The 115343-nt window shown below is 71.8% G+C and carries 96 protein-coding genes (1 of these 96 running past the window's edge); 41 read left to right on the top strand and 55 right to left on the bottom strand.

Features of this window, described 5'->3' with window-relative positions; translation table 11 throughout:
- Positions 1–644, top strand: partial view of an acyl-CoA dehydrogenase family protein gene (locus Val02_RS09815; protein ID WP_203898639.1) — the 3' portion only. Its footprint begins 502 nt before the window's first position; the window shows 644 of its 1146 coding nt (coding positions 503–1146); the start codon falls outside the window, past its left edge; the stop codon is at positions 642–644.
- Positions 645–776: 132 nt separating this feature from the next.
- On the opposite strand, the gene Val02_RS09810 is transcribed toward Val02_RS09815, so the two are convergent.
- The 4 genes from Val02_RS09810 to Val02_RS09795 are packed head-to-tail and all read right to left on the bottom strand — an operon-like array spanning position 777 to position 4857.
- Positions 777–1253, bottom strand: coding sequence for a universal stress protein (locus tag Val02_RS09810; protein WP_203898638.1), 477 nt, complete (start codon positions 1251–1253; stop codon positions 777–779).
- Positions 1254–1263: 10 nt separating this feature from the next.
- Complete coding sequence (locus tag Val02_RS09805) at positions 1264–2631, bottom strand: MFS transporter (RefSeq protein ID WP_203898637.1); 1368 nt, start codon at positions 2629–2631, stop codon at positions 1264–1266.
- Positions 2628–3095 carry an SRPBCC family protein gene (locus Val02_RS09800; RefSeq protein WP_203898636.1) on the bottom strand — a complete coding sequence of 156 codons (468 nt, stop codon included), beginning with the start codon at positions 3093–3095 and terminating at the stop codon, positions 2628–2630. The genes Val02_RS09805 and Val02_RS09800 overlap by 4 nt, the downstream gene beginning before the upstream one ends.
- A 58-nt stretch (positions 3096–3153) precedes the next feature.
- Positions 3154–4857 (bottom strand): glycoside hydrolase family 43 protein, encoded by a 1704-nt coding sequence (locus Val02_RS09795; RefSeq protein WP_203898635.1) that lies wholly within the window; start codon positions 4855–4857, stop codon positions 3154–3156.
- A gap of 193 nt (positions 4858–5050) precedes the next feature.
- On the opposite strand from Val02_RS09795, the gene Val02_RS09790 reads away from it, so the two are divergent.
- From Val02_RS09790 to Val02_RS09775, 4 genes are read left to right on the top strand one after another with little or no spacing between them, the layout of a single operon-like run.
- Complete coding sequence (locus Val02_RS09790) at positions 5051–6340, top strand: extracellular solute-binding protein (RefSeq protein WP_203898634.1); 1290 nt, start codon at positions 5051–5053, stop codon at positions 6338–6340.
- Positions 6341–6342: 2 nt separating this feature from the next.
- The gene (locus Val02_RS09785; RefSeq protein WP_203898633.1) at positions 6343–7254 is read left to right on the top strand and encodes a carbohydrate ABC transporter permease; all 912 of its coding nucleotides are present in this window, start codon (positions 6343–6345) and stop codon (positions 7252–7254) included.
- Entirely contained in the window at positions 7251–8150 is a 900-nt protein-coding gene (locus Val02_RS09780; protein ID WP_239152647.1) for a carbohydrate ABC transporter permease, read from the top strand. Before Val02_RS09785 ends, Val02_RS09780 begins: the two co-directional genes overlap by 4 nt.
- Before the next feature lie 48 nt (positions 8151–8198).
- On the top strand, positions 8199–9221 hold the full coding sequence (locus Val02_RS09775; protein WP_203898632.1) for a LacI family DNA-binding transcriptional regulator: 1023 nt from the start codon (positions 8199–8201) through the stop codon (positions 9219–9221).
- Here the strand turns inward: Val02_RS09775 and Val02_RS09770 are convergent.
- Entirely contained in the window at positions 9218–12154 is a 2937-nt protein-coding gene (locus tag Val02_RS09770) for a WD40 repeat domain-containing protein (RefSeq protein WP_203898631.1), read from the bottom strand. The genes Val02_RS09775 and Val02_RS09770 overlap by 4 nt on opposite strands.
- Positions 12155–12181: 27 nt before the next feature.
- A complete protein-coding gene (locus Val02_RS09765; protein ID WP_203898630.1) occupies positions 12182–13564 on the bottom strand; it encodes an APC family permease in 1383 nt (460 codons plus the stop codon).
- 84 nt (positions 13565–13648) lie between these two features.
- On the opposite strand from Val02_RS09765, the gene Val02_RS09760 reads away from it, so the two are divergent.
- The 3 genes from Val02_RS09760 to Val02_RS09750 are packed head-to-tail and all read left to right on the top strand — an operon-like array spanning position 13649 to position 15928.
- On the top strand, positions 13649–14068 hold the full coding sequence (locus Val02_RS09760; RefSeq protein WP_203898629.1) for a universal stress protein: 420 nt from the start codon (positions 13649–13651) through the stop codon (positions 14066–14068).
- Positions 14069–14103: 35 nt separating this feature from the next.
- Positions 14104–14637: a SigE family RNA polymerase sigma factor gene (locus Val02_RS09755; RefSeq protein WP_203898628.1), complete on the top strand. Its 534-nt coding sequence runs from the start codon at positions 14104–14106 to the stop codon at positions 14635–14637.
- Positions 14615–15928: a hypothetical protein gene (locus Val02_RS09750; RefSeq protein ID WP_203898627.1), complete on the top strand. Its 1314-nt coding sequence runs from the start codon at positions 14615–14617 to the stop codon at positions 15926–15928. The genes Val02_RS09755 and Val02_RS09750 overlap by 23 nt, the downstream gene beginning before the upstream one ends.
- A gap of 93 nt (positions 15929–16021) precedes the next feature.
- On the opposite strand, the gene Val02_RS09745 is transcribed toward Val02_RS09750, so the two are convergent.
- The 5 genes from Val02_RS09745 to Val02_RS09725 all read right to left on the bottom strand — a co-directional run bounded on the left by Val02_RS09745 (position 16022) and on the right by Val02_RS09725 (position 20160).
- Positions 16022–16894, bottom strand: a complete 873-nt coding sequence (locus tag Val02_RS09745) for an NsdA family TPR-like regulatory protein (protein ID WP_506022114.1) — start codon at positions 16892–16894, stop codon at positions 16022–16024.
- Positions 16894–18021, bottom strand: coding sequence for an MAB_1171c family putative transporter (locus Val02_RS09740; RefSeq protein WP_203898625.1), 1128 nt, complete (start codon positions 18019–18021; stop codon positions 16894–16896). The genes Val02_RS09745 and Val02_RS09740 overlap by 1 nt, the downstream gene beginning before the upstream one ends.
- Positions 18021–18542 carry a hypothetical protein gene (locus Val02_RS09735; RefSeq protein ID WP_203898624.1) on the bottom strand — a complete coding sequence of 174 codons (522 nt, stop codon included), beginning with the start codon at positions 18540–18542 and terminating at the stop codon, positions 18021–18023. The genes Val02_RS09740 and Val02_RS09735 overlap by 1 nt, the downstream gene beginning before the upstream one ends.
- The gene (locus Val02_RS09730) at positions 18535–18969 is read right to left on the bottom strand and encodes a helix-turn-helix domain-containing protein (RefSeq protein ID WP_203898623.1); all 435 of its coding nucleotides are present in this window, start codon (positions 18967–18969) and stop codon (positions 18535–18537) included. The genes Val02_RS09735 and Val02_RS09730 overlap by 8 nt, the downstream gene beginning before the upstream one ends.
- A 267-nt stretch (positions 18970–19236) precedes the next feature.
- Positions 19237–20160, bottom strand: a complete 924-nt coding sequence (locus tag Val02_RS09725) for an RNA polymerase sigma factor (protein ID WP_239152682.1) — start codon at positions 20158–20160, stop codon at positions 19237–19239.
- A gap of 126 nt (positions 20161–20286) precedes the next feature.
- On the opposite strand from Val02_RS09725, the gene Val02_RS09720 reads away from it, so the two are divergent.
- From Val02_RS09720 to Val02_RS09705, 4 genes are all read left to right on the top strand, one after another.
- The gene (locus Val02_RS09720) at positions 20287–21078 is read left to right on the top strand and encodes a GNAT family N-acetyltransferase (RefSeq protein WP_203898621.1); all 792 of its coding nucleotides are present in this window, start codon (positions 20287–20289) and stop codon (positions 21076–21078) included.
- On the top strand, positions 21075–21293 hold the full coding sequence (locus tag Val02_RS48650; RefSeq protein WP_203898620.1) for a ricin-type beta-trefoil lectin domain protein: 219 nt from the start codon (positions 21075–21077) through the stop codon (positions 21291–21293). Before Val02_RS09720 ends, Val02_RS48650 begins: the two co-directional genes overlap by 4 nt.
- 240 nt (positions 21294–21533) lie before the next feature.
- Positions 21534–22856: an amidohydrolase family protein gene (locus tag Val02_RS09710; RefSeq protein WP_203898619.1), complete on the top strand. Its 1323-nt coding sequence runs from the start codon at positions 21534–21536 to the stop codon at positions 22854–22856.
- A gap of 487 nt (positions 22857–23343) precedes the next feature.
- Positions 23344–23973, top strand: a complete 630-nt coding sequence (locus Val02_RS09705; protein WP_308439990.1) for a response regulator — start codon at positions 23344–23346, stop codon at positions 23971–23973.
- 271 nt (positions 23974–24244) lie between these two features.
- Here Val02_RS09705 and Val02_RS09700 read toward each other — a convergent pair whose 3' ends face one another.
- From Val02_RS09700 to Val02_RS09670, 7 genes are all read right to left on the bottom strand, one after another.
- Positions 24245–25249, bottom strand: coding sequence for a sugar phosphate isomerase/epimerase family protein (locus Val02_RS09700; RefSeq protein ID WP_203898617.1), 1005 nt, complete (start codon positions 25247–25249; stop codon positions 24245–24247).
- A gap of 17 nt (positions 25250–25266) precedes the next feature.
- Complete coding sequence (locus tag Val02_RS09695) at positions 25267–26952, bottom strand: ThuA domain-containing protein (protein WP_239152643.1); 1686 nt, start codon at positions 26950–26952, stop codon at positions 25267–25269.
- Positions 26953–27010: 58 nt separating this feature from the next.
- The gene (locus Val02_RS09690) at positions 27011–28150 is read right to left on the bottom strand and encodes a Gfo/Idh/MocA family protein (RefSeq protein WP_203898794.1); all 1140 of its coding nucleotides are present in this window, start codon (positions 28148–28150) and stop codon (positions 27011–27013) included.
- Between the two features lie 60 nt (positions 28151–28210).
- A complete protein-coding gene (locus Val02_RS09685) occupies positions 28211–29257 on the bottom strand; it encodes a substrate-binding domain-containing protein (protein ID WP_203898616.1) in 1047 nt (348 codons plus the stop codon).
- Positions 29258–29324: 67 nt separating this feature from the next.
- Positions 29325–30389: an ABC transporter permease gene (locus tag Val02_RS09680; RefSeq protein WP_203898615.1), complete on the bottom strand. Its 1065-nt coding sequence runs from the start codon at positions 30387–30389 to the stop codon at positions 29325–29327.
- Complete coding sequence (locus Val02_RS09675) at positions 30386–31909, bottom strand: sugar ABC transporter ATP-binding protein (RefSeq protein ID WP_203898614.1); 1524 nt, start codon at positions 31907–31909, stop codon at positions 30386–30388. The genes Val02_RS09680 and Val02_RS09675 overlap by 4 nt, the downstream gene beginning before the upstream one ends.
- Positions 31906–33108, bottom strand: a complete 1203-nt coding sequence (locus tag Val02_RS09670) for an ROK family protein (RefSeq protein WP_203898613.1) — start codon at positions 33106–33108, stop codon at positions 31906–31908. Before Val02_RS09670 ends, Val02_RS09675 begins: the two co-directional genes overlap by 4 nt.
- A gap of 198 nt (positions 33109–33306) precedes the next feature.
- On the opposite strand from Val02_RS09670, the gene Val02_RS09665 reads away from it, so the two are divergent.
- A complete protein-coding gene (locus tag Val02_RS09665; RefSeq protein WP_203898612.1) occupies positions 33307–33588 on the top strand; it encodes a sigma factor in 282 nt (93 codons plus the stop codon).
- A gap of 57 nt (positions 33589–33645) precedes the next feature.
- On the opposite strand, the gene Val02_RS09660 is transcribed toward Val02_RS09665, so the two are convergent.
- Together Val02_RS09660 and Val02_RS09655 are read right to left on the bottom strand one after the other, a co-directional pair.
- Positions 33646–34407, bottom strand: coding sequence for an SWIM zinc finger family protein (locus Val02_RS09660; protein ID WP_203898611.1), 762 nt, complete (start codon positions 34405–34407; stop codon positions 33646–33648).
- A complete protein-coding gene (locus Val02_RS09655) occupies positions 34400–37360 on the bottom strand; it encodes a DEAD/DEAH box helicase (protein ID WP_203898610.1) in 2961 nt (986 codons plus the stop codon). The genes Val02_RS09660 and Val02_RS09655 overlap by 8 nt, the downstream gene beginning before the upstream one ends.
- A 169-nt stretch (positions 37361–37529) precedes the next feature.
- Here Val02_RS09655 and Val02_RS09650 point away from each other — a divergent pair, with 169 nt between their 5' ends.
- From Val02_RS09650 to Val02_RS09615, 8 genes are all read left to right on the top strand, one after another.
- A complete protein-coding gene (locus tag Val02_RS09650; RefSeq protein ID WP_203898609.1) occupies positions 37530–38639 on the top strand; it encodes a hypothetical protein in 1110 nt (369 codons plus the stop codon).
- 107 nt (positions 38640–38746) lie between these two features.
- Complete coding sequence (locus Val02_RS09645; protein WP_203898608.1) at positions 38747–39289, top strand: SRPBCC family protein; 543 nt, start codon at positions 38747–38749, stop codon at positions 39287–39289.
- Positions 39286–40461 (top strand): zinc-dependent alcohol dehydrogenase, encoded by a 1176-nt coding sequence (locus Val02_RS09640; RefSeq protein WP_203898607.1) that lies wholly within the window; start codon positions 39286–39288, stop codon positions 40459–40461. The genes Val02_RS09645 and Val02_RS09640 overlap by 4 nt, the downstream gene beginning before the upstream one ends.
- 62 nt (positions 40462–40523) lie before the next feature.
- Positions 40524–41132, top strand: a complete 609-nt coding sequence (locus Val02_RS09635) for a DUF1345 domain-containing protein (RefSeq protein WP_239152641.1) — start codon at positions 40524–40526, stop codon at positions 41130–41132.
- A gap of 313 nt (positions 41133–41445) precedes the next feature.
- Positions 41446–45318, top strand: a complete 3873-nt coding sequence (locus Val02_RS48165) for a PA14 domain-containing protein (RefSeq protein WP_203898605.1) — start codon at positions 41446–41448, stop codon at positions 45316–45318.
- 46 nt (positions 45319–45364) lie between these two features.
- On the top strand, positions 45365–47473 hold the full coding sequence (locus Val02_RS09625) for a glycosyltransferase (protein ID WP_203898604.1): 2109 nt from the start codon (positions 45365–45367) through the stop codon (positions 47471–47473).
- A complete protein-coding gene (locus tag Val02_RS09620) occupies positions 47473–49026 on the top strand; it encodes a glycosyltransferase family 39 protein (RefSeq protein ID WP_203898603.1) in 1554 nt (517 codons plus the stop codon). The genes Val02_RS09625 and Val02_RS09620 overlap by 1 nt, the downstream gene beginning before the upstream one ends.
- Positions 49023–49433: a GtrA family protein gene (locus tag Val02_RS09615; protein ID WP_203898602.1), complete on the top strand. Its 411-nt coding sequence runs from the start codon at positions 49023–49025 to the stop codon at positions 49431–49433. Before Val02_RS09620 ends, Val02_RS09615 begins: the two co-directional genes overlap by 4 nt.
- A gap of 8 nt (positions 49434–49441) precedes the next feature.
- On the opposite strand, the gene Val02_RS09610 is transcribed toward Val02_RS09615, so the two are convergent.
- The 3 genes from Val02_RS09610 to Val02_RS09600 all read right to left on the bottom strand — a co-directional run bounded on the left by Val02_RS09610 (position 49442) and on the right by Val02_RS09600 (position 52709).
- Positions 49442–49594 carry a hypothetical protein gene (locus Val02_RS09610; RefSeq protein WP_203898601.1) on the bottom strand — a complete coding sequence of 51 codons (153 nt, stop codon included), beginning with the start codon at positions 49592–49594 and terminating at the stop codon, positions 49442–49444.
- Positions 49595–49596: 2 nt separating this feature from the next.
- Entirely contained in the window at positions 49597–50250 is a 654-nt protein-coding gene (locus Val02_RS09605) for a DUF3455 domain-containing protein (protein WP_203898600.1), read from the bottom strand.
- A gap of 137 nt (positions 50251–50387) precedes the next feature.
- Positions 50388–52709 (bottom strand): M64 family metallopeptidase, encoded by a 2322-nt coding sequence (locus tag Val02_RS09600; protein ID WP_203898599.1) that lies wholly within the window; start codon positions 52707–52709, stop codon positions 50388–50390.
- A 36-nt stretch (positions 52710–52745) separates the two neighbouring features.
- On the opposite strand from Val02_RS09600, the gene Val02_RS09595 reads away from it, so the two are divergent.
- Complete coding sequence (locus Val02_RS09595) at positions 52746–53852, top strand: serine hydrolase domain-containing protein (protein ID WP_239152640.1); 1107 nt, start codon at positions 52746–52748, stop codon at positions 53850–53852.
- A 37-nt stretch (positions 53853–53889) separates the two neighbouring features.
- On the opposite strand, the gene Val02_RS09590 is transcribed toward Val02_RS09595, so the two are convergent.
- On the bottom strand, positions 53890–56781 hold the full coding sequence (locus Val02_RS09590) for a M36 family metallopeptidase (RefSeq protein WP_239152638.1): 2892 nt from the start codon (positions 56779–56781) through the stop codon (positions 53890–53892).
- A 117-nt stretch (positions 56782–56898) separates the two neighbouring features.
- On the opposite strand from Val02_RS09590, the gene Val02_RS09585 reads away from it, so the two are divergent.
- From Val02_RS09585 to Val02_RS09560, 6 genes are read left to right on the top strand one after another with little or no spacing between them, the layout of a single operon-like run.
- Complete coding sequence (locus tag Val02_RS09585) at positions 56899–58011, top strand: acetate/propionate family kinase (RefSeq protein WP_203898597.1); 1113 nt, start codon at positions 56899–56901, stop codon at positions 58009–58011.
- Positions 58011–60074 carry a phosphate acetyltransferase gene (gene pta, locus Val02_RS09580; RefSeq protein WP_203898596.1) on the top strand — a complete coding sequence of 688 codons (2064 nt, stop codon included), beginning with the start codon at positions 58011–58013 and terminating at the stop codon, positions 60072–60074. Before Val02_RS09585 ends, pta begins: the two co-directional genes overlap by 1 nt.
- A gap of 35 nt (positions 60075–60109) precedes the next feature.
- Positions 60110–60532 carry a DUF6069 family protein gene (locus Val02_RS09575; protein ID WP_203898595.1) on the top strand — a complete coding sequence of 141 codons (423 nt, stop codon included), beginning with the start codon at positions 60110–60112 and terminating at the stop codon, positions 60530–60532.
- A gap of 42 nt (positions 60533–60574) precedes the next feature.
- A complete protein-coding gene (locus Val02_RS09570) occupies positions 60575–61138 on the top strand; it encodes a DUF998 domain-containing protein (protein ID WP_203898594.1) in 564 nt (187 codons plus the stop codon).
- A gap of 10 nt (positions 61139–61148) precedes the next feature.
- Positions 61149–61493, top strand: a complete 345-nt coding sequence (locus Val02_RS09565; RefSeq protein ID WP_203898593.1) for a YciI family protein — start codon at positions 61149–61151, stop codon at positions 61491–61493.
- Positions 61490–62695: an RNA polymerase sigma factor gene (locus tag Val02_RS09560; RefSeq protein WP_239152635.1), complete on the top strand. Its 1206-nt coding sequence runs from the start codon at positions 61490–61492 to the stop codon at positions 62693–62695. The genes Val02_RS09565 and Val02_RS09560 overlap by 4 nt, the downstream gene beginning before the upstream one ends.
- On the opposite strand, the gene Val02_RS09555 is transcribed toward Val02_RS09560, so the two are convergent.
- A complete protein-coding gene (locus tag Val02_RS09555) occupies positions 62696–63550 on the bottom strand; it encodes a hypothetical protein (RefSeq protein ID WP_203898592.1) in 855 nt (284 codons plus the stop codon).
- Positions 63551–63596: 46 nt separating this feature from the next.
- On the opposite strand from Val02_RS09555, the gene Val02_RS09550 reads away from it, so the two are divergent.
- Complete coding sequence (locus Val02_RS09550) at positions 63597–64535, top strand: ribose-phosphate diphosphokinase (RefSeq protein ID WP_203898591.1); 939 nt, start codon at positions 63597–63599, stop codon at positions 64533–64535.
- Between the two features lie 19 nt (positions 64536–64554).
- Here the strand turns inward: Val02_RS09550 and htpG are convergent, their stop codons facing one another.
- Entirely contained in the window at positions 64555–66390 is a 1836-nt protein-coding gene (htpG, locus tag Val02_RS09545) for a molecular chaperone HtpG (protein ID WP_203898590.1), read from the bottom strand.
- A 40-nt stretch (positions 66391–66430) separates the two neighbouring features.
- On the bottom strand, positions 66431–66868 hold the full coding sequence (locus tag Val02_RS09540; protein ID WP_203898589.1) for a MarR family winged helix-turn-helix transcriptional regulator: 438 nt from the start codon (positions 66866–66868) through the stop codon (positions 66431–66433).
- 88 nt (positions 66869–66956) lie between these two features.
- Between Val02_RS09540 and Val02_RS09535 the strand changes: the two genes are divergently transcribed.
- Complete coding sequence (locus Val02_RS09535; protein WP_203898588.1) at positions 66957–67586, top strand: FMN-dependent NADH-azoreductase; 630 nt, start codon at positions 66957–66959, stop codon at positions 67584–67586.
- A 10-nt stretch (positions 67587–67596) separates the two neighbouring features.
- On the top strand, positions 67597–68538 hold the full coding sequence (locus Val02_RS09530; RefSeq protein ID WP_239152634.1) for a DUF3500 domain-containing protein: 942 nt from the start codon (positions 67597–67599) through the stop codon (positions 68536–68538).
- A 107-nt stretch (positions 68539–68645) separates the two neighbouring features.
- Here Val02_RS09530 and Val02_RS09525 read toward each other — a convergent pair whose 3' ends face one another.
- Positions 68646–69521: an alpha/beta hydrolase gene (locus Val02_RS09525; RefSeq protein ID WP_203898587.1), complete on the bottom strand. Its 876-nt coding sequence runs from the start codon at positions 69519–69521 to the stop codon at positions 68646–68648.
- A gap of 26 nt (positions 69522–69547) precedes the next feature.
- Between Val02_RS09525 and Val02_RS09520 the strand changes: the two genes are divergently transcribed.
- On the top strand, positions 69548–70342 hold the full coding sequence (locus Val02_RS09520) for a metallophosphoesterase family protein (protein WP_203898586.1): 795 nt from the start codon (positions 69548–69550) through the stop codon (positions 70340–70342).
- A 97-nt stretch (positions 70343–70439) separates the two neighbouring features.
- On the opposite strand, the gene Val02_RS09515 is transcribed toward Val02_RS09520, so the two are convergent.
- The 6 genes from Val02_RS09515 to Val02_RS09490 form a co-directional block, all read right to left on the bottom strand.
- On the bottom strand, positions 70440–71366 hold the full coding sequence (locus tag Val02_RS09515) for an ABC transporter permease (protein ID WP_203898585.1): 927 nt from the start codon (positions 71364–71366) through the stop codon (positions 70440–70442).
- A 79-nt stretch (positions 71367–71445) separates the two neighbouring features.
- The gene (locus tag Val02_RS09510) at positions 71446–72369 is read right to left on the bottom strand and encodes an ABC transporter ATP-binding protein (RefSeq protein WP_203898584.1); all 924 of its coding nucleotides are present in this window, start codon (positions 72367–72369) and stop codon (positions 71446–71448) included.
- Between the two features lie 19 nt (positions 72370–72388).
- The gene (gene aceB, locus Val02_RS09505; protein WP_203898583.1) at positions 72389–73963 is read right to left on the bottom strand and encodes a malate synthase A; all 1575 of its coding nucleotides are present in this window, start codon (positions 73961–73963) and stop codon (positions 72389–72391) included.
- On the bottom strand, positions 73960–75234 hold the full coding sequence (locus Val02_RS09500) for a (Fe-S)-binding protein (RefSeq protein ID WP_203898790.1): 1275 nt from the start codon (positions 75232–75234) through the stop codon (positions 73960–73962). The genes aceB and Val02_RS09500 overlap by 4 nt, the downstream gene beginning before the upstream one ends.
- 104 nt (positions 75235–75338) lie before the next feature.
- A complete protein-coding gene (locus Val02_RS09495; protein WP_203898582.1) occupies positions 75339–76451 on the bottom strand; it encodes an FAD-binding oxidoreductase in 1113 nt (370 codons plus the stop codon).
- Positions 76451–77917: an FAD-linked oxidase C-terminal domain-containing protein gene (locus Val02_RS09490; RefSeq protein WP_203898581.1), complete on the bottom strand. Its 1467-nt coding sequence runs from the start codon at positions 77915–77917 to the stop codon at positions 76451–76453. Before Val02_RS09490 ends, Val02_RS09495 begins: the two co-directional genes overlap by 1 nt.
- A gap of 58 nt (positions 77918–77975) precedes the next feature.
- On the opposite strand from Val02_RS09490, the gene Val02_RS09485 reads away from it, so the two are divergent.
- A complete protein-coding gene (locus Val02_RS09485; RefSeq protein ID WP_203898580.1) occupies positions 77976–78698 on the top strand; it encodes a FadR/GntR family transcriptional regulator in 723 nt (240 codons plus the stop codon).
- Here Val02_RS09485 and Val02_RS09480 read toward each other — a convergent pair.
- From Val02_RS09480 to Val02_RS09460, 5 genes are read right to left on the bottom strand one after another with little or no spacing between them, the layout of a single operon-like run.
- Positions 78684–81929 carry a chemotaxis protein CheB gene (locus tag Val02_RS09480; RefSeq protein ID WP_203898579.1) on the bottom strand — a complete coding sequence of 1082 codons (3246 nt, stop codon included), beginning with the start codon at positions 81927–81929 and terminating at the stop codon, positions 78684–78686. The two genes, Val02_RS09485 and Val02_RS09480, sit on opposite strands and share 15 nt — an antisense overlap.
- Before the next feature lie 59 nt (positions 81930–81988).
- Positions 81989–83485, bottom strand: coding sequence for a glycosyl hydrolase family 28-related protein (locus Val02_RS09475; RefSeq protein ID WP_203898578.1), 1497 nt, complete (start codon positions 83483–83485; stop codon positions 81989–81991).
- Between the two features lie 2 nt (positions 83486–83487).
- Positions 83488–87513 (bottom strand): hypothetical protein, encoded by a 4026-nt coding sequence (locus Val02_RS09470; RefSeq protein WP_203898577.1) that lies wholly within the window; start codon positions 87511–87513, stop codon positions 83488–83490.
- A complete protein-coding gene (locus Val02_RS09465) occupies positions 87510–88586 on the bottom strand; it encodes a metallophosphoesterase family protein (RefSeq protein ID WP_203898576.1) in 1077 nt (358 codons plus the stop codon). Before Val02_RS09465 ends, Val02_RS09470 begins: the two co-directional genes overlap by 4 nt.
- Before the next feature lie 14 nt (positions 88587–88600).
- Positions 88601–89524, bottom strand: a complete 924-nt coding sequence (locus Val02_RS09460; RefSeq protein WP_203898575.1) for a matrixin family metalloprotease — start codon at positions 89522–89524, stop codon at positions 88601–88603.
- 233 nt (positions 89525–89757) lie between these two features.
- Between Val02_RS09460 and arfA the strand changes: the two genes are divergently transcribed.
- Positions 89758–91260, top strand: coding sequence for an arabinosylfuranosidase ArfA (arfA, locus tag Val02_RS09455; protein ID WP_203898574.1), 1503 nt, complete (start codon positions 89758–89760; stop codon positions 91258–91260).
- Positions 91261–91265: 5 nt separating this feature from the next.
- The gene (locus tag Val02_RS09450; RefSeq protein WP_275415558.1) at positions 91266–92486 is read left to right on the top strand and encodes an FAD-binding protein; all 1221 of its coding nucleotides are present in this window, start codon (positions 91266–91268) and stop codon (positions 92484–92486) included.
- 188 nt (positions 92487–92674) lie between these two features.
- Here the strand turns inward: Val02_RS09450 and Val02_RS09445 are convergent, their stop codons facing one another.
- Positions 92675–93178 (bottom strand): hypothetical protein, encoded by a 504-nt coding sequence (locus tag Val02_RS09445; protein ID WP_203898573.1) that lies wholly within the window; start codon positions 93176–93178, stop codon positions 92675–92677.
- Positions 93179–93409: 231 nt separating this feature from the next.
- Between Val02_RS09445 and Val02_RS09440 the strand changes: the two genes are divergently transcribed.
- Positions 93410–93889, top strand: coding sequence for a GNAT family N-acetyltransferase (locus Val02_RS09440; RefSeq protein WP_203898572.1), 480 nt, complete (start codon positions 93410–93412; stop codon positions 93887–93889).
- Between the two features lie 15 nt (positions 93890–93904).
- On the opposite strand, the gene Val02_RS09435 is transcribed toward Val02_RS09440, so the two are convergent.
- The 8 genes from Val02_RS09435 to Val02_RS09400 all read right to left on the bottom strand — a co-directional run bounded on the left by Val02_RS09435 (position 93905) and on the right by Val02_RS09400 (position 103845).
- Positions 93905–95347 carry a GGDEF domain-containing protein gene (locus Val02_RS09435; RefSeq protein WP_203898571.1) on the bottom strand — a complete coding sequence of 481 codons (1443 nt, stop codon included), beginning with the start codon at positions 95345–95347 and terminating at the stop codon, positions 93905–93907.
- 70 nt (positions 95348–95417) lie between these two features.
- Entirely contained in the window at positions 95418–96896 is a 1479-nt protein-coding gene (gene araA, locus Val02_RS09430) for an L-arabinose isomerase (protein WP_203898570.1), read from the bottom strand.
- Positions 96896–97564 (bottom strand): L-ribulose-5-phosphate 4-epimerase, encoded by a 669-nt coding sequence (locus Val02_RS09425; RefSeq protein ID WP_203898569.1) that lies wholly within the window; start codon positions 97562–97564, stop codon positions 96896–96898. The genes araA and Val02_RS09425 overlap by 1 nt, the downstream gene beginning before the upstream one ends.
- A 5-nt stretch (positions 97565–97569) precedes the next feature.
- The gene (araB, locus tag Val02_RS09420; protein WP_203898568.1) at positions 97570–99231 is read right to left on the bottom strand and encodes a ribulokinase; all 1662 of its coding nucleotides are present in this window, start codon (positions 99229–99231) and stop codon (positions 97570–97572) included.
- 42 nt (positions 99232–99273) lie between these two features.
- Complete coding sequence (gene yjfF / locus Val02_RS09415; protein WP_203898567.1) at positions 99274–100278, bottom strand: galactofuranose ABC transporter, permease protein YjfF; 1005 nt, start codon at positions 100276–100278, stop codon at positions 99274–99276.
- On the bottom strand, positions 100275–101288 hold the full coding sequence (locus Val02_RS09410; RefSeq protein ID WP_239152632.1) for an ABC transporter permease: 1014 nt from the start codon (positions 101286–101288) through the stop codon (positions 100275–100277). The genes yjfF and Val02_RS09410 overlap by 4 nt, the downstream gene beginning before the upstream one ends.
- Positions 101285–102799, bottom strand: a complete 1515-nt coding sequence (locus Val02_RS09405) for a sugar ABC transporter ATP-binding protein (protein ID WP_203898566.1) — start codon at positions 102797–102799, stop codon at positions 101285–101287. Before Val02_RS09405 ends, Val02_RS09410 begins: the two co-directional genes overlap by 4 nt.
- 65 nt (positions 102800–102864) lie before the next feature.
- Positions 102865–103845, bottom strand: a complete 981-nt coding sequence (locus Val02_RS09400; protein WP_239152631.1) for an ABC transporter substrate-binding protein — start codon at positions 103843–103845, stop codon at positions 102865–102867.
- 563 nt (positions 103846–104408) lie between these two features.
- Here Val02_RS09400 and Val02_RS09395 point away from each other — a divergent pair.
- Positions 104409–105395 (top strand): LacI family DNA-binding transcriptional regulator, encoded by a 987-nt coding sequence (locus tag Val02_RS09395; RefSeq protein ID WP_203898787.1) that lies wholly within the window; start codon positions 104409–104411, stop codon positions 105393–105395.
- Here Val02_RS09395 and Val02_RS09390 read toward each other — a convergent pair.
- On the bottom strand, positions 105387–106598 hold the full coding sequence (locus Val02_RS09390) for an FAD-dependent monooxygenase (RefSeq protein WP_203898564.1): 1212 nt from the start codon (positions 106596–106598) through the stop codon (positions 105387–105389). The two genes, Val02_RS09395 and Val02_RS09390, sit on opposite strands and share 9 nt — an antisense overlap.
- Positions 106599–106650: 52 nt before the next feature.
- Between Val02_RS09390 and Val02_RS09385 the strand changes: the two genes are divergently transcribed.
- The 3 genes from Val02_RS09385 to Val02_RS09375 are packed head-to-tail and all read left to right on the top strand — an operon-like array spanning position 106651 to position 108088.
- Positions 106651–107244, top strand: a complete 594-nt coding sequence (locus Val02_RS09385; RefSeq protein ID WP_203898563.1) for a PadR family transcriptional regulator — start codon at positions 106651–106653, stop codon at positions 107242–107244.
- A 41-nt stretch (positions 107245–107285) separates the two neighbouring features.
- A complete protein-coding gene (locus Val02_RS09380) occupies positions 107286–107591 on the top strand; it encodes an ArsR/SmtB family transcription factor (RefSeq protein WP_203898562.1) in 306 nt (101 codons plus the stop codon).
- Positions 107592–107593: 2 nt separating this feature from the next.
- Positions 107594–108088 carry an SRPBCC domain-containing protein gene (locus Val02_RS09375; protein ID WP_203898561.1) on the top strand — a complete coding sequence of 165 codons (495 nt, stop codon included), beginning with the start codon at positions 107594–107596 and terminating at the stop codon, positions 108086–108088.
- Positions 108089–108091: 3 nt separating this feature from the next.
- Here Val02_RS09375 and Val02_RS09370 read toward each other — a convergent pair whose 3' ends face one another.
- The 6 genes from Val02_RS09370 to Val02_RS09345 all read right to left on the bottom strand — a co-directional run bounded on the left by Val02_RS09370 (position 108092) and on the right by Val02_RS09345 (position 114144).
- Positions 108092–109462 (bottom strand): ATP-binding cassette domain-containing protein, encoded by a 1371-nt coding sequence (locus Val02_RS09370; protein ID WP_203898560.1) that lies wholly within the window; start codon positions 109460–109462, stop codon positions 108092–108094.
- Between the two features lie 122 nt (positions 109463–109584).
- Positions 109585–110151, bottom strand: coding sequence for a hypothetical protein (locus Val02_RS09365; RefSeq protein ID WP_203898559.1), 567 nt, complete (start codon positions 110149–110151; stop codon positions 109585–109587).
- Positions 110148–111569, bottom strand: coding sequence for a HAMP domain-containing sensor histidine kinase (locus Val02_RS09360; RefSeq protein ID WP_239152630.1), 1422 nt, complete (start codon positions 111567–111569; stop codon positions 110148–110150). The genes Val02_RS09365 and Val02_RS09360 overlap by 4 nt, the downstream gene beginning before the upstream one ends.
- On the bottom strand, positions 111559–112239 hold the full coding sequence (locus Val02_RS09355) for a response regulator transcription factor (RefSeq protein WP_203898558.1): 681 nt from the start codon (positions 112237–112239) through the stop codon (positions 111559–111561). The genes Val02_RS09360 and Val02_RS09355 overlap by 11 nt, the downstream gene beginning before the upstream one ends.
- Positions 112240–112285: 46 nt before the next feature.
- Complete coding sequence (locus tag Val02_RS09350; protein ID WP_203898557.1) at positions 112286–113116, bottom strand: siderophore-interacting protein; 831 nt, start codon at positions 113114–113116, stop codon at positions 112286–112288.
- On the bottom strand, positions 113116–114144 hold the full coding sequence (locus tag Val02_RS09345; protein WP_203898556.1) for an ABC transporter substrate-binding protein: 1029 nt from the start codon (positions 114142–114144) through the stop codon (positions 113116–113118). Before Val02_RS09345 ends, Val02_RS09350 begins: the two co-directional genes overlap by 1 nt.
- Positions 114145–114247: 103 nt before the next feature.
- On the opposite strand from Val02_RS09345, the gene Val02_RS09340 reads away from it, so the two are divergent.
- Positions 114248–115342, top strand: a complete 1095-nt coding sequence (locus tag Val02_RS09340) for a FecCD family ABC transporter permease (protein WP_373317878.1) — start codon at positions 114248–114250, stop codon at positions 115340–115342.
- The last annotated feature ends 1 nt before the right edge of the window (position 115343 follow it).

The raw sequence follows: 115343 nt of genomic DNA, 5'->3' as shown, positions 1-115343 counted from the left end.
TCGTCGTGGCCCGCACGTCGCGCGAGGAGGATCCCCGCGCCGGGCTCACCCTGCTCGTGGTCGAGCGCGACATGCCCGGGTTCACCCGCGGCCGCAACCTGGAAAAGGTCGGGCTGCACGCCTCCGACACGGCGGAGCTGTTCTTCGACGACGTGCGCGTCCCGGCCGCCAACGTGCTGGGCGTCGAGGGCGCGGCGTTCATGTACCTCGCGCGCAATCTCGCGCAGGAGCGGCTCAGCATCGCCGTCGGTTCGCAGGCCGGCGCCGTCGCCGCGCTGGAGACGACGATCGCGTACACCGGCCAGCGCAAGGCGTGGGGCCGTCCGGTGTCGTCGTTCCAGAACACGAAGTTCGAGCTGGCCGACTGCGCCACCGACGTCGAGGCCGGGCAGGCGCTGCTCGACCGCGCCCTCAACGCCCACGACCGCGGCGAGCTGACCCAGGCCGACGCCGCCAAGGTGAAGCTCTTCTGCTCCGAGGTGCAGGGCCGGGTGGTGGACCGCTGCGTGCAGTTGCACGGCGGGTACGGCTACATGCTCGAGTACCCGATCGCGAAGATGTGGGCGAGCGCGCGGCCGAGCCGGATCTTCGGCGGCACCAACGAGGTCATGAAGCTCATCATCAGCAAAGACCTTGGGATATAAGAGAATACGAGCATTATTGCGTCGGTCCGTCGGGGGCGCGACCGTTGCTCCCGCCGCACCGCTCCGGGTCGATCCGCCTTCGGCGGGATCGACCGCTCCGCTGCCCCGTTCGCGTGCAGCAGTAGTCGCTGCCTATTCCTTCGTTTCGGCGCGTGGGCGGACCAGGAGGACCTCGCAGTCGGCGCGCCTTGCCACCTCCGTTGCCACCGAGCCGAGTAGGCGTTCGGCGATGCCCGTGTCGCGGGCGGCGCCAACCACCACCAGGTCCGCGGCTCGGTCCTTTGCTGTTGCCAGTAGTGACGCCGCCGGGTCGCCGGCCATGAGGAGGGCGGCGGAGATGGTGGCGCCCTGGGTCCGGGCCACCGCCACGGCCGCGGCCACCGCATCGCTGGCGGCGGCGCGGCCGGGCACCTGGCCGGGGCGGGCGTCCTTCGGGGCGGCCGGCGTGCGGGCCTCCTGGCGCGGCGTCAGGTCCGAGTAGGCGCAGACGATCACCAGGTCGGCGTCGTCGTGCGCGGCGAGCCAGGCGGCCCGCGCGACGGTCGGGCCGGACAGGTCGGAGCCGTCGGTGCCGACGACGATCGTTCGATACACGTACCGTGCGGCCATCCCCGCCCCCTCAGTGCGCGCCGGCGGGCATGGTCAGGACGTCGTCCACGTCGCGGACGATCGGCGGTTCCTTGATCCAGGTCATCGTCGCGGCGGCGATCGCGAGCAGCACACCGGCGAAGACGATGGCGTTGGTCGGGTCCGCGTCGAGCAGGTGCTCGAAGATCCAGCCGAACGTCACCGTCTGGATCAGCATCGGCACGACGATCATCATGTTGATGATCCCCATGTAGACGCCGTAGCGGGACGACGGGATCATCCGCACCGCCATGATGTACGGAACGCCCATGATGGACGCCCACGCGATCCCGAGCCCGATGATCGGCAGGAACAGCAGGTACCGGTTCGTCAGGTTGGCGAAGAGCACCAGCCCGACGGCGGCGCACAGCAGGCACAGGATGTGCACCCACTTCGCCCCGTGCCGGCGGGCCAGGGCCACCAGCGGGAACGCCACGCAGAACGTCACGATGTTGTACCAGCCGTTGACCAGGCCGGTCCACGAGACGGCATCGGCGTACTCGGGGTCCTCGGCGGTCACGCCGTACACCGACTCCGCGATCGACAGCGACACGAACTGCCAGTAGCAGACCATCGCGTACCACTGGAAGAGATACACCACCGCCAGCTTGCGCAGCTCCGGCGGCATCTCGACGATCGCGTCGAGGATCTCCTTCAGCGCGCCGCCCTTCTTGGCGCGCAACGCCTTCAGTTCGCTCTCGGTCGGCGGGATCTCCGGCGTGGTGAGGATCGACACGAGCACCGAGCCGATCGAGCACACCGCCCCGAGCATGAACGACCCCACGACCCAGTACGGAATCCCCGCCTCGGTGGCGCCGGAGATCCAACTCTGGAAGACGAACAGTGAAATATTCGCGAGCGTGATGCCGAACCCGGTGAAGAAGCTCTGCGCCAGGAAGCCCTTGGCGAGCTGCTGCGGCGGCAGCTTGTCGGCGATGAACGCCCGGTACGGCTCCATCGCCGTGTTGTTGCTGGCGTCCAGGATCCACAGCAGCAGCACGGCGGTCCACACGGCCGCCACGAACGGGAACAGGAACAGGCACACGCTGCAGCCGATGGCGCCGATCAGGAAGAACGGCTTGCGCCGCCCCCAGCGCGGGCTCCACGTGCGGTCGGAGAGGGCACCGATGAGCGGCTGGATCAGCAGCCCGGTGACGGGTCCGGCGAGGTTCAGCAGCGGCAGGTCCTCGGGCGAGGCGCCGAGGAAGTTGTAGATGGGGTTCACCGCGGTCTGCTGCATGCCGAAGCTGTACTGGATCCCGAAGAAACCGAGGTTCATCAACAGGATCTGGCGCATCGTCATGAGCGGCTTCTGCCGCACGATCGCGGTGTGGCCGGCGGCGCGCTCGGTGGTGGTCATGGCGCGGCCCGCCCGCTCAGGTAGGTCTGGAGGCGTTCGAGCTCCAGCTCCCAGCCCTTGGCGTGGAAGCCCGCCACCTCCGGCTCGTAGGGACCCTGGACGATGCGCACCAGGGTGCCGTCGCGGCCGGTCCTGGTGAACTCGACACGCAGTTCGAGCGGGACGTCGGGATCGATGCCGGGGTCGCCGGTGATGCGCTGGCGGGCGACGAAGACGTCGGGGTCGAAGTACTCGGTGAAGACGGCGTCGGTCGTCACGCGGGTGGTCGGGTCGTTGTCGCGGACCTTGACGTGATGGTGGCGGCCGCCCAGGCGAAGCTCCGAGGTGACCGTCTCGGACTCCACGTGCCAGCCGGGGCTGCCGCGCCACCGCGCCATCTCCTCCGGGGCCGTCCAGGCCCGGAAGACGTCCGGTCGGGGATAGTCGAACTGCCGTTCCACGACAACCATCACGTTGGCGGTCATGGATCCCTCCAGACCGGCAACAGCGGCTCCGGCCGGCGGTGCGGAGCCGCAGTGCCTACTACTGGAGCAGAGTCCTCTCCCCCTCGGCTTCTGTCCATCGGCTGCGTCGATTCGCTTCGGCGCCGGTCGTGTACGTGGCCGAGTCGAAGTCGGCGTACCCGCCGTCGACGCCGAGATCCTGCACCCACAGGCCGATGAACGCCCCGGTGAAGCCCCACGCCTCGGGCTCCCCGTCGACCACGCGCGCGGCGTACTCGTCGGAGAGGATCGTGGCGTCCAGTTCGACCGGGAACTCCCGCCACGACTCCGGCCCGTCGAGCGCGTACGAGAAGCGCACGATCGGCCCGTCGAACTCCGCGCGCAGGGCGACCCGTTCGATCCCGGGAACGGGGATGCGGCAGGTCGGGTGCGGCACGTGCTTGCCGGAGTCGCTGGTGAGCACCTCCAGCACGGGCAGCCCGTCGTCGTCGGCGGTGAGGTACGCGAAGTGCCAGTTCCGGGTGTTGTAGTACGCGGTCACGCCGGCGAGCTGGCGGTAGTTGGCGGGGCGGAACTCCATGACCGCCTCGAGCGCGCAGTGCCGGTCGGTGACCCGTCGCGCCACGAGGCTGGGCCGCTGGCGGCCGACCGGCGACTGTCCACCATGGACCCTCAGGAACCCTTTCCGGGCACCGAGATCGGCCCAGTCGGGGGTCGCCGGGCGGCGCAGGGTGGACCAGTTGACGCCGAGCGCGTCGCCGTCGAAGTCGTCGTACTCGGGGTTGGGAGGTTCGAGGTGCGGCACAGCACCCCCAGGTCCCTGTGCCGCACCGGACTCGGACGCCCCGGCGGGGGCGGGTGTGGTGAGCGACGGCAGGCCGCCGTCGACGGAGGGCCAGCCGTCCACGGGCCAGTCCACCCGCTGCAGCGCGGTTTCCCGGCCGAGGACACACGGGCCGAGCGGCGAGTACGGGCGGCCCACCAGGTAGGCCAGGTACCACTCGCCGTCGGGGGTCTCGACGAGGCTGCCGTGGCCGGCCTTCTGCAGCGGCAGGTCGGGCCGGCCGTAGGAGGTGATCATGGAGCCGGCCGGGTCGACCTCGTACGGCCCGTCCAGCGAACGCGACCGGGCCACCGTGACGCGGTGTTCCCAGCTGGTGCCGCCCTCGGCGGTGACGAGGTAGTACCAGCCGTCGCGCTTGTGCAGGTGCGGCCCCTCGGTCACCCCGGCGGGCGTGCCGTAGAAGATGACCTTCTCCGGGCCGACGAGGGTCTGCGTCTTGCGGTCGTAGCGCTGGAGGTTGATGCCGGCGAACCGTTCGTGGCCGGGCCGCCAGTCGGCGGTCATGGTGAGCAGCCAGCTCTCGTCCCCGTCGTGGAAGAGCGACGCGTCGAAACCCCTGCCGTGCAAGGGAATCGGGTCGGACCACGGGCCCGTCGGGTCCTCGGCCGTGACGAGGTAGTTCATCGGGTCCCAATAGCCGCTGGCGAAGCTGGCCACGTCCGAGTAGACGAGGTGGAACAGTCCGTCCACATAGGACAGATCCGGCGCCCACACCCCGCACGAGTCACCCGCGCCGTAGAGATCGAGCAGCCGCTTCTCCGTGAGGATGCCGCCCAGCGGTCGCCAGTGCACCAGGTCCGTGGAGTGGTGCAGGCGCACGCCCGGGTACCACTCGAAGGTGGACGTGGCCACGTAGTAGTCGGCGCCGACGCGCAGGATCGACGGATCCGGGTGGAACCCGGGTAGTACCGGGTTCCGGATCAACCGACCGCCGGCCATACGCCCTCCCGAAACTTTCGAAAGTATCGAAACACCGGCGAGCGCCGGAACGCCATGGACGATAGCCCGAAGCTGCATCGAAACGACAGACCTTGACGTGTCGAAGCTCACGGCCGTAACCTGCCGGACATCGTTGTCGAAAGTTATCGAAACTTTCGCCGAGCCCTCCCTCTCCACCCCGAAGGGTCCGCTCATGACTTTCACCCCCCGCCTGTCTCGTCGGCGGCTACTTCAGATCACCGGAGCCGGTGCCGGTGTCGCCCTTTTAGGCGCCTGCGGCGACGACGACGGCGGCAGCGCCTCCGGCGAAATCGACTGGTGGCACATCAGCAACACCGACCCGATGCTGTCCGTGTGGGCACAGCTCGCGAAGGACTACGAGGGCGCCCACTCGGGCGTCAAGATCAAGATCACTCCGCTGGAGAATGAAGCGTTCAAGGCGAAGCTGACGACCGTCACCCAGGCCGGCAAGCCGCCCTCGCTCTTCCACTCCTGGGGCGGCGGCGTCCTCAACCAGCAGGTCCAGGCCGGGCTGGTGAAGGAGATCTCCGGCGACGTCGGCTGGCTCTCGCAGATCAACTCGAACGCGACCAAGCTCTACCAGGTCAACGGCAAGCAGTACGGCGTCCCGTTCGACGTCGGCATGGTCGGCTTCTGGTACAACAAGGAGCTCTTCGCCAAGGCCAACATCGCCGCGCCGCCGGCCACCTGGGCAGAGTTCCTGGAGGTCGTGCGCAAGCTCAAGGCCGCCAAGGTGACGCCGATCGCCCTCGCCGGCGCGGAGAAGTGGCCGGGTCACTTCTACTGGTCGTACCTCGCGATCCGCCAGGCGGGTGTCGCGGGTATGGCCGATGCGGCCAAGGACGGCTCGTTCGATCGGCCGGACTTCGTGACCGCGGGTGCCAAGCTCAAGGAACTCGTCGACCTGCAGCCGTTCCAAACCGGCTTCCAGGGCGCCAAGTACTCCGCCACCGACGGCCAGGCCGCCATCATGGGCAACGGCCAGGCCGCCATGGAGCTGATGGGCCAGTGGGCGCCCTCCACCCAGGCGTCGTACTCCTCCACCAAGCAGGGCATCGGCGACAAGCTGGGCTTCTTCCCCTTCCCGTCGCTGGAGGGCGGAAAGGGCGCGATCACCGAGGTGTTCGGTGGCGGCAACGGCTTCGCGATCGGCAAGGACGCGCCGCCGGAGACGCTCGACTTCGTCAAGTTCCTGCTGACGGCCGACAGCCAGCGCAAGGCGACGGGTGCCGGCGGCGTACTGCCCGTCACCCAGGGGGCCGAGGACGCCATCAAGGACCCCAACCTGAAGAAGGTGCAGGAAACGGTCGCCAAGGCCACCGCGTTCCAGCTGTACCTGGACCAGGCATATCCGCCGGCCGTCGGCGCCCAGGTCAACGACAGCGTCGCCGAGCTGATCGCGGGCACCGCCAAGCCGGAACAGGTCGCCGCGGCGATCGCCAAGACGGCGAAGACCAAGTAAGCATGAGGGGACGTCGTCGCAACGGGCCGGTTCTCGCGCTGTTCCTCCTGCCCGCCTTGCTGTTGTTCGTCGGCCTGGTGTTGGGCCCGATCGTGCTGGGCCTCTACACCAGCTTCTTCTCCTGGAACGGCTTCGGCGGCCTGCCGACGCAGTTCGTGGGACTGGCCAACTTCACGCGGCTGTGGAGCGACGACGTCTTCCTCGGCGACCTCCAACGCGGGCTGATCCTCATCGTGCTGTCGGTGGGGATCCAGCTCCCCGTGTCGCTGGGACTGGCGCTGCTGGTCAACCAGCCGATACGCGGGCGGAGTGTCTACCGGGTGCTGTTCTTCGCTCCGTACGTGCTGAGCGAGGTCATCACCGCGGTGCTGTTCACGATGCTGCTCTCGCCCAACAACGGACTGGTCAACAACCTGTTGGGTCTGCTGCCCGGCGACGTGCAGCAGACCTGGCTGGCCAATCCGGACACCGTTCTGTACGCGGTCTTCGTGGTGGTGAGCTGGAAGTACTTCGGCTTCCACATGGTGCTCTACCTCGCCGCGCGACAGAGCATCCCGCAGGAGCTGACCGAGGCGGCCTCCTCCGACGGCGCGAACGCGTGGCAGGTGTTCCGCCACGTGACGCTGCCGCTGCTCGGGCCCACCATCCGGATCAGCATCTTCCTGTCGGTCATCGGCACCATCCAGCTGTTCGACCTGGTGTGGGTGTTGACCGGCGGTGGTCCGGTGCACGGCTCGGAGACGATGGCCGTGACGCTGTTCCAGTACGGGTTCAAGCGTTTCGAGGTGGGCTACGCGAGCGCGATCAGCGTGACGATGTTCCTGATCTGCCTCGTGTTCGCCCTGGTGTACCAGCGGTTCGTGCTCCGGCGTGACCTGGAGGGCGCGATGACGGTTCTGGGGGCCGCGAAGTGACTACCAAGGAAGCGGCCCGGCCGGTGAGCGCCCCGGCGCCTCGGCCGCCGGTCACCGCGAAGCAGGCCAAGCGTCGCGCCTCGCTGCGGCACCTGCCGCTGCACGTGATCTGCATCCTGGTCGGGGCCACCATCGTGGTGCCGCTGCTGTTCGGGATCCTCGGCGGGTTCAAGGACAACGGGCAGCTGGTGACCCGGCCGTTCGGGCTGCCGGACCCGTGGGTGTTCGAGAACTACGCCGACATGCTGGTGTCGTCGGGGTTCTGGCGGCCGCTGGGCAACAGCATCTTCATCGCCGTCGCGACCACACTTCTGGTGGTGCTGGCGTCGGCGCTCGCGGCGTTCGTCTTCGCGCGCTTCGCGTTCCGCGGGCGGGAACTGCTGTTCACGCTCTTCAGCATCGGGCTGATGTTCCCGTTCGCGGTGGCGATCCTGCCGCTGTACGTGGTGCTGCGCGAGATGGACCTGCTGGACAATCCGCTCGGCGTGATCCTGCCGCAGGCGGCGTTCGGGCTGCCGATGACGATCATCATCCTGCGCGGGTTCTTCCGGGACATCCCGGGCTCCGTCGAGGAGGCCGCGATCCTGGACGGCTGCACGCCGTGGGGCTTCTTCTGGCGCATCCTGCTGCCGATGGCCCGGCCGGCGCTCGCCACCGTATCGGTGCTGGCCGTCGTGTCGAGCTGGAACAACTTCATGCTCCCGCTGGTGGTCTTCAACGATCCGTCGATGTGGACTTTGCCGCTCGGTGTGCAGCAGTTCCAGGGGCAGTACGCCGCCGACACGGCCCGCATCCTCGCGTACGTGACGCTGGCGATCGTGCCGTCCATCGCGTTCTACGCACTCGCCGAACGACACCTCACAAGCGGGTTGACCAGTGGCGCCACCAAGGGCTGAGATTCGAAACTTTCATTACACTCCGCTGTCGTGAAGGAGAAACCGCGCATGACCGACCGACGCGCCACGATGGCAGAGGTGGCGGCCGCCGCCGGCGTGTCGGTGCCGACCGTGTCCAAGGTGGTCAACGGGCGGCCCGACGTGTCGCCCTCCACCCGGCAACGGGTGGAAGAGGTGCTGCGCACCCGCAACTACAGCCCGCCCCGCGCCCGGGCCCGCAACCGCGTCGGCCTCATCGACCTCGTCTTCGTCGACCTCGGCAGCCCGTGGGCGATGGAGGTGCTGGCCGGGGTCGAGGAGGTGGCGCACCGCGCGGAGACCGGCGTCGTCGTGTCGGCCGTGCACGGGCGGCGGCGGACCCGGCCGGACCGGCGCTGGCTGGAACAGCTCGCGACGCGGCGTTCCGACGGGGTGCTGCTGGTGCTTTCGGAGCTTTCGGCCGCGCAGCAGGCGCAGCTCGACGAGCTCGGCATCCCGGTCGTCATCGTCGACCCGGCCGGTGCGCCCGGGCCCGACGTCCCCTCGGTCGGCGCGACCAACTGGGCCGGCGGGGTGTCGGCCACGGAACACCTGATCTCGTTGGGGCACAAGCGGATCGCCGTCATCGGCGGGCCGACGGACGTGCTGTGCAGCCGGGCCCGCGTCGACGGCTACCGCGCCGCGATGAACGCCGCCGGCCTCAAGGTGCCCAGTTCGTACGTGCGCACCGGCGACTTCCTCAGCCCGACCGGGTACCGGGAGACGCTCACGCTGCTCGACCAGGCCCGCCCGCCGACGGCGGTGTTCGTCTGCGCCGACCAGATGGCGTTGGGGGCCTACGAGGCGCTGTACGAACGCGGCATGCGCGTGCCGGACGACATGAGCATCGTGGGCTTCGACGACCTGGAGGAGGCGCGCTGGGGCATCCCGCCGCTGACGACGGTGCGCCAGCCCCTGGTGGAGATGGCCGCCATGGGCACCCGGATGCTGCTGTCGCTGGTCTCCGGCGAGGAGCTGGACACGCCCCGGGTGGAGCTGTCGACCTCGCTGGTGCTGCGCTCCAGCACCGCGAGCCCCGCGCCGGGACGCTAGGGTAGCCCCAACTCCAGCACCCCGCCGGCGGTGATGACCACCAGGCCGTCGGCGGTGGCCGCGAGCGCCCGCCCCGCCCGGCGCACCGGCACCGTCAGCAGCGGTCCGGCGAGGATCGGCGACCACAGCACCACGGTCCCGTCGTCGCCGGTGGTCGCCAGCACCTGCGCACCGGCGTGGTTCGCGAGGCACATCGCCCGCACCGTTCCGTGAGCCGTCCGCACGCGATGCAGCTCCCGGGCGTCCGCCGCCGACCGCACCGTCAGCGTGCCGTCCGCCTGCGCCACGGCCACCGCCTCCGAACCTACCGGCATGGCGCAGAGCGCCGTCACGGCCGTGCGTTCCGACCAACTGCGCAGGGTCCGTCCGGTACGCAGGTCCCACACCCGCGCCTCGCTGCCGGCGACGGTCGTCACCGCGGCGCGACCGGACCCGAGGCGCAGCGCGCACATCGCCGTCACAGGGGCGTCCGGCCCCTGCCAGCGCCGTGACGGGAGCCACCCCTTCGGCCGGACCCGCTGCCCGGTCGCCGGATCCCACCTGGTGATCCGGCCGTCCGCCCCGGCCGCGATCAGCGCGCTTCCCCGCTCGTCCCAGGCGGCACAGACGGCCGTCGTCGGCGCGTCCCCGCGCTCACCGAACGTCCACCGCACACCGGCGGCGGTGTCCACGAGCACCGGCCGCCCGTCGTGCACCATCGGCACGCCGACGGGCCGGTCGTCGGCCGGTCCTGCCTCGGTCGCCGGTCGGACCGTGCGCCGTTCCGTGCGGCACGTCCACACGCGCAGGGCGTCCCCGCCCGTGACGAACGGCGACCCGTCGAGCGCGTGCGCCGACCCGACCGTCCACATCGGACAGTCCGGCGGGTTGCCGAGATCCGACGGCGACCACAAGGAGACCGTTCCACCCGCCGACACCTGCGCCAGCAGGTCTCCCGCCGCCGTCGGGACGGTGCGTCGCGGCCCGTCGTTCCGGTCGCCCAGGACCGCCCAGACCTGCCGTCCGGTCGGCGGGTCGACCAGCCAGACCGTCGGGTCGTGAAGCCCGCCGTAGACGAGCAAGTGCCGGCCGCCGACCCGCAGCGCGGCGAGGCCCCACCGGTCGTGCCCGCCGGTCGGACACGACCGCGTCCGGCCGGTGGCGAGATCGACCAGCACCAGGCCGCTGTCCCGGTTGGCGACGGCGAGAACGGTGCCGCCCGGTGTGGGCACGGCGAGCAGGTGCGTCACCTCGCCGAGGTCGTCGAGATCGGGCACCGGCAGGCGGCGCACCCTTGCCGTCGCGGGGTCCAGGAGCGTCAGGCCCACGCCGCGCGTCGCCGTCGCGACGAGCGTCCGTCGCCCGTCCGGGACGGTACACATCGCCGTGACGAACCCGGAGTCGAGCAAGCGCATCACGTCACCGGTGTCGGCGTCGCGGATCCGCAGGCCGCCCTCGTGCCCGTCGGCGACGAGCAGCCGCCCTGCGACGGCCGCCACGCACATCGGCGCCCGCAGCTCGAGCGGCACCACCGTGCGCTGTTCGCCGGTGTCGGGCTCCCACAGCCGCAGCGTTGCGTCGGCGCCGCGCGAGGCGAGCAGGGCGCGGCCGTTGTCGCGCGGCACCGCGAACAGGTCGCGGACGGCGCGCTCGTGGCCGTGCAGGACCCGTTCGGCACCGGGGATCAGGATCCTGCCGTCCTGGCAGCCGTACACCGTGAAATGCCGTCTGCCGACGCGGATCCCGCACACCGCGGTCACCCAGTCGGAAGCGCTGATCGGCGCGGTGCGGCGACGCGCGCCCACCGCGTAGCGCAGCACGCGGTACGCGGGCGCCGCGTCGGGCACCCACGACGGGTGCAACCCCTCGACCGCGGCCGTCACGGCGAACATCGCGGCCCGCTCGGCCGGCCCGGCGGTGGCCGCCCCGGGGGTCAACCGCACGAGTCGGGCCCGCTCGCGGGCGGCGCGGCGGGCCAGGCGCCCGGACTGCCCGTCCAGGCGTCCCAGGTCCACCTGGAGCAGGGCCGGGTCGTGCGCGTAGACGTCGTCGAGCATGCCGCCGGCGGCGGCGTGGACGGGCAGGTTCCGTCCTGTGTAGACATCGGTCCGGTAGGAGGTGCGCAGCAGGGCCGTCGCCACGGCCGCCTCGTCGGCCGGCCCGCGCCGCAGGGCGTTCGCCAGCGCCTCGGGTGCGAGGAGGTAGCGGTCGGCGTGCCGGGTCACCAGCAACGGGGCCTCCGCGCGGGCGATCGCGCGCAGGTCCTTCGGGGCGAGTTCGGTGCCGAGCGCCCGCGCGACGGCGTGCCACTGCGCCACGGTGAAGCCGGGCACCCGGGCGTACGCCAGGGCGGTGAGCGCCCGCCGCGTCGGTTCCGCGAGCGCGTCCGACCAGACGGTGATCGCCGCGTCGAGGGCGGGCGTGGCGGGTTCGCCGCCGATCCGCGCGTACAGGGCCGCGACCAGGTAGTTGCCCTCCGCCAGGGTCGCGACGCGGGCCGCCGACTCCGTCGGGTGTCCGGCCCGTTTCATGATCATCCGGGTGAACCTGGTCAGCTCGGCCACGGAGCCGTAACGCGGGTCGGCGAGGTCGATCCGGAGCGTGTGCCGGCCGAAGAGGTCCGCGCCGTCCCGGTCGGTGGCCACGATGACCCGCCGTCCGGCGCGCACGGCCGGGTGGACCACGGTGCTGACGACGCGGCGCGCGTCGGCGGTCTCGTCGAGGCTGTCGAGCGTCAACCGCGCCCCGCCCTCCCGCGCCGCGGCCGCCACCTCCTCGAACGTCAGGTCGCGCAGCCGCACCACACCGGGGCCGCACTCGTGCTCCAGCAGCGCGGAGCGGCCGGATCCCGGCGCCCCCACGACGAGCAGCAGCCCACCGACATCGCGCGGGTATCCATGGACATGGAGAGCGATGACCGCCGCACTGCGCCTGACGTACGGCCAACCCCGCATGGCGACCAGGTTAGAACCCCGGCACCGTCAGGCGGGCGTTCCCCGCCGGGCGTCGACGAACCGGGTCGACGCGAACGTGATCCCCCACAGCACGACGCCGATCAGCAACAGCACGCCGGCCACCCGGTAGTCCGCCGACGCCCGGCCGGAGAGCGGGCTCGCGAGATACGCGCACGACACCGCCCCCAGCACCGGGATCACCGTCGGCGCCCGGAAGTGCTTGTGCTCCACGGGATCGCGGCGCAGCACCAGCACCGCCACGTTCACCACCGTGAACACGCACAGCAGCAGCAGCGCGGTCGTCCCGCCGAGCGCCGCCAGGTCGGCGAACCAGATCAGCCCGAACGCCACAAGCGTCGTGAACACGATGCCCACCCACGGCGTGCGCCGGGTCGGATGCACCCGGCCGAGCTGCTTGGGAAGCACCCGCTCGTTCGCCATCCCGTACAGCAGCCGGCTCGCCATCAACATGTTGATCAGCGCCGAGTTCGCCACCGCGAACATCGTGATGAACGCGAAGACCGTCAACGGGAACGCCGGCGCGCCCGCCTCCACCACCTTCAGCAGCGGCGCGTCCCCCTTGCTCAGGTCCGCGGGCGACACCAGCGCCACCGCCGAGATCGCCACCAGCACGTAGACGAGACCGGTGACGCAGAGGCCGGCGAGCATCACCTTCGGGAAGACGCGCACCGGGTCCTTCGTCTCCTCGGCCATGTTCACCGAGTCCTCGAAACCCACCATCGCGAAGAACGCCAGAGCGGTCGCGGCCGTCACGGAGAAGAACGCGTTCTCGCCGGAGGGCGTGTCGAAGTCGGTGAGCCGCGACATGTCGCCCTCGCCGCCGCCGAGCGCCCACGCGCCGATCCCGATGACGATCAGCAGGCCGGTGAGTTCCACCAGGGTCAGCACCACGTTGAGCTTCACGCTCTCGCCGACGCCGCGGAAGTTGACCAGCGCGATGAGCGTCATGAACCCCACCGCCACGGCCGTCAGCGCGATGCCGTCCCCGAGCGACAGGTCGAACGCCTCGGCGAAGTTCCCGGCGAAGGCCTTGGAGGCACTGGACGCCGACGTGAGCCCCGAACACATCACCGCGAACGTCACCATGAACGTCAGGAAGTGCAGCCCGAACGCCTTGTGCGTGTAGAGCGCCGCACCGGCCGCACGCGGGTACTTCGTCACCAGTTCCAGATAACTGAACGCCGTCAGGATCGCGACGACGAACGCGCAGAAGAACGGCAACCACACGGCGCCGCCCACCTCGGCGGCGACCTTGCCGGTCAACGCATAGACACCGGTCCCTAGAATGTCCCCGATCACGAACAGCAGCAGCAGTCCCGGCCCGATGACCCGCTTCAGCTCCGGCTCGCCCAATCCGGAGGTTCCGTCCCGGGTCTCGGTCTCCGCCATGGCGCACCCCTTCGCGATGGGGGAACAGTTGTCGGGGTATACCCACGCCAGAACTCCGCTACTCCTCGTCCACCGGAGGTCGCCATGCGCATCGTGCTCGCCGCAAACCCCGAGGCGGACCAGCCCTGGGTCGCCGACGCCGTCGCGGGCCTGGCCCGTCAGACGGCCGCCACCGTCGCCGTGGTCGCGGTCGACGAGATCGAGTTGGAACGCCTCAGTCCCGCGCCCCGCGCCGTCTTCGTGGAACGCGCCCGGGCGGCCGCGGACGCGGCGGTGCGCCGGCTCGCCGACGCCGGTGTCGAGGCGCACGCGACCGTCCTGTCGGGACGGCCGGTCGAGCGCATCCTGGAGTTCGCCGAGGCGCAGAACGCCGACCTGATCGTGGTCGGCTCCAGCACCCGCCCCGCCGTGGCCGAACGCCTCCTCGGCAGCGTTCCGCTGAGCCTGGTGAAGAAGTCGTCGCGCCCGGTGGTCGTGGTGACGCATCCCCACCACACGCACTGACAACCGTTCGAGGTCCCCGGACACACCTATCCGATGTGACAGACGAACGCGAGCAGTTCGCCGCCTACGTGCTCGCCCGCAGGGACGTCGTCCGGCGCAGCGCCTACCTGCTCTGCGGGGACTGGCACTTCGCCGACGACCTGGTGCAGATGACGTTCGTGCGGGTGGGGGCCGGGTGGCGGCGCATCCGCGACCACGACTCGGTCGACCGCTACGTGCGCACCACGCTGATGCGCACCTACCTGGCCGAGACGCGGCGCTGGTTCCGAAGACGGGAGCGAAGTACCGACACCCTGCCCGCCGTCGCCGGACCCTCCACAGTGGACGACGACGTCAGCCGGCGGGTGGCCGTCGCGGCGGCGCTGCGCCGGCTCACCCCGGGGCAGCGGGCCGTCGTCGTCGCGCGCTACTACCTCGACCTCGACGTCGCCGCCACGGCCGAGGCCCTGGGCTGTTCCACCGGAACGGTCAAGAGCCAGACGTCGCGCGCCCTGAACGCGCTCAAGGAACACCTGGGAGATCTGAGAACCGGAGACGAGGTTGACGATGTTGCTGCGCGACCTGCTTGACGACGCCGTCGAGACGGCGCCGCCCGCCGCGCCGCTCGACGTCGACACCCTGTACCGGGCCGCCACCCGCCGCCGCCGCACGCTCGCCGCGGCCCGTGCGGCTCCGGTGTTCGCGCTGGTGGCCGCGCTCGTCGCCACGCTGCTGGTGACCCGCGGCGGCGACCGCCCCGACCCGTACACCGGCCCCGCGGAGGGCCGGCAATGGCCCGCCGTCGTGTGGGCCGGCGCGGCCGACGCCCGGCACCTCTACGCCACCCTGCGGGAGTGCCGGGACTGCGACGTGGTGATCCGCGGTTCCGACGACGGCGGCCGCACCTGGACCACCCGCTCGGAAGCGGACCTGGCCCGGGGCGAGCTGAACGAGCCGGTCCCCGACGACGCCTGGATCGACGGCCTGCTCGGCAACGAGATGCGCTTCACGCCCTCGGGCGGGATCGTGCTCGGGGCGACGGTCGAGGCCCGCGCGCCCTCGACCGACGGCGCCGGACTGGCCGCCATCGGCAGCACCGACGGCGCGCGCACGTGGCGGCCGCTGTACCGCACGGACACGCCGATCGCCGCGGCGCCGCACGACTCCGTGCTCCGGTGCACGAACGACATCACCGGCGCCGGGCGGCAGGACGGGTGCGTCGTCGACGTCCTCGACCCGTTCGTCGGAACGTTCGCGCCGCTGGCGAACCAGCCCCCGCTGCGCGCCGATTCCGTGCGCCGCTTCCCCGACGGAACGACCTGGGTCACCGGCACCGACCGTGCCACCGGCCACCCGGCCGTCGCCGTCAGCCCGGACCTCGGCCTTACCTGGCAGCCGCACGTCTTCACGGAGGTGCCGCCCCGCGACCCGAACACCGCCCGGTACGACCTGAGCGTCGCCACGCGGGACGGCAGTTCGGCGAACGTGACGATCGCCGCCCCGGAAGGAGCCGCCGCGTGGGTGTTCATGCGGTCCCGCGCCGACGCCTGGTCCGGTGGCGTCATGGCGGGCGGAACCGGCGGCCCGCTGGTCGGCTCGTACCTCGCGGCCGGCGACGCACACGTCGTCATCACCCACGACACCGCCCCGGAACCGTCCGCCAAGGCCACCTACGGCGCGGGCGTGCTCCCGCCGCGGCCGGACCGGTTGACCTACCGGATCGGCGAGCCCGGACGCCCGTACCGCGAGCTCACCGGGCCGGCGTTCGAGACCGGGAACCCCGTCGTCGTCACCCGCGACGACCGGTACGTCACGTTCAACCGGTGGGTGCTGCTGATCTCCGACGACGGTGCGGACTGGCGCACCGTGCCGATCCGTTGACGCCCACCGCCCCGGAGCATGCACCGGGCTGATATAGTCCCATCGATGGGCCGGCATCTTCCCCCGTGGATGCCGGCCCATTTACTTGTTTGCTCAGTAGAGCTGGCCGGCGTGTAGGGGTTCCACGGCCTCGCGCATGCGGCCCGTGGTGCGTTCGACCGTCGCCATCAGTCTCGCCAGCGGGCGCGCCGAGCCGACCCGGCCGCGCAGCACCGCCAGCGCCTCGGCCGTCTCCCGCGCCTCCCGCCGGTCCCCCACCTCGATCTGCGCGTGCAGCAGCGTGCACAGGTAGAGGAAGCGGTCGCGGTGGGCGTTCGGGGGCGCCATCCGCAGGGCCTGACGCAGCGGGTCGAGCGCCGCGGCCCACTCCCCCAGCGTGCCGTGCATCGCGGCGGTCGCGGAGTACATGCCGCGTTCGGAGACCCACCAGGCCCAGGCCGGATCCCGGTGGCCGACGCCGTCCAGCAGCAGGCTCCGCGCGTGGTCCAAGGTGTGGAACGCCTCCCGCCGACGCCCCAGCTGCGCGAGGCCCCGGGCCAGCCGCAGCCGGAACATCGAGTGCAGCCGCGGCGTGAGCCGTGCGTCGTCGAGCACCGGCCGCACCAACGCCACCGCCCGCTCCGGCTGCCGCAGATACGTCGCCTGCAGGCTCATGTTGTGCAGCACGAACAGTTCCATCGAACGGTGGCCGCAGCGGCGCGACAGTGCCAGCGCGACGCGGTTGGCGCGGTCGGCCTCGGGATGGCGGTTCGCGTCGCAGAGCAGCCAGCCGGTGACCTCCGCCAACTCGGCCGCGGCGGCGAGCAGATCGCTGTCCGGCCGCTCCCGGGCCCGGCGCAGCACGGCCGGCAGAACCGCCACGGCCTCGCGGGCGGCGGCGTTGCCACCGGCGTCCACGTCGAGCGCGACCAGCCGCGCGATCGTGTCGTGGATCGCGGCCGCCTGCTCCTCCCCGGTCGAGGCGATCAGGGTTCCCGCTGGAACGCCCGGGCGACGGCCACCAGCCGGTCGGTCTCACCGGCCAGGTCCTCCGGGTACTCGCCCGGGGCCGGGGCCGGTGCGCTCACCGGAGGTCGGCCGGAGGCCTTGGCTTTCAACGCCTCCCGCACCCACTGCGCCTCGGCGGTGGGGCCGTTGGCGTCGACCGGCGGCGCCAGGTAGGGGCGCAGCGCGCGCTGGCCGTCGAGGATCTCGATCACCCGCCGGTACAGCCGGAAGCCGAGGTCGCCCGGCACGGCATCGGCGACTCGCGAACGCGGCCCGCCCAGCACGATGTCCGGAGTGGCCCGGTGCAACGCCTCCCACAGCGGCCGCAGCTGGTGGTAACGCCGGTACGCGCGCACCCATCGGGGCAGCGCCGCCAGCGCCGGTCCCCAGCCGGGGGCCGTCCAGCCGAGCAGTTCCAGCAGTGAGCCGACGTCGCCGAGGAACCACTGCACCGGGTTGTACGCGGTCACGTCGTACTTCAGCTGCGTGGCCGCCACCTGGAACAGCCGCATGCCGCAGTAGCCCAGGATGAAGACGCCGCCGACGGCGACGGTGCGCATGCTGCGGCGCAGCCACGGCTGCGTGGCCGTCCCGGCGAACCGCCACGACACGCGCACGGTCACCACCTGGCCGGCCGCGATGAGCACGGTGTACAGCGCCACGTAGAGCGCGTATCCGGAGTTGCGCAGGTTCAGCAGGCTCGACGTGGCCGACGTTCCCTGGCGTTCCATCGGAAAACTGACCAGGAACATCGTCACCAGGACGGCCAGGGCCACGGCGAACCCGGCGACCAGCAACCGCGCGCGGTGCCGGGCCCGCTCCGGCGGGAGCGCCCAGTACGTCAGCACCACCAGCTGCGCGGCGGTGAGCACGACGACCGCCGCGTGGGACAGGATGATGGTCACGTTGCGGTAGTGGAAGAGGTCGGCGACGTGCGGCGACACCGCGTCCAGCCCGATGACGAAGCTGAAGAACGAGCCGAAGAAGTAGACGCACAGCGCCGCGTGCGTGGGATCCCGGTGATTGCCGGGCAGCGTGCCGAGCCGGTACGCGAACGCCGCGAACGCGATGACCGTGCACGTCCATTCGAGGACCTGGTAGACCATCAGCCGGACCGCCGATACGTCAGCGAGCTGGTGATCCGGGCGAGCGCGCCCTCCGCCTCGGACGGTGGCGGCTCCGGGCGACTGAGGCGCTCCAGCAGCACCGAGGCCATCACCTCGGCCTCGCGCTCCTGGTCGTCGGTGTAGGCCGCGCGGCCCAGCATGTCCCGCACCACCTGCGGATCCACGTCGGGGAACAGGATGCGCGCGCTCGCCTCGTCGAGCGTCACCGTGCCCCGGTGGCAGCAGATGAGATGGGCCAGTTCGTGGGCCACGATGTGCTCCTGGTGGGTCCGGCTGGTGTCGGCCTCGTAGAGGATGAAGTCGGCCTCGTGGGTGGCGACCCAGAAGCCGCACGGGTGCGTGGCGGGCATCGCCATCGGGATGAGGTGGATCGGGCGGCCGCGGCCCTCGGCGACCCGGGCGCACAGCTCCGCGACGCCGCCGGCGGCCGGCACGTCGAGGTCCTTGAGCCGGGCCTCGCAGGAACGCCGCAGTTCCTTGAGAACGCGTCGCTCAGTCATCGCCGTCCCGGATCGGGGGCAGGCCCTGGAGCTTGCGCATCTGGTCGAGCACGGCCGCCATCGCGTCCAGGCTCTCGGCCGGCAGGCCGATGGCGCGCAGCGCGATCGAACGCACCCCCGCCTGCCGGATCTCGTCGAGCGCCGCGAGCTGCTGGCTGACCCGGTCGGCGTGCGCGGAGTCGAAGAAGTAGGCCGGCGAGACGCCGAAGAAGCCGGCGAGGGCGACGAGGAGCGCCCGCGAGGGGTTGCGTCGGGAGCCGCTGCGGATCGCCGAGAGGTAGGCGCCGCTGACCTTGATCTCCGGATCGGCCTTGCGGATCTCGGCCGCCACTTCGGAGTTGGTCCACTGGCGGCCCTGGGGACGACTCAGGGTGAACAGCTCGTCGAGACGCTCGGCAAGCGTCGAGCCATCACTGTCCCCCGGCATGTGCCCACCCCCTGCCGCAATCCAACCATTGGGATGGTGAATGTCAAACCTCGTGTCGATTGCATACCGGAACTATGTATCTGACCGTTGACAGCCGACCGTCGATGCCCGGTAGGCTACGCGCGGCAAGTCGACTGTCAGTTGATTGTTCAACGGACAGTTGGGCGTCAAACGGGGGGCGCCGCCGGGTCGACCCATTTCGGGACCGGCTCGGCGGCGCGGGCGTCCGTGCTGCCGACCGATCGATTCCTCCCGGTGCGACCGCGGCTAGGAAAGTTCGACGTGCCGGTAGGAGAGCCGCAGTGTGCGCACCCGGCCGTCGTCGACCCGGAACAGCCAGGCCATCGCGGGTGGGCAATGGTCGGGGTCGTGCGGCGGATTGATGAACTCGGTCTCCCAGACCATGATGCCGCTGCTGGCCGACGCGTCCCGGTAACGCAGCCGTACGTCGGCGGTCAGCATGCGGCAGAACAGGTCGATCATGGCGGCCGGGCCGCCGAGACGGTTCCCGGACACGCTGATCAGAGCCGCCGGATCGAATCGGTCGTGGACCATCCGCTCGAACTCGTCGTCGGCGCGCAGAATCGCTTCCACGGTCGCTCGGGCTTCCGATCGGGTCGCCTCGGCGGCTGCGGCGCCGCCGGCGTAGGCGGCCTCCGTCGTCGTCCGCAGTGCCCGCTCCAGGGCCTGCCGCCCGCCCCACAGCCCTTTCCGTACCGTGCTTATCGGGACACCGCACAGTTCGGCGATTTGGGCGTAGGACGAGAAGGCGGTGAAATAGCGCAGCACCACCATCTCCCGTATCGGTATCGGGAGAGTGGCAACCGCGTGCTGTACCCAGTCCGCCGTCTCGGCGCGTTCCATGATTTTGTCCGGTCCGAGTTCGCCGCCGGTGACGAACTCGGTCATGTCGGCGACCGGTATGGTCCGCCGGGCCAGGAGCCTGCGCCGGCTGGCGTTACGCACGACAGCCCGCAGCCACGCGTCCGCGGCCGACACGTCGCGCAGCTGCGAGAACTTGGACAGCGCGATGAGGATTGCATCCTGGACCGCGTCGTCCGCCTCGTCGCCGTAACCGAGTATCGCGATCGCGACCGCCCGCAGGCCCGCCATGTGCTGACTGATCAGCACGGCCAGCGCGTCTTGATCGCCTGCCTGCGCGGCGCACGCCAATTCAAGATCCTGCACCATCACCTCGACAGCATAGGAAGGGGCGCGCGACACTTCAGCCGCCGTACGACGCGCGAGACCGCCGGCCGGTGAGCCACATCACTTCGACGGTGGGGAACTTTCTCCTTCCGCCGGTCTCTTGTGGGCATGAACTTGGAAGCCGACAAAACTTCAACCGCGGTGGCCACCCTCGGCAAGCCCGCCTCGATCCGGGCTCAGACGGCGAATCTGCGCGCGTACTGGCTCGGTTGGGGCGGTGAGATCGGCACCGACCTGCCCGTGTACCGCAGCGGTCTCCGCCATCCCCTGCTCAACGGGGTGTTGCGGGTCCAGCACCAATCGGCCGAGGCGGCTCTGGCCGAAGCCGGCCGACGGCTCGCCGGCGTTCCCTATGTGTGGTGGGTAGGTCCCGACAGCCGACCCGGACTGGCGGACGAACTCGTGGCTCTCGGCGCGAACCGGATGTCCCGCCTGCCGCTCATGGCGGTCGACCTGGCACGGGTCCCGGCCGAGGAACCCCCGCCGGGCCTGACCATCCGTCAGGTGACGAGCCGGGCCGACCTCATCGACTATGCGGATGTCTGCGCCGAGGCTTTCGCCATCCCCGACGATCAGATCGGCGGATTTGTGGAGGCCGAGGCCGCCGATCGAAGTGCGTACTCGTACAACGTCCGGTTCGTCGGCCGCGTCGCGGGACGTGCGGTCGCCACCTCGGCTCTCTCGATCAGCCATGGCGTCGCGGGGATCTACTGGGTCGCCACCCGTGCCGAGCACCGTGGTCGCGGCATCGGCCGCGCCGTCACCACGGCGGCCCTGCTGGCCGGCCGGGAGCGGGGCCTGCGCATCGGCACGCTGCAGGCGAGCGGCCTCGGTGAGCCGGTGTACCGGCGGATCGGCTTCCAGACCGTAGGGCACTGCGAGCACTTGTCACCTGCATGATGCCACTCGGTGGCAGTACCACCGATGGCACACAAATCGGCACCGGCACATGCAGCACGACCGACGCGACCCAACTCTGGACCGTCGAGTCCGGCAACATTCTGCGGAACACCGCGTCTGGTCTCTGCCTGACCGCGCCCGGCCCTAATGGGCTGTCCCCGCTCAACCTCGGCCCTTGTCCAGGAAACACCTGGGTCCTGCCCACCCGGGCCTGACCGTTAGGGGCCGGGTTTGCACCACGCAGCCCGGCCCCATCGCCGTGCCGCCGCCCGCCACACGCACCACGATCGCCGGTCCATGAAGCCACGACAGGCATTCGGTCTGCGAAGCGCCGGGAGGCACCCGTCAGCCCACTGACGCCGGCGCGAAGAGGACCGTCCGGGGATGTCAACCCTGGTCGTTGCTGACACGCCAATTGGAACATCAAGTGGTTCACGTTTTGAGGAGCGCCCAATATGCAACGGTTCCGTGCGCCTGCTGCTCTGCTCTGCGATGAGGCGTGCACAGTGGTCCGTGACGCTGTCGTCGACGTCGGCGGTGACGGCCGAATCGCCTACGTGGGGCCGTATTCCAGCGCGCCGGCAGTCGAGGGGCCCGAGCGGATGTTGTCCGGCATCCTGCTGCCCGGGCTCGTCAATACGCATGCGCATAGTGCCATGACGCTGCTCAGAGGCGTGGGCGGCGACCTGCCGCTGGATCGGTGGCTGCGAGAGGCCATGTTTCCCGCCGAGGTCCGCATGACCGCTCACGACATCTTTGACGGCACGTTGCTCGGCGCAGTCGAGATGCTTCTGCACGGCATCACCACCAGCACAGAAATGTACTTCGAGGTCGATGCGCAGGCCGAGGCGTTCCTGCAAGCCGGCGCGCGGGCGGTATTGGCCGGCGTGGTCATGGACGGTCTGCCCTCGAAGACCTGGCAGGAGATGACGGATGGCATTGGCCGCGTGATCGACGAGCGCGGCCTGCGGTACGGCGACCATGAGCGGATCGAGCTCGCTTACGGCCCGCATTCGTCCTACCTGCTGCCGTCCGAGGCGCTGTCCGAAATAGGCGCGCAGGCACGGCGCCGTGGCGCGCTGGTCCATCTGCACACCGCGGAGACGATCGGCGAGGATGCCGCCATCCGAACCACCCACGGTTCGGTGCCACGACTACTGGAGACGCTGGGCCTGACCGCCGGCCGGCTGCTGGTGGCGCACTCGGTGCACGTGGACGCGGACGACATCGCGCTATACGCCCGGCACAGCGTAGGCGTGGCGCATTGTCCCAGCTCGAACGCGAAGCTCGCGTCCGGCGTAATGCCTCTTGTCGACATGTTGCAGGCTGGCGTCCCGGTCGGTCTGGGGACCGACGGTCCAGCCAGCAATGACTCGCTAGACCTCCTTGCTGAGGCACGGACGGCCGCACTCTTCGCCCGCAGCTCCAGCCTGAACGCCGCCGCGGTGACCGCCCGGCAGGCACTCCTATTGGCGACCCGTGGCGGCGCCGCCGCGCTGGGCCGTTCCGATATCGGCGCCTTGGAGGCCGGCCGGTGGGCCGACCTGGTTCATGTCGCCGTCGACTCGCCGGCGTTCGCCACCGGCTTGGAGGTGCCTGACGAGCAACTGGTCGCCAATCTCCTCTGGGCGGCAGGCTCCCGGGGAGTGACCGATGTCTGGGTCGCGGGGCGGGTCGTCGTGTCCGACGGCGAGGCCGTACTCACCAATCGCCGCAAGGCGCAGGCCCAGGTCGGGGAGGCGGCGGCGCGGCTACGGCGAGACGTCGCTGCGGACTGATCAGGTCGACCTGGTGTGCCGCTCCCGGAGGCCGGCCGCGGAGCTGGTCTGTCAAGCGAGACGTTGCGTAAATGGATTCGTCAGTCCGCAGTCGGCAGCCGGACCGGTCGCAGGGTCGGCCACCTACCAACACGGGCTCGCAGCCTACTGCGCAACGGCCTGCCCATACGCATTCCCCGAAAGCCCTCGTTCCGGACGGTCACACTTTTATCCCAACATCGACACCAACGCTATCGAATCGCTGAACTACCGACACCGGAAGATCATCAAAAACCGGCGCCCTTCCCGACGGACGACGCCGTCATCAAGCTGCGCCGGCTAACCATCCGCGACATCGAAGACCGAGTTACGCACCCCGTTGAAGGTCGTCGAGGACGGCAAATAGCTAACTTCTTGTGTCGTCCGCCGGGAACGTCGTCCGGTGCGGCTCGGCGCAGCGGCTCCAGCGGTGTCCGTAGCCCGGGGCAGCGAATGCCCGTCACCGTCTATGTATCGACATGGAGCACATTGCAATGCGCCCGATAAGGAAAATGTTGGCGGCGGATCGTTTTGCGGAGTTCCCCACAGCAAATCGTGCCGGGACAGATCCGGGTCGAGCATCGGCTTCCCAACTTCCGCGGGACGGCTGTGCCCACCGACGCGGTGCGGCCGCACCTCGATGGACGACCGGAGTCGGTCCCACCGCCCGAGCCCGGTACGCCGTTCCGCAGGACGGTGCCCGCATGATCCGGTACTCGTCGTCAGCGAGCGCCCGGCGGCACGACAGTGGCTACGGATGTTTGTCGACCTGCATGGCGACATCACGGTCGTGGGTGAGGCACGTGAGGGATCCGGGGCGGCCAAGGTCGCTGCCGCGACGCGGCCCGACGTGGTGCTGCTCCATCTCCGTGGGCCCGACGCGGACAGCCTTGCCGCGCTACGCGACGTGCTCGGGTCGACGCCCGCCACGCGTGTACTCGTCGTGGTCGACGGCGCCGACGCGCACACCCTGCTGCCGGCACTACGCGCCGGTACGACGAGCTATGTCCACAACCGCATCGATCCGCTGACAATTGCCGCCGCCATCCGTGGCGTCCACAGTGGACAGACGGTGGTGGTGGCCGACGTCGACGGGTAACCCGGCGAGGACGAAGAGATGCCGACCTACGACGGCAGGGCGCAAGCGTCGGGTTCGGCATCGACCGCGGCGGCCCAAACAACAGCCTCCAGACGGCGAGCGTTTCCGCCGGACCGGCGCCCCCGAACAACACGGAGCAACGGGCCGACAGCAATTCCGCCCGGTGACCACCAGTTGCCGCAGGCCGCCCGTCCGATCGAATCGGGCGGGCGGCCTGCGTGGTGCGGACTGATCCGGCGGGGCGGCCACCCGCCCACTGAGGGTTGCCTCTTCAGCTGCTGCTGAAGGCCGCGTCGAAGGCGGCCGACGGGGGCTCGAAGAGCTGGCTGCGGACGAACTTGATCGCCTCCGGCGCGCCCACCAGGCGGTCCATCCCGGCGTCCTCCCACTCGATGGAGATGGGCCCGTCGTAGCCGATCGCGTTCAGCGCGCGGAAGCAGTCCTCCCACGGCACGTCGCCGCGCCCGGTCGAGACGAAGTCCCAGCCCCGCCGCAGGTCCGCCCACGGCAGGTGGGACGCCATCCGCCCGCGCCGGCCGTCGCCGGTGCGCACCTTCGCGTCCTTGCAGTCCACGTGGTAGATGCGGTCGGCGAAGTCGAAGATGAAGTTCACCGGGTCCAGGTCCTGCCACACGAAGTGCGACGGGTCCCAGTTCAGGCCGAACGCCGGCCGCCGGCCGATCGCGTCGAGCGTCCGCTGGGCGGTGTAGTAGTCGTAGGCGATCTCACTCGGGTGCACCTCGTGCGCGAAGCGCACCCCCACCTCGTCGAACACGTCGAGGATCGGGTTCCACCGCTCGGCGAAGTCGGCGTACCCGCGGTCGATCATCTCGGTCGGCACCGGCGGGAACATGGCCACCGTGTGCCAGATCGACGAGCCGGTGAAGCCGACGACGGTGCGCACCCCGAGGCGGGCCGCCGCGCGCGCGGTATCCTTCATCTCCTGCGCCGCCCGCTGCCGAACGCCCTCCGCCTCGCCGTCGCCCCACAGCCGCGCCGGCAGGATGCCCTTGTGGCGTTCGTCGATCGGGTGGTCGCACACCGCCTGCCCGACGAGGTGGTTGGAGATGGCGTACACGTGCAGGTTGTGCTTGGCCAGCGTCTCCAGCTTCCGGTCCACGTAGGACTCGTCCGCCAGGGCCTTGTCGACCTCGAAGTGATCACCCCAGCAGGCGATCTCCAGGCCGTCGTAGCCCCACTCGGAGGCGAGCCGGCAGACCTCCTCGAACGGCAGGTCGGCCCACTGGCCGGTGAACAACGTGATCGGTCGGGCCATGGGTGCTCCTCTTGTTGCTAGACGGTGGGGGAGGTCCAGAGCTGGTGCGGGCCGGCGGTGCAGTCGAGGATCCGCACCGGGGTGCCGTTGCGGGTGGTGCCGGGCAGCACGCTCAGGCAGCGGCCGGACGCGGGGTTCTTCAGGGTGCCGTCGGCCTGGCGGACCCAGTGCTGCGGGCCGTTGTCATCGCATGCGGCGAGCGTGACCCGGGCACCGTTGGCGGTGACGGGTGCGGCCAGGCACTTGCCGTCGACCCGCAACGTCTGCCCTTGGGCGCTCCAGCGCTGGCTCGTGTTTGCGTTGCAGGACCAGAGTTGCACGGCCGTGTCCGTGCCGTCGAGGCAGCGGCCGCCCACGCCGAGGATCGGGCCGCCGGTCTGCGGCGGGGTCAGTTCCTTGATGCGGATGTCGCGGAACGCCACCTCGTCGCCGTCGCCGTGGTTCTGGATGCCGATGTGGCCGGCCAGGCCGCGCGCCGGGTCGGTGTTGGTGAAGTCGTTGATCCGGATGCCGTTCAGGAACACCTGGAGGCGCTCGCCCTCGACCAGCAGCTCGAACGTGTTCCACTGGCCCGGCGGGTTGAGCGCCGCGTCGCGGGCCGCCGTGTCGGGCCCCTTGAAGCTGTACACGGCTCCGGTGGTGCGGTCGGGTGCGTCGGTCGCGTCGATCTGGATCTCGTAGCCGTTGTTCACCGCCGACCACGGATCGTCCGACGGCGGGAAGCCCACGAAGATGCCGGAGTTGTCGTCGCCGGCCAGCCGCCAGTCCGCCTTCAGCGAGTAGGAGGAGAACTGCCGGGCGTCGTACCAGAGCATCCCCATCCCGCCGAACGACGTGAGCGTGTTGTCGGCGTTGCTGAAGCCGCCCGGGCCCGCCTGCGACCAGCCCGTGGTCGAACCGTCGTAAAGGGCGGTGTAGCCGTTCTCCGGGCGGCAGTCGGCCTGCTTGGAGCCGGCGGCCCACTGGATGCCACCGAGCAGGACCTGACGCAGGGCCGGATCGGCGTACGACTCGTTCGTGTGGCCGAAGCCGGTGTAGAACGAGCGGCCGCCGGCGATGTTCTGGCACCACATGATGGGGTGGTCGCCCATGCCGCCGCCCGAGTAGGAACTCTCGTCGAGCGAGGCGAGGACGTGGACGTTCGCGCGCGGGTTGGCGCGGAAGCTGTACCACTCGTCGGTGCGGGTCCACTGTGGACCGAGGTGTGCCGTGGCCGGATGGGCCCGGTCCTCGACCACCACCCGGGCCGGCTGGATGGCCGGGTGCCGCTGGAAGTAGGCGCCCACCAGGTTTCCGTAGAACGGCCAGTCGTACTCGGTGTCGGCGGCGGCGTGGATGCCCACGTAGCCCTTGCCGGAGCCGATGAACGCCTCGAACGCGGCCTGCTGGGTCGCGTTCAGCACGTCCCCGGTGGTGCTGAGAAAGACGACGGTGTCGAAGCGGTCCAGATTGGCCGGCGTGAACGCGCCCGCGTCCTCGGTGGCCTCGACGGTGAAGTTGTTGGCGGCGCCCAGGTCGCGGATCGCCTGGATGCCGGTCGGGATGGAGTCGTGGCGGAACCCGGCCGTCTTCGAGAAGACCAGCACGGCGGCGGGGTCGTCCTGTCGCTGCGGGAGCGGATCGGCGCACGCGGCGGTGGCGCCGGCAAACGTGGTCACCAGCGCGGTCAGAATCACCGCCGCCCGTCCCATTGCGTTCGTCATCGTATGCCTCCCCAGGCTCGGGTGCCCCGCTGATGGCGGTCAGCGGGGGTGCACCCCTCTACACGTCGGTCCAGCCGGAGCCGGAAGCGCTGCTGCGCTCCACGGCGTCGAGCACCCGCTGGACCTGGAACGCGTCCGCGAAGGACGGCTCCGGGTCCTTCCCCGTGGCGACCGCCTCGACGAAGTCGCGCATCTGGTGGGTGAACGAGTGCTCGTAACCCAGCCCGTGCCCGGGCGGCCACCAGGCGGCCACGTAGGGGTGGTCGGGCTCGGTGACGAGGATGCGCGTGAAGCCCTGTTCCGCACCGGGTCCGGTGCCGTCGTAGAACTCCAGTTCGTTCAGCCGCTCGAGGTCGAAGACCGCCGAGCCCTTGGAGCCGTTGAGCTCCACCCGCAGGCCGTTCTTGCGTCCGGTGGCGAAGCGGGACGCCTCGTACGTCGCCACCGCGCCGCCGGAGAGCCGCGCGATGAACAGCGCCGCGTCGTCGACCGTCACCGTGCCCGTCTCGGCCCCGCCCGACGCCGACAGGCCGCTGGAGGCGCTGGGCAGCGGGCGTTCCTTGATGAACGTCTCGGTGAGCGCGGAGACCCCGGTGACCGCCTGCCCGGTGACGTACTGGGTCAGGTCGACGATGTGCGCGCCGATGTCGCCGAGCGCACCCGAGCCGGCCTTGTCCTTCTGCAGCCGCCACACCAGCGGGAACTCGGGATCGACGATCCAGTCCTGCAGGTACACCGCCCGCACGTGGCGGATGGTGCCGAGCCGGCCGCCGGCCACCAGCTGGCGCAGGTAGGAGACGGCCGGCACGCGCCGGTAGTTGTACCCGCACATCGAACGGACACCGCCGGCCCGCGCCGCCTCGGCGGCCGCCACCATCGAGCGGGCCTCCTCGACGGTGTTGGCCAGCGGCTTCTCGCAGATCACGTGCTTGCCGGCCGCGAGTGCGGCGATCGCGATCTCGCAGTGGCTGTCGCCCGGCGTGCAGATGTCGATGACGTCGATGTCGTCGGACGCCACCAGTTCCCGCCAGTCGGTGACCGCCCGCTCCCAGCCGAGCCGGCTGGCGGCGGCGCGCACGTTGGACTCGTCGCGGCCGCAGACGGCGGTCAGCCGTGCCCGTAACGGCAGGTCGAACACGCGGTTCACGGTGCGCCACGCCTGTGAGTGCGCGGCGCCCATGAAGGCGTAGCCGACCATGCCGACACGCAGTTCACCGCTTGCGTCCACGTAGGACTCCTCTCGATGTGGGGCTTGCTTCTAGGAGCGGAAGCCCAGCGGCATGTACTTGTCGACGTTCTCCTTGGTGATCGTCTCCGACTGGAGCACGACCAGCTTGGGAACCTGGAGTTCGACCAGGTCCTCCAGGCCCTTGCCCTGCGCGACCAGGCGGGCCAGGGAGATGGCCGACGAGGCCATCGTCGGGCTGTAGGTGACGGTCGCCTTGAGCGGCGAGTCGTCCCGCTTGATGATCTCCATGGCGTCGAGCGAACCGGCGCCGCCGACCATGTAGAACTCGCTGCGGTTGGCCTGCTTGATGGCCGCGAGCACGCCGACGCCCTGGTCGTCGTCGTGGTTCCAGAGCGCGTCGATCTTCGGGGCGGCCTGCAGGAGGTTGGTGGTGACCTCCTGGCCGCTCTGCACAGTGAACTTCGCGGCGACCCGGTTGCTGACCTTCAGGCCGAACGTGGCGAGCGCGTCCTTGAAGCCCTTCGACCGGTCCTGGGTCAGCGGCAGTTCGTCGATGCCGGCGATCTCGGCGATGACGGCGTTCGGGTTGCCCTTGAGCTTCTGGCCGATCAGCGTGCCGGCGGCGACGCCCATGCCGTAGTTGTCGCCCTTGATCAGCGTGCGGTACGCCAGCGGCTCGGAGAACTCGCGGTCCAGGTTGATGACCGGGATGCCGGCCTCCATCGCCTTGCGGCCGGTGGCGGTCATCTGCGCGCCGTCGTGCGGGAGCAGCACGATGACGTCGGGCTTCTGCTGGATCAGCGTCTCCAGGGCGGCCCGCTGCTCGGGGACGTCCTTGCCGGCGGCCACCGCGTTGAACGTCACGTCGGTGTACTTGCCGGCCTGTGCCTTGGCGTTGTTGGTGATGGCGGCGATCCAGCCGTGGTCCGCGGCGGGTGCCGAGAAGCCGATGGTGACCTTCTTGCCGGGTTCGGCGTTGTTGCCGCCGACCTTGGTCTGGCTCTCGGCCTGCTTGTCGTCTTCACCGGTGTCGTTGGACGTGCAGGCGGAGAGCAGAACTCCGGCGCCGACGGCCGTGCCTCCGAACAGGATTCCACGACGGGACAAGTTACTCATTTCGGGCCTCCGAGGGGTGTGCTCGGTCGGAGTCTGGGTGGGATACGACCGAGGTTGGGAGTGGGAGTTATGTAGCTGACTTACGCAACTGCGGCAGCGAGCCGATCCGGAACTGCTGCAGCAGCACGGCGCCGACGATGATGGCGCCCTTCACGATGAGCTGGTACTCCTGCTCGAGGTTGTTGACGATGAAGAGATTCGTGATGCCCTTGAAGACCAGGACACCGAGGATCGCGCCGACGATGGAGCCGCGGCCGCCGGCGAGGGCGGTGCCGCCGATGATGGCCGCCGCGATGGCGTCCAGTTCGTAGAGGTCGCCATGGTCGGGGGCGCCCGCGGTCGCCTGCGCCACCACCATCACCGCGCCGATCCCGCAGCAGATGCCGGACAGCACGTACAGGGCGACGGTGTGCCGGCGCAGGTTGATGCCGGCGAGGCGGGCCGCCTCGGGGTTGCCGCCGACGGCGAACGTGCGCCGGCCGAACGTGGTGCGGTTCAACAGGACCCAGCCGACGGCGGCCACGACGAGCAGCATCCACACCAGGATCGGGATGCCGAGGATGCGGTTCTCGGCGATGTCGGTGATGCCGACGTTCTCGATGTTGACCCGCTGGGTGCGCTTGCCGGAGATGAGCTGCGCGAGCCCGCGGGCCGCGACGAGCATCGCCAGCGTCGCGATGAACGCCACCACCCGCCCGTACGCGATGAGGAACCCGTTGACCAGCCCCGCGATCGCGCCCACCAGAATCGCCGTGAACACCATGCCGGCCGGCCCGAACGCCTGCGTCGCCTGGGTCGTGCACCACACGCTCGTCAGCGCCACCAGCGCGCCCACGGACAGGTCGATCCCGCCCCCGATGATGACGAACGTCATCCCGACGGCGATCACGCCGATCGCGGCCGACTGCTGGAGCACAATGAGTTCGTTGTTCCACAGCCCTTCGCCGCTCAGGAAGATGCGCGGCACCGTGATGGCGCCCACCACCCAGATGGCGAGCAGCACGCCCACCAGTCCGAGGTTGCGACGCACCGGCTCGGTGGCGTCGTCGGTCCAGAACGATCCCTTACGCGGGGCGTCGGTGCCGTGCGGCTCCGGGGGCGCCTCGCTCGCGGGCTTTGCCAGATCCGTCATGCGACCGGGCTCCCCTCCAGCAGCGACCCCGCCATGACGAGGTCGAGAACGGTGTGTTCGTCAAGCTCGTGCGCGGCGGCCTGGCGGACGATCCGGCCCTCGCGCATCACCACCACCCGGTCGGCGAGACCGAGCACCTCGGGTACTTCACTGGAGACCATCAGCACGCCGACGCCGCTGTCGGCGAGGTCCCGGATGACGCGGTACAACTCGGCGCGGGCGCCCACGTCGACGCCGCGCGTCGGCTCGTCCAGCAGCAGCAGGCGGGTGCCGCCGAGCAGCCAGCGCCCGACGACGACCTTCTGCTGGTTGCCGCCGGAGAGCGTGCGCACGACCCGGCGGGTGTCGCGCGGGCGCAGCTCCAGGCGTTCGGCCATCTCGTCGGCGGCGCGCCGCTCACCGGCCGCGTCCGTGAAGCCGGCCTTCGCGAAGCGGCCGAACGTCGCGAGCGTCATGTTGCGGAACACCGGTTCGCCGAGGACGAGCGCCTGGCTCTTGCGTTCCTCCGGGGCCATGCCGAGCCCGGCGCGCACGGCCGAGGGCACACTGCCCGCGCGCAGCTTCCGGCCCTCGATGGTCACCGTGCCGGCGTGCGCGCGGCGCGCCCCGAAGATCGTCTCCAGGACCTCGGAACGGCCCGAGCCGACGAGGCCGGTGATGCCGACGATCTCTCCACTGTGGACGGTCAGGTCGACGTCGGTGAACTCCCCGGCCCGCTTGAGGCCGCGCACCTCCAGCAGCGGCTTGCGCTCGGGCACGGCGTCCGGCCGCGGCGGGAACACGTACTCGATGGTGCGGCCGGTCATCCGGGCCACCAGCTCGTTGGTGGGCGTCGTCTTGGCGTCGAGGTTGGCCGCGGTCGTGCGACCGTCCTTGAGAACGGTGACGCGGTCGCCGATCTCGCGGATCTCCTCCAGGCGGTGGGAGATGTAGACGACGGCGATGCCCCGCGCGGTGAGCCCGCGGATCACCCGGAACAGGTTCTCCACCTCGTCATGGGCGAGCACGGCGCTGGGCTCGTCCATGACGATCATCCGGGCCTCCCGGGACAGCGCGCGGCCCATGCTGACCACCTGCTTGGCGGCGGCCGGCAGCTTGGCGACCTCGCGTCGCACGGGGATCTCCGGATGACCGAGCGAGGCGAGAATCTCGCTCGCGCGGCGGCGCACCTGGCCCCGGCGCACGAATCCGACGGTGCGCGGCTCGTGCCCGAGGAAGATGTTGTCGGCGACCGAGAGCCCGTCGACGAGGTCGAGCTCCTGGTAGATGGTGGCGATCCCGGCCTTCATCGCCGCCTGGGGGTCGCTGAAGGAGACCGGCTCGCCGCCCCACAGCACCTCGCCGCCGTCCGGGCGGTGGACGCCCGCGAGGACCTTGATGAGCGTGGACTTCCCGGCGCCGTTCTGGCCGAGGAGGCAGTGCACCTCCCCCGCCGCCACCTCCAGGTGGACCCCGTCCAGGGCTTTTACTCCGGGGAACGTCTTAACGACGTCGGTCAGTCGCAGCAGTGTCTCGGTCATGACGGTTGTCCATAGGCGACTTCACTGGCCAGCACGGCGGCTCCTACCACTCCCGCACGGGAACCGAGTTCGGACAGGACGACGGGAAGATTTCCCGTGGCTAAAGGCAGCGACCGGTGATAGACCACGCTGCGGATCTCGGCCAGTAAAATGTGCCCGAGCCCGGCCAGCCCACCCCCGATCACGATCATCGACGGGTTGATGAAGCTGACCAGTCCGGCGAGCACACCACCCACGCGACGGCCGCCGTCGCGGATGAGCCGGATGCAGGTCACGTCCCCCTCGGCGGCCCCGTCGGCGACGTCCCGCGCGGTGACGGAACCGTTGGCGCGCAACCGTTCGGCCAGTGCCGGCGAGGTGCCCGCCTTGGCGGCGGCGGTGGCGTCGCGGGCCAGTGCGGCCCCGCCGAAGAGCGCCTCCAGGCAGCCGACGTTGCCGCACGAGCACACCGGCCCGTGGCCGTCGACCTGGATGTGCCCGATGTCGCCGGCCGAACCGTCGGTGCCCCGGTACATCTCGCCGCCGAGCTGGATGCCGCAGCCGATGCCGGTACCGATCTTGATGAACAGCAGGTTGTCGACCGAGGTGGCCACGCCGCCGTAGCGTTCGCCGACGCACATGATGTTGACGTCGTTGTCGACCACCACCGGGCAGCCGTGCTCACGGGCGAGGATCTCGCGAACGGGAAAGCGGTCCCAGCCGGGCATGATCGGCGGCGACACCGGAACGCCGTCCCGGAAGCTCACCGGTCCCGGCACGCCGATGCCGATGGCGGCCAGCCGCTCGTACACGCCCTCCGCGTGGAACTTGGACAGGATCTCGTTGACCTGTTGCAGTATGGCTCTCGGCCCGGACCTGATGTCGGCCGTGACGGCCTGGGCGGCGACCGGTTCGAGCCGGCCGTCGGTGATCTCGACGTTGATCGACGTGGCGCCCAGGTCGACGGCGGCGAAGCGCAGGCTCGGCGCGAGCGTGACGAGGGTCGAACGCCGCCCGCCCCGGCTCGCGGCCGGACCCGCCTCCTGGACCAGCTCCTCCTGGAGCAGCGCGTCGAGGTCGGCGAGCAGCCGCGGACGGGGGACCTGGAGCCGGTCGGCCAGCTCGGCACGCGACAGCGCGCCCCGGTCACGCAGCAGGCGGAGCAGTCGGGTGCGGGTCGATCCCCCGATATCTCCGAAATCGCCCGTACCGGCTGCCATGGCACCACCTCGTGAAGAGCTGGGGAGTTACCGCACTGTGACTGGGGCAACACCCTCGATACGCGGGAACTCTAGGGGCTTCCGCTTCGCTCGTAAAGACATTCGGATCACCTCATCGTAACTTTTGTTGATCTGAGCAAAAGTGGCACACCAACATCGACTCAGCGCCGCTTCAGCGCGGTTCCCTACGGTCGAGCCGTGGGGGACAACGTCGATGCGCGCCTGCGGGCCCAACTGGCGGCCGGCTCGGCGACCGCGCTCAACGAGGTGTACGACCGGCACGCCGCCGCGGTCCACGGGCTGGCCCTGCGGATCACCGGGGACAGCCGCGAATCGGCCGCGATCACCCGGGACGTCTTCGTGGAGCTGTGGGAGCACCCGTACCGGTACGACGCCGGCGTCGGCACGCTGCGCGGCTGGCTGTGCGTGCGGGCGCACCGGCGGGCGATCGACCACGTGCGGCTGCGCGGCTGCGCCTGAGCGGGACCGGCCTGAAATGTGCAGGGTGGTGCGGACCCGGCCGGGCCGGCGGCCGGGTCAGGTCGACGGCGGGCGGGACAGCTCGCGGTAGGCCGCGGTGAGCAGGTCGGTCACGTCGAAGCGGCCGGCCGTCAGGCCGAGCGGGTCGAGCTGCTCCAGCAGGGCGTCCGGGCGGCGGACCGACCCGGGCACGGCTGCCGGCGGTGGGCTCATCCGCGGGCCGGCCGTCCAGAAGTCCGCCGGTTCCTCGGGCGCGCTCTCCTGCCTCGCGGCACCCGCCAGCACGTGGCCGATCGCCGAGACGCGGTGCGCGCGCAGGTTGTCGAGCAGTTCCTCGCGGCCCCGGCCGCGCCAGGCCAGGATGCCGAACGGGTCCGCGTCGAACGACTCCGCCAGCACGTAGCAGGTCGCGGTCACATGGCCGCACGGCTTGTGCCAGGCGTCGCAGGAGCAGTCCAGCGCGATCTCGGACAGGTCCGCGGGGAACAGCGACAGGCCGAAGCCCGCGAGGAGCCCGTCGAGATCCCCGGGCAGGTGGCCGGCGAGCAGCTCCGCGGCGTGGATGGCCTCCGCGGCGAGCGCGCGTTCGACGCGGTGCCAGTCCGCTGCCGAGAACGCCCGCACCGCGATGCGGGCCCGGTAGGTCTCGCCGTCGTCGTCCACCACGAGCCCGGTCACGACGCTCGTCGAGATCGCGAGCGACCGGACCCGCCCGCCCCGCGCGTATCGCCTCCCCTGTTGGAACTGCGTCGGCATGCGCAGCGCCTCCAGCATGCCGAGGAACTGTTCGCTCCACTGTGGACGGTGTGCCCTACTCACCGACCGCCTCCGGGGAGAGTTTCACGAGGTCCATCAGGTCCTGGGTGGACAGGCCGGTCAGCCAGCCCTCGCCGGAGCCGACGGCCACGCCGGCGAGCGTGCGCTTGTCGGCCATGAGCCCCTCGATGCGTTCCTCGACGGTGCCGAGGCAGGTGAACGTGTGCACCTGGACGTCGCGTTGCTGGCCGATGCGGTACGCGCGGTCGGTGGCCTGCGCCTCGACGGCCGGGTTCCACCAGCGGTCCAGGTGCACGACGTGCGTGGCGGCCGTCAGGTTGAGCCCGGTGCCGCCCGCCTTCAACGACAGCAGCAGCACATCCGGCCCGGTTCCGTCCTGGAAGCGGGCCACCATCGCGTCGCGCGCACCCTTGGGCGTGCCGCCGTGCAGGAACGCCGTCCCGGTCCCCAGCCGCGCGGCCAGATACGGCTGGAGCATCCGCCCGAAGGCCGCGAACTGGGTGAACACCAGCGCGCGGTCGCCGTCGGCCAGGGCGTTGGCCAGGATCTCCTCCAGCCGGTCGAGCTTGCCCGAACGGCCGGCGAGCGGCGTTCCGTCGCCCAGCAGGTGCGCCGGATGGTTGCAGACCTGCTTCAGCTTCGTCATCGCCGACAGCACGACGCCCTTGTGCCGGGCCGACGAGTTGTACTCCCGCAGCTTCCCGACCATCTCGTCCACCACCGCCTGGTACAGCGTCGCCTGTTCGAGGGTGAGGTTGCACCACTGGCGGCGTTCGAACTTCGCGGGCAGGTCGGCGATCACCGCGCGGTCGGTCTTCACCCGCCGCAACAGGAACGGGCGCGTGACGCGGCGCAGCCGGGCGGCGGCGTCGGGGTCGTTGAAGCGTTCGATCGGCACGGAGTAGCGCGCGCGGAACGTGCTCGCCGGGCCGAGCAGCCCGGGGTTGAGAAAGTCGGCGATCGACCACAGCTCGGTGAGCCTGTTCTCCACCGGCGTGCCGGTGAGCGCGATGCGGTGCCGGGCCGGGAAGCGGCGCACGGCGCGGGCCGTGGCGGCGGTGGCGTTCTTGACGTGCTGTGCCTCGTCGAGCACGACGCGGTCCCACTCGATCCCGGCGAACAGGTCGGCGTCGCGCATCGCGAGTTGGTAGGTGCTGAGCACCAGGTCCACGTCGCCCGGCGGCCGGCGATCCGCGCCGTGGTGCGTGTGCACCGTCAGGGACGGCGTGAAGCGGGCGATCTCGCGCCGCCAGTTCCCCAGAACGGAAAGGGGGCACACGATCAGCGTCGGGGGGCGCGGACCCCGGCTGCGCGACAACGCCTCCAATGCCAGGACCTGCACGGTCTTGCCGAGCCCCATGTCGTCGGCGAGCAGCGCCCCGACGCCGAGCCGGTCCAGGAACGCCAACCACGACAGCCCGCGCACCTGGTACGGCCGCAGCGTGGCGGTGAGCGAGGCCGGCGGGTCGAGCAGCTCCAGCGACTCGTGCGCCCGACCGGTCAGCAGGTCGGCGAGCCAGCCCGTGCCGTCCACGCCGGTGACCGGCAGCGGCAGCGTCTCCTCGGGGATCAGCCGCACCAGCCGCATCGCCTCGCCGGCCGAGATCTCCCCGGAGCCACCCCGCGCCAGGAACGCCAACCCGGCGCGCAGGCGCTCGCGGTCGAGGTGCACCCAGCGGCCGCGCAGCCGCACCAGCGGCACCTTCGCGCGGGACAGCTCGGCGAGGTCGGCCTCGCTGAGGAACTCGTCGCCGATCGCGAGGCCCCAGCGGTACTGCACGATCGCCTTGCGGTCGACGGTGCGGTCGCGCAGCACCGGGTCGGCCGGCTGTCCACTGTGGACGGTAAGGGTGAGGCCGAGCTCCTGGCGACGCTGCCAGCGCGCGGGCAGCAGCACGCCGAAGCCCGCCTCCTCCAGCACCGCGGCATGCGTCAGGAACCGGTACGCGCCGGCCGTGTCCAGCCGCATCCGCGCCGGGTGCGCGACGTGCAACGCGTCGCCGAGGTCCGGATACAGGCGGTGCGCCCGGCCCAGGTCGGCGAGCAGCACCTCCTGCGGGTAGTCGACCCAGCGCATGAGCGGCGAGGCGGAGTCGCGCCACACCTCCTCGGCCGGCACCAGCAGGCTCGGCTCGTCGACCGGCTGCACGAGGAACTCCAGCAGCCACCCACCCTGCTCCTCACCCGGGAACTCGTCCACATAGGACAGCCGGAAGCAGGTGCGCACCGGCGCCTGCCGGCCGCTGTCGGCCCAGCGGTCCAGGTGGGCGCGCAGCGCCGCGAACTCGTGCGGCCCGCGCAGCACCGGGTCGTCGCCGGTCAGCCCGGCCAGCCAGGTCGGCACGATCCCGGCGCCGGGCCGGTCGAGCAGCGGTCGCCTCAGCCGGGCCCGCACGAGCCCGTCGACGGCGTGGTCGACGGCGGCCGCCAGCACCGCCTCGGCGGGCCGCTCCGGGGTCGCCGCGCACACGACGCCCGGCACGGAGCGCCGCAGCTCCTCGAACCGCTCCGCGTCCTGCCCGGTGCGCACCCCGCGCCACCCCGCGCGGAACTCCCCCGGCCCGTCTCCGGGGATGACGGCGGGCAGCACGCGCCCGCGCCGCACCAGGTCCTCGGCGTACCAGGTCAGGTCGGCGAGCAGCCCCACCGACGACCCGGCCCGCACCTCGACCTCCCCGACACAGGCGGCGACGAGGTCCTCGAGGTCGGCGCCCGGCGGCAGGTACCCGACGGGCACGCTCCACGGCAGCACCCGCCGCACCCCGCGCCCCGGCGCCCGCAGGCCCGACTCCGGCGACGGTTCCGGTGCCGAGCCCACCGACGGCAGGTGCAGCACGGCCGTGCCCGGCTCCCCCGGCAGCGGCGGCGCCACCGCGAACGGATGCGGCTCGGCCCGCCGTCCGCTGCGGCGCCGCCCGGCCGGACCGCGCGGACCGGCCTCCGCCCAGCAGGCGAGGCGCCCGCCTGCGGCGACGAACCCGTGCACGACGATCACCGCTCGACCCTAGCGCCGGCCCCGGGCGGCCCCGGATGGACGTGCCGGTCTTCCGCCCGGCGGTACTGGGCGGCACTGGGCGGTAGTGGTCCGGTGCATCGAGGTATGGATGCGCCCAATCGGGGAAGGTCCGGGCGGATGTCCCCGAGCTGTCCGGTGAGGAGTTCCGATGACCCGTGGTGAACAGCACCGGCCGGAGATCGTTGTCGGCGTGGTGGCGACCCCGCCGGACCATCCGGCGCAGGCGGCGGCGCGGCTCACCGCCGACCTGGCCGGCCGGCTCACGGAGCGCGTGGACCGGGACGTGCGGTGGCGTGTCCGGCAGGGCTGGGGCGAGGTGGCCCCGCGCCGCGACGGCGGCGTCGAGGCGCTCCTGGACGACACCGCCCGGCGCCGCACCGACGAACGCTGGGACGTCGCGATCTGCCTGACCGACCTGCCGCTGCACACCGAGCGGATTCCGCTGGTCGCGCGGAGCTCGGCCCGGCGCCGGGTGGCGGTGGTGTCGCTGCCCGCGTTGGGACTGGGTCAACTGCGGGCGGTCCGCACGGCCGTGCCGGACCTGGTCGACCGGCTGCTCACCGACGGGTCCGACGACCGGGGAGCCCGACCCGGTCAGGCGCAGACCGGGCGGTCGAGCCGGGTCGCGGCCGTCCACCGGGTGGTCGGCGACGGCGACCCGGGGGAACTGCACTATGTGGCGTCGCGGCTGATCGGCCGGATACGGCTGTTGACCGGCATGGTCCGGGCCAACCGCCCCGGGCGTGCCCTGCTGGGCCTGTCCAAGCTGCTGGTCGGCGCGTTCGGCACGGCCGCGATCGGACTCGCCAACTCCAGTGTCTGGCAGCTGTCCGAAGGGCTCGACCCGCTCCGGCTCACCGTGATCATGCTGATCGCGCTGATCGGGTTGGTGACGTGGCTGATCGTCGCGCACGACCTGTGGGAGAAACCGGATCGGGATACCCCGGCGGAACTGGCCCGGCTCTTCAACTGGGGCACGACCGTCACTCTCGCCCTGGCCACGGCGGTGTCCTACCTGCTGCTGTTCGCCGGAACGGGGCTCGCCGCGGCGCTGCTGATCGACCCGTCCGTGCTGGAGAAGGTCGTGCAGCGGCCGGTCGACATCGCCGACTACCTGACCCTGGCGTGGCTCATCAGCTCGCTGGCCACCGTCGGCGGCGCCATCGGCTCCGGTCTGGAGGACGAGGAAACAGTGCGTGCCGCCGCCTACGGCCACCACCCGGAACCCGACGGCTGGCGGGACGAGAAAGACGGGTAGCGCCCCGCGTCCCGTTTAGACGCTTTACGCACGGGCAGAGCCGACTGCGATCAGCACCCGCTTCTCCGCTCCGGGCCGGGGCGGTGCGGGCCAGGTCAGGAGGATCCATGGAGCTGACAGCCGTTACAACGATTCGCAAACCAGCGCCGGAGGTCTACGCGTTCTGGCGCGATCTGGAGAATCTTCCGACGTTCATGGCGCATCTCGAGGCGGTCCGCGCCACCGGTGACCGCACGAGCCACTGGGTCGCCGGCGCCCCGTTCGGCCAGAACGTCGAGTGGGACGCCGAGATCGTCGACGAGACACCCGCCGAGAAGATCGGGTGGCGCTCGACCGGGAAGGCCGACGTGCCCAACGCCGGCACGGTCCGGTTCGTGCCCGCGCCGGACGGCGTCAGCACCGAGGTGCACGTCGTGCTGACGTACGAGATCCCGGGCGGCACGCTCGGCAAGGCGGTCGCGAAGTACTTCGGTGAGGAGCCGCACCAGCAGCTCGACGACGACCTGCGCCGGCTCAAGCAGGTGCTGGAGGCGGGTGAGGTGGTCCGGTCCGACGGCGCCCCGTGGGGCAAGCGGGCCCGCGCGGAGTTCCCGCAGCGCCCGGCGCAGCCGCTGTCGGACGACGAACTGGCGAAGGGAGCCGACCGATGAGGGCGAACACCTGGGCGGGTCGGAACAAGGTCGAGGTCCGTGACGTTCCGGACCCGAAGATCCTGAACAGCCGCGACGCCATCGTCCGGATCACCTCCACGGCGATCTGCGGCTCGGATCTGCATCTCGTCGACGGCTACGTGCCGACGATGCAGGACGGCGACGTCATGGGCCACGAGTTCATGGGCGAGGTGATCGAGGTCGGCCCCAGCGTGTCCGCGGAGCGGCTGCGGGTCGGGGACCGGGTGGTCGTGCCGTTCCCGATCGCGTGCGGTGCCTGTGCCGCCTGCGCCGCCGAGCTCTACTCCTGCTGCGAGAACTCCAACCCGAACGCCGGGATCGCCGAGAAGATGTTCGGCCACCCGGTCGCCGGGATCTTCGGCTACTCGCATCTGACCGGTGGCTTCGCCGGCGGTCAGGCACAGTACGCGCGGGTGCCGTTCGCCGACGTCGGCCCGTTGAAGATCGAGTCCGAGCTGACCGACGAGCAGGTGCTGTTCCTCTCCGACATCCTGCCCACCGGCTACATGGGCGCCGAGATGTGCGACATCCGGCCCACCGACGTGGTGGCGGTGTGGGGCGCCGGGCCGGTCGGCCAGTTCGCCATGGACAGCGCCCGGGTCCTCGGCGCCGCGCAGGTCATCGCCATCGACAAGGAGCCCTACCGGCTGCGGATGGCCGCGGAGGCCGGACACACGCCGGTGAACTTCGAGGAGGTCGACGTGCGGTCCCGGCTGCTGGAACTGACCGGTGGACGCGGACCGGACAAGTGCATCGACGCGGTCGGCATGGAGGCCAGCCACGGCAGTGCGCACATCCACGCGTACGACCGGATCAAGCAGGCCGTCCGATCGGAGACCGAACGCCCGCACGCGCTGCGCCAGGCGATCCTCTCGTGCCGCAGCGGCGGCGTGGTCTCCGTCATCGGCGTGTACGGCGGCTTCCTCGACAAGTTCCCCGCCGGCGCCTGGATGAACCGGTCGCTGACCCTGCGCACCGGCCAGTGCCACGTGCAGCGCTACATGAAGCCGCTGCTGGAACGCATCGAGCGCGGCGAGTTCGACCCGACCCGCATCATCACCCACACCCTGCCGCTCGACGAGGCCGAACGCGGCTTCGAGATGTTCAAGAACAAGCAGGACAACTGCGAGAAGGTCGTCCTGAAGCCATGACCGACGACCGCGATCGCTCAATGGCACCGGCATCCACCGGACGGCTGTTGTCGGTACGGCGCGTGTCGCTGTCTCTGGTCGCCGGCATCGCGGCTGCGGCGGTAGCCGCGGTGCTCGGCGCGCCGGAACTGAGCGTCCTGCTGGGCTGGATCGTCGGCGTCGGCCTGATCCTCGTCGGGGTGTGGCGCATCAGCTGGCCGCAGGGCCCGGAGGGGACCAAACGGCTGGCCGAGGCGGAGAGCCGGTCGCGCTCGACCGACTCCGCCGTGCTGATCGCCTGCGTGGTCAGCCTGGCCGCGGTGGCCGAGGCGCTCGTGCGATCCTCCGGTGGCCAGGACGCCGTCGCGGTGGCCGCCGTCATCTCCAGCGTCGTCGCGGTCATCCTGGCCTGGGCGCTGGTCAACACGGTGTTCGCGCTCAAGTACGCCCGGATGTACTACCGCGACACCGACGGCGGCATCGACTTCAAGCAACAGGCCCTGCCACGCTACAGCGACTTCGCCTACATGGCGTTCACCGTCGGCATGGCGTTCGGCGTCACCGAGACCGAACCCACGCTCAGCGACATCCGTCGGGTGGCGCTCGGACACGCCCTGCTCTCCTACGTGTTCGGTACCGGCGTCGTCGCTGTCGCGATCAACCTCGTCACGAATCTCGGGCAGCAGTCCTGACGGGTCGGTGCGCCGACAGAACCGCGCGCCGCACCGTGGCGCGTGCGCAGTGTCACCGAACCGACAGGTAGCTCGCCATTCTCCGTTCGACTCCAGGGCAATTCCGGCGCGAATTGTGTCACCGCCGTAACGGGACCTGATTCACCGAAACAATTGTCGCCGGCACCCGATACAGGGAATTTCTCGTCCCGCTATTTCCGTCTCACGGCACACCCGCACGCTTTTCTGCGGGGAGGCGCGAACGGCGAGACGGACGGAGTTCCAGGGGATGCAGAATGACGGGCCGTTACCCGGCTCCCACGCGCCTGGGCGAGTGCGCCGGATACACACCTGGTGGACGCTGGGGGTGCTGGTCGCCGTGGCCGTGCTGAGCGCTCCGTTCCCGGTGTCGGCGGCGCCACCGGCCGGGTTCTCCAGCGAACTCGTCGTCGGCTCCGGCCTGGACGGCCCGTCGGGTTTCGAGATCGCGCCGGACGGCCGGATCTTCATCCTGCAACGCGACGGGAAGGTGCGCGTCCTCAAGGAGGGTGTGCTCCTGCCCGATCTCTTCGCGGACCTGCCCTCGGAGGCCTCCGGCGACCGGGGCATGATCGGCATCGCGTTCCACCCGGACTTCGGGGTCGCCAACCACTGGGTGTACTTCTACTACACCGGCGTCGACCTGCTGAACCACCTGGTGCGCTTCGACGCCTCGGGCGACGTGGGCACCAACGGGCCGCTGGAGATCTTCCGGACCCGTTCGCCGTCCCAGTTGCTGCACGTCGGCGGGAGCATCCGGTTCGGGCCGGACGGGAAGCTGTATTTCGCCGTGGGCGACAACGGCTACCCGCCGAACGCCCAGGACCTGTCCAACCCGCACGGCAAGATCCTGCGGATCAACGACGACGGCAGCGTGCCGCCGGACAACCCGTTCGCCGGCCAGCCGGGCAAGGTGGGCGCGATCTGGGCGTACGGCTTCCGCAACCCGTGGCGGTTCCAGTTCGACAGCGAGACCGGACGGCTCTACGGCGGTGACGTCGGCGACTTCACCTGGGAGGAACTCAACCTCATCGGCAAGGGCGGCAACTACGGCTGGCCCGTGCACGAGGGGTACTGCACCGGCGGCTGCGCCGGGTTCGTCGACCCGATCCACGCCTACAACCACGACGGCGGCAGCGGGGCGGTGACCGCCGGGCCGGTCTACCGGGCCGACCACTTCCCCGCCGAGTACCGCGGCAACCTCTTCTTCGGCGACTACTCGCGCGGCTTCATCAAGCGGGCCGAACTGGACGCGGCCGGGCACGTCACGGCGGTGCACGACGTCGACACCGAGGCCGGCAGCGTGGTGGACCTGAAGGTGGCCCCGGACGGCTCGATGTACTACCTGACCTACTTCCCCGGCCGGCTCTACCGGCTGTCGCACAACGCCGGCAACCCGGCCCCGCGCGCGGTGGCGCACGCCGACGCGACCGGCGGGCAGGCGCCGCTGCAGGTGAGCTTCGACAGCGACGGCAGCAGCGACCCGAACGGCGACCCGCTGACCTACCGGTGGCGCTTCAGCGACGGGACGGAGAGCACCGAAGCGGACCCGACGAAGGTGTTCACCGCCGTCGGCGTGTACACGGCGACGCTGAGCGTCTCCGACGGCACGCACACGGCGCAGGCGCCGCCGCTGGTGGTCCAGGTCGGGATCCCGCCGACACTCACCGTGGCGAGCCCGACGGCGGAACAGGTCTACCGGGCCGGCGAGACGATCACGTACAACATCTTCGGCACCGACGCGGCCGGGTTCGACGTGAGCGACGCGAACCTCACGACCGAGGTGTTCCTGCACCACAACACGCACGTGCACCCGTTCCTGGGGCCGCTGCGCGGGCGGGCCGGCAGCTTCACCATCCCGACGACGGGCGAGGCGTCCGCCGACACGTGGCACGAGCTGCGGTTCACCGTGCGTGACGCGGCGGGGCTGACGACGACCCGTTCGATCGCGATCCGCCCGCACACCGTCAACCTGACGCTCGCGACGTCGCCGCCCGGCCTCGGCCTGCAGCTCGACGGCGTGCCGGTCGCGGCGCCGACGACGGTCGCCGGGGTCACCGGGTTCCAGCGCGAGGTCTCGGCGCCGCCGACGGCGACCGCGGCCGACGGCACCGTGTACCACTTCACCGGCTGGTCGGACGGCGGCGCGATCCGGCACTTCACGACCACCCCGGAGACCGACGCGACGCTGGTCGCGACCTACGCGCCGTCGGCGCCGTTCCGGGCCGAGTACTTCGACAACCAACTTCTCGCGGGAACGCCCGTGCTGGTCCGCGACGAGCCGGTGATCAACAACGTCTGGTCGGTAGCCTCCCCCGGCCCGGGCGTGCCGGCGGACCACTTCTCGGTGCGCTGGAGCAAGCGCGAGTACTTCGCCGGGGGCCGCTACCGGTTCACGACGGCGGCGGACGACGGCGTGCGGCTGTATCTGGACGGGCAGTTGGTCATCGACCGGTGGGTCGACCAGGGGCCGACCGCCTACCAGTACGTGGCCGACCTCGCCTCGGGTGAGCACGAGGTGCGGATGGAGTTCTACGACAACCTGGTGGACGCGACGGCGAAGCTGAGCTGGGAGACCACCCCGGACCAGCCGCGCGAGGTGTACCTGGCGCAGTACTGGAACACCCCCGGGGCCGGCACCGCGCCGACGATCCCGACCACGGCACCCGCCCTGGCCCGGGACGAACCGGCCGTCGAGCACGATTGGGGCGACGGTTCCCCCGGCGGGGCGGTCGGCGCCGACCACTTCGTCGCCCGGTGGACCCGCTCGGTGACGCTGACCTCCGGCTACTACGACTTCACGGCCACGTCCGACGACGGGGTGCGGCTGTTCGTCGACGGGCAGAAGCTGATCGACCGCTGGGTCGACCGCGGCACGGAGACCGACACGGTGCGCGTCCCGCTGGCGACCGGCGCCCACACGATCGTGCTCGAGTACTACGAGAACGCCGCCTCCGCGCTGGCGCGGTTCAGCTATACGAAGGCGGGCGACCTGCCGCCGGCGCCGGACTGGACGGCCCAGTACTGGAACACGCCCGGCGTCGGCAGCGCACCCGCGATGCCCACCCGCGCACCGGACCTGACCCGGGCCGAGGCCGCCATCGACCACGACTTCGGCGCGGGCTCCCCGGCACCCGGCATCGGCGCGGACCGGTTCGTGGCGCGGTGGAGCCGGGTGGAGGTGCTGCCGGCCGGGCTGTACCGCTTCGCCGGTGCCGCCGACGACGGCGTGCGCGTGTTCGTCGACGGCGAACCGGTCGTCGACCTGTGGCGCGACCAGAACGAGGAGTTCAGCGCCGAGAAGCTGTTGACCGGCGGCACGCACACGATCGTCGTCGAGTACTACGAGGGGCTGGCGACGGCGCAGGCCCGCCTCACGTACACCCGGATCGGCGACCTGACCGCACCGCCGGGCTGGGACGCGGAGTACTTCGCCACCCCGGACCTGACGGGCACGCCGGTGACCGGGCAGGACCCGGCGGTCGACTTCGACTGGGGCACCGGCCGCCCGCTGCCGGGCATCCCGGTCGACGGCTGGTCGGCGCGCTGGACCCGGGCGGACCGGCTGCCCGCCGGGACGTACACGTTCACCGTGACGGCCGACGACGGGTTCCGGCTGTACGTGGACGGGGTGCCGGTGCTGGAACGGTGGCAGGACCAGCCGCCGACGACGTTCACGGTGAGCCGCGCGCTGGCCGAGGGCACGCACGTGATCACCCTGGAGTACTACGACGCGGGCGGTGGCGCGCTGGCCCGGCTCGGCTACGTCAAGACGGCCGACCCGCCGGCGCCGATGGCGTTCCAGGCGCAGTACCACGACAACCCGGACCTCGCCGGCGAGCCCGTCGTGACCCGGCCGGACTCGGCGGTGGACTTCGACTGGGGCACCGGCTCCCCGGCCGACGGTGTGCCCGCCGACAACTTCTCGGTGCGCTGGACGCGCCACGAACATCTGGAGCCGGGCAGCTACCTGATCACCGTCACGGCGGACGACGGGATCCGGGTGCGGCTGGACGGTCAGATAGTTCTCGATCAATGGCGGGACCAGCCGCCCACGACGGTGAGCGTCACCGTGAACGTCACCGGAGATCCGCACCATCTCCTGACGGTCGAATATTACGAGAAAGGCGGCGGGGCATTGGCCCGCTGCACCGTCACCCCCGCGTAGATCCCGCATTTCAGATATTGCCGAAGGGGCAAGGAGTCCACGCGCGATGACGTCATTCGAAGTCTCCATCATTATTCCGTGCCGGCACGAGGAGGAAAACGTCGGGCCGCTGATCGCGGAAATCGGCAGGGCGCTCCCGGATATCCCGTTCGAACTGATATTCGTCGACGACAGCGACAACGACGCGACGGTCGACGCGATCACCGTGGCGGTCGGCGTGCTCGGCCGGCCCGACGTGCGGGTCAAGGTGTTCCACCGGACCGGTCGCGAACGGGTCGGCGGCCTCTCCGGTGCGGTCCTGGACGGCTTCCGGCGGGCGAGCGCGGCGCAGGCCGTGGTCATGGACGCCGATCTCCAGCATCCGCCCGAACTCCTGCCCGAGGTGCTCGCCGCCCTGGCGGACACCGACCTGGTGATGGCGAGCCGGTACGCGCCGGGCGGCAGCAGCGCCGGCCTCGACGGCCCGCTGCGGCGGCTGGTCTCCACCGGCTCGACCTGGCTCGCCAAGGCCACGTTCCCGATGGCGCTGCGCGGCGTCACCGACCCGATGACGGGCTTCTTCGGCCTGCGGCTGGACCGGGTCGACCCGGATCGGATGCGCCCCACCGGGTTCAAGATCCTGTTCGAGATCCTGGCGCGGCATCCCCGGATCGGCCGCGCGGAGGTGCCGCTGGCGTTCGGCGAACGGCATGCCGGCGAGAGCAAGGGCGATCTGCGGCAGGGCCTGGCGTACCTGCGCCAGCTGCCACGGCTGCGACTGGTGGGCTGGTTCGCCGGGCGGTACTCGCGTTGGGCGCTCGGCGCCGTCGTCATGTCGGCCGTCGTCGCGGCCCTCGTCGGGTCACCGCTGTCCGGCGGTGCGCTGCTCGCCGCGGGGCTGACCCTGATCGCGGCGTTCAACACGACGGTCGGCACGCTGGAGGCGCGCTGGCGGCTGTACGGCTGGCGCACCCCGGAGGCAGTGGACCAGATGCGCTGGCCCGCTCCCCCGCCGGGCAGCCCGCGCGAGCCGTTCTCGGTGATCGTGCCGGCGCTGCACGAGGCTACCGTGATCGGCGGCACCCTGCGCCGGCTGCTCGCCCAGGACCACCCGGACTTCGAGGTGCTGGTGTCGTTGTGCGACGGCGACGACGACACGATCGCCGAGGTCGAACGCGTCCGCGCCGAGGCCGACCCGCACGGCCGGATCCGCACGGTGGTGCGGCACTACCCGCGTTCGAACAAGCCGCGCCAGCTCAACGCCGCGCTCGCCGAGTGCCGGGGCAGCGTGGTCGGCGTGGTCGACGCGGAGGACGACGTGGCCCCGGGGCTGCTGACCCGCGTCGACGCGCTGCTGCGCCACACCGGCGCGGACGTGGTCCAGGGCGGCGTGCAGCTGATGACCCTCGGCCGGCGCTTCGGCGACTGGTTCAAGGTGCACAACGTGCTGGAGTACTTCTTCTGGTTCACCAGCCGGATGTTCTACCAGGTGAAGTGGGGGTTCGTGCCGCTGGGCGGGAACACCGTGTTCATCCGGCGGGAGCTGATGATCCGGGCCGGCGGCTGGCCGGACAACCTGACCGAGGACTGCGCGCTCGGCGTGCTGCTGTGCACCCGCTACGGCGCGAAGGTCGTGGCCGCCTACGAGCCGGAGCTGGTCACCCGGGAGGAGGTGCCGGAGACGATCCACGACCGGGCGCGCGGGTCGTTGTTCTGGCAGCGGGTCCGGTGGAACCAGGGCTTCCTCAGCATCCTGCTGCAGGGCCACTGGCTCGGGCTGCCGACGGCACGCCAGCGCTTCCTCGCCGGGTACATCCTGGCGACGCCTTTCCTGCAGGCGTTCTCGGCGCTGCTGCTGCCGCTGGCCGTCGCGACGATCTTCTCGCTGAAGGTGCCGGTCGGCGTGGCGATGCTGATGTTCACGCCGTTCCTGCCGATCCTGGTGACGCTGGCGACGCAGGTGATCGGGCTGCACGAGTTCGCCCGGGCGTACCGGCAGAAGGCGTTGCTGCGGCACTACGTGTTCCTCCTCGCCGGCGCGGCCGTGTACCAGTGGGTGCTCATGGCGGCGGCGTTCTGGGCGGTGTGGCAGCACATCGACGGCAACACGCACTGGTACAAGACGACGCACGGCGGCTTCCACCGCGAGCCCGTGCCGGCGCTCGAGGCCGCCTGATGGCCGCGGGTGTCCTGGAGATCGAGCGCAGCGCCGTCCACGTCGTCGAGGTCGCGCCGGACCGGCCGTCGCGCCGGACCCGGCTGCGGCAACGGTGGCGCGCGCACCGCACCGACCTGGCGGTCCTGCTGCCGCTGCTGCTCGTCACGGCGGCGGTCAACGCGTGGAACCTGCAGGGCTGGCCGGGCCGGGTCAACGACGACGAGGCGACCTATGTGGCGCAGGCGTGGGCGATGGTCGCGCACGGCGAACTGGCGCACTACACGTACTGGTACGACCATCCGTTCCTCGGCTGGGCGGTGATCGCCGGGTACGCCTGGCTCACCGACGGCTTCGACCGCGTGCCCAGCGCGGTGATGGTCGGTCGGGAGGCCATGCTCGTCACGACGGTGGTCAGCGCGGCGCTGCTGTACGCGCTGGCCCGCCGGCTGCGGTTCGCGCCCGGGTGGGCGGCGTTGGCGGTCGCGGTCTTCGCGCTCAGCCCGCTGGCGGTGCACTACCACCGGATGGTGTTCCTGGACAATCTCGCCACGATGTGGATGCTGGCCGCGCTGGTGGCGGCCGCCTCGCCGCGCCGCAGCATCGCGGCGGCCCTGTGGGCGGCGGTGTGGTGCGCGGTGGCGGCGCTGACCAAGGAGACCATCGTCATCCTGCTGCCGGCGCTGCTGTGGCTGCTGGTCCGGCACACGCACCGCCGGACCCGGCTGTGGAGCCTCGGCGTGTTCGGCGTGACGCTGGTGTCGCTGGTGGCCTCGTACCCGGTCTTCGCGCTGCTGAAGAACGAACTGCTGCCCGGCGAGGGGCACGTGAGCCTGAGCTGGGCGCTGTGGTGGCAGCTGTTCGGGCGCTCCGGCAGCGGCAGCCTGCTCGACCCGGACAGCGGCGCGTTCAGCCTCGCGATGTCGTGGGTGAACCTCGACCCGTGGCTGCTGCTCGGCGGCGTGCTGCTGCTGATCCCGGGGTTCTGCGTGGCGCGGCTGCGGCCGGTCGCGCTGGCGCTGGCGATCCAGGTGGTGATGATGTGCCGCGGCGGATACCTACCCTTCGCGTACGTCATCGCGTTGCTGCCGTTCGCGGCGCTGCTCATCGGCGGGGTCGCCGACGCGCTGTGGCGGGTGCGCGGGAAGGCCCGTCCGGTGGCGGCCGCGGTGCTCGTGGCGGCCCTGCTGGCGTTCGCGGCGGTCGGGGTGCCGCACTGGGTGCGCGACCTGCGCGCACAGTCCACTGTGGAGGGTGACGCGAACTCCCGCGCGGCGACGCGGTGGGTGCTGGACAACGTTCCGCGCGACGCCGTGGTGGTGACCGACGACTACATCTGGATGGACCTGCGACTGGCCGGCTACGAGAAGGTCGTCTGGCTGTGGAAGGTGGACACCGACCCGGAGGTGATGACGGAACTCCTGCCGGACGGGGCGGCCAGCGTGCGGTACGTGGTGATGGCCGACCAGGCGGCGAGCACGCTCGCGTCGCTGCCGACGCTGGACGCGGCCGTGCGCACGTCGACCGAGGTGACCCGGTTCGGTGACGTGGTGATCCGCCGGGTCACGCCGTGAACCGCGACGGCGGCCTGCTGCGACTGCTGGGCTTCGCCGCCGCCGGCGCCTCCGGGGTCCTGCCCAACCTGGCCGTCACGTGGCTGCTGGTCGAGGTCGCCGGCGTGCACTACCTCGTGGCGGCGGTGGCGGCGACGCAGGCCGCCATCGCGTGGAACTTCGCGCTGGTGGACCTGCTGGTGTTCCGGCGCCGGCGGGGTCGGCGGCTGGCGGCGCGGCTGGGCCGGTTCCTGCTGGTGAACAACGCCGATCTGGCGCTGCGGCTGCCGGCGCTGGCGGTGCTCGTCGGCTGGTGCGGCGTGGACGAACTGGTGGCGACCGCGGTCACCATCGCGGTGGCGTTCCTGGCGCGGTTCCTGGTGGTGGACCGGATCGTCTATGTGCCACCGGCGATCGAGGCGGCGTGAACGTCCACTCAGGACGGGTCGCGGCGGCCGGTCCACCACGGGACGAGCAGGCGGCCCACCCTGCCCACCGGGGTGGCCGCGCGCACCGACGGCTGCGGTGCGCCGGAGCGCAGCGGCCCGCCGACCGAGGCGTCGCGTGGCAGGGCGCAGGAGGTCGTCATCGTCACCTGCCCGGGTTCATGGGGGTCCAGAACACGTAGTCGGCCGAGTAGCGCACCGCCCGGGTGGTGTCGAACCCGGAGACGCACGGCGTGCCGGGCGGTGCGCCGCCCGACGTGTTCAGCACGCTGACGAAGGCCACGGCGGCGAGTTCCCCGTCGGCGACGACGTCGTGGTGCTCGGAGACGTTCAGCAGCAGCCAGGGCCGGCCACCGGGACCGGTCGCGCGGGAGGCCGGCGCCGGCGAGGCGATGATCGTGGAGCCGTCCCGCTCGGACGTCCACTGTGGACCCTCGGTGTGCCGGAGGGTCGACGTGCCGTCGAGGCTGTGCAGGGTGGCCTCGGGCGTGGGGCTGGCCGACCAGGCGCCGTCGGTGCAGGTGTAGGTCAGGGTGCCGTCGCTGACCTGGTACACGGCGCCGATCCGGAACCCGGCGCCGGGCTGCGGCGCGTCGTCGGGCAGGCGGTAGCCCTCGGTGGCCGGCGTGTCGTCGGCGACGGCGAACGACCCCGCCCCGACCGCCGCCGCGGCCGTGAACGCCGCGAGCCCCGTCATGAACCGGAAGCGCCGCCGCAGCCAGCCCGGCTGTCGGCGGCGCCGGTGCGCCCCACCCCGGGGACGCCTGACAACCAGCCCCACGGGTTCACGGAGAGTCATTCGTCAACGATAGAGGCGCCATCGACATTACCCGTTGTATTTCACGTTGTCTTCAGAAAAGCCTAAGGGGATGGCCGATCGGGCAAACTCGCAAGGTGAGACGGCCGTCGCACGGCGTTCACCCGACCGGCCAACCTCTACAGAGCGTTACATTGTCCCGACCCGGAACCGCGCACGTCGTTGTCCGCCCCGTAGTCCGCCACCGCCCCGTTGCCGCCGCACGCCACCGCGCCGACGATGCGGTTGCCGGCGAGGATGACGCCACGGCCGGCGTTGCCGGACAGCGCGACGGCTCCGGTGACCGTCGTGCCGGCCACGGTCACGTCGCCGGTCGTGCCGGTGACGGCCACGGCGCCGGTGACGTTCGCGCCGAGCAGCTGGACCGAGGCGGCCCGGTCGGCGGTGAGCCGTCCGGTGATCACGCTGTCCTTGACCACCAGCGACGCGCCGGGGCGCACCGTGACGGTGCCGGCGATCCGGGCGTTCGACAGACAGGTGACCCCGGTGGCGGCGACGACGCTGCCGGCCCGGACCCCGGTGACCGTCGTCGTGCACGCGGGCGACGAGCCCGGCAGCACCGTCGCGGTGAACGACCCCGCCGCACCGATGTTGCCCGCGGCGTCGATCGCCCGGTGCTCCACGGTGTGCGTCCCGTAGCCCGGCTCGGTCGGCTCGAAGACGGCCTTGGAGAGCCCGCCGGAGCCGAGGTTGCCGTACACCAGCGACTTGATGACGGTGCCCTTCGGCGTGAAGTGGAACGGCGTCCCGGCCGGCGCGTCCGGCCAGCCGAAGTAGTTGAACCACCCGTCGCGGTCCAGCCGGAACTCCCCGACGACGAAGCCCGGCCGGTCGTCGGCGGGCGCCAGCGCCATGTCGAACTCCTCGAAGTACACGTTGCTCCCGCCGACCGTGCGGGTCAGCGGCGCGGAGAGCGTGGCCGGCGCCGCCGGCAGAACGTTGTCGACCGTCCACTCCCGACTGTCGGACAGGCCGGGCCGCGTGGCGTCGGTGACGGTGGCGCTGAGCCGGTGCGTGCCGGCCGACAGCGACAGCGCGCCGAGGTCGAGGTTGCGGCTGTTGCGCGGGTTGGGCACCACGGCGCCGTCGAGCCGCCAGGTGACGTCGAGGATCGAGTTGCGCGGGTGCGTGGTCTCCACGTAGACGACATCCTTGCCGCCGACGGCGCGTTCGGTGGTCTGCGTGGCGGCGGTGATGCTCACCGGCACGGCCGGCCCGGTGATCGGCGTGGCGCCGACGGTCCACGACCGGGTCTGGGTCAGCGCCGCCCCACCACGCACCGCCGGGTCACGCACATACGCGGTCGGGTCGGTCACGGTGACGGAAACGCTGTCGCCGGGCCGGACCCCGAAGGACGGGAGGGAGAAGGAGTGGGAGTCGGAGCGGGCCACACCGTTGACCGACCAGCTCACGGAGAGCTGGTGATAGGCGGGGTGGCCGGTTTCGACCCACAGGACGTCCGTCGTGCCGACCGGGGAGGAGTTCGGCGACGAGGTCAGAGCCATGGCGTCGGTGTCGCGCCGGCCGCTGATCCGCTGCGTCATGATCTCGCGGGACACCTGGTCGAACGGGAACCCGAGCCAGCGCATCATCGAGTGCTGGCTGGGCCGCCACACGCCGGACTGCGCGTACATGCCGCTCTCGTAGCGCCCGATGGTGCCGCCGGACTCGCTCTCCTCGCCGAGCCAGCGCCACCACTTGGCCTGCTGGGCCCGCATCTGCGCCTCGGTCAGCAGGGTGTGGTGGCGCGAGGAGGGTTCGCCGCCGGTGTAGGGCGGGCCGGGGGTCGGGCGGTCCGAGTACGGGTACTCGTCCTGCAGCAGGCCGAGCGAGTGGCCCAGCTCGTGCGGGGTGATCAGCGGGCCCTGCGGCGCGCCGCCGGAGGTGGTGGCGTTCGTGCCGCCGATGCCGCCGTAGGTGTCGGTGTTGGCCACGGCGAGGACCTGCCGGTTGACCGCGGTGACGCCGAGCGGCGCCACGAGCTGTTGCAGGTAGCGGTTGAGGGCGGTGTTGCCGTAGTTCTGGAACGTGATGCCGCGCGCCAGCGGGTTGGTGCAGCCGTCGGCGTAGTGCAGGCCCAGCGGGGTGATGCGGTTCGGGTCCGGCGGGTCGTCGTCGGGGTCGCAGCGGATGCCGGACTGCCCGGAGACGATCTCGATCCGGTAGACGTTGAAGTACGAGCGGTAGCTGCGGAACGGCTCCATGCTCCACAGCACGTTCATGTGCCGGTCCACGTCGGCGCGGAACTTCTCCTGCTCCGAAGCGGTGTATCCGTCCCCGAGGACGACGAGGTTGAGCCGCTGCGCGGCCGGGCCGGTGACCTGGAGGGGCGTCAGCGTGGCGCTGCCCACGTCGGGCTCCGCCGCGCCGGCCCGGATGGGGGCCGCCAGCAGGGCACCGGCCATTACCGTTGCGGTGAATACCGCGATCCTGCTCCGCATGCCGGCAGGCTAACGACGATGTTCGATGGAGGCACTGTGCAACTGAAGGAATTCTCGCTCCTGCGGGACGCGGACCGGCCGGGCGTCGCGCTGATCGACGACGGCGGGGAGGTGCACGTCGAGTGCCACGGCGCGGCCGGCGACGGGCCGATGCGCCGGGAGACGCCGTTCCGGATCGCGTCGCTGACCAAGCCGCTGCTCGCGGCCGTCGCGATGACGCTGGTCGAGGACGGCACGATCGCGCTGGACGATCCCGTCGAGCGCTGGCTGCCCGAGCTGGCCGACCGGCGGGTGCTGACCCGGGTCGACGGGCCGCTCGAGGAGACCGTGCCGGCGCGGCGGAGCGTCACCGTCGAGGACCTGCTGACGTTCCGGATGGGGCACGGGCTGATCCTCGACCCGGCGGGTGCCGACTACCCGGTGGTCCGGCGGGCGCTGGAGCTGCGGCTCACCCTCGCGCAGCCGTGGCCGCGCACGCCGCACGGGCCCGACGAGTGGCTGCGCCGGTTCGCCACCCTGCCGCTGGTGCGCCAGCCCGGCGAGACGTGGATGTACAACACCGGGTCCCTCGTGCTCGGCGTCCTCGTGTCCCGCGCGGCCGCCCGCCCGCTTCCGGACCTCATGGGGGAACGACTTCTGCGCCCACTGGGCATGGATCACACCGCGTGGCGGGTGCCGCCGCGGACGGCCGCCGCCCTTCCGCCGCACTACATCACCGATCCCGCGACGGGAGAACTCGTCGACCAGGCCGGCCCCGACGCCGAGGACTGGACGGCGGAGCCGGCGTTCCACTCGGGTGCCGCCGGGCTGGTGTCCACTGTGGACGACCTGCTGGCGTTCGCCCGGATGATGCGCGCGGGCGGGGCCGGCGTGCTGACGCCCGAGTCCGTCCGCGCGATGACGACCGATCACCTGACAGCGGCGCAGAAGGCCGACGGCGGCTTCGTCCTGAACGGCCTCGGCTGGGGCTACGGCCTCGCCGTCGACCCCGCGACGGGCCGCTACGGCTGGGACGGCGGCTACGGCACCGTCTGGTTCAACGACCCGCGCACCGGCCGGATCGGCATCCTCTGCACCCAGGTGAGCGACACCCTCTTCGACGGCACCCGGGAGGAGTTCGTGCGGCGGGTGACGGAGTCGTAGGACCCCGCCACCCGCACAGTGCCGGAAGGACCGGCTCCTAGAAGGCGAACGCCTCCACCTCGGAGATGCGTACGTGGTTGCGGTACTGGCTGTTGGCCGCGCAGTCCGTCGCCGCGTTCGGGTCGTTGTCCTGCTCACCGGCGTAGAGCGGGTTGCCCGTGCACTGGCTCGAGGCGACCTCGACCCGCAGGTGCGTGGCGAACGTCGGGAAGAAGCTGAACGACTTCACCGTCAGCTCGGGCGCCGCCGGGCGGAACTTCCCGGTGCCGAAGGCGTCCGACGGGCTGGTGTACACCGGCCGGTAGCCCGCGTCCGTGGTGCAGTCGGCGACCTTCGCGTTGCACGCGTACACCTTGAACGACCGCAGCGCGCTGAACCTGTTCTGCGGCTGGTTGTCCGGGTCGCCGGCGATCTGCGGGTGCAGCAGCGTGCTGACCGCCACGCGGCTCACCAACTGCGGCCGGTCCCCGGCGAGGTCGGCGGTGATCTTCTTGCCGGCGACCCCGTCGAGCGACGCCCAGTTGGTCGCCTCGGTGTCGTCACCCAGGGCCTCCGGGTGGATGCCGTCGCCGGACCAGGTGGCACCCGCCGCGGTCGAGGCGAGGTTGCGCGGCAGGTAGACCGGCAGTGTCCACTTGAGACCCGGCACCACCACGATGGGGAACTTCCGGTGCCCGAACCCGGCACCCGCCACGGTCACGGTGTACACGCCCGGGACGATCTCGAACGTGTCCGGGGTGGCCGTCGCCGGATCGGTGTCCGCGATCGGCGTCACCCGTGCCTCGTAGTCGCCGATGTACAGCTTGACGACGGCGTCCGAGGCGTCGCCGAACGGCTTGAGCGTGATGGTGCCGTTGCGCGCGTGGTCCGAGGCGAAGCTCGGCACCGGGTCGCCGTCGTTCGGCCCGCTGGTGGCGCCCCGGCCCATGCCCGACTCGGCGAACGCGTTCCACAGGATGTCCTGGTTGGCGCCGCCGAAGCGGGCCCGGTCGGCCGCGAGCACGTTGTCGCGCATGTCCAGCATGCTGAACTGGCTGCCGGCCTGCAGCAGGAACGAGTCGAACGTGAGCTGCACCCAGCGCCGGTTGCCCGGGCACTGCTCGACCGGCACCGCGCCGGCGGCACAGCGTTCCTGCAGCGCGGCGTCGCCCTTGCCGTACCGCTTGAGGAACGCGTCGCGGATGCGGTGGTTCGTCGCCGACCAGATCTCCCCGTCGGCGTGCACCTGCACACCCACCAGGTCGTAGCCGACGTCGGAGTAGTTGAGCGGGCTGCGGCTGGCGTCGTAGTTGCGGATGCCGCGTTGGGTGTTGCCGGTGACGTAGCCGCCGGTGACGTAGGGCGTGTCGCCGACCGGCTTGATGCCGTGCTCGTACATGTACTCCATGGCCATCAGGTCGCCCCAGGACTCGCCCATGGCGCCGCCCTGCTGCGAGCCGATGCCGGTGTTCGGGCCGGCGATCATGCGGTTGGTGATGGCGTGCGTGTACTCGTGCCCGATCACCGACATGTCGTAGTCGCCGTCCACGCAGGGCGGGTAGCTGCCACCGGCGCTCGGCTGCCACAGGTACATGTTCGTCGTCGGGGGGAGCCCGTCGCGGCCGGTGCTCTGGTTGGCGTTGTTACGCGACCCGGAACGCGCACCGGACTGCGCGCGCCCCTGCTCGGGGTCGTTGCCGAGGCCGGTCCCGGACGGGTTCACGACCTGCATGTTCCACGCCGACTCGGTGAACCCGAGGACGTACGCCCAGTCGTGCATGCGGTTGTGCATGGCGAACAGGTTCGCGACGGCCGCGTCGGCGTCGTTGCGGGTCGCCGACTCGTACACCGTCGGGTCGCACTTGGACTGGTGCCACTGGTCGGTGAACGGGTACGTGTAGTCGCGGGTGGCGCTCGGCGTCGCCGGGAACGACGCGCTGCCGCCGCCCCACAGCACCGTGTTGGTGGCCGAGTTGCCCGACGTCGTGTTCGTCGGCACGCCGGTGGCGATGTTGACGTCCCACGCCTTGCCGGTGGCCGGGTCGGAGACGGTGCGCACGCAGCCGGCCGCGGCCGTGTGGCACCAGGTGACCCGCGGGTCGACGCCGGGTGCGAGCGCGGCCGGCGGGGTGCCCGGGAAGACCGCCCACTTCGGGTTGTCGGAGTCGAAGTCGACCTGGTCCTCGCGCAGCAGCACCTCACCGGTGCGCGCGTCGACGTAGGTCGTGTACGAGACGGGTTCGTCGCCGTCGGTGCTCGACAGGGTCACCGCGTACGCCGTGCGCGGGCCGGCGAGCGGCGTCGGCACCGCCACCACGCTCACGTCCGGCACGTCCACCCGGACGCCACCGGGCAGTGCCGCCTCCCTGACGGCCGCGTCCACCGCCTGCTGGGCGGCGATCGTCGCCGGCTCCGGCGCGCGGGTGTCGCGGGACAGCGAGGACGTCACGCGGATCACCGAGCCGCCGCCGACCAGCACGGTCACCAGGCCGTCGTGCCCGGCCGGCAGGTCGCCGAAGCGCTGCCGCAGCGTCACCACCGTAGCCGCGCCGAGCGGCCGCACGAGGAGGCGTTCCATCGACGCGACGGCCGCCTCGTCGAGGCCGAACAGGTCCCGGTTGGCCACCAGGTAGGCGCGCGCCGCGGCCTCCGGGTCGGCCGGCAGGCCGGTCGCCAGCGCCTCGCCCGTGCCGAGCGCCACCGGCGAGCCCAGCGTGTTGAAGCGCACGCCCGCCGTCGCGGCGCCGCGGCGGGCCGCGTCCGGTGCGGCCGTTCCGACCCGGTAGTCCCGGTCGCGCGCCGCGTGCTCGTCGTGCGCGGCCGGCGGCTCGGCCGGTGCGCCGGGTTGCGCCACCGCCTGCTGCCCGGGCAGCACCGCCATCGAGGCCACCACCGCCATCACGGTCCCGGCGACGAGGGTCGCCCGTCGCCTTCTCCTACCAACGTGCACGGTTTTGCCCCCTCCAATGACACATGTGGATGCATCACTACTTGAGAGGCCGGGAGCGGCGCAAGGAATCTCGGGTCACCGGGCAGCGGCGCAGGGGACGGGATAGGGTGTGCGAACGTGACCAGCCCGCCCGTCCTCGTCCTGAACAGCGGCTCCTCCTCGGTCAAGTACCGCCTCTTCGGAGGAGATGAGAAGAGGGGCACCGTCGAGCGGATCGGCGAGCCGGGCGGCGTCCCCGATCACGCCACCGCCCTGCGGCAGATCGCCGACGAGGTGGGTCTCGCCGACCTCGACCTGCGCGCCGTGGGACACCGCGTCGTGCACGGCGGGACGAGATTCCGCGCGCCGACGGTGGTCGACGACGAGGTGCTGGCCGCGCTCAAGGAGCTGTCCCCGCTCGCGCCGCTGCACAACCCGGGCAACGTCACCGGGATCGAGGTGGCCCGCGCGCTGCGCCCCGACGTGCCGCACGTGGCGGTCTTCGACACGGCCTTCCACGCGACGCTGCCGGAGTACGCGGCGACCTACGCGCTGGACCGGGAGGTCGCCGCCGAGCACGGGATCCGGCGGTACGGCTTCCACGGGACGTCGCACCGGTACGTCGCCGCACGCACCGCCGAGCTCCTCGGCCGGCCGGTCACGCGGCTGAACACCATCGTGTTGCACCTGGGCAACGGCGCCAGCGCGACCGCCGTCGCCGGTGGGCGCAGCGTCGACACGTCGATGGGGTTCACGCCGTTGGAGGGGCTGGTCATGGGGACCCGGCCGGGTGATGTCGACCCCGGCGCACTGGTGTACCTGGCGGCACGCGGCCTTGACAGCACGACCGTCGACACGCTTCTCCAGAAGCGCAGCGGCCTCAAGGGGCTGACCGGCGACAACGACCTGCGCGAGGTGCTGGCCCGGCGGGCCGCCGGCGACCCGGCCGCGACGCTGGCGTTCGACGTGTACTGCTACCGGATCCGCAAGTACGTGGGCGCCTATCACGCCGTGCTCGGGCGGCTGGACGCGATCGCGTTCACGGCCGGGGTCGGCGAACACTCGGCCGAGGTGCGGGCCGGCGCGCTCGACGGGCTCGCGATGTGGGGCATCGAGGTCGACCCGGCGCGCAACGCCGGCCACGCGCCCGTCATCTCGCCGGACGGCGCCCGGGTCAGCGTGTGCGTCGTGCCGACCGACGAGGAACGCGCGATCGCGGAGGAAACGCTCGCCCTGCTGGAGGAGAGCTGATGGCACGGGGAATCTACGTGACGGGCCTGGGCCGGCGCGGCGGCAAGTCCACGGTGGCGCTCGGCGTCTGCGAACTGCTCTCCCGGCGGGTGGCGCGGCTGGGGGTGTTCCGCCCGCTGGTGGCCGACACCGGCGACGACCCGCTGCTGGACCTGCTGCGCGAACGCTACCGGCCCGACCTGCCGGCCGGGAGCGTGCACGGCGTGAGCCTCGCCGAGGCCGTCGCGATGGTGGCCGACGGCAAGCGCGAGGAACTGGTCGCCCGGCTCGTCGAGCGGTACCGCGAGCTGGAACGGCACTGCGACGCGATCGTCGTCGTCGGCAGCGACTTCGAGGAGGCCGCCGCCGGCTCCCACGACGGGCTGCACCGGGAGTTCGCGTTCAACGCCCGGCTGGCGAACGAGTTCGGGTGCGTGGTCGTCGCCGTCGTCAACGGGGCCGGCGGCACCGCGGCCTCCGTGGAGGCGTCGGCGCGCAGCGCCCTGCACGGGCTCACCGACCTGGGGGCCACCGTCGCGGCGGTCGTCGCGAACCGGGTCCCCGAGGGCGTCGAGCCGCCCGCGCTGGGCGTTCCCACCTATGTCCTGCGGGAGACGGCGACGCTGGCGGCGCCGACGGTGGCCGAGGTGGCGGCGGCCCTGGGCGCCAAGGTCGTCTCCGGGGACGACGCGGCGCTGGAACGCGACGTGCGCGACTTCGTCGTCGGCGCGGCGCAGGTGCCGCTCGTGCTCGACCACGTGACCGACGGGGCGCTGATGATCACGCCGGGCGACCGGGCCGACCTGCTGCTGGCGCTGGCGGCGGCGCACGCGGCCGGCGAGCTGAACCCGTCCGGCGTGGTGCTGACGCTCGGTGTGCCGACGGACCCGCGCGTGCTGCGCGTCGTGGCGCGGCTCTCGGCCGACCTGGCGGTGCTCGCGGTCGAGGGGGCCAGCTTCGAGACGATCGCCAAGGCGACGCGGCTCGCGGGCCGCCTGAGCCCGGGCCGCCCGCGCAAGGTGGAGACGGCGCTCGGCGTCTTCGAGGACGGCGTCGACACCGGGGAACTGGCCGGCTGCCTCGACGTGACCCGCTCGACCCGGGTGACGCCGATGATGTTCGAGTACGAGCTCATCGACCGGGCCCGGGCGCAGCGCCGCCGCCTCGTGCTGCCCGAGGGCACCGACGACCGGATCCTGCGCGCCGCCGAGATCTGCTGCCGGCGGGGCGTCGCCGACCTGACCCTGCTCGGCCCCGAGGCCGACATCCACCGGCGCGCCCGCGAACTCGGCCTCGACCTCGGCGGGGTGTCCATTGTGGACCCGGCGACGAGCGAGTGGCGCGAGGAGTTCGCGGCGACCTACGTGGAACTGCGTAGGCACAAGGGGATCGCCCCCGATCTGGCGAGGGACCTGGTGCGCGACGTGAACTACTTCGGCACCCTGATGGTCCACAGTGGACGCTCCGACGGCATGGTCAGCGGCGCCGCGCACACGACGGCCGCCACCATCCGGCCCGCGTTCGAGATCATCCGAACGTCTCCCGGCGTGGCCGTCGCCTCCAGCGTCTTCCTGATGCTGCTCGCCGACCGCGTGCTCGTCTACGGCGACTGCGCCGTCAACCCGGACCCGAACGCGGAACAGCTCGCCGGCATCGCGCTCTCCTCCGCCGACACGGCCGCCCGCTTCGGCATCGAACCGCGCGTGGCGATGCTGTCGTACTCGACCGGCACCAGCGGCGCCGGCGCCGACGTGGAGAAGGTCGCGGCGGCCACGGCCCTGGTCCGCGAACGCCGCCCGGACCTGCCCGTCGAGGGGCCGATCCAGTACGACGCGGCGATCGACCCGGCCGTGGCGGCGACGAAGCTGCCGGAGAGCCCGGTCGCGGGGCGCGCCACGGTCTTCGTCTTCCCCGACCTCAACACCGGCAACAACACGTACAAGGCGGTGCAGCGCTCGGCCGGTGCGGTGGCGGTGGGGCCGGTGATCCAGGGCCTGCGTAAACCCGTGAACGACCTCTCGCGCGGCGCCACCGTCAAGGACATCGTCAACACCATCGCGATAACGGCCATCCAGAGCGCTTGACCTCAACGTTGCGTGAGGTTCTTGGATCGGACCTCATGACGACAACGATTCTTCCTACCCGTTCCGGACTGGTGTGGTGGCAGGCGATCCCGCTCGGGGCCGCCCTCGCCGCCGCGCTCAACCTGATCGTCCTCGGGATCGCCACCGCCGCCGGCGCCGAGCTGGTGATCCGCCAGGAGGGCTCGCCCGATCACGAGATCGTCGCCGGCGGGGTGCTGTTCAGTTCGGTCGTGCCGCTGGTCATCGGTACCGGGCTGGCCGTCCTGCTGGCGCTGGCGTGGCGCGGGTTCCTGCGGTTGGCGCAGGTGCTCGGCGGCGGGTTCGGCATCCTGTCGGCGTTCGGGCCGCTGCTGAGTGCGCCGGACACCGGCACCAAGGTCGGGCTGGCCCTGATGCACGTCGTGGTCGGCCTGGCCGTGATTCTCACGATGGAGTTGATCATTCGTAAAAAATCTTGATGGAACGTGTCGAAGCGCGGCCGTCCCGTTCGAGACCCGGGTATGAGAACTTACCTGGGCGTGATCGCCGGACCGTTCTACCTGATCGTGAGCGTGGCGCAGGGGGTGCTGCGGGAGGGGTTCGACTTCTCGCGGCACCCCTGGAGCGCACTGGCCAACGGCCCGAACGGCTGGATCCAGACCGCCAACCTCATCCTGACCGGCCTGATGGTGGCCGGGTTCGCGGGCAGCCTCGACGGGTGGACCCGACGGCTGATCGGCGCCTACGGGGTGAGCCTCGTGGGTGCCGGCGTCTTGCGGGCCGACCCGGTGCCGGGTTTCCCGCCGGGCACCACCGGGGCGACCGTGAGCTGGCACGGGATGCTGCACCTCGCGGTGGGCGGCATCGGATTCCTGTGCCTGGTCGCGGCGTGTCTCGTCGTGGGGCGGCGGTCGGCCGGGGGCTTCCGCGCCTTCTCCTACCTGACCGGGGTGGTGTTCCTGGCCGGGTTCGCGGGGATCGCGTCGGGCTCCACGGCGCTGGTCGTGCCGTTCACGGTCGCGGTGGTGCTGGTGTGGGCGTGGCTTTCCACGCTTGCCCTGCGTCGCGTCACGCGGGAAGGCTAGGGTCCGGACCATGCGCTACCTGGTACTGCTCAAGGCGTCGCGGGCGAGCACCCCGCCGCCGCCCGACCTGATGGCGGCCATCATGAAGCTCGGCGAGGACGCCACCCGTTCGGGGGCGCTGGTCGACACCGCCGGGCTGCTGCCGAGCGCCGCGGGCGCCACCGTCACGCTGCACGACGGGAAGATCGACGTGACCGACGGGCCGTTCGCCGAGGCCAAGGAGATGATCTCCTACGCCATCTACGACGTGCGGGCCAAGGAGGAGGCCGTCGAGTGGACCAACCGGTTCATGAAGCTGCACCGCGACCTCTGGCCGTCCTGGGCGGGTGAGGCCGTGGTCCTGCAGGTGATGTGAGCGTCCACGCGGCGGTCGAGGCGGTCTGGCGGATCGAGTCGGGCCGCCTCGTGGCGCAGCTCGCGCGCGTCACCGGCGACGTCGGGCTGGCCGAGGAACTGGCGCAGGACGCCCTCGTCGCCGCCCTCGAGCAGTGGCCGTCCCGCGGGATCCCCGACGACCCCGGGCCGTGGCTCATGGCGGTCGCCAGGCACAAGGCGGTCGACGGTTTTCGCCGGCGGGCGACGTTCCACCGGAAAATGGCGGAGATCGGCCGCGAGACACCGGCGTGGGTCGACCTCGACGAGCCCGATCTCGACGACCACATCGGCGACGACCTGCTGCGCCTGATCCTCACCGCGTGCCACCCGGCCGTGGCCGTGGAGGGGCAGGTCGCGCTGGTGCTCAAGACGCTCGGCGGGCTGAGCACGGCGGAGATCGCGCGGGCGTTCCTCGTGCCGGAGCCGACCGTGGCGCAGCGGATCGTGCGGGCGAAGCGGGCGCTGCGCGGCGTGGAGTTCACGGTGCCGGCGCCCGTCGACCGGCTGCCCGCGGCGCTCAAGATCGTCTACCTGATCTTCAACGAGGGCTACGCGGCGACCGCCGGCGACGACTGGATGCGGCCGTCCCTCTGCCAGGAGGCCCTGCGCCTCGGCCGTCTCCTCGCCGGGCTCGTGCCGGGCGCGGCCGAGGTGCACGGCCTGGTGGCCCTGATGGAACTGCAGGCCTCGCGCACCGCCGCCCGCACCGACGCCGACGGCGCGCCCGTCCTGCTGCCAGACCAGGACCGGCGGCGCTGGGACCGGCTGCTGATCCGGCGCGGCCTCGCCTCGCTCGCCCGTGCCGAGGAGATCAGCGCGGTCGGGCCGTACACGCTGCAGGCCGCGATCGCCGCGTGCCACGCGCGGGCGTTGCACCCCGAGGAGACCGACTGGGAGCGGATCGCGGCGCTGTACCGGGTGCTGGTGCACGTTCAGCCCTCGCCGATCGTGGAACTGAACCGGGCGGTCGCGGTCGGGATGGCCACCGGCCCGCTCTCCGGCCTCGCCGTCGTCGAACCGCTGGCCGCTTCGCTCGACGGATACGCGCTGTTCCACGCGGTGCGGGGTGACCTGCTGGAGCGGCTCGGCCGGGACGCGGAGGCCCGCGCGGCGTTCGGGCGCGCGGCGGCCCTCACCAGGAACGAACGCGAGCGCGCCCTCTTCACCGCCCGGGCCTCATGATCAGTCCTCGCGGCGGATGCGCTCCAGCGTGCGCACGAGCGACCTCGCCCACGGCGTGTCCGGGACCTCGCCGACGCGCTCACCTGCCACGGGCCGCAGGCGACCGCTCGCCAGGAACTCCTCGCGCGCCCGGACCGCCCGGGCGGCCAGCGCCACCGGATCCGCGGCCGGGTCGTACACCGCGGCCCACACGTCCCACTCCACCGCGAGCATCGTCGACACCCACGCCGGCAGCGTCCCGCCGTCGTCGAACCAGTCGATGAAGGCCGCCCGCGCCATGCAGGTGGTCTCGTGCAGCAGCCGCGAGAACGGGGCCGCGTGCGGATCGAGGTACTGCGGCACCGGATCGCCGACCGGTGGCAGCCCGACCGCCTCGAACAGGATCCACCGCAGGTAGTGCATGTCCCGGGGACCGGGCACCGTGACCACCCGGGTCAGCAGCCCGGGGTCGGCGGTCAGCCCACCGGCCGCCGCCCAGCCGGTCAGCTCGGCGACGACGTCCTCGGGCGGCCGGCCCACCGGCACCGGATCGTGCTTGTACACGCCGCACGCCTCGCGCACGTCCGGCAGGTGCGAACATCCGCTCGCGCCGCCCGGCAGCGCCGTCTGCAACTGGATGCAGTCCCCGCCGCTGACGAACACCGCCAGCACCGGCGCACCCGTCGAGGCCGCCACCGCGTCGGCCGCCGCCGCGAAATCCGGCGGGTCCCCGAAGCTGTTGCTGGTCTCCAGCACTTGCCAGCCGTCGCCGAGGGCGAACAGTCGGTGATGGCGGAACCCGAACCGGTCCACCTCCCCGACCCGCGGCAGCGGCACCGGCGCGCGTGCCACGAGGGTCGTCCAGAAGCCTCCCACGAGGCGGGAGCGTAGCGGCCGTCCGGCGTTTTCTAGAATTCGGACCATGCGTGACATCGCGGTCTTCAGCGGCAGCGCCCACCCCGACCTGGCCACCGAGATCTGCGAAAACCTGGGCGTGCCCCTGCTGCCGACCAGGATCTCCCGCTTCGCCAACGACTGCCTGGAGGTCCAGCTCCAGGAGAACTGCCGCGGCCGGGACGTGTTCCTCATCCAGCCGCTCGTCCCGCCCGTGCAGGAGCACCTGGTCGAACTTCTCCTGATGCTCGACGCCGCGCGCGGGGCCAGCGCCGGCCGGATCACCGTGGTGATGCCGCACTACGCGTACGCGCGCAGCGACAAGAAGGACGCCCCGCGCATCTCCATCGGCGGGCGGCTCGTCGCCGACCTGCTGCAGACGGCGGGAGCCGGCCGGATCCTGGCGATGACGCTGCACTCGCCGCAGGTGCACGGCTTCTTCAGCGTGCCCGTCGATCACCTGCACGCCCTGCGCGAACTGGCCGGGCACTTCCGCCGGTTCGACCTCTCCGACGCCGTGGTGGTCTCTCCGGACCTCGGCAACGCCAAGGAGGCGGCGGCGTTCGCGCGGCGGCTGGGCGTGCCCGTGGCGGCCGGGGCGAAGCAGCGCTTCTCCGACGACCGCGTGGTCATCTCGACGGTGATCGGCGAGGTGGCGGGGCGGGACGTGATCGTGCTGGACGACGAGATCGCCAAGGGCAGCACGGTGTTCGAACTGCTCGACCGCCTGCGCGAGCAGAAGGTGCGCAGCGTGCGGGTCGCCTGCACGCACGGCCTGTTCGCGTCGAAGGCCCTCGAGCGGCTCTCCGCCGAGGAGGACATCGCCGAGATCGTCTGCACCAACACGGTCCCGATCCCCGCGGAGAACCGCACCGACAAGCTCACGGTCCTGAGCGTCGCCCCCGCGCTGGCGGAGGCGATGCGCAGGATCCACAACGGCGAGTCGGTCAGCGCCCTCTTCGCCTGACCGACCCGCCGCGGGGCGGTCAGAGGGCCGAGGCCAGCCGGCCGGCCAGGATGCGGGTGAAGCGCGCCGGGTCGGTCAGGTCGCCGCCCTCGGCGAGCAGGGCCATCCCGTACAGCAGCTCGGCCGTCTCGGCGACCGCCTCGGCGGAGGCGTCCGCCTTGTGCGCCTCGCGCAGGCCGGTGACCAGCGGGTGGGTCGGGTTGAGCTCCAGGATCCGCTTGACCGGCGGCAGTTCCTGGCCCATGGCCCGGTACATCTTCTCCAGCGTCGGCGTCATGTCGTGCGCGTCGCCGACCACGCACGCCGGCGAGGTGGTGAGCCGCGACGAGAGCCGCACCTCTTTCACGTTGTCGGCGAGGGCGGTCCCCATCCAGGTCAGCAGCGGGTCGAACGACTCGTCCTTCGGCGCGTCGGAGCCCAGGTCCACCTGCCCCTTCGCGATCGACTTGAACTCCTTGCCGTCGTACGCGGGGACCTGCTCGACCCAGACCTCGTCCACCGGGTCGGTGAGGATCAGCACCTCGTAACCCTTGTCCCGCAACGCCTCCATGTGCGGCGAGTTCTCGATCATCGAGCGGGACTCGCCGGTCATGTAGTAGATCTCGGTCTGCCCCTCCTTCATGCGCTCGACGTACTCCTTGAGCGTGGTGTCCCCGTGGGTGGACGTCACGCGCAGCAGCTCCAGGAGGGTGTCGCGGTTGTCGGTGTCGTCGAGCAGCCCCTCCTTGAGCGCCCGGCCGAACTCCCCCCAGAACGTCCCGTACTTCGACGCGTCGGCCGCCTGGAGGTCCTTGAGGGTGGTGAGCACCTTCTTGACCAGCCGCCGCCGCACGACCCGGATCTGGCGGTCCTGCTGGAGGATCTCGCGGGAGATGTTCAGCGAGAGGTCGTGCGCGTCGACGACGCCCTTGACGAAGCGCAGGTACTGCGGCATCAGCGCCTCGCAGTCGTCCATGATGAACACCCGCTTGACGTACAGCTGCACGCCGCGCTTGCCCTCGCGCATGAACAGGTCGAAGGGCGCCCGCGCCGGGACGAACAGCAGCGCCTCGTACTCGAACGTCCCCTCGCCGCGCATGTGGATCGTCTCGAGCGGGTCGGTCCAGTCGTGGCTCAGGTGCTTGTAGAACTCGTTGTACTCGGACTGCTCGACCTCGGAACGCGGGCGCGCCCACAGCGCCTTCATCGAGTTGAGCGTCTCGTCACCGAGCCGGATCGGGTGGGCGATGAAGTCCGAGTACCGCTTCACGATCGAACGGATCGTCGCCTCGTCGGCGTAGTCGTGCAGGTTGTCCTCGGCGTCGGCGGGCTTGAGGTGCAGCGTGACCGCTGTCCCCTGCGGCGCGTCCGCGACCTCGGAGATCTCGAACGTGCCCTCGCCGGCGGACTCCCAGCGGGTGCCGCCCTCCTCGCCCGCGCGCCGCGTCACCAGCGTGACCCTGTCCGCCACCATGAACGACGCGTAGAACCCGACGCCGAACTGCCCGATGAGCTCCTGCGAGGCGGCCGCGTCCTTGGCCTCGCGCATCGCCTTGAGCATCTCGGCGGTGCCGGACTTGGCGATGGTGCCGATCAGCGACACCACCTCGTCGCGGGACATGCCGATGCCGGTGTCGCGCACGGTCAGCGTGCGGGCCTCGGCGTCCAGCTCGATCGCGATGTGCGGATCGTCGAGCGACACCTTCAGGTCCTTGTCGCGCATCGACTCCAGGCGCAGCTTGTCGATGGCGTCCGAGCTGTTGGAGATCAGTTCCCGCAGGAAGATGTCCTTGTTCGAGTAGATCGAATGGACCATCAGCTGCAACAACTGGCGCGCCTCGGCCTGGAACTCCAGCGTCTCGACCCCGGTGCTCACGACTTCCCTCCCGACTACGGTTACGTCGCGAAAAGGATACTCAGGGTTCCCGAGCGGCGAGTACCTTCCCCAGCGCCGACGCGACCGTGGCGGCCTCGCGGGCGGTCATCCGCGACGTGAAGTGCTTCTCGATGCCGCGCAGGTAGGTCGGCGCGGCGGTGCGGAACCGTCGCTTCCCGGCCTCGGTCAGCGCCGCGTAGGCGGAGCGCCGGTCCTGCGGGTTGGCCTCGCGGGTGACGAGGCCGGCGCGGGCCAGTTCGTCGACGACGCGGCTGACCCTGGAGCGGCTCACCACGGCCACCCGGCCCAGCTCGCCGAGCGTGAGCCGCCTGCCCGGCGCGTGATACAGCTCCAGCAGAACGTCGTACCAGGTAAGCGGCAGGTTGTGCGCGGCCTGCAGCTCCTGGTCGAGCACGGGCACCAGGGCCGCGTGCACCCGCATGAGCGCCGCCCAGGCGGCCGGGTCCGTGTCGGTCATCACTCCACGCTAGCAAAGCTTGTGCGTGCGCACGCATCGGAGTAGGAATGTGTGTGCGCACGCACCTACATTTGTCTGGGAGGCAGTCATGTCAACGCTTCTGCACATCTCCGCGTCGCCGCGCGGTGAGCGTTCGGAGTCGCTCGCGATCGCGGGCAGCTATGTCGAGGCGCTGCGCGAGCACGCCGGCGAGGTCGACGTGAGCCATTGGGACCTGTGGGACGGCACGCTGCCGGCGTTCGGACCGGATGCCGCCGCCGCCAAGATGGCCGTGTTCGCCGGCGAGGAGCCCACCGGTGCCGCCGCCGAGGCGTGGCGGGCGGCGATCGCGGCGTTCCGCCGGTTCGACGCGGCCGACCGGTACCTGTTCAGCGTCCCGATGTGGAACGCGGGCGTGCCGTACATCCTCAAGCAGTTCATCGACGTGGTGAGCCAGCCGGGGCTGGTGTTCGGGTTCGACCCCGTCGAGGGGTACCGCGGCCTGCTGACCGGCAAGAAGGCGGTCGTCGTGTACACCAGCGCGGTGTACGGGGACGGGCGCGGGCCGGCGTTCGGCGCCGACTTCCAGGCGCCGTTCGTGGAGGGGTGGCTGCGCTGGGCCGGCATCGAGGAGATCGAGACCGTGCAGTTCCGGCCCAACCTCGCCACCGCCGACGCGGAGTCCGGCCGGCGTGCCGCCCACGCGCGAGTCCGGGAGATCGCCAAGACGTTTGCGTAGTGTGGGCCGCATGGGAAGCGGACCGGCGATGCGCGACGCCGTGCGGGCACTGCTCGCGGCGCTGCCCGAGGAACGGCGTCACGAGGTGGCCCGGCCGTTCGACGACCCGCGGCGGCGCTGGATGGACTACCGGCCGCGGCCGCGCCCCGGGCTCACGCTCGGCGCGCTCGGCCCGGCCGGGCGCAAGCTCGCGCACCGGCTCCTCGCGACGGCGCTGCGCCCGCCCGCCTACGCGCAGGCGATGGCGGTCGTCGCCCTGGAGGAGGTGCTCGACCGCGCCGAGGGCTGGGCGCGCGGCCGGCACAGCGACGACTACGCGGTCGTGGTGTTCGGGGATCCGGACGGCGACGCGCCCTGGTCGTGGCGCTTCGAGGGGCACCACCTGTCGCTGACGATGACGCTCGACGGCGACACGGTGGCGCCCGCGCCGCTCTTCCTGGGCGCCAACCCGGCCCGCACCGACCTCGCCGGGCATCCGGTGCTGCGGCCGTTCGCGCCCGAGGAGGAGCTGGCGTTCGCGTTGCTTTCGGCCATGGGCCCGGCCGGGCGGGCCGAGGCGATCGTCTCCGACACCGCGCCGGACGACGTCCACAGTGGACCGTTCCCCGGACCGGACCCCGGGCCGCTCCCCCGCGGCGTGGCCGCCTCCCGCCTCGACCGGCCGGCGCGGGAGCTGTTCGACCGGCTGCGCGACGTGTACCTGGACCGCCTGCCGCCCGACCTCGCCGACGCCGAACGGCAGCGGCTCGACGGCGACGACCCCGCGTTCGCGTGGGAGGGCGCGCCCCGCCCCGGGGTCGGCCACTACTACCGGATCACGGGGCGGGACCTGCTCATCGAGTACGACAACCGGGACAACGACGCCAACCACGCGCACACCGTGCTGCGCCGGCCGGACGGCGAGTTCGGCGCGGACCTCATCGCCGCCCACCGGGCCCGCGACCCGCACTGAGCGCGGGGGCTACCAGGCGAAGGCGCCGCCGGTGGCGGCGCACGGGCAGAAGCTGGTGCTCTGCACGGCGACGCCGGGCAGCCCGTCCGCGGAGTCCCCGCGCCTGCTCAGCGTGGTGGGGCCGCAGTGGCCCGGCGCATGAACTCCGCCGTCGCGTCCACCGCCCGGGTGACGTACGGCTCGCGGTCGTAGAGGTCGACGTGCTCCCGCGCGTCCAGCCAGAGGATCTCCTTCGGGCCGGCGGCGTTGTCGTGCATGAGCTTCGCCAATTCGGGTGAACAGTACGCGTCGACCGTGCCGTGCACGATCAGCAGCGGCGTCTCGCCCAGCAGCGGCGCGGCGCCCAACGCGTCGAACGTCATCAGCGAGTGCAGCGAGCCGCGGGTGACCCTGTTCTCCCAGTGTGCCGAGGCCGAACGCGCGGTCCCGTAGTACGACCACGGCTCGTCGCCGCCCATCGCGGCCGTTCCCCCGTCCGGCGCCACGGCCGGCAGGTAGCCGTCGTAGTCGGCGATGAACGACGCGAGGGCCCCGCGATATCCGGCGATCCCGGACTGTTCGGCGAACCAGGCCGGGCTGTTGTACGCGCCGGCGACCCCCGCGACCGCCCGCACCCGCGGATCCAGCGCGGCGGCCTTCACCGCGTACCCGCCGCCGAGACAGATGCCGACCAGCCCGATCCGCCCGGCGTCCACGTCGGGCCGGGCGGCCAGCGTCGACACCGCGGCGCGCAGGTCCGCCAGCTTGCCCTGGCTGTCCTCGTGGCCGCGCCGGCCGCCGCTCTCCCCGAAGCCCCGGTGGTCGAACGCCAGCGTCACGAAGCCCGCCCCGGTGAGCCCGGCGGCGTACCGGCCGGTGACCTGGTCCCGCGTACCGGTGAACGGGCCGGTCAGCGCGACCGCGGGAAACGGGCCGTCACCTGCGGGTACCCGTAATGTGCCGACCAGTTCGACGTCGTCGGCGGTGAATCGAAGATCGCTCATGTCGCTTTCCCTTTATGGTTGGGGGCGTGCGTCTGCTGTCCACCAACCCGGAGCCCGTCACTTCTCTTCCCTATCGGCAGGCGCGGCGCGGTGGCGGCACCGAGCATGTGCTCCTTCCGGTGGAACGGCTGTGCGTCGACGCCGTTCCGGCGGGGTGCGACGCCGTGCTCGTGACGAGCGATCTGCAGGGGGTGGCGCCGTCGCCGTTCGGCGGGCCGCCGGTGCTGCTCGGGGTGGCGTTCGCCGAGCATCTGCGGATCTGGGCCGACGCCGGTCTGATCCCCGCGCCCGAACGCCTCGGCGTGGTGCTCGCCGGCGACCTGTACTCCGCGCCGACCGCCGACGTGCGGGGCGCCTCGGGGGCGGTCGACGACGTGTGGCTGGCGTTCGCGGCGGCCGGCTGCCCGGTGGTTCTCGGCGTGGCCGGCAACCACGACATCATCCCGCCCGCTGGGCTCGGCGACCTGGGCCCGGGTACGGAGCTGCTCGACGGCACGTGGACGGACGCGGGCGGCGTGCGCTTCGCCGGTGTCGGCGGGGTGATCGGTGACCCGCGCCGGGCCGACCGCCGCGCCGAACGCCCCCACCTCGACGGCATCGCCGCGGTGCTGAAACAGGACCCGGACGTGCTGGTGCTGCACGAGGGGCCGGCCGGGGCGCAGCAGGCGCAGCACGGCAACGCGCGGATCAACGCGACGATCGCCGAACGCCCACCGCCGCTCACGATCTGCGGCCACGTCCACTGGCACCGGCCGGTCGCCCGCCTGGCCGGGGGCCACGTGTTGAACGTCGACTCCCGCGCGATGCTCCTGACGCCGTAAGGCGCTGCGCCGATCTTGCAGTTGTGGTGGGGACATCGCGGGGCGAAATCGGGCACGCCGGGCGCCACAACTGCAAGATCGCCGCGGGGAGGTCCCGTCAGGCGACGCGGACTCCCGAGGGGACGGTCCGGGCCGGCGTGCGCAGGCGGTGCCGCGCGAGCGCCAGCCCACCGGCACCGAGCAGCAGGTCGAACCCGAGCCCGTACGGCCACACCGGCGGATCGATCACGCGCCGGTCGAAGTCCCGCGCCCCCGGCGGGCGACGCAACTCCCGCACCGAGGTGCTGAGCTGGTGCAGCATGTCGTCGTCCGACCCGCGGCGAACCACCGGCTGCGGCGCGGCGTCGGCGATGATCACGAACGGGTTGGGCGCGAGCGTCCCCCACACCAGGTCCTCGCGGCTCGCACCGTCCCGGCCGGAGATCATCACCACCGACAGCGCGAACACCAGCGGCGTGCCGACCAGCAGGGCGAACACCGTCAGGTAGGACATCATCGTCGACGTGGTCCCCCGGGCCAGCGCCGCCGACAGGCCCAGCGACACCGCGCAGACCACGCCGATGAGCAGCCCCACGACCAGCACCACGGTGACCGCGCGCAGGGCGCCGACGCCCTCCACCACCGTCCACGCCACGGCCGGCAGCGTCACGCCGAGCGCAGCGAGCCCGACCAGCCACCCGGCGAACAGCTTGCCCAGCGCGATGTCGGTGGCCGACAGGGTCGTCACCTGGAGCAGCGCGAGGGTGCCGCGTTCGCGGTCGCCGTTGATCGACTGGGCGGTGAGCGCCGGGCTGATCAGCAGCACGAGCGTCAGCACGAAGAACATCAGCAGGCCGAACATGCCCGGACCGACCCGGTCGGCGCAGTTGGCGCAGTCGGTCGACGGCTGATAGGCGAGGTACGCGGAGAACGCCACGCAGCCGACCAGCGCCGCCCAGGCCGCGAAGAGCCACTGCCACCGCCCGGTGCGCAGCCGCACCCGGAACTCGTGCGCCACCACCAGCCGCACCCCGTACCAGCTCATGCCCCCGGCTCGCTTCGCTCACCGGCGCCACGAGCCTCAAACGCACAGCGCCCCACGATTCGCTCCCGCAAGCGTCCGCTCATGCCGCGTGCTCTTCGGTGAGGGCGAGGTACGCGGTCTCCAGCCCGGAGCCGACCGGCTGGAACGCCACCACCCGCACCCCGGCACCCACGAGCGCCGTGAGCAGGTCGGCCGCCGCCTCCTCGGACAGCGGCGGCACCTCGATGCCCGCGTCGCCGGAGGAGATGTCCGTGTAGCCGAGGTCGCCGAGCGCGCGCACCAGCGGCTCCGGGTGGAGCGCGCGGATCCGCCACGGCCGCTGCGTCGCGGCGGACAGCTCCGCCACGTCGTACTCGCCGGTGCAGCGCCCCCCGGAGATGAACGCGACGCGGTCGGCGATCTCCTCCAGTTCGCCCAGGATGTGGCTGGAGACGACGACCGCGACCCCGGACTCGGCCAGGGCGCGCAGGGTGTCGCGCAGGTCGACCCGGGAACGCGGGTCGAGCCCGGCGGCCGGCTCGTCCAGCAAAAGCACCCGCGGCCCGTGCAGCAGCGCCCGGCCGAGCGCGAGCCGCTGCTTCTGCCCGCGGGACAGGGTGTGCACCGGCTGGCCGGCGAGGTCCTCCAGGCGCCCGGCGACGAGCGTCTCGTCGATCCGCTGCTGCGCCACCTTGGGCGTCAGGCGGTAGGCGCGGGCCGTGAAGTCGAGATACTCCCGCACGGTGAGCTGGTCGTAGAGGCCGAAGACGTCCGGCATCCAGCCCATCCGGGCCCGAACGCCCAGCGGGTCCGTGGCCGGGTCGATCCCCGCGACGCGCACGTGCCCCGCGTCCGGGGCGAGCAGCGTCGCGAGGATCAGCAGCAGCGTGGTCTTACCGGCACCGTTGGCCCCGACGAGCCCCGTGACCTGCCCGTACGGCACGGTCAGATCGAGCCCTCGCAATGCCTGGGTGGGCCCGAACGCCCGGTCCACGCCGCGCGCCGATACACCGACTTCGTCCATAGACCGCACAGCATAGATGTCAGAGGAGATCGTAGGCGGCGAGCGTCAGGAACTCGGGCAGTTCGTCGCCGAGAGCCACCCGGACGAAGACGTCGCGGGTCTCCTCGGGACGGCCGGCCTTCCACACCTCGTCGCCCACCTCCGCGTGGATGCGGGCGGTCTCCTCGTCGAGGATGCGGGTGACGAGTTCGCGGGTGATCGGTGTGCCGTCGGGCAGCGTGACGCCGTGGCGGATCCAGTGCCACACCTGCGAGCGGGAGATCTCCGCCGTGGCGGCGTCCTCCATGAAGTTGTTGATGCCGGCCGCGCCCCGCCCGCTCAGCCAGAACGAGATGTACTGGAACGCCACGCTGACGTTGTTGCGCAGCCCCGCCTCCGTCACCTCGCCCGGGGTGGCACCGGCGGCCAGCAGGTCGGCGGCGGTCGTGGTCACGTCCTCGCGCAGCCGCTCGATCTGGTTCGGACGGTCGCCGAGCACCTCGTCGAAGGCGCCCTTGGCGACGGAGACCACGTCGGGGTGGGCGACCCAGGTGCCGTCGAAGCCCGCTCCCGCCTCGCGGCGCTTGTCGGCCTGAACGGCGTCGATCGCCCGCTGGTTCGCCTCGGGATCCTTGCGGGAGGGGATCAGCGCGGCCATCCCACCCATGGCGAACGCCCCGCGCCGGTGGCAGGTGGCGACGAGGAGTTCGGTGTAGGCGCGCATGAACGGCACCGTCATCGTGACGGCCGAGCGGTCGGGCAGCACGAAGTTCGGGTCGTCCTTGTAGGACTTGATCATCGAGAAGATGTAGTCCCAGCGGCCGGCGTTGAGGCCGTACGAGTGCTCGCGCAGCTCGTACAGGATCTCCTCCATCTGGAACGCCGCGGGCAGCGTCTCGATCAGCACCGTGGCCCGGATGGCGCCGCGGTCCAGGGAGAGGGCGTCCTCGGTGTGCGTGAACACGTCGTTCCACAGCCTGGCCTCGAGATGGTGCTCCATCTTCGGCAGGTACAGGTACGGCCCGGAGCCGCGTTCGAGCAGCCGCCGTCCACAGTGGAACAGGAAGAGCCCGAAGTCGACCAGCGCACCGGACACGGCCTCGTCGCTGTCGTCCAGGAGATGCTTCTCCGGCAGGTGCCAGCCGCGCGGGCGCACCAGCAGCGTGGCCGGAGTGTCCACCAGGGAGTAGTGCCGGCCGTCGGAGGAGTCGTAGGTGATGGTGCCCTCGACGGCGTCGATCAGGTTGACGTGCCCCTCGATCTGGTTGACCCAGGTGGGGCTGTTGGCGTCCTCGAAGTCGGCCATGAAGCCCTTGGCGCCGGAGTTCAGCGCGTTGATGACGAGTTTGCGGTCGGTCGGGCCGGTGATCTCGGTGCGGCGGTCGGCGTAGTCCGCGCGCGGCGGCGCGACCGTCCACTGTGCACTGCGGATGCTGGCCGTCTCGGGCAGGAAGTCCGCCGGCGCCGGCCGGCTCCGGCGCGCCTCCAGCAGTTCCAGCCGCCGGAAGTTGAACCGCTCGTGCAGGCCCTCGACGAACGCCAGCGCCTCGGGGGTCAGCACCTCCTCCCGTGCCCGGGCGGACAGGGCCGGGGAATCGGGATAGCGCAGGCTCATCGGACAGCAGCTCCTCGGATCGACGCGTCGAGCAATGTCATCGGGTGGTACACCGGGATCGGGCGGGGCAGGTGCGCGGTGATCTGCAGGGCGCAGCCGGGGTTGGCCGCGGCGATCGCGGTGGCCCCGGTCGCCAGCAGATTGTCCGCCTTCCGCTTGCCCAGTTCGGCCGCCGCCGCCGGCTTCGTGAGATTCCAGATGCCGGCCGAACCGCAGCACAGCTCCCACTCGCGCGGTTCGACGAGGGTCAGTTCCGGTACGGCGCCCAGCAACTCCCGCGGCTCCCGCCGCACCTTCTGCGCGTGCGCGAGGTGGCAGGCGTCGTGGTACGCGACGGTCATCGGCAACGGATGCCGGGGCGCCTGCGCGGGATGTGCCGCCAGCACCTCGTGGATGTCGCGCACCTTGGCGGAGAAGGCCGCGGCGCGCTCCCTCCACTGTGGATCGTCGGCGAACAGGTGCCCGTACTCCTTCATGGCCGAGCCGCAGCCGGCGACGTTCACGGCGATGGTGTCGTAGCCCTCGTAGGCGGCGATGACCTCCTTCGCCGACGCGGCGGCCGTCTCCTCGTAGCCGCTGTGCAACGGCAGGGCGCCGCAGCAGCGAGGCTTGCGCGGGGCGTGCACCTCCCACCCCTCCGCGGCGAGAACGCGCACCGTCGCCGCGTTGACGTCGCCGAAGAAGACCCGCTGCAGGCAGCCCTGCAGGAACGCGACCTTCCCCCGCGGGGAGACGCCCGCCGCCGGCTTCGTCACCGCGGGCAGCCGGGACACGGCGGCCGAGAGCGGGACCGGCGGCGCGAGTGTCAAGAGTGGACCGAGCCGGGTCCTCCGGAGCGGCGTGCGGGCCAGCAGGCGACCGATCGCCACCCCGGGCACCATCGCGCGCAGCCGTCCGGGATGGGTGAAGAGCGCGAAAACGGCGCCGCGGAACCACTTCTCGCGGCGGGTGCGCGGGCCGTTGCGTTCGAGCTGCGGGCGGACCTGCTCGATGAGCCGGTCGTACTGCACGCCCGAGGGGCACGCCGTCACGCACGCCATGCAGCCGAGGCAGTTGTCGAAGTGCTCGACCATCTGCGGGGAGATCGCGGGCTCGTCGTGGCCGACGCGCATGAGCACGATGCGGCCGCGCGGCGAGTCCATCTCGGTGCCGAAGACGTTATAGGAGGGGCACGTCGTCAAGCAGAATCCACAGTGGACACAGTCCTTGATGAGCTCCGGATCCGGCGGCCGATGGCTGTCCCAAGCCGGCCCATGCTGCCCGCCCGACATCGGGCCGCCGCCGGAGGCGCCGCCTTCCCTCGTCGCTCCGGTCGCTCCGCTCCCTGCGCTCCTCAGTCCGGGCGGCGCCGCGTCGTCCCGATGCGGGCTCATACTCAGATCCCTCCCACGAACGTTCCCGGGCGGAAGATCCGGGCCGGGTCCATGCGCGCCTTGACGCGGCGCATGAGGGCGAGCGCGCCGGCGTCGGCGGGCGGCCACGGATCGGCGACCCCGGCGGCGCCGTCGAGCACGGTCGCGCGCGGGAAGATCTCCCGGGATCCGCCGCGCACCCAGGTGAGCCCCAGCGCCGCCCGGGACACCGCGGCGAGGCCGTGCGACCGGGCGGTCGCGAGCACGTCGCCCAGGTCGGCGGGCTTGTGCGGGACCTTCAGGACGGGGCCGTCCGGATCGCGCTGCGCCGCCCGCTGCGCGTTCCACAGCCCCTCGTCGTCCTCTTCCACGTGAACGTCGTCGAGCCCGGCCAATCCGATCCGCCGGGCCCGGTCGGCGGCGGTCCGCCCGGCGAAGCGCAGCAGCAGCCGCCCCGGCCCCTCGGCCGGCCAGCCGATGTCCAGGCACAGCGCCTCCAGCGGCTGCTTGGCGAGGGCCAGCGCCGCACCCGCCAGCACGTGCGGGTCGTCCGACGAACCGAGCACCGTCGCCGTCGGGCCGGGCAGCGGGTGCAGCCGCACGGCCACCTCGGTGACGAGCCCCAGCGTCCCGTAGGAACCGGTGTAGAGCTTGCTCAGGTCGTAGCCCGCGACGTTCTTGATGACCTTGCCGCCGGCCCGGGCCACCGTGCCGTCCGAGAGCAGCACCTCCACGCCGATGACCAGATCCCGCATCCCGCCGAACCGGTGCCGCGCCGGCCCCGAGTCGGCCGTGGCGAGAAGCCCGCCGATCGTGCCGCCGGCCCGTTCCGGGCCGGAAGGCATAGGCCCGGGGAAAGTGGGCGGGTCGACCGCCAGCATCTGGCCGGCGCGGGCGAAGTGTTCCTGCGCGGCGGCCAGCGGCACCCCGGCCTGCAGCACGGCCGTGAAGTCGCCGGGGTTGTGCTCGACGATCCGGTCCAGCGCGCCGGTGTGCAACGCGACCGCGCCGTCCGGGTCCCGCCCGCCCCACGTCGCCCGCGAACCTGCGCCGACCGGCCGCACCGGGGTGCCACCGGCGGCCAGTTCCTTCACGGCGGCCACGGCCTCGTCCATTGTGGACGGTCGGATCTCCATCAGAACCGCTCCGCCAGTCCGGCGATCTCCAGCGGGTGCCGCTTGTACGGCCCCGGCACCTCCCCGCACAGCCGCGGCGTCGGCATCACCTTGCCCGGATTGGCCAACCCGACCGGGTCGAACGCGCACCGCAACCGCTGGAACGCCTCCAGATCCCCCTCGCCGAACATCTTCGGCATGTACTTCAGCTTGTCCACGCCCACCCCGTGCTCCCCGGTGATGGAGCCGCCCGCGTCGAGGCACACGGCGAGGATGGCGCCGGAGAGTTCCTCGGCCCGCTCGGCCTGCCCCTCGACCCGGCCGTCGTAGCAGACCAGCGGGTGCAGGTTGCCGTCGCCGGCGTGGAAGACGTTCGCGACGATGAGGCCGTACTCCTGGGAGAGTGCCTCGATGCGCCCCATAACCTCGGCGAGCCGGGTGCGCGGGATGACGCCGTCCTGCACGAAGTAGTTCGGCGAGACGCGTCCCATCGCGGGGAACGCCGCCTTGCGGGTGCGCCAGAAGAGCGCGCGTTCGGCGTCGTCGCGGCCGACCCGCACGTCGTCCGAGCCGGCGGCCGCACAGATCGCGACGACCTCCTCGAACTGCGCCGCGCACTCGCGTTCGGCCCCGTCCAGCTCGACGAGGAGAGCGGCGCCGCGCCCGACGGGATAGCCGGCGTGCGCCATCTCCTCGACGGCGCGGATCGTCACGGCGTCCATCATCTCGATCGCGGCCGGCACCACGCCGGCGTGCACGATGTCGGAACTGGCCTGCCCGGCCTGCGCGGTCGAGTCGAAGAACGCCACGAGCGTGCGCACCGTCTCCGGCACCGGCACCACGCGCAGCCAGATGCGGGTGGCGATACCGAGCGTGCCCTCCGAGCCGACGAACGCCCCGATGAGGTCGTAACCGGCCGGGTCCGGCTCCGGCCCGCCGAGGGTCACCACCTCCCCGTCGGCGAGGACGAGTTCGAGGCCGGTGACGTAGTTGGTGGTGAAGCCGTACTTGAAGCAGTGCGCGCCGCCTGAGTTCTCCGCGACGTTGCCGCCGATCGAGCAGACCACCTGACTGGAGGGATCGGGTGGGTAGAAGTAGTGCGGTGCGACGGCGGCGGAGACGGCGGCGTTGGTGACCCCGGGCTCGACGCAGACGCGCCCGTTGTCCAGGTCCACCTCGAGCACGCGGGTGAGTCGGGACAGCACGATCAGCACTCCGTCGCCGCGCGGCAGGGCCCCGCCGGACAGCCCCGAACCGGCACCGCGCGCCACCCACGGCACGCCCGCCTCGGCGCACGCGGCGACGACGGCCTGCACCTGGGCGCCGGTGCCGGGCAGCACGGCGACGGCGGGCACCTGCCGGTACTGCAGCAGCCCGTCGGACTCGTAGGTGCGCAGCTGGTGCGGGTGGGTCAGCACCTGGTCGGGCCCGACAACCGCCCGCAGTCGGTCGACCAGCGCGTCATCCGGAACGTTGAACGGGCGCATTGGTTGGACCATAAAGCCACCCTCTCTCGGGGTCAACGATTCCGGTACGGTTCTGCGGATGGCCGCAGACTTCCGCCCCGTCATCGTGCCGCGCGCGTTCGAGGACGTTCTGCGGCAGCTCAAGGATGCCATCGCGGACGGCTCGCTCAATGCCGGTGACCGTCTCCCACCGGAACGCGAGCTGGCCGAACAGTTCCGGGTGTCGCGCACCTCGGTGCGGGAGGCGCTGCGGGTGCTGGAGGCGCTGGGCATCATCGGCGTGCGGCGGGGCGCGGACAACGGCGCCGTGCTGCTGAGCGAGCCGAGCAACGTCTTCACCACCGTTCTCGACCTGCTGGTGACGCTGCGCCACGTGCCCGTGGCCGACGTCGTGGAGTTCCGCGTGATGGTGGAGTCGACGGCGGCCCGGCACCTCGCCGCGCACCGCGTCCCGTCCGTCACGGACGCGCTCGACGCCCTGCTCGTCGAGATGGAGAATCCCGAACTGGCCCGCGCCGACTTCCACCGGCTCGACGCGCTGTTCCACATCGCGATGGTGCGCGCGGCCGGCAACAAGCTGCTCGACCTGGTGGAGACCGCCGCGGACGGCATCCTGCGCCGGCTCATCACCGACGTGGCACTGGTCGGGGCGGACTGGCCGGCGGTGCGCACCCGGCTCATCGCCGAACACCGGGCGATCCACGCGGCGATCGCCGCCGGCGACCCGCACCGCGCCGCCGACCTCGTCACCCGGCACGTCGAGCACTGGGGCGGCCTGGTCGGCGAGCTACGCCCCGGTTAGCAGCCGCCGCTTCAGCTCCTCGTTCAGGGCGAGCAGCGCCTCCTCGGTGCGCTTACGGTCGGTGATGTCGATCAGCACGCCGCGGACCCGTTCGACCGCGCCGTCGGGACCGACGATCACCTCGCCGCGGGCGTGGATCCACCGCGTGCCGGCGCCGGCGACGATGCGGAAGTCGCGCAGGAAATGCCCGCCGCCGGCCCGGGTCACGGCGGCGACCAGGTGCTCCGGCTCGTCCGGATGGCAGCGGCTCTCGAAGTCGTCCAGCGTCGCCTCGACCTCGGGCGGGAAGCCGAACAGCGCGTTGAGCCGGGCCGACGTGCGCAACTGCCGCCCGGGCACGTCGATCTCGAAGTCGGCCGCGGCCGCCGCGTCGAAGACGTAGCGCAGGTAGTCCGCCTGCTCGCGCAGCCGGTCGGCGGCCTCCCGGCGCACCCGCGACAGCGCCAGTTGCGCACCCACGCGCACCAGCAGTTCCCGCGCGGAGAACGGCTTCGCGATGTGGTCGTCGGCGCCGGCGCCCTCCCCCGGCCGGGCCGTCAGCAGGATCAGCGGGACGGCCGCGAGCGTCGGGTCCGCCCGCGCCGTGGCCACGAACGCGGCGCCGTCCCGGTCCGGGGGTGCCGGATCGGCCACGATCAGGTCCGGCGGGTCGGTCCGGGCCCAGGTCAGCGCCGCGTCGGCGTCCGGGGCCACCTCGACCTGCCAGTGCTCGGACAGCAGCCGGCGCAGATAGTCGCGCAGGTCGGCGTTGCCGGCCACGACCTGCACGCGGGACCCGGGCGCCAACTGCCGCACCGTCTCCACCCCGTCGACGATCGGACCGTCGATCGCCTCGCCGCCGGCCGGAACGACCCCCCAGTGCGCGGCCTCCTCCGCCAGCGCGGCCGCCACCGAGACATGCTCCTCCGGCTCCGTGACGGGATCGGCCGCCGGCCGTGCGCCACGCGGGATCCAGACCGTGAACGACGACCCGACGCCCTCCTCGCTGCGCACCCGCACCCGCCCCTGGTGCAGGCCGACGAGTTCGTTGACGAGGGCCAGTCCGAGGCCGGCGCCGTCGTGACTGCGGGCCTTCGTGCCGTGCACCCGGTGGAAGCGGGTGAACAGCCGCGGCTGTTCCTCCGGCGGGATGCCGACCCCGGTGTCGCGCACGGTCAGCTCGGCGTGCAGCGCCCGCAGCCGCAGGTCGACCGTGATCCCGCCGTCGAACGTGAACTTGACGGCGTTCGACAGCAGGTTGGAGACGATCTTCTCCCACATCCGACGGTCGACCCAGACCGGTTCGGACAGGGGTGCGCAGTGCACGGCGAGCGTGAGTCCGGCGGCGCCGGCGACGTCGCCGAAGACCGTGGCGATGTCGACGGTCAGCCGGGCGAGGTCAGTGGGCTCCATCCGGGGGCGCAGGTCGCCGGCGCCGATCCGGGAGAAGTCGAGCAGTTCGTCGACGAGGACGAGCATGCGGCGGGCGTTGCGCGCGGCGAGGTCCACGTCGCCGCCGATCCCGTCGGGCAGGCGGTCGCTGCGGGCGGCCAGCGCCTCCAACGGGCCGAGCACGAGCGTGAGCGGCGTGCGGAACTCGTTGCTGACGTTGGCGAAGAAGTCGAGCTTCGCGTGCTCCAACTCGGCCACGCGCAGCAGCCGGTCGCGTTCCCGCTGACGGGAGCGGGAAGCGGCCAGACCGGCGGCGACCTCGTGCGCGAGGAGTTCGACGAAATCCTGGTAGTCGCCGTCGAGAACGAGGCGCGGGCTGATCCCGACCACCATGACCCCGGCGATCGCCTCGTCGTCGTGGACCGCGGACAGCGGCAGCAGCAGCGCCGCGCGCGGCGACTCCGGCCACGGCCCGGCGTGCAGCCCGGGGAAGCGCACCGTCAGGTCGTCCACCCGGACCGGCCGCCGCTCGCTCAGCACCCGGGCCATCGGCCACGCCGGATGCCCGCCCCGCACGTCGATCGTGTACGGGACCGCCGCGGCGCCCCGGCCGATCCCGGTGGCGGCGCAGAGCCGGGCCTGCGAGTGCGCGCCGTCCACCAGGTAGAGCAGGGCGAACGGCACGTCGTGGCGGTTGTGCCCGAGCGCCGTGGCGGCGCCCTCGCACACCTCGATCGGGGTCCGCGCCGCCGCCAGCGCGGTCGTCAGGTGGCGCAGCGTCGCGAGTCGCCGGGTGCTCAGCACCCGCGCGGTGATCTCCACGGAGGTGCTCAGCACCCCGGCGACCGTGTCGTCGTCGCCGTACAGCGGGCTGCGGTCGGCCGCGTAGAACGCCTCCTCGGCGAATCCGTGCCGCCGCAGCTCGGTCGCCAGCACCTCGTGGTGCACCGCCTCGCCGGTGCGCATGACGTGCTCGTACTGCGGCCCGACCCGCTCCACGAACTCCGGCCAGCACGCCGGCCACGGCACGCCCTGCGCGGGATGGCGGGCGCCGAACAGCGGCACGGCCGCGTCGTTGTAGAGCTGCACCCGTTCCGGCCCCCAGCCGATCACGCACGCGAAGTTCGAGGACAGCGCGGTGCGCACCGCCCCGCGCAGCGCGCGCGGCCAGCTCGACACCGGCCCCAGCGGCGTGGCGGCCCAGTCCACCTCGCGCAGCGTGCGACGCGCCTCGCCGGCCCCGCCGAACAGGTGCTCGACCGCCTCGACCTCGCTGCGCGGGCGCGGCAGCCGGCCGCCGGCGGCCAGGCCGGTGAGCACCGTGCCGATCTCGTGCAGCGGCAGGACCAGGTCGACCGCGCCGGTGGCGACCGCGGCGTGCGGCATCGCCGGCGCCTCGGCGGTGTCCTCGCTCTGCGCGAGCACCGTGCCGCCGGCCAGCTTCACCGCACGCGCGCCGTCGGCGGCGTCGCGCCCCATCCCGGTCAGCACCACCGCGATGCCGCGCCGCCCGCAGGCCGAGGCGACCGAGCGCAGGAACGCGTCGAGCGGCCGCAGCCGCATCGCCGGCTCCATCGGCGTCACCCCGCAGGTGCGGTCCGGGAACACCTCGAGCCGCCGGCGCGGCGGGCAGACGTAGACGCGGCCGGGGAGCAGGCGTTCGCCGGGCCCGATCCAGCTCACCGGCAGGTTGGCGCGGCGCTCGAGGATGTCGACGAGCGTGCTGCCGTGGCCGCCGAGGTGCTGCGCCACCACGACCGCCGCACCGAACCCGTCCGGCAGGTCACGCAACACCCGGCTGATCGCGTCCAGCCCACCGGCGGAGGTCACCAGCGCCACCACGTCGAACGGGCGATCCATCGCACCTCACCTCCCGCGGGGCGACGCCTCACGCTACCCCGCCGGCGGCGAGCGACGCGTCACCGCGGGTGATACTCCACCCCACCGGGCACTCCGGTCACACGGTTGTCGCGCAGAACTGTCCGGTCGGTCGGGGGCGCGTAGCGGGCGCCGACGCTGATGCCGTAGCGGGTCAGCGCCGGCGTGCGGGTGTCGGTGACCGCGTTGCCGGTGACGGTGTCGCCGCTGCCCGCCGCCACGGCGATGCCGACCGGTTCCAGCAGGGCGCATCCCGAGTTGTAGGTGTCGGCCGCGTCGGTGCCGGCGTCGACGACGACGTTGTCGGTGACGGTGTCCGGCCGCGTGCGCGCGCCCGGTTGGCAGGCCGTCACGAGGATCGCCACGCGGGCCGCGCCGGTGACCGTGTTGCGGGCGATCACGTTTCCGCCGCCGGGCCGGTTCGACACGCCGGGGCGGTCGCTGTAGCGCAGGTTGATGCCCCACACCGCGCCGTCGATGCGGTTGTCGGTGACGCTCACCCCGCTCGGGTTGTGGTTGCCGTATTCCGCGGCGCTCTCGTACCCGGCGTTGGACAGGACGTTCAGGCCGCCGCCGGTGATGCTGCCCCGGGTGAACGTCGCGTCGGTGACGCCCTCCAGGAAGACCGATCCGGTCAGGCTCACGTTGCCGTCGACGCGCACCCCGCTCGCCCGGGCGATGTCGATGACGTTGCCGACGAGCGTGGCGTCGAAGCGGTTGCCGCTGAGGGTGATGCCGTTCGTGGCGCAGCCGCCGCCGACGTTGTCCTCGCCGCCGGAGCCGGTGCCGGGGGCGCGGTTGTCCCAGCGGTTGTCGAGGATCCGGACGTCCTGCGCCGCGCAGATCCAGAGCTTGAAGTAGTTCAGGCCGGTGAAGCGGGTCCGGGTGACGGTCCAGCGGGTGCCGACGGAGATGCCGCCGCCGCGGTTGTGCACGCAGCTGCCGGTGTAGGCGCCGTCCGCGCAGGCGCTCCGGCGACGGCCGCCGTCGACGGTCAGGTCCCGTACGGTCACGTCGGTCGCCGTCGCGCTCTCCGGGCTGACCACGTAGTCGAACGAGAAGTTCGCCAGATGCGCCCAGGAGAGCAGGAGGGTCGTCCTCGCCATGCCGGCGCCGGCGAGCGTCTGCCCGGCGCGCAGCCGCAGCGGGCGGCTGAAGAGGTAGGTGCCGGCCGGCACGAGCACCGTCCCACCGGCCTTCACCGCGGCCTCGAAGGCGGCGCTGTCGTCCGCGCCGTCGTCGGGCCGCGCGCCGAAGCGGATCGGGTCGGCGCACACCGTCCCCTGTGGACAGTCGGCGACCGGCGGCGCGGCGAGCAGGTCGTACGCGGGGCTCACGGCGGCGGCGCTCGGGGTGGGTGCCGGGCTCTGCGACACCGGTGCGCGCGCCGGCTCGGGCTCCGGTGCGGGCCGCGCGAGCGCCGCCGGTGCCGGAGCGGGTGCGGGTGCGACCCGGGGGCCCGGCGCGGCGCTACCGTCCACAGTGGACAGCAGCGCCAGCACCAGGACCCCCACGAGCAGTCCGGCCGGCCGTCGCATCGTCAGTCGACGACGGGCCGGGTGGGATAGGCCGACGCCGGCCCCTCCCCGAACGACGCCAACCCGCGCACGCCCCAGCAGAGCACCTTCGCCGACGTCAGCAGCGCGCACGTGGTGGCGCCGTTGGTGCTGACGGCCGCCATCGGCAGGAGCCCGCCGGCGATGTAGAGCACCTGCGGCGACGCCTCGGCCGCGCGGGTCATCCCGTTGCCGGTCGCGCCCTGGGCGGCGGCGCCGAAGCACCAGCCCTGGGCGTTCGGGCTCTTGACGCAGGTGACGTCGCCCGCGGCGCTGACCTTGGTGCTGCTCATCGCCGGCACCGTCGTCGGCGCGGCGCGGTCCTTCGTGTCGCCGACGCCCAGTTGGCCGGCGTTGTTGGCGCCGAAGCACTGGAGCACCGACGAGGTGGTGCGCACCACGGCGCAGGTGTGCGCCCGCCCCGCGCCGATCGCCTGCGCGCCGCTGAGCCCGACGACCTTGCGCGCCTTCGTCGCGTTGCCGGTGCCGCCGACCTGGCCGGAGCCGTTCTCGCCGAAGCACCACACGGCGCCGCTGCCGGCCGTCGTGGCCGCGTACCGGTCGATGACGCAGCCGTGGCGGGTGCCCATCGCGGCGAGCACGATGCCGGTGACCGGGGTGCCGGCCTCCGTCACCACCTGCGCCGGTGCCGACCGGGCGGCCTGGCCGGTGAGCCCGGCGCCGAGGAGGTCCGAACGGCCGAAGCACCACACCGTGCCGTCCGACTTGCGGGCACAGGTCGCCAGGTCACCGACGTACGCCTCGCTGACGCCGGTGAGCGCCACCTTCGAGACGCCCACCGTGGCGCCGCTCGCCTGGCCGGCCTGGCCGGAGTCGTTCGCGCCCCAGCAGTACAGCTCGTTGGTGGTGGTGTTGACGCACGCGGTGCGCGCGCCGACCGCCACGGAACGGGCCTGCGACGTGCCGGGCAGCGCCACCTTCACCGGCGTCGGCACCGGCACACCCGGCGCGGCGCCGGCCGCTCCGGAGGCGTTCGGGCCCCAGCACCACACCGCCGCCGAACGGATCATGCACGAGGCGTCCGTGCCGACGACGAGCTGCGTGGCGCCGCTCAGGTTGCCGATGGCCGCGCTCGGCATGGTCGCACGGCCGAACCCGCCCAGCCCCAACTGCCCGTCGCGGTCGGCGCCGAAGCACCACAGCGAACCGTCCCGGGTCAGCGCGCACGTGCTGGCACCGCGGCCCGCGGCGACGTACGTGGCGGTGTCGAGGTTGAGCACCGGCACCGGCGCCGAACGATCCACGCCCGCCCCGTCGCCGAGCTGCCCCGCGCCGCCGGCCCCGAAGCAGCGGGCCTGTCCGGACAGCAGCGTCGCGCAGGTGTACCGGTCGCCGGCGCTCACCGCGACGGCCGGCAGCAGGTCCACAGTGGACGGTGCGCCGGTGGCGACCGGACGCCCGAGCTGTCCGGCGTCGCCCGCGCCGAAGCAGCTCACCGCGCCGCTGCCGGCCGACGGGGCGCCGGTCAGCACGCAGGTGTGGTCGGTGCCGGCGGACACCTGAGCCACGCCGGCCAGCCCGCTCACGCGCACGGCTCCCGTGCGGTTGGCCGACGGCGCGCCCGAGGCCTGGCCCTTGTCGTCGGCGCCCCAGCACGCCACCGTCCGGTCGGCGAGCAGCGCGCACGCGTGCCGTTCGCCCACGGCCACGTCGGTGGCGGCGGCCGGCAGCGTGATGCGCACCGGCGACGCACTCGTGGTGGTGGCGCCGAGCTGACCCGCTGACGACGTTCCCCAGCAGAAAACGGAACCGGCGGAGACCGCGCACGCGACCGATCCGCCCGCGCCCACGGCGGACACACCGGTCAGCCCCTGCACGACGGCCGGCAGGGCGGGCGCGGACGCCCCGGGGACGGCGCCCCAGCACCAGAGCCGCGCGTCACCGGCCACCGCGCACGCGAACGCCTTGCCGGCGGCCAGCTTCGTCACGCCGGTCGGACCCACGACGATCACCGGCCCGTTGACGCTCACCGCGGTCGAACCGTCGCCGACCTGGCGGCTGCCGTTGGCGCCCCAGCAGCGCACCCCGCCGTCGGCGTGCGTCGCGCAGGCGAAGTCCGACCCGAGCGCCACCGCCCGCCACGGGGCCAGCGGCGCGGCGACCGCCACCGCCGACAGCGCGGAACGCCCACCGTCGGCGTAGAGCGCCTGCACCTGGTACCGGTACACCTTCCCGTCGGTCAGCGAACGCTGCGGCAAGGTGCGCGCAGTGGTTTGCAGCACCTCGGCGCCGTCCCGCAGGATCCGCCACGAGGCGACGGCCCGCGTCGACGCCGTGCCGAACGTCAGCAGCGCCTCCTCGTGCCCGGACGCGGCCGTGAGCGTCGGCGCGTCGACGCCGGTCGCCACGGGCGTCGCCGTGACGGCCTGGGACGGGGCCGACTCCACGCCGCGCCCGTCCAGCGCGGTGACCGCGAACGAGTACGCCTTTCCGTTGTCCAGCGCGGCGTCGCGGGCCGTGAGCGCGGTTGTCTCGGCCACCTGCACGCCGTCGCGGTACAGCCGGTAGCGCGCCGCCGGGGGCACGTTCGCGCGCCAGGTGAGCGTGACCTCGCTGTCGGCGACGTCGGCGCGCAGCCCGGTGGGGACGTCCGGCGGGATCGCCTTCGGCGTGGCCGTCACCACCGGCGAGGGCGGCGACTCCTGCTCGTCACCGGAGAGCGCCACCAGCTGGTACCGGTACGTGGTGTCGTTCCGCACCGATGTGTCCACAAAGGACAGTGCGTTGCTGATGATGCCGCCGACGCGCACGCCGTCGCGCAGCACGCCCCACTTCGTGATGCCGGTGACGGCCGGCCAGGTCAGCGTCACCTGGGCGTCGCCGGCGACCGCGACCGGCGCGGACGGGGCCGCCGGCGGCAGCGCCGGAACGGCACTCACCGGCGCGCTCTCCGGGCCGACCGCGCGGTTGGCGTTCTGGGCCAGCAGCGTGTACGTGTAACGCAGGCCGTTCTCCAGGCCGCGGTCGGTGTACGTGGTGTCAGTGCCGGGGATGTCGGCGACCTTCACGCCGCCCCGGCGCAGTTCGTAGGCGGCCACCGGATCGGTCGGGGCCGGCCAGGTCAGCAGCACCGCGCCGTTGCGCCCCTGGGCCAGCAGCGGGCCGGGCGCCGCCGGGATCGCCAGCGGGGTGACGGACTTCGCCGGCGACAGCGCCGAGAGCTGACCGCCGACGACCGCCTGGATCTGGTACTTGTACACGGTCGCGTTCTTCAGCCCGGTGTCGGCGACCGTCGTGGCCGTACCGGGCACCGACTTCAGCAGCTTCGCGTCGCGGTACAGGTTGTACTGCTCGGTGCCGGCGGTCGGCAGCCACACGAGATCCACGCGGGCGTCGCCGCCGGTGGGCGTCAGCCCGAACGGGCTCTTCTGCACCAGGCTCGTCGGCACCAGCGTGGCCGTCACCGGCTTCGACGGGGTGCCGTTGACGTTCAGCGTCTCCAGCGACAGCAGCACGGAGACGTTGTTGGCGAGGTTCTTCACGGTGACGACGCCGGCCTGGGCCGGAACGGTCGCCACGACGGCGCCGTTGACGGTGGCGCGCACCTTCTGGGCGATCGTGTTCTTCGGCAGCGCCCACGTGACGGTGGCCTGCCGGTCCTGGTTGCGAACGGCCACCCCGGTCAGCGCCGGCGGCGGCGCCTGCGGCGTCACCTTCACCTCGGTGCTCGGCTTCGTCTTCGCGCCCTTCGCGTCGACGCTGCGCACCACATAGAAGTACGTCTTGCCGTTGGTGACACTGGTGGTCGACCACGTGGTCGCCTTCACCCTGGTCGCGACGACCACGCCGTCGCGGATCACCTCGTGGCTGACCGCACCGACCGGCGGCGTCCAGGAGAGCGAGACGGTCGCGCTGCCCACGGTCGCCTTGAGGTCGGTCGGGCCCGGCCCGGGCTCGGTGACCACCACGGCGAAGGCGGCGGCCGCCATCAGCACGGCACCCGAGACGCTGACGCCGACGAAGCCGAAGCGGGCGAGGAGATTCTTCATCGACACGTCCCCACGCCCGTGTCCACGAACGGCGGCGCACCGGTCTCGGCCTGCGCGAACTTCCACGTGTAGCTGCTCTCGTCCAGGCGCATGAACAGCGCGCCGAACAGCGCCTGCGCCGGGTTGGCGTACTTCGCCTCGACCTTGCCGGCGAGGTCGGGGCGGTCCGCCTCGCTGGCGATGTCGTAGTTGTTGGCGCCGCCCGTCCCGACGATGAAGTTGCGCATGCCCTGCGCCTCCGGCACCACGGTCGGCGGCACCATCTCCGCGCCGTTGATCTCCGCCCGGCCGAGCGGCGCGAAGCGCTGGTAGCCGTGGTCGTGGCTGGTGAGCACGACGTCGACGCCCCGGTCGAGCAGGAAGTTCCACACCGGGGTCATGGGCGTGTAGGCGCCGTGGTGGCCGAGCGAGTAGAGCGGGTGGTGCCAGTAGGCCAACGAACACTTCGTCGGGTGGGCGGCCAGGTCGGCGGCGAGCCACTGCATCATCGGGTGGCTGTCGTCGCACGGCTTGCCGCCGGTGCACTGGATCGAGTTGAGCGAGACGAGGTGCCAGGCGCCGACGTCGTAGCTGTAGGCGCCGGCCGCGTAGGGCCCGAACGGGTTGTTCTCCCCGGCCATGGCGCCGAAGTAGTCGTAGTAGTCGCGGGCGTTGGGCGTCTTGTACTCGTGGTTGCCCGGCGTCGGCCGCGTGATCGCCTTGTACTTGCCGAAGAACTGGTCGTACACCTGGGTGAACTCGTCCATCCGGCCGTCCTCGTACTGCAGGTCGCCCAGCGGCAGGAACGCCGCGAGCCGCTGGTTCTCCAGCAGGTCGGCGACGGCCTTCTCGCGGCAGCCGGCCAGGGTTCCCTCGCCGCCCTTGTACTGGGTGTTGGACGGCGCGCAGGCGATGTCGCCGACGGTGGCGATCAGCGGCCCGTTGCCGGTGCCGAGCTGCTGCGGCGCGGCCACCCGGGTCGGCGTCGAACCGGTCTGCCCGGTGGCGACCGCGGCGACGGCGGCGACCGGCAGGATCATCAGCGCGCTGACGAACCCGGCGGTGAGGAGTGTGCGCCTGCTCGGACGCTTCATGTCGATGATCCCCTTCAGCCGGCCAGGCAGCCGGCGGACTTGCCGAGCGCCTTGAGGCCGGCGCGGTCCACGGTGGAGTAGATGGGCTCTTCCTTGGACTCGGTGACCCGGCCGTACATGACGTCGTCGGCGCGGGTGGAGTCGGCGAGTCCGGCGACGTGGCCGAGTTCGTGCATCAGCAGGGCGCCGCGCGAGACGCCGGAGACGAAGCCGGGCGCCATGGCGTTCAGCTTGGCGGCGTCCAGCACGATCGTGCCGCCGACGATCACGGGCCCGTTCGCGGTCTGCGTCCACTTCACGTCGACGCCCGACCAGCCGTCGAGCAGGTCGGTCTGCGGCGCGCTCGCGAAGGCGAAAAGCAGCGTCGGATCGGTCCCCCGGTTCTTGACCGGGGCCGCCGTGCTCTCGCCCGCGTAGGTGAACGGGATCCCGGTGGCCACCGACACCCGGCGCACCGCCTCGGCGATGTCCTCCTCGGCGCGCGAGGGCGCGTTGGCCGGGTTGATCCGGTAGCTGACGCTCGCACACGGGTTGAGCCGCGCGGCCCGCCCCTGGGCGTCCACGTACAGCAGCTTGTACAGGGCCCCGCCCGCGGTGGGGCTGGGCGCCGCCTTCGTGGTCCGGGGCGCACTCGTCGCGGGCTCGGTGCCCACCGGCACCGTGGGCAGGTCAGTGGGTTCGTCGCTGCTGACCGGCACCTCGACCGGCGGCGGGCCGGACGACGACGCGGCGGCCTCCGACGGGGACGGCGACGCGGCGGCGGTCTCCCGGCCGGCCGTCGGCACCGGGTCGTCGCCGTGGCGGGTGACGATCAGCGGAACGGCGATCGCCAGCGTGGCGGCGAGCGCACCCGTGAGCACCCGCACCACCAGGTACTGCCACGCGCCCGCGACGCCCTCCCGCAGGGACGCCAGGAGCCGCCCCATGAGCCCGCGCACTGTGCCCTCCCCGGTCCGCCTCCAGTCGACAAGGTCGAACCTAGAAGCGGACAGGGTCGGTAATCGGGTCAGGAGAGGTGCGAAACGGTTGCTACTTCAGGCTTCCGAACCGCACCACCAGGAACGCCACGATCACCGGGAGCACCGTCCCCGGTGGCCCCGCCATCATCAGCGGGAGAGGTTGACGACGATCTGGTTACCGTTAACACTCAACCCCAAAAAGGGGAGAACCATTGGCCACGCCCGCCCGCGCCCGCCTCACCCTCGACCCCACCGCCCGCGTCGGACCGGTGCGCCGCCGCACGTTCGGCAGCTTCGTCGAGCACCTCGGCCGCTGCGTCTACACCGGCGTCTTCGAGCCCGACCACCCGACCGCCGACGCCGACGGGTTCCGCGCCGACGTGCTCGCCCTCGTGCGCGAGCAGGGCGTCAGCGTCGTGCGCTACCCCGGTGGCAACTTCGTCTCCGGCTACCGCTGGGAGGACGGCGTGGGCCCGGTCGAGCAGCGGCCGACCCGCCTGGACCTCGCCTGGCACAGCACCGAGCCCAACACGTTCGGGCTGGACGAGTTCGCCAAATGGTGCGCCAAGGCCGGCGTGGAGCCGATGATGGCCGTCAACCTCGGCACGCGCGGCATCCAGGAGGCACTGGACCTGCTGGAGTACGCCAACATCCGGTCCGGCACCACGCTCTCGGACCGCCGCGTGGCGCACGGGGCCAAGGAGCCGTACGACATCCGGATGTGGTGCCTGGGCAACGAGATGGACGGCCCGTGGCAGGTCGGCCACACCACCGCCGCCGAGTACGGCCGGCTCGCCGCGCAGACCGCCCGCGCCATGCGCATGGTCGACCCCCGGCTCGAACTGGTCGCCTGCGGCAGCTCCGGCCGCGGGATGCCGACGTTCGGGGCCTGGGAGGCGACCGTCCTGGAGGAGGCCTACGACGAGGTCGACCTCATCTCCTGCCACGCCTACTACGAGGAGAAGGAGGGCGACCTCCAGAGCTTCCTCGCGTCCGCGGAGGACATGGAGCAGTTCATCGGCGCCGTCGCCGCCACGGCCGACGCCGTGCGCGCCCGCAAGCGCAGCGCCAAGCGCGTCGACATCTCCTTCGACGAGTGGAACGTCTGGTACATGAAGCGGTTCCACGACCAGGGGGCGCCGGCGGACTGGCCGGTCGCGCCGCCGCTGCTGGAGGACCACTACAACGTCGCCGACGCGGTCGTCGTGGGCAGCCTGCTGATCACGCTGCTGCGCAACACCGACCGGGTCGCCGCCGCGTGCCAGGCGCAGCTGGTCAACGTCATCGCGCCGATCGTCACCGAGCCGGGTGGGCGGGCGTGGCGGCAGACCACGTTCCACCCGTTCGCGCAGGCGTCCCGGCACGCCGTCGGCGACGTGCTGCGCACCGCAGTCGAATCGCCCACCGTGGAGACCGCCGAGTTCGGTGCGGTGCCGATGCTGCATGCCGTCGCCACCCACTCCCCGGCCGACGGCCGGATGACGGTGTTCGCCGTCAACAGGTCCGTGGACACCCCGCTCGCCGTCGAGCTCCCGCATGTTCCGGTGGAACGGCTCGACGTCTCCACGCTCAGCGATGCGGACCCGTACGCGCGAAACACGGCCGACGACCCGGATCGGGTGCGTCCGCGCCCCAGCCAGGACTGGACGGTCGACGGGGACACGGTGCGGGTGGTGCTTCCACCCCTGTCCTGGAACGTCATCCGGCTAGGCTGACTTTCATGACGCTCAGGAACTGGGCCGGAAACGTCGAGTTCACCGCCGCGCGCGTGCACCGTCCGTCCACTGTGGACGAGCTGCGGTCGGTCGTGGCCGGGGCATCCTCGGTGCGCGCGCTCGGCACCGGCCACTCGTTCAACCGCATCGCCGACGGCCCCTCCCTGGTGTCGGTCGCGGGACTGCCGCCGACCGTCGACCTCGACGGCAGCACCGTCACCGTGGCGGCCGGCGTGCGCTACGGCGAGCTGGCGCGGCACCTGCACGCGGCCGGGTACGCGCTGCACAATCTCGGTTCGCTGCCGCACATCTCCGTCGCCGGCGCCGTCTCGACCGGCACGCACGGCTCGGGCGACCGCAACGGCAGCCTGGCGAGCGCGGTCGCCGCCCTGGAACTGGTCGACGCGTCGGGCGGGATCGTCACGCTGCGACGCGGCACCGAGGAGTTCGACGCGGCGGTCGTGGGGCTCGGGGCGTTCGGGGTCGTCACGCGGGTCACGCTCGACGTCGAGCCCACCTACGAGGTGCGCCAGTACGTCTACGACGGGCTGCCCTGGCCGGAGGTGACCGGCAGCCTGTTCGAGGCCGGGTACAGCGTGAGCGTCTTCACCGCCTGGGCCGGCGACGAACGCAACCAGGTGTGGGTGAAGCAGCGGGTGCACGAGGAGCCGCCGCCGGCCACGCTCGCCGGGGCGGTGCGCGCCGACGGCCCCCGCCACCCGGTTCCGGGCATGCCGGTGGAGAACTGCACCGTCCAGGGCGGCGCACCGGGCCCCTGGCACGAACGCCTGCCGCACTTCAAGCTGGAGTTCACGCCCAGCAGCGGCGAGGAACTGCAGTCGGAGTACCTGATCGACCGCCGGCACGCCCCGGACGCGTTGGCGGCCCTGTACGACGTGCGGGAGAAGATCGCCGCCGTGCTGCAGGTGTCGGAGCTGCGCACGATCGCCGCCGACCCGCTGTGGCTGAGCATGAGCCACGACCGCGACAGCCTCGCCGTGCACTTCACCTGGATCGCCGACACGGCAGCGGTCCTGCCCGTGGTGCGCCTCGTCGAGGAACGGCTCGCCCCGTTCGCCCCCCGCCCGCACTGGGGCAAGGTGTTCACGGTCCCCGGCGCCGAACTGCGCACCCGCTACGAGCGCTGGTCGGACTGGGCGGCGGCGGTCGTGCGGGCCGATCCGGCCGGCAAGTTCCGCAACCCGTACCTCGACGACCTCCTCTGAACCCGTTCGACCCTCGCGCGGATACATCCCTACCCGGTCCGGGTGGCCGCGGAGGTCGGCGCGGGTGCTGCGCGGCGTGCTGCTGCTGATCGCCTGGGGCGCCCTGTCCCATCCGGAGGTCGCCGCGCGATCGGACGAGCCGGGCGAGGATCCGGGGTCTCGTGCCGGCCCCGCCCCGGCCGGGCACGTCACGCCGGGACGCAGTCCACCGCGACCTCGGGCGGCGTCGACGGTTCGATGCCGGACACCGGAGTGACGAACGCCCGATCCACCGCGTTCGACCACATGGAGCTGTGCTTCCCCCAGAACTCCCGGAAGAACGGGCTGTTCAGATACACGAAGCGAAAGTAGCGCTCCCAGTCTCCCGAATAGCTACCCAGCACGACCTGACAGTTGACGCACATCTCAGCGAGGTTGGCGATAGCGGTCGCGACCGAGATGAGGTCAGCGTGGTCGCCGCCGTCCTCAATCACCGGCTTGCCCCCGTGAAAGTAGGACCACAGATGCGGGCGCTCGATGAAAATCTTGTCGAACTCGATCCATTGGATCGTGATGTTCTGATAAAACTGCGCATTGCTGACCTGCTCAGCGTGTGCCACCTGGCGCCGCAGAAGGTATCCCTGCCACAGGGCTGCGACGAGTGCCGCGACGGCAACCACCACGCCGGCGACGCTGATAATGACGGCGCTCAACGATCCTCCACTGCAATCGGATCAGCTCATGGTGGATGGCTCGGCCATCTCTCCGCCGGCACCGAAACCACCTCACTTAGGCACATCAGCGAGGAAAGCGCATCGACGTTTCACCCCCTCGGGTGACAGCGCCGCAGGAGAATTAAGACGGCGCTCAGGTACCTGCGATCCCGTAGGCCCCGGCGATGCAAGTACGTTGACCGTCCCACGCGGTGGGGTGACCATCCTCGCGTGACGGATGAATCGGCGGTGTCGGTGTGCCTGCTCGCCGACCGCCCCGACCTCATCGCGCCGGTCGGCCTCCTGCGCTGGCGCGAGTGGGGCCGCCACCCCGAGCAGGACGACCCGGAGTTCTGGATCGGGACGACCCGCGAGGAGGCCGGCCGCGACGGGCTGCCGTTCACCGTGGTCGCGGTCGACGCGGACGGTGCGGCCGTCGGCGTGGTCGGCCTCGGTGAGTTCGATCATGCCGAACTGCGTGCGCACAGCCCCTGGGTCATGGGAATGGTCGTCGAGCCGGCCCGGCGGGAGAAGAACATCGGCCGCACCCTGATGGCCGAGCTGGAGGCCCGCGCCGCCCGGCTGGGGTACCGGCAGCTGTGGGTCTCCACGGAGATCGCCGCCGGCTTCTACGAGCGCTGCGGCTGGGAACGCGTCGGGACGGCCCAGGTCACCGAGGGCCCGGTGGAGCTGCTCACCAAGCGGCTGTAGCGCCGCGCCGCAGCGTCACGCGGGTTCCAGGAGAGCCGGAGGTGCCCCACGGGCGGCCCGGGACGCCGCCTTCACCCGGTACATCTGCGCGTCGGCGGCCGCCAGCAGGCTGTCCGACGTGGGCTGTTCCAGGTCCCGCGCGTGCGCGGTGCCGATGCTGATGCCGACGGTCAGCAGTTCCCCCTCGTGGATCAGCGGGGTGGCGGCGACCTGGCGCAGCCGGTCCAGGATCGAGGCGGCGGACTCCTCGCACAGCGACACCACGACGAACTCGTCGCCGCCGAGCCGCGCCACGGTGTCGTCCTCGCGCACGTTGGCCCGCAGCCGGCGGCCGACCTCGGCGAGCACGAAGTCGCCGACGGCGTGTCCGTACCGGTCGTTGACCGGCTTGAACCCGTCGAGGTCGAGGAAGTGGACGACGGGGCCGGTCGGGTCGTGGCGCAGCGCGGCATCGAGCCGGCGGTGCAGTTCCTGGCGGTTGACCAGGCCGGTGAGCTGGTCGTGGGTGGCCCGGTGGGCGAGGGCCGCGCGGCCGCGTTCCTGCGCGCGCACCACGAGGGTGAACCGCAGCAGAATGATCATGGTCAGGATGATCATCGGGATCAGCTCGACGATGCGCCCGAGGATGTGCTCCTGCTTCAGGTGCGTGAGCGCCGGCAGGGTCAGCAGCGCCACCCCGAGGAAGACCACCCTGGCCGGGTGCAGGCGTTCGTGGTCGGCCTTGTGCGACGGCGTGAACAGCTGCGGCCGCCGGTCCCAGAGCGCCGCCACGATGAGGCTGTTGGCGATGAGCAGGATCCCGTCGAGGTGCGCCCCCTCGACGGCCGGCAGGAAGGACGCCAACGCGGAGATACCGACGTCCCCGACGAACGTGAGCACCAGCGCCACGATGAGATAGCGCGTCGGGCCGCCCCGCTGTCCGGGGGCGAAGAGCAGGATCGCGGCGGCGGTGAAGAGCACCACGTCCCCCACCGGGTAGAACGTCGTGACCACGGCCGGCAGGGTGATGCCCTCGGCCTCGAACGTCGGCAGGATCATCAGGTACCAGAACATCGCCGCGACGGCGACGGACATGGCGAGCCCGTCGAGCAGCCCCTCCCGCAGCCGACCGGGCGCACGCAGGTTGGACATGCGCACCAGGCCCGCCGCGAGCAGCGGATATCCCGAGATCCACAGCACGTCGGCGGCCGAGACGGGGCCGACCGGGCCCGCCAGTCGGTCCAGCGCCGTGTAGAGCAGGTCGCCGAGCAGCCACACGGTGAGCGCACCGGCGACCAGGGAGTGCGCCGCCAGGACCCGACCGGAGCGGCCGCGCGCACCCCACCACGCCAGCCCCACCAGGAACGCGAACGTCACGGTGTAGGCGACCTGCGCGGTCGTGGTCTCCGGCGCCACCGTGACCGGCACACACGCCACAGCGGCGATGGCCGGCACGGCGGCTACGGGCAGACGCTTCACACGGGGGTAATCGACCGTCCGGCCGACGACCGGAGCACTTCTCCCGACCGGCAACCAAGTCGCACGGGGCTCAGAAGCCGCGCGCCAGCCGGTAGTACGCCTGGTTCCAGCGGAGTTCCTTGGTGAACTGCCGCGTCGTGGTGTTCGCGTCGATGACGAGCAGCTCGGTGCCGGTCATCTCGGCGAGGTCGGCCACCTCCTCGGTGCCCACCGCCATCGACAGGGCGGTGTGGTGCGGCCCGCCCGCGGTGAGCCACGACTCCGCCGAGGTCGACAGGTCGGGTGCCGGCTTCCAGACCGCCCGCGCCACGGGCAGCTTCGGCAGCGGGGCCATCGGCGGGACGACCTCCACCTCGTTCAGGACGAGCCGGAAGCGTTCCCCCATGTCCGCCATGCCGACGACCACGGCGGACCCGGGGGCGGCGTCGAAGACCAGCCGGACCGGGTCCTCGCGACCGCCGATGCCCAGCGGGTGGATCTCGCAGCTCGGGGTGTCGGCGGCGATGCTGGGACAGACCTCCAGCATGTGGGCGCCGAGGATGCACTCCTCCCCCGGTGCGAGGTGGTAGGTGTAGTCCTCCATGAACGACGTGGGCCCGCCCGGCGCCATCGCCTTGAGCGTGCGCACCAGGACCGACGTCTTCCAGTCGCCCTCGCCGCCGAAGCCGTAGCCGTCGGCCATGAGCCGCTGGACGGCCAGCCCGGGGAGCTGGCGCAGCCCGCCGAGGTCCTCGAAGTTGGACGTGAACGCCTTGAACCCGCCGGCCTCCAGGAAGCCCCGCAGCCCGGCCTCGATGCGCGCGGCGTAGCGCAGCGACTCGTGCCGGTCGCCGTCCTTGCGCAGCGCGGGATCCAGCCGGTACACCTCGTCGTAGGTGGAGACCAGACCGTCCACTGCGGAGTCGTCCACCGCGTCGACGGCGTCCACGAGGTCGTTCACCCCGTACGTGTTGACCGAGACGCCGAAGCGCAGCTGCGCCTCGACCTTGTCCCCCTCGGTCACGGCCACGTCGCGCATGTTGTCGCCGAAGCGCGCCAGGCGAAGGTGCCGCAGCTCGTTGAAGCCGAGCGCGGCGCGGGCCCACACGGCGATCCGTTCGACGACCCGCGGGTCGCTGACGTGACCGGCGACGGTCTTGCGCGCGACGCCCAGCCGGGCCTGCACGTACCCGAACTCCCGGTCGCCGTGGGCGGCCTGGTTGAGGTTCATGAAGTCCATGTCGATCGACGCCCACGGCAGGTCGACGTTGGCCTGGGTGTGCAGGTGCAGCAGCGGCTGGCGCAGCGCGTCGAGGCCGGCGATCCACATCTTCGCCGGCGAGAACGTGTGCATCCACGCGATGACACCGATGACGTCGCGGTCGGCGTTCGCGGCGACGGCGCAGCGGTGGATCTCGTCCGCGCTGGTCAGCACCGGCTTCCAGACCACGGTCGCCGGCAGCCCCGCGGCGTCCAGCCGGGCGGCGATCTCCCGGGACTGGTCGGCGACCTGTTCCAGGGTCTCCGGGCCGTACAGTCCCTGACTGCCGGTGAGGAACCAGATCTCCATCAACGACTCCCCTGCTTGGTCTGGCCGTACACGTTCTGGTAGCGGTCGTAGAGCTTGTCGATGTCCGTCTGCGGGAGGCGCTTGAGCGGCCCCATCTGGCGCGCGAGGTGCAGCGTGCGGGCGATGTCCTCGCACATCACGGCCGACTTCACCGCGGCCTTCGCGGACTTCCCGATGGTGAACGGCCCGTGCTGCGCCATCAGGACCGCGGTGGAACGCCGCCCGGCGAGCGTCTCCACGATTCCCCGGCCGATGGCGTCGCTGCCGATGAGCGCGAACGGCCCGATCGGGATGTCGTCGCCGAACTCGTCCGCCATGGCCGTGATCGCGCACGGGATGTCCTCGCCGAGCGCCGCCCACGCGGTGGCGTACGGGCTGTGCGTGTGCACGACGCCGTTGACCTCCGGCATGTGCCGGTACACGTAGGCGTGCGCCTCGGTGTCGCTCGACGGGTTGTGATCACCCTCGACGAGCTTGCCGTCCAGGTCGGCCACCACCATCGACTCCGCGGTCAGCTGGTCGTACGTCACGCCGGACGGCTTGATCACCAGCAGGTCCTCGCCGGGAACGCGGGCCGACACGTTGCCGGCCGTCCAGACGACCAACCCCCACTGGATCAGGTGCTTGTGCAGGTCCGCGACCTCGGCGCGGATTTCCGGAAACATCATCCCCACTACGCTCCCAAAGCCCGGTTGCGAATGTCCCGGAGTCGGTGCAATTGATCGCCGGGTCCGAAATGGTCGTGCAGCAGCCGGTACTCGGCGTAGAGCGCGTCGTACGCGTCGGCGCGGGCCGGATCGGGCGTGTAGGCGGCGGCCTCGGCCTTGCCCATGGCCTCCGCGGCGGCGGCCACGTCCGGGTACGCCCCGGCGGCCACGGCCGCGTGGATCGCCGAACCCAGCGCCGGCGCCTGCTCGGAGGTGCCGAGGCTGATCGGCAGGCGCAGCACGTCCGCGTAGATCTGCATGACGAACCGGTTGCGCTTCAGCCCGCCCGCCACGACGAACTCCGTCACCGGCAGCCCCGCCGCCTCGAACGTCTCGATGATCTTGCGCGTGCCGTAGGCCGTCGCCTCGACCAGCGCCCGGTACACCTCATGCGGCCGGGTGGCGAGCGTGAGCCCGACGATGACGCCGGAGAGGTGATGGTCCACCAGCACCGAACGGTTCCCGTTGTGCCAGTCGAGCGCCACCAGCCCGTGACCGCCTACGGGCTGGTCGGCGGCCTGCTCGCTCAGCAGGTCGTGCACGGAGACGCCGCGTTCGGCCGCCTCCCGCGACACGTACTCCGGAACGCCGTGCTCGACGTGCCAGGCGAAGATGTCGCCCACGCCGCTCTGCCCCGCCTCGTAGCCGTACAGGCCGGCCATGATCCCGCCGTCGACGACGCCGCAGATGCCGGGCACGTCGAGCAGTTCGGTGCCGTTCATGACGTGGCAGGTGGAGGTGCCCATGACGGCCAGCATCTGACCGGGTGCCACCGCCCGGGCCGCCGGCGAGGTGACGTGCGCGTCGACGTTGCCCACGGCGACCGCGATCCCCTCGGGCAGTCCGGTCCACTCGGCCGCCTGCGCGGTGAGCGTGCCGGCCTTGGCGCCGAGCGGCGAGATCGGGTGCGCGAGGCGGGTAGCGGGGAAGTCGGCGAAGTCGGGGTGCAGCGCCGCCAGGTACTCGGACGACGGGTACTCGCCGTCCTGCAGGATGCCCTTGTACCCGGCCGTGCAGGCGTTGCGGGTCTCGACCCCGCAGAGCTGCCAGATGATCCAGTCCGCGGCCTCGATCCAGCGTTCGGTCCACGCGTAGGTGTCCGGGTCCTCCTCCAGCAGTTGGAGGGCCTTGGCGAACTGCCACTCGGAGCTGATCTTGCCGCCGTAGCGCCCGATCCAGCGCTCCTTGCGCTCGTGCGCGAGTGCGTTGATCCGGTCGGCCTGCGGCTGGGCGGCGTGGTGCTTCCACAGCTTCACGTAGGCGTGCGGGCGCTCACGCAGTTCGTCCAGCTCGCACAGCGGGGTGCCGTCGGCGAGCGTGGGCAGGACGGTGCACGCGGTGAAGTCGGTGGAGATGCCGATGACGCGCCGCGGGTCGATTCCCGCGTTCGACAGCGCCTCGGGAACGGCGATCTTCAGCACCTCGCGGTAGTCCTCGGGCACCTGGAGCGCCCAGTCGGGCGGCAGCGGCGCACCCGTGGCGGGCAGCGCCCGTTCGATCACCCCGTGGCGGTACTCGTGCACGGCCGACCCGAGCTCGGCGCCGTCGCGCACCCGCACCACGACGGCACGCCCGGAGAGCGTGCCGTAGTCGACTCCTATGACGCATTCGTCCGGGTGAACGTTCACAACAAACGGCCCTCTCGATCGGTCCGACGGTTTGCGCAAAACTCAAGTGCGGCGGTTGACCACACGCTGCAGCAGGATGAACGCGAACAGCAGCGCGCCGATGAAGATCCTCGTCCACCACGAGTTGAGGTCCGCATACGTGATCAAAGTCTGGATCACGCCGAGCACCAGCACACCGAGAACCGTGCCGAACACGTAGCCCGAGCCACCGGCGAGCACCGTGCCGCCGATGACGACCGCGGCGATGGCGTCCAGCTCCATCCCCTGAGCATGCAGGCTGTTGCCCGACGACATGTAGAAACTGACCAGGACGCCGCCGAGCGCCGAGCAGAACCCGCTGATCGTGTAGACGGCCACCCGGGTGCGCGCCACCGGCAGCCCCATCAGCATCGCGGACTGCTGGTTGCCGCCGAGCGCGTACACGTTGCGCCCGAACCGGGTGTAGGCCAGCACGAACGCGCCGATGAGCAGGACGACCAGCGCGATGACGACGCTGATGGTGATCCGGAACCCGCCGAACCAGATGCGCACGTCGGCGATCCCGGTCCAGGTGGAGTTCGTGATCGGGATCGACGCGTCGCTGATCACGAAGCACAGCCCGCGCGCGAGGAACATCCCCGCGAGCGTCGCGATGAACGGCGGCACCTCGAAGAAGTGGATGATGCAGCCCATCGCGAGGCCGAGCAGGGTCCCGACGAGGAGCACGAGCGGCAGCACCGCGCCGGCCGGCCAGTTCTCCCGCAACAGCACCGCGGAGATCATCGTCGTCAGGGCGACCACGGCGCCCACCGACAGGTCGATCCCGCCGGTCAGGATCACGAACGTCATCCCCACGGCCACGACCAGCAGGAACGCGTTGTCGATGAAGATGTTCAGCAGGATCTGCGTGTCGGAGAAGCCCGGGTAGCTGACCACGCCGACGAGGTACATGAGCCCGAAGAGCGCCGCCGTGGCGAGCACCGGGATGTGCCGCTTCTGCGGCCTCTTCTTGGAGAGCGGCACCCGCGCGACGGCGGTGGCGGTCCCCGGTGTTCCAACGTCGATCATGCCGTCGCCTCCGCTGCACTACGCCGCCGCGCGAACTTCGCCCGGAACGCCGGCGATTGGGCCAGGCACAGGGCGATCACGACGATCGCCTTGAAGAGCAGGGTGGAACTGGTCGGCACCCCGACGGTGTAGATGGTGATGTCGAGGGTCTTGATGACCACCGCGCCGAGGATGCTGCCCGCGATCGAGAACCGGCCGCCGGTGAGGGCCGTCCCGCCGATCACCACCGCCAGGATCGCGTCCAGCTCGATGAGATTGCCGGCGTTGTTGCCGTCGGCGCTGGAGACGTTCGAACTGAAGATGAGGCCGGCGATCCCGGCGCACAGCCCGGCGAAGACGTAGGCGATCCAGATGTAGCGCGCCGACTTGATGCCGGCCAGGCGGCTGGCCGTCGGGTTGCCGCCCACCGACTCGACCAGCAGCCCGAGCGCCGAACGCCGCACCAGCACCGCGGCGACCGCCACGAACACCGCCACGATGATCACCGACACCGGTATCGCGAGCGCGTAGCCGGCGCCGATCACCTTGTACGGCGAGGAGTTCACCGTGATGATCTGGCCGCCGGTGATGAGCTGCGCGATGCCGCGGCCGGCCACCATGAGGATCAGCGTGGCGATGATCGGCTGGATCCCGATGGCCGCCACGAGGAAGCCGTTCCAGACGCCGAGCACCAGCGACAGCAGCAGCGCCAGCGCGACGGCCACCAGCACGCCGCCGACCGCGTTCTGGTCGCCCAGCTCGCTGATCCACAGGCACGCCGTCGCGCCCGAGATCGCCATGACCGAACCGACGGACAGGTCGATGCCGGCCGTCGCGATCACCACGGTCATGCCCAGCGCCACCAGAGCCAGCGGCGTCGCCGAACGCAGGATGTCCACCAGCGAGCCGTAGAAGTGCCCGTCCCGCAGGGTCACCTTCAGGAAGCTCGGCGAGTAGAACGTGTTGCCGATCAGCAGCACCACAAGCATCACGGCCGGCCAGAAGAGCCGGTGCCGCACCACAGCTTTCACGGATTGCCTCCCGCGATGGTGGCCATGATGCGATCCTGGTCCACCGCGTCGTCGTTCTCCAGTACCTCGACGAGCCGCCGTTCCCGCAGAACGGCGATCTTGTGGCTCAACCGGAGCACCTCTTCCAGTTCGGCGGAGATGAACAGCACCGCCATCCCGCCGTCGGACAGCTCGGCCACCAGCTTCTGGATCTCGGTCTTCGCGCCGACGTCGATGCCCCGCGTCGGTTCGTCGATGATCAGCAGCCGCGGCTCGGTGATCAGCCAGCGCGCCAGCAGCACCTTCTGCTGGTTCCCGCCGGACAGGTTGCGCACCGGTCGGTCCGGGTCGGCCGGTCGGATGTCGAGCGCCTTGATGTACTTGCTGACGAGTTCGTCCTGGCGGCGCCGGGACAGCGGCCGGGACCAGCCGCGCCGCGCCTGCAGCGCGAGGATGATGTTCTCCCGCACGGTCAGCTCCTCGACGAGGCCCTCCGTGCGGCGGTTCTCCGAGCAGAACGCCATCCCGTGGGTCATCGCGGTGCCCGGGCCGCGCATCGCGACCGGCTTCCCGTCGATCTGGATCGTGCCGGAGTCGGCCCGGTCGGCGCCGAAGAGCAGCCGGGCCACCTCGGTGCGTCCGGATCCGAGCAGACCCGCCAGGCCGACCACCTCACCCTTGTGGATCGTGAGGTCGAACGGCGTGATGCTGCCGGCCCGGCCCACCCCGTCGGCGGCCACCAGTGGCGCCCCGCGTTCCAGCGCGGCGACGGAGGGGCGGCCCTGCTCCTCGAGGCGTTCCAACGCGGAAAGCTCTTTACCGATCATCTTCTCGACCAGCGCGAGCTGCGGCAGGTCGGCGACCGCCCACTCACCCACGAGCCCCCCGTTGCGCAGAACGGTGATCCGGTCCGCGATCTCGTAGACCTGGTCGAGGAAGTGGGAGACGAAGACGATGGCGACGCCGTCGTCGCGCAGCCGCCGCATGAGCGCGAAGAGCTGCTGCACCTCGGAGGCGTCCAGGCTGGACGTCGGCTCGTCGAGGATGAGCACCTTCGCCGAGACGTCCACGGCGCGCGCGATGGCGATCATCTGCTGAACGGCGATCGAGTACGACGACAGCGGCGCCGTCACGTCGACGCTGAGGTCGAGGCGGGCGACCAGCGCGCCGGCGTGCTGACGCACCTTCGACCAGCTGATCTTGCCGAACCGGCGCGGCTCCCGGCCGATCATGATGTTCTCCGCCACCGAGAGGTTGGGGCAGAGGTTCACTTCCTGGTAGACGGTGCTGATGCCGGCCGCCTGGGCCTGGCCCGGCCCGGTGAAGCGCACCGGTACGCCGTCCAGCCGGATCTCGCCGGCGTCGATGTCGTACACGCCGGTGAGCAGCTTGATCAGGGTCGACTTGCCGGCGCCGTTCTCGCCGAGGAGCGCGTGCACCTCGCCGGCGCGCAGCGTGAAGTCGACGCCGTCGAGCGCGACGACGCCCGGGAACCGCTTGCCGATCCCCCGCATGGTCAGGATCTCGTCCATCGTCAACCCCCCTCCTCGCGTGTGGGGGCCGCCCCCAGGGGTGGCGGGGGCGGCCCTCGACATCGTCAGTACTTGCGCTCCGGCAGGACCGCCTTGGCCTGCTCCGGGGTGAACGTGGTCTCCTCGGTGAGCACCCGCTGGGGAACGGTCTCACCGGCGACGACCTTCTTGGCCAGATCCATCAGCTGTGGGCCGAGCAGCGGGCTGCACTCCACGATGAAGTTGATCTTGCCGGCGGCGAGCGCCGTCATGCCGTCCTTCACCGCGTCCACGGTGATGATCTTGATGTCGACACCCGGCTTCTTGCCGGCCGCCTCGATCGCCTCGATGGCACCGAGCCCCATGTCGTCGTTGTGCGCGTACAGCACGTCGATCTTGGGGTTCGCCTTGAGGAACGCCTCCATGACCTCCTTGCCCTTGGCCCGGGTGAACTCGCCGGTCTGCGAGGCGATCACCTTGAACTTCGGGTCGGCCTTGATCACGTCGGCGAAGCCGCTCTTGCGGTCGTTCGCGGGGGCGGAACCCGTGGTGCCCTGCAGCTCCACGATGTTCACGGTGTCGCTCTTGCCCTGGTACTCCTTCACCAGCCACTCGCCGGCCTTCTTGCCCTCGAGCACGAAGTCCGAGCCGATGAACGTCTTGTACAGCGAGGTGTCCTTGGAGTCGACGGCCCGGTCGGTGAGGATGACCGGGATCTTCGCGTCCTTCGCCTCCTTGAGCACCTGGTCCCATCCGGTCTCCACGACCGGCGAGAAGGCGATGACGTCCACCTTCTGCGCGATGTAGCTACGGATGGCCTTGATCTGGTTCTCCTGCTTCTGCTGCGCGTCGGAGAACTTCAGCTCGATCCCGGCGGCGGCGGCCGCTTCCTGGACCGACTTGGTGTTGGCGGTACGCCAGCCGCTCTCGGCACCGACCTGGGCGAAGCCCATGGTCAACTTGCCGTCGTCGTTGCCGCTGCCGGATTCGTCAGCACCACCGCACGCGGTCAACGCGGCGGCGACCAGTAAACCGCCAAGCGCGGCCGTGGCCACTTTCCTGAACACAACGTCCTCCTGCTCGAAAGACCCTCTCGGTGCGATCACCGAGTGTTTCCGGTTACCGCGTGTAGCGGCGCGACCGCTTTCGCCCATCCGGTACGGCGTCGGCGGTGACAACTTGTCACGTGACCGTTAACATTCATGATCTTGAGCGGCATTCGCCGGCGTATATACTCACCGCCGACGACCGTCGCGTGCGGCCGACGAGGCCGGCAAGGCGCGCCGGTCCCACCGGGTGAAACTGGCGGTAGTGGCGCCTGTCACTCACCGCGTTTCGAGAGTGTTACCGTTCTCATCCGGGACGTCAAGACCGCGTCGCGCATCGTTTCCGGCATGTTGCGGTGGATCATCCGACCGATCGTCAGCAGCCGGTCCTGGCTCCCGGTGTCACTATGGTGTGACCGATAACAGGAAGGTCTCGACCGCTCGACAAGCGGGACGGGACGGGAGGTCAGGGAGCCGCCATGACGCTGGGCCAGCCCGTTTCCGGAGAAGCCGATCCGGCGCCCGAGGGCGTCCCGGCCGACGAGCCCCGCACGGTGGTGGCCCCGCGCCCCCGCGGCTCCGTGATGCGCGACGTCGCCCGCCTCGCCGGCGTCTCCCACCAGACCGTCTCGCGCGTGCTCAACGAGCACCCGAACGTCCGCCAGGAGACCCGCACCAGGGTGCTGGAGGCGATGCGCGCGCTGAACTACCGGCGCAACCTCGCCGCCCGCACGCTCGTCACGCGGCGCTCCGGCACGCTCGGCATCGTCGGCTACGAGACCACGCTCTTCGGCCCGGCCTCCATGCTCTACGGCATCGAGGACGCCGCCCGCACCGCCGGCTACTTCGTCAGCGTCGCCACGATCCGCACGCTCGAACGCGACTCGGTCCTGCAGGCGGTCGACCGCCTCAGCCAGCAGTCCGTCGAGGGGATAGTGGCGATCGCGCCCAATCCGGCCGTCTCGCACGCGCTCGCCGAGGTCCCGGCCGGCCTGCCCTGCGTGGGAGTGGGCGCCGCCGACACCCACGTGCCGACCGTGCGCATCGACAACGCGGCCGGCGCCGCCCTCGCCACGCGGCACCTGCTCGACCTGGGCCATCGCACGGTCCACCACGTGGCCGGCCCGTCGGACTGGCCCGAGGCGGCCGAACGCGTCGAGGGCTGGCGCGGCACGCTCTACGCGGCCGGCGCGATCGTGCCCCCGGTGCTGCCCCAGGAGTGGACGGCCCGTTCGGGCTACGAACGCGGCCGCATCCTCGCCGTCGACCCGACCGTCACCGCGATCTTCTGCGCCAACGACCAGATCGCGCTCGGCGTGCTGCGCGCCCTGCACGAGGCGGGCCGGCGGGTGCCGGACGACGTCTCCGTGGTCGGCTTCGACGACATGCCGGACTCCGGGTACTTCCTGCCGCCGCTGACCACCGTCCGCCAGGACTTCGCCGAGTTGGGCCGGCGCGGCATAGACGTCCTGCTGGCCCAGATCGCGAACGGCAACCGCGACGCCGGCCAGGTGGTGCTGGCGCCGGAGCTGGTGGTCCGGGCGAGCACCGCCGCACCCCGCTCACACTGACGCGGCGTCGTACTCGCGCACCCACGCGAGGTCGTCGGCCCGGCGCCGGCGCTGCACCGGAGCGGAGAAGAACGCCCGCAGCATCACGTCGCGGGCCACCCGACCGAGCGGCCCGGGCACCTTCTGGCTGCCGTTGCGCCGGCCGGCCGCGACCACCCTCTCGACCCGTTCGCGGCGGGCGGCCTCGTACGCGGCGAACGCCACGGGCACCTCGGCGTGCCGCTCGAGACACCCGGCGAGCACGACCGCGTCCTCGACCGCCATCGACGCGCCCTGGCCGGAGGACGGGGATGCGGCATGCGCGGCGTCGCCGATGATGACCATGCGATCGCGGTGCCACACCGGCACGCTCGGGAAGTCGTACGTCGCCCAGCCGGCGAGGATTCCCGTGCTCGCCTCGATCAGCTCCACGGCCGGCCCGGAGTCCACGGAGAACAGCTCGATCAGCCGGGTGCGCCACTGCTCGGGTGAGACGTTGGCCAGTTCGGCGCGGGACGGCTCGGTGCGGCGCGGCGGGTTGGCGAACCACCACACCTCCCCGTCGTGCCCGAACCCGTCCGGCACCGGCAGGTAGCCGAAGAAGCAGCGCTTGCCGAAGGACAGGTAGAGCGTGCCGGGCCGCTTGTCGGGCAGACGCACGCCGTGCGCGAAACCGGCCGTGTTGAGCAGCCCGATGTAGCTCGCGGCCGGCGCCGCCGGATCGATCAGCGTGCGTACCCGGGAACGCAGCCCGTCGGCCCCGATCAGCAGGTCGCCGGTGTCCGTGGAACCGTCGGCGAAGACCGCGGTGACCGTCCGGCCGTCCGACGAGACGTCCACCAGCCGGTGCCCGTACCGCACCGCCACGCCCGCCCGCACGGCCTCGTCGCGCAGGTCGGTGTACAGGTCGCTGCGCAGGATGGTGGTGGTCTCGATGCCGTCCGACGACGGCGGGTCGGCCCACTCGGCCAGGTGGCGGCCGGAGCCCAGTTCGATGGCCATGCGGGTGGTCGGGACGCCGGCCCGCAGCACGGGAGCGTCCAGTCCGAGGCCGCGCAGTGCGCGCACGCCGTTGACCGCGAGGGTCAGGTAGGAGCCGACGCCGTCGGCCGTGCGGTCGTACGCCTCGTGCACCACCACGTCGAACCCGACCCGCCGCAGCGCGATCGCGGTCACCGATCCGGCGATGCCGCCCCCGATGACCAGCGCCCTCTTATTAGTCATGACGTGACTATACATATGATGACTATAAGCTTGCACGCGTAAAGTCGCGCTCATGACGGAACACCGGCGTTCGCCGCTGGCGGTGGTGGTGCTGAGCCTGCTGGCGGAGGAGCCGATGCACGCCTACCGGATGCAGCACCTGATCAAGTACCGCCGCAAGGACTCGGTGGCGAACGTCAGCCAGCGCAACAGCGTCTACCAGACCATCGACCGACTGCTGCGGGCCGGACTCGTCCGGGTGCACGAGACCGAACGCGCCGGGACCCGCCCGGAGCGCACCGTGTACACGATCACCGACGAGGGCGTCGGGACCCTCGACGGCTGGCTGCGCGACATGGTCTCGGCCCCGGCGCGGGAGTTCCCGGAGTTCCCGGCCGCGCTCGCGTCGTTGGCGCGGATCACCCCCGACCGGGTGGCCGAGTGGCTCGACGCCCGCGCGGCCACCCTGGCGGAACGCCTCAAGACCGCCGCCGCCGACCTGGAGAACGTTCCCGGGCTGGACCGGATCTTCCTGCTCGAGGAGGAGTGGCGCGAGGCCGTCACCCGCGCCGAACTGCGCTGGGTCGAGGGCGTGCGTGACGACCTGCACACCGGCCGCCTGACCTGGGACCTCGAAGATCTCCAGCGCCGTTGGGCGGGACACTAACATTCCTTGACAGGCATATACGAGCGGAGGCATATTAGGCCGTGTCAGATGCGTTCGCCGTCCTGGCCGAACCGACCCGCCGCCTCATCCTCGACCGCCTCCGCACCACGGAGTGCAGCGTCGGCGAACTGGTGGCGGCGCTCGGCGTCAGCCAGCCCACCGTCTCCAAGCACCTGAAAGTGCTGCGCGACGCCGGTTTCGTCGCCAGCCGCACGGCCGCGCAGCAGCGCATCTACCGGATCGACCTCCGGGCGCTGCGCCAGGTCGACGACTGGCTCGCCCCGTACCGGCGACTGTGGACGCACCACCTCGACGCCCTCGAGCGTCACCTCGACCGTCAGGAGTGATCATGACCTCGGCGACCGTGCATGCCGACGGCGCGCGTTGGACCCTGGTGTTCACCCGCGAACTGCCGCATCCCCCGGAGCAGGTGTGGACCGCACTCACCGATCCGGAGCACCTGGCGAAATGGTCGCCGTTCGAGACGGACCGCAGCCTCGACGCGCCCGGCGACGCCACGCTGACGATGATCGACGGCGACGCGCGGGTGCCGCTGCCGGCGCGGATCGTCCGGGCCGAGCGCCCGACCCTGCTGGAGTACACGTGGGACGAGGATCTGCTCCGCTGGGAACTGACCCCCACGCCGACCGGCACCCTGCTGACGCTGCACCACACCGTGGAGGGCCGGGACCTGGCCGCCATGGTCGCCGCCGGCTGGCACCTGTGCCTCGACGTCGCCGACGACCTCCTGGCCGGCAAGGAGGTCGAACCGATCCGCGGCGAGGCCGCGAAGGACCACGGCTGGGAGGCCCTGCGCGACACGTACGCCGCGTCCCTGACGTAACCGCTACGAGGGCCAGCCGGTCATCGCGCGGGCTATCGCGCCCCGGTCCCACGGCGGGTGGAAGAAGCCCAGGGCCTCGCCGGCCGCCAGGACCATCACGCGGTCCGCGACGGTGAACAGTTCGTCGAGGTCGGCGCCGAACCAGACCACCGCCGCCCCGCGCGCCGCCGCCGCGATCACCCGCTGCACGATCGCGCGCGTCGTCGCCGGGTCCAGCCCCCGGGTCGGGTAGGCGGCCACCACCACCTTCGGGCGGCCGCTCAGTTCGCGGGCGACCAGGAGGCGACGGGCGTCGGCGTCCGGCCCGGCCCGCAGGCGTTGCCGCAGCGCGGGGCGCCACCGGGCCGGCCGGGCGCCGTCGCCGGGCAGGTACGCGACGCCGGCCGCGATGCGCGCCTTCGCGTCGCCCACCGGCACCGGCACGCCGTCGACCTCCACCCGGCCGCCCTCCGGTGCCCGCAGCCCGGCCAGCAGCTGCTCCAGTTCGTGCTGGCCGTTGCCGTCGAGGCCGACGACGCCGAGGATCTCGCCGCCGCTGACCGACAGTTCGGCCTCCCGCAGGCGGTCCAGGGTCGCGCCGGTCACCGTGAGGCGGATGCGCCGCGGCGGGCCCGGCACCGCGATCGGGGCCGGGGGCAGCGCCGGCCCGGTGAGCAGGCCGTTCAGCGTGGTGGCGGCCAGTCCGTCGACCGGTGCGCCGGACAGGGCCACCCGTCCCGCGCGCAGGACGGTCACCCGGTCGCAGCCGGCCAGCACGATCTCCGGCCGGCCGGTGGCCACCACCACGGAGCGGCCCTCGTCCACGATCCGGCGGAAGGCGCCGACGAGGTCGTCGGCCGGCTCGTCCAGCAGGAGGAGCCGGGCGTCCGCGTCCAGCGCGCGCAGGAGTTCCAGGCGCCAGCGTTCGTCGTCCGACAGTTCTCCTGTGGGAACGTCCGAACGCACCGCCAGCGCGTACCGGTCGGCGAGGCGTTCGACCCGTTGGCGGGCGGCGCGGGTGCCGCCCCGCAGCCGTCCCGTCGGGCGGGCCAGGATGAGGTTCTCCCCCGCGGTCAGCGTGGGCACGAGGGTGTGGTGCCGCTGGACCAGCGCCACGCCGGCCGCGCGCATCAGGCGCACGTCGGCGCCGGTGACCACGGCCCCGCCGACCGTCACCACGCCCCGGTCCGGCCGGTCCGCACCGGCGAGGATGCGCATCAGCGTGGTCTTGCCGGCACCGGGTGCGCCCAGCAACCCGTGGACTTCCCCGCCGGTGGTCTCGAAGTGGACCCCGTCGAGTGCGAGCGTCGCACCGAACCGGCGCGTCACGTCGAGCATCGACACCGCCGCCGCGGACCGGTCCGTGCGCTCGGCCGACCGGACCCGACGCACCATCGGCCGAACCTAGGATCGATCCGTCACAGGCACGTGTGCGCCACGTTACGGGGATGGGTCGCGGAGGCCGTCCGGCGGCCGCCGCGAGGATCCGCGGGGCCGCCGTGGCGACAAACCTTCATTTACTTGGGCTTCGGCACCACGACCAGGCGCGCGACGTTCTTGTCGCCCTCCTTGACGCCGGCCACGCCCACCTGGTCGCCGGCCTTGATCTGGTCCTTGGCGACCTGCGCGCGTTCCTTGACGATCTTCGTGTCCGCGCCGAACGTCCACGTCAGCACGAAGCCGTCGGTCGACGTCACGGTCAACGTCTCGCCGTTGACCGCGGTGACCGCGCCGCGCTGGACCACCACGGTCCTCGGGCCGTCCTTGGTCTCGACGACCGCCTCGCCGTGCAACGTGTTGCGGCGCAACATGACCCGCCCCGCGTGCCGCCCGCGCCGGGCACCGCGGTCCTTCGCCGAAGCCGATGCCGACGGTGCCGGGTCGGCCATCGGCACCGTCGCCACGTCGGCGTCGTCGTAGCCGAGCGCCACCAGCGCCTGCGCCTCCACGCTCAGTGCGTCGTCGACCTCGACCGATGTGTCCGTGCTGCCGGTACCGGCCGGTTCGTCGGTGCCGGCGCAGCCGCCGAGCAGCAGCCCCAGCGTGGTGACCGCGATCGCCGTCACCGTGTACAAGCGCCTCATCGCCGTTCCTCCTCTGCGTCGGGGACCACTGTCGTGGCGCCGGGCCAGGGATTCGTTCGCCGCGTGTTCGGATCAGGTAAGGGCAGCGCGACGGTGAAGCGTGCGCCGCCCTCGGGGGCGTGGCCGGCCTCGATGTGGCCGTTCAGGCGGCGGGCGAGGCCGGCGACCAGGGCCAGCCCGAGGCCGCTGCCGACCGGGCGGACGCCCTGGTAGCGGCGGTTCAGCGCGCCCTTGTCGAAGGCGACGGCGAGGTCCGCGTCGGACAGTCCCGGCCCGCCGTCACGGATCTCCAGGATCGCGGGGGAACGGGCGCAGAGCACCACCGGCGCCCCCGCCGGCACCACGCGCAGGGCGTTGTCGAGCAGCCCGTCGAGGATCTGGCGGGTGCGCCCCGGATCGGTGAACGCCCGCACCACGCCGGCCGGCGCCTCGACGCGCAGTTCGACCCCCTCGGCGGCGCAGCGGGGCGCCCACGCCTGGGCCGCGTCCCGCACGAGGCCGCTCAGGTCGACCTCCATCGGTGCCAGCGCGAACTCCACCGCGTCCAGCCGCGCGAGCGCCAGCAGGTCGGTGACCAGCCGTTCGAGCTGCTGCGCCTGGCCCAGCACGGTCTCCCCGGCCCGAACGGCCGCGTCGCCCTCGACCACCCCGTCGGCGAGCGCCTCGGCGTAGCCCCGGATCGCGGTCAGCGGCGTGCGCAACTCGTGCGACACCGACAGCAGGAACTCCCGCTGCCGCCCCTCGCTCACCTCCAGGGCGGCGGCCAACGCGTTCAGGGAGAAGGCCAGGTCGGCCACCTCCTGCGGCGGCTCGACGTTCAGCCGCACCCCGCGCTCGCCGGCCCGGAGCCGGTTGGCGGCCCCGGCGGCGTGCCGGATCGGCCGCGCGAGCCGTCGCCCGAGCAGCGTCCCGGCCAGCACACCCGCCGCGAGCCCGGCGGTGAGCGGCAGTCCCATCGCGCCGAGCACCTGCCGCCAGAACCCGGTGGCGAGGTGCCGGGCGAGCACGACCCCGTTGCCGTTGCCGAGCGGACGCCCCTCGACGAGCGCCATGCGCCCACCGACCAGCCGCTTGCCGGAGAACGCCTGCCCGCCCGCCACGCGGCTGACCAGCGCCGCCGGCAGCCCCGGACGGTCGGCCCGCCCGCCCCGGATCAGGTACGCGTCGATGCCGAGCGTGCGCCACTGCGCGACCAGGCGCTGCTCGTCGACGGTGCGCGGGCTCTGCAGGCGGCTACGGAGGAGTTCCCCCATGATCCCGGCCTGGGTCCGCAGCGAGTCGCGGGCCTGACGCTCGGCGGCGCGGGCCGCCAACGGCGCGGCGACCATGGCGGTGACCAGCACGGACAGCAGGGCGACGGCCACGCCGGCGAGCACCGCGCGGGAGGTGAGGGTGCGCAGCCGCACGCTATGACGCACAGGAGTACCCGACGCCGCGGTGGGTACGGATCACCGTCGACGCGGCGCCGAGCTTGGCCCGCACCTGCGCCACGTGAACGTCCACCGTCCGGGTGCCCGCGTGGGACGCGTAGCCCCACACCGTCGACAGCAGCTCCTCGCGGGTGAAGACCCGCCCCGGCCGCCCCATCAGGTACGCCAGCAGGTCGAACTCCGTCGACGTCAGCTCCACGGGCACACCGTCGACGGTGACCAGCCGCCGGCCGGGGTCCAGGGTGACCGGCCCGGCGACGCGCGGCCGCTCCGCGGCCTCCGGCCCACCCGCGCTGCGCCGCACGACCGCCCGCACCCGCGCCACCAGTTCCCGCGGGCTGAACGGCTTCGTCACGTAGTCGTCGGCGCCGAGTTCGAACCCGACGATGCGGTCCACCTCGTCGTCCCGCGCGGTCAGGAAGATCACCGGCGTCCAGTCCCCGGAACCGCGCAGCTGATGGCAGATCTCCGTGCCGGAGATGCCCGGCACCGAGATGTCCAGGACGCAGGCGACCGGGCGCAACCGCCGCGCGGCGGCGAGCCCGGCCGTCCCGTCGTACTCGACGTGCACCCCGAAGCCGTCCCGGGTCAGGTACAGGCGCACCAGGTCGGCGATGGACCGCTCGTCCTCCACCAGCAGCACCAGGCCGTTCGACACGTGACCATCATGTCCGACCGGGCCTTGGGTGAATGTTCGGATCAGGTCAGGCCGCCGCTGTTGCCCGCTCCGGTTCGACGTCGTCGTGCCAGGTGCCGGTCACCTGCGCGTCGGACTCCGTGCGGCCCTTGCGCCAGTATCCGCAGAAGTGGATGCGCTTGCGGTCGAAGCCGCGTTCGCCGACCAGGTGGCGGCGCAGGTCGCGGACCCCGGCCGACTCGCCGGCGAGCCACGCGTAGCCGGGCGTCGTGGGCAGGTCCGCGGCGCGCACGACGGCGTTCAGGCGGGCACCGGCGGGCGCCCCGTCGCGCAGCACCCAGGTGACCCACGGGAGGTCCTGGCGTTCGGCGGCGTCGGCGACCTCGACGTAGACCCGCAGGTCCGCGTGGGCCGGCGCGGCCTCGACGATCCGGGAGATCGCCGGCAGCGCGGTCTCGTCGCCGGTGATCAACTGCCATGCGGCGTCCGCCGGCGGGTTGTGGTCGGCACCGCCGCTGTTCGACCCGGTCGGCCCCAGGACCGTTATGGGGGAACCGGCACCGGCCCGGCGGGCCCACGCCGACGCCGGCCCGATGTCCCCGTGGTCGTAGAAATCGATGTCGATCTCGTGCACCTCGGGACGGTGGGCCCTGATCGTGTAGGTCCGCATGACCGGCCGGGACTCGACCGGCGTCGCGCACCACACCTCGTACCAGCGCAGCCCACCCTCGAGGATCGGCGGCTCGTCGACACCGGCCACCGGGAAGAAGAGCTTCACCCGCTGGTCCGGCCCGCTGGTGGCGAAGTCCTGCAGAACGGTGCCGCCGAGGGTGACCCTGATCATGTGCGGGGTGACCCGCTCGACCCGGGCCACCCGCAGCGGGAACATCGCGTACATCAGGTGACTTTCTTGGCCTTGTTGAGCCCGGCGGCCAGGTCGGCGATCTTCGTGCTGTAGCCCGGGTAGCTCAGCGGCTCCTCGGAGTACCACGGGATGATCTGGTTGTTGACGACGGCGGGCAGCTTCGCCCACGCGGCGTTGCTCTTGAGCTGGTCGGGCTGCAGCGACTGGGTGCGCGCGTCGAGGAAGATCACGTCGGCCGGGTACTTGCCGACGTTCTCCCAGCTGAGCGTCTCCCAGAACGGGCTCTCCGCGTCCGGCTTCTGCGGGACGACGAGGCCGACCTTGTTGTCCACGTAGTGCTGCAGGTCCGGGTACATCACCGGGTTGGCGCAGTACACGTTGTCCTGGGCGGCGGCGAGGACGATGACCTTCACATCGGACTTGGCGGTGCCGGCCGCCTGCAGGTCCTTGGTGGCCGCGTCGAACTTGGCCTTGGCGTCGGTGACCGAGGAGGCCTTGACGTCGGCGCCGAGCGCGGCGGCGAGCTTCTCGAACTTGGCGATCGCGTCGGTCAGCTTGACCTTGGCGATCTCCAGGCCGACGGTCGGCGCGATCTGCTCGATCTTCGAGGCCGAGTCGTCCGGCACGTACCAGAGCTTGCCGGTGCCGTACATGACGCTGACCAGCAGCTCGGGCGCGAGCGACAGGTACTTCTCGACGTTGAACTCGCCCCAGGCATTGCCGAGCGAGGTGGTCTTCGACTGGTCGATGCGGCCGGCCTGCGGGTCGGGGCTGCCGTCGGCCTTCTTCGAGGGGCCGAAGATCCCGACGGATTGCACGCCGAAGTCCCAGAGCGCGGCGGCGGCGCCGACCTGGGCGACGATCTTCTTCGGTGCGGCCGGGAGCGAGATCTTCTTGCCGCGGTCGTCGGTGAACTCGAACGGGCCGCCCGAAGCGCCGGAGTCCTCGGAACCGCTGTCGTCTCCACCGCACGCGGCGAGCACGGTCGCGGCACCGATGCCGAGCGCGCCGGCGAGGAAGCTCCGGCGTGTGGCAGATAACTGTGGGTACCGGCTGGCCATGGGAAACGTCCTCCGTTTAGGCTGTTGCAACGATCATTTGAGGTAAGGCTTGCCTAATAATGCGGGTGATGGCATGTTCGGGCAAGGTGCGAAACAGCACACCTTGATCAGTCCACCGGGAGCACCGTTGAGCACAGGTGTCGCAACCGAGACGCCGCCCACCGGCGCTCTCTTCGACGACCCCACCCGTAGCGGCCCCAAACGCCGGATCTCCACCCGGCTGCTCGGACTCATCGGCGTTCTCGCCGCGCTGGTGGTCGTCTGCCTGCTCAGCATCGCCGTCGGCAGCCGCGCCATCCCGCTCGGCGACGTGTGGCACGCGCTCTTCTCCCCCAGCGGCACCGACACCGACACCGTCGTGCGCGAACTGCGCATCCCGCGCACCGTTCTCGGGCTGCTCGCCGGTGCCGCGCTCGGGCTGGCCGGCTGCATCATGCAGGTGCTCACCCGCAACCCGCTGTCGGATCCGGGGCTGTTCGGCATCAACCAGGGCGCCGCGGCGGCGATCGTCATCGGCATCACGCTGTTCGGGGTCACCGGGCCGGCCGCGCTGGTCTGGTTCGCCTTCGCCGGTGCGGTCGTCGCGACCGTGCTCGTGTACGGCGTGAGCACCGGCAACTCCGGCGCGTCGGCCGCGCGCTTCGTCCTCGCCGGCATCGCCGTGCAGTACGTCCTCGTCGGCCTCAACCAGGCGCTACAACTCGCCGACCGGGCCGCGCTCGACCGTTACCGGTTCTGGATCATCGGCTCCCTGGCGAACCGCGACCCCGAACAGCTCTACGTGCTCGGGCCGGTCATCGGCGCGGGCATGCTGCTGGCGCTGGCGCTCGCCCCCGGGTTCAACGCGATGGCGCTCGGCGACGACACCGCCCGGGCGCTCGGCGCGCACGTGGGACGGACCAAGATTCTCGGCCTGCTCGCGGTGATCCTGCTCTGCGGCGCGGCGACCGCCGCCTGCGGGCCGATCGCATTCATCGGGCTGATGATCCCGCAGATCGTGCGCACCCTCGTCGGCGTCGACCACCGCTGGGTGCTGCCCATGTCCATGCTGGCCGCACCCGTGCTGCTGATCGGCGGCGACGTCGTCGGCCGGGTCATCAACCGGCCGCAGGAGGTGCAGGTCGGCATCATCACCGACGTCGTCGGCGGCCTGGTGTTCATCTTCCTGATCCGGCGGCGGAGGACGGCCCAACTGTGAG

The sequence above is a fragment of the Virgisporangium aliadipatigenens genome (genome assembly GCF_016863615.1).
GTDB lineage: Bacteria > Actinomycetota > Actinomycetes > Mycobacteriales > Micromonosporaceae > Virgisporangium > Virgisporangium aliadipatigenens.
The sequence above is the reverse complement of the archived record's forward strand: the minus strand, read 5'-3'. Positions and strand labels throughout refer to the sequence as shown.

Coding starts and splice junctions, on each gene's coding strand:
- Val02_RS09810 (WP_203898638.1), bottom strand. CDS start 1,253: ATGGCCGCACGGTACGTGTATCGAACGATCGTCGTCGGCACCGACGGC.
- Val02_RS09805 (WP_203898637.1), bottom strand. CDS start 2,631: ATGACCACCACCGAGCGCGCCGCCGGCCACACCGCGATCGTGCGGCAG.
- Val02_RS09800 (WP_203898636.1), bottom strand. CDS start 3,095: ATGACCGCCAACGTGATGGTTGTCGTGGAACGGCAGTTCGACTATCCC.
- Val02_RS09795 (WP_203898635.1), bottom strand. CDS start 4,857: ATGGCCGGCGGTCGGTTGATCCGGAACCCGGTACTACCCGGGTTCCAC.
- Val02_RS09790 (WP_203898634.1), top strand. CDS start 5,051: ATGACTTTCACCCCCCGCCTGTCTCGTCGGCGGCTACTTCAGATCACC.
- Val02_RS09785 (WP_203898633.1), top strand. CDS start 6,343: ATGAGGGGACGTCGTCGCAACGGGCCGGTTCTCGCGCTGTTCCTCCTG.
- Val02_RS09775 (WP_203898632.1), top strand. CDS start 8,199: ATGACCGACCGACGCGCCACGATGGCAGAGGTGGCGGCCGCCGCCGGC.
- Val02_RS09770 (WP_203898631.1), bottom strand. CDS start 12,154: ATGCGGGGTTGGCCGTACGTCAGGCGCAGTGCGGCGGTCATCGCTCTC.
- Val02_RS09765 (WP_203898630.1), bottom strand. CDS start 13,564: ATGGCGGAGACCGAGACCCGGGACGGAACCTCCGGATTGGGCGAGCCG.
- Val02_RS09760 (WP_203898629.1), top strand. CDS start 13,649: ATGCGCATCGTGCTCGCCGCAAACCCCGAGGCGGACCAGCCCTGGGTC.
- Val02_RS09750 (WP_203898627.1), top strand. CDS start 14,615: ATGTTGCTGCGCGACCTGCTTGACGACGCCGTCGAGACGGCGCCGCCC.
- Val02_RS09740 (WP_203898625.1), bottom strand. CDS start 18,021: ATGGTCTACCAGGTCCTCGAATGGACGTGCACGGTCATCGCGTTCGCG.
- Val02_RS09735 (WP_203898624.1), bottom strand. CDS start 18,542: ATGACTGAGCGACGCGTTCTCAAGGAACTGCGGCGTTCCTGCGAGGCC.
- Val02_RS09730 (WP_203898623.1), bottom strand. CDS start 18,969: ATGCCGGGGGACAGTGATGGCTCGACGCTTGCCGAGCGTCTCGACGAG.
- Val02_RS09725 (WP_239152682.1), bottom strand. CDS start 20,160: ATGGTGCAGGATCTTGAATTGGCGTGCGCCGCGCAGGCAGGCGATCAA.
- Val02_RS09720 (WP_203898621.1), top strand. CDS start 20,287: ATGAACTTGGAAGCCGACAAAACTTCAACCGCGGTGGCCACCCTCGGC.
- Val02_RS48650 (WP_203898620.1), top strand. CDS start 21,075: ATGATGCCACTCGGTGGCAGTACCACCGATGGCACACAAATCGGCACC.
- Val02_RS09710 (WP_203898619.1), top strand. CDS start 21,534: ATGCAACGGTTCCGTGCGCCTGCTGCTCTGCTCTGCGATGAGGCGTGC.
- Val02_RS09705 (WP_308439990.1), top strand. CDS start 23,344: ATGTATCGACATGGAGCACATTGCAATGCGCCCGATAAGGAAAATGTT.
- Val02_RS09700 (WP_203898617.1), bottom strand. CDS start 25,249: ATGGCCCGACCGATCACGTTGTTCACCGGCCAGTGGGCCGACCTGCCG.
- Val02_RS09695 (WP_239152643.1), bottom strand. CDS start 26,952: ATGACGAACGCAATGGGACGGGCGGCGGTGATTCTGACCGCGCTGGTG.
- Val02_RS09690 (WP_203898794.1), bottom strand. CDS start 28,150: ATGGTCGGCTACGCCTTCATGGGCGCCGCGCACTCACAGGCGTGGCGC.
- Val02_RS09685 (WP_203898616.1), bottom strand. CDS start 29,257: ATGAGTAACTTGTCCCGTCGTGGAATCCTGTTCGGAGGCACGGCCGTC.
- Val02_RS09680 (WP_203898615.1), bottom strand. CDS start 30,389: ATGACGGATCTGGCAAAGCCCGCGAGCGAGGCGCCCCCGGAGCCGCAC.
- Val02_RS09675 (WP_203898614.1), bottom strand. CDS start 31,909: ATGACCGAGACACTGCTGCGACTGACCGACGTCGTTAAGACGTTCCCC.
- Val02_RS09670 (WP_203898613.1), bottom strand. CDS start 33,108: ATGGCAGCCGGTACGGGCGATTTCGGAGATATCGGGGGATCGACCCGC.
- Val02_RS09650 (WP_203898609.1), top strand. CDS start 37,530: ATGACCCGTGGTGAACAGCACCGGCCGGAGATCGTTGTCGGCGTGGTG.
- Val02_RS09645 (WP_203898608.1), top strand. CDS start 38,747: ATGGAGCTGACAGCCGTTACAACGATTCGCAAACCAGCGCCGGAGGTC.
- Val02_RS09640 (WP_203898607.1), top strand. CDS start 39,286: ATGAGGGCGAACACCTGGGCGGGTCGGAACAAGGTCGAGGTCCGTGAC.
- Val02_RS09625 (WP_203898604.1), top strand. CDS start 45,365: ATGACGTCATTCGAAGTCTCCATCATTATTCCGTGCCGGCACGAGGAG.
- Val02_RS09620 (WP_203898603.1), top strand. CDS start 47,473: ATGGCCGCGGGTGTCCTGGAGATCGAGCGCAGCGCCGTCCACGTCGTC.
- Val02_RS09610 (WP_203898601.1), bottom strand. CDS start 49,594: ATGACGACCTCCTGCGCCCTGCCACGCGACGCCTCGGTCGGCGGGCCG.
- Val02_RS09605 (WP_203898600.1), bottom strand. CDS start 50,250: ATGACTCTCCGTGAACCCGTGGGGCTGGTTGTCAGGCGTCCCCGGGGT.
- Val02_RS09600 (WP_203898599.1), bottom strand. CDS start 52,709: ATGCGGAGCAGGATCGCGGTATTCACCGCAACGGTAATGGCCGGTGCC.
- pta (WP_203898596.1), top strand. CDS start 58,011: ATGGCACGGGGAATCTACGTGACGGGCCTGGGCCGGCGCGGCGGCAAG.
- Val02_RS09575 (WP_203898595.1), top strand. CDS start 60,110: ATGACGACAACGATTCTTCCTACCCGTTCCGGACTGGTGTGGTGGCAG.
- Val02_RS09570 (WP_203898594.1), top strand. CDS start 60,575: ATGAGAACTTACCTGGGCGTGATCGCCGGACCGTTCTACCTGATCGTG.
- Val02_RS09565 (WP_203898593.1), top strand. CDS start 61,149: ATGCGCTACCTGGTACTGCTCAAGGCGTCGCGGGCGAGCACCCCGCCG.
- Val02_RS09550 (WP_203898591.1), top strand. CDS start 63,597: ATGCGTGACATCGCGGTCTTCAGCGGCAGCGCCCACCCCGACCTGGCC.
- Val02_RS09540 (WP_203898589.1), bottom strand. CDS start 66,868: ATGACCGACACGGACCCGGCCGCCTGGGCGGCGCTCATGCGGGTGCAC.
- Val02_RS09535 (WP_203898588.1), top strand. CDS start 66,957: ATGTCAACGCTTCTGCACATCTCCGCGTCGCCGCGCGGTGAGCGTTCG.
- Val02_RS09530 (WP_239152634.1), top strand. CDS start 67,597: ATGGGAAGCGGACCGGCGATGCGCGACGCCGTGCGGGCACTGCTCGCG.
- Val02_RS09525 (WP_203898587.1), bottom strand. CDS start 69,521: ATGAGCGATCTTCGATTCACCGCCGACGACGTCGAACTGGTCGGCACA.
- Val02_RS09515 (WP_203898585.1), bottom strand. CDS start 71,366: ATGAGCTGGTACGGGGTGCGGCTGGTGGTGGCGCACGAGTTCCGGGTG.
- Val02_RS09510 (WP_203898584.1), bottom strand. CDS start 72,369: ATGGACGAAGTCGGTGTATCGGCGCGCGGCGTGGACCGGGCGTTCGGG.
- aceB (WP_203898583.1), bottom strand. CDS start 73,963: ATGAGCCTGCGCTATCCCGATTCCCCGGCCCTGTCCGCCCGGGCACGG.
- Val02_RS09500 (WP_203898790.1), bottom strand. CDS start 75,234: ATGTCGGGCGGGCAGCATGGGCCGGCTTGGGACAGCCATCGGCCGCCG.
- Val02_RS09495 (WP_203898582.1), bottom strand. CDS start 76,451: ATGGAGATCCGACCGTCCACAATGGACGAGGCCGTGGCCGCCGTGAAG.
- Val02_RS09490 (WP_203898581.1), bottom strand. CDS start 77,917: ATGCGCCCGTTCAACGTTCCGGATGACGCGCTGGTCGACCGACTGCGG.
- Val02_RS09485 (WP_203898580.1), top strand. CDS start 77,976: ATGGCCGCAGACTTCCGCCCCGTCATCGTGCCGCGCGCGTTCGAGGAC.
- Val02_RS09480 (WP_203898579.1), bottom strand. CDS start 81,929: ATGGATCGCCCGTTCGACGTGGTGGCGCTGGTGACCTCCGCCGGTGGG.
- Val02_RS09475 (WP_203898578.1), bottom strand. CDS start 83,485: ATGCGACGGCCGGCCGGACTGCTCGTGGGGGTCCTGGTGCTGGCGCTG.
- Val02_RS09470 (WP_203898577.1), bottom strand. CDS start 87,513: ATGAAGAATCTCCTCGCCCGCTTCGGCTTCGTCGGCGTCAGCGTCTCG.
- Val02_RS09465 (WP_203898576.1), bottom strand. CDS start 88,586: ATGAAGCGTCCGAGCAGGCGCACACTCCTCACCGCCGGGTTCGTCAGC.
- Val02_RS09450 (WP_275415558.1), top strand. CDS start 91,266: ATGACGCTCAGGAACTGGGCCGGAAACGTCGAGTTCACCGCCGCGCGC.
- araA (WP_203898570.1), bottom strand. CDS start 96,896: ATGGAGATCTGGTTCCTCACCGGCAGTCAGGGACTGTACGGCCCGGAG.
- Val02_RS09425 (WP_203898569.1), bottom strand. CDS start 97,564: ATGATGTTTCCGGAAATCCGCGCCGAGGTCGCGGACCTGCACAAGCAC.
- yjfF (WP_203898567.1), bottom strand. CDS start 100,278: ATGATCGACGTTGGAACACCGGGGACCGCCACCGCCGTCGCGCGGGTG.
- Val02_RS09405 (WP_203898566.1), bottom strand. CDS start 102,799: ATGGACGAGATCCTGACCATGCGGGGGATCGGCAAGCGGTTCCCGGGC.
- Val02_RS09395 (WP_203898787.1), top strand. CDS start 104,409: ATGCGCGACGTCGCCCGCCTCGCCGGCGTCTCCCACCAGACCGTCTCG.
- Val02_RS09390 (WP_203898564.1), bottom strand. CDS start 106,598: ATGACTAATAAGAGGGCGCTGGTCATCGGGGGCGGCATCGCCGGATCG.
- Val02_RS09385 (WP_203898563.1), top strand. CDS start 106,651: ATGACGGAACACCGGCGTTCGCCGCTGGCGGTGGTGGTGCTGAGCCTG.
- Val02_RS09375 (WP_203898561.1), top strand. CDS start 107,594: ATGACCTCGGCGACCGTGCATGCCGACGGCGCGCGTTGGACCCTGGTG.
- Val02_RS09370 (WP_203898560.1), bottom strand. CDS start 109,462: ATGGTGCGTCGGGTCCGGTCGGCCGAGCGCACGGACCGGTCCGCGGCG.
- Val02_RS09365 (WP_203898559.1), bottom strand. CDS start 110,151: ATGAGGCGCTTGTACACGGTGACGGCGATCGCGGTCACCACGCTGGGG.
- Val02_RS09350 (WP_203898557.1), bottom strand. CDS start 113,116: ATGTACGCGATGTTCCCGCTGCGGGTGGCCCGGGTCGAGCGGGTCACC.
- Val02_RS09345 (WP_203898556.1), bottom strand. CDS start 114,144: ATGGCCAGCCGGTACCCACAGTTATCTGCCACACGCCGGAGCTTCCTC.